Origin of the sequence: Mesorhizobium sp. M1252, assembly GCF_040318265.1 — a bacterium.
Taxonomy (GTDB): Bacteria; Pseudomonadota; Alphaproteobacteria; order Rhizobiales; family Rhizobiaceae; genus Mesorhizobium.
Window position 1 is genome coordinate 564036 of record NZ_JAMYLX010000001.1, and the last position, 111815, is coordinate 675850.

Genomic DNA, 111815 nt, shown 5'->3' on the forward strand with positions numbered 1-111815 from the left:
AACGAAATCGTCGTGCAGCCGGCATCCGGACAGGGCGCGGCTTTCATCTTCCGGGAGACCCCATGAGCAAGCCGCAAGGGCCTAATTCGATAGCGCCGAATTCGTCGGTAACCGTCGGCAACGTCGTCTTCGACAACAGCGGGCCCTTGGCGTTGATCGCCGGCCCGTGCCAGTTCGAATCGCGCCAGCACGCTTTCGACATGGCCGGCGCGCTGAAGGAACTGACCGGCAAGCTCGGCATCGGCCTCGTCTACAAGACCAGCTACGACAAGGCCAACCGCACCTCACTGTCGGCAACGCGCGGCGCCGGCATGGACGCGGCGCTTCCGGTCTTCGACGAGTTGCGCAAGGCGTTTTCACTTCCCATTCTGACCGATGTCCACACCGAGGAGCAGTGCGCGATCGTCGCACACCATGTCGATGTGCTGCAGATTCCGGCCTTCCTGTCGCGCCAGACCGACATGCTGGTCGCCGCCGCCAAGACCGGCAAGGTGATCAACGTCAAGAAGGGGCAGTTCCTGGCGCCCTGGGACATGAAGAACGTGGTGGCCAAGATCACCGGTTCGGGCAACCTCAATGTGCTGACCACCGAGCGCGGCGCGTCTTTCGGCTACAACACGCTGGTGTCGGACATGCGGGCTTTGCCTGTGATGGCCGAGATCGGCGCGCCGGTGATTTTCGACGCCACCCATTCGGTGCAGCAGCCGGGCGGGCAGGGCGGTTCCTCCGGTGGTGAGCGCCGCTTTGTCGAGACGCTGGCGCGGGCTGCCGTTGCCGTCGGCGTCGCCGGCGTGTTCATAGAGACCCACCAGGATCCCGACAATTCGACCTCCTCCGACGGGCCCAACATGCTGCCGCTGAAGGACATGCCGGCGCTGCTCGAAAGACTGATGGCATTCGACCGCATCGCCAAGAATGCTGCTGACCTGAACCGAGGCTGATGGTTTCGGCTATGGCGCGCGCTGCCCTGCTTGTGGAAGGCATAAGCCGGCTGTAGGCTCGCTCCTGCAAATGAGCGTCTTGGCAGGAGGAAGCCATGTCCGTCGCCCGCGTCACCGAAATCACGTCGTCGTCGAAAAAGAGCTTTCAGGACGCCATAGAGAAGGGGATTGAGCGCGCCTCAAAGACCCTGAAGAACGTCGAAGGCGCCTGGATCCAGGACCAGAAGATCGTCGTCGAGGACGGCAGGATCGCGGCCTATCGCGTCAACATGAAGGTGACGTTCATCCTCGCGGAGTAACCGCCCGCCGCTCGAAAAACGGGAACTTTCGCCCGCGCACCTCATTGTCAAAGTATCGATCAACGACATGAGGAGCATCAGCCATGACCACCCAGACAGGCCACACCGAAGCCATCGCCGCTTCGCGCGTCATCGGCACGTCGGTCTACAACACCGAAGGCACGAGCATCGGCAGCATCGAGGACATCATGCTCGACAAGACGTCGAACGGCATCATGTTCGCGGTGATCGGGTTCGGTGGCTTTCTCGGCATTGGCGAGAAGTACCACGCCATTCCGTGGGCGAGCCTCGACTATGACGAGGACAAGGGCGGCTATGTCGTGCCGTTCTCGAAGGAGCAGCTGAAGGCAGCACCGGCCTATTCGATCAATGAACTGGCCGGCGCCGATGGCGAGGCCGCACGTGACGCTTCCTATGATTACTACAAGGTCACGCCGTATTGGCATTGATCAGCTGCGCTGACGCCTGACGTGAAAAGGCCCCCGAATTCCGAAACGGGGGCCTTTTCAGTGTAACCCGACAGTTTCTATTCTGCTGCGTAAAGCGTGGACAGCTGCGTCGCCGCCCTTGGCGGCTGCCGCGTATCGCAGGACGTCAGGAACGCCGCCGCGATCAGGAACAAACTCACGATACCGCTCAACTCGGACATGGCGAAACTCCTCCTGTTTCGCCCCGCGCATCACCATCCTAGTCGACACAGAGATTGTTATCTCTGAATTATGATGACGTGGTGTTGTCGAACGTGATCCGAGGCATGCTCAGCTGAGGAGTCCGGCATTCTTCACCGCCTTGAAAACCTTTTCATGCCAGGCGATCCGATCCGCTTCGCCATTGGCCGGCGTGGTGGAATTGGCGTTGCCGACGTTGATCGCGCGCGAGATCTTTTTAATCAGGCCGGCATCGGCAAAGGCATTGCAGCCTGACCCTTTCCATTCGGCGCAAGCTGCGAGCAGCGAAATCTGCGGATCCTCGATCAGTTCAGGATGATTGGCGAGGTCGACCTTGGCGAGCTTGCCCTTGGCCGTGTACGCGTCGCGCCCGGTGGTCTGGAACGTGCCGCCGCCGCGGAAATTGAAGCCGTCCAACGTTCCTTTCACATTGCCCATGCGGCCGCCATAGGCCCAGTCGCCCAGGGCTTGCGGCTTGCGCAGCAGGTTGTCCTCGATCCACTGATCGGTCTTGCCCGCGGCTCGCGACCTCCATGCGTTCCGGATTGCCGCCACGGTCGTGTAGGTCAGGGATTCGCGAATGAGGGTGAAGCCACCGGTTTCCATCGCCGCTTGAGCGAAGAAATGCATCAGCCGATCATAGTTCTTGCACACGCCATGATCGCCAAGTGTCTTGAGGCCTTTGTCGGAGGTAAAGGCGCCGATGTAACCGTCATAGATTGTTCGCTTGGAACCGCTTGCCGGTCTCGGCGCGAATTTCTGGAAGACCGCTGCCGGCAAACCCTTGTTCGGATCGCCCGCAACGGCTTCGAGCACGCTCTCGACACTCTCGGTCGACAGCACCGGTTCGCCTTCGACGACCACCGAAGCATTGGGAATTCGCTTGCCGTTGCTTTTCGGGAAGCCACCGCCGGCAAAGGTTTTCAGATCGTCGATGAGGGCGATTACGCGTGTCCGGCTCTCCGTGAAATCCATGTCGGAAAGCGGACCGCTCACCTTCTTCGTCGGGTTGATGCATCCGACGCTGGACAGGAAATTGACGCCCGGATGGATCAGGATTTCGGTGCGCTTGTTGGTCTTCAGCAGTTCGAGTCCAGGTTTGGGTGGCGTCTTGGCGCCAGTGTAGCCGATCGTCACATATTTGCCTCCGGCCTGTGTCGCCAGCGGATAGGTGCCGGGCTCGATGCGCCTGCCATTGTCTTCTTTGGAATTGTCGCCTGGGCCGCGAGATTCACACACGAACCCCGATAGACCCGTTGCTGCCGTGCCGTTGTGGAAGACTTTATAGGTACCAACTGTCCTGCGTCTGGTGCCCCTCATATGCTCGACTTTGCGGCTAATAAGAAGTTCCCAGCCAGTACCTGAAATCGCTGCCATTGCCACCTCCCCAAAGAGTTCAAGTTTGTTGACTTCGCTGTGGTCGCCAAATAGTTCGCGTTGTAGATGTGACCCTAACATCTTCGAATTCTCTGCATTGTGAAGTTTGTCACGTTGGCGGTAGCCTCTTTTGAATCATCGGCTGGAGTTTGCGTGCCGCCTGGTATTTCGTGATAAGGCATTGCCGCGATAAAAGGGGAGGGGCATCCGCCCCATGGGCCTAGACATATGAGGTCAGGTCGGGGTTGTTTGCGTGCAGATGGTGTCGCCCATGCCCCACGGCCTGAGCGCATGGGGCGATCGTCACCATTATTTCATGCCATTCCTGATTGCCTTTTGCGGCACTTTGGCTAAGAGGGGCGCGACGCTTTCAATCGATCAATCGGGGACATCGCAATGACCGCCATCATCGACATTGTCGGGCGTGAAATCCTGGACAGCCGTGGAAATCCGACCGTCGAGGTCGACGTCGTTCTCGAAGACGGCTCAATGGGCCGCGCCGCCGTGCCGTCGGGCGCGTCGACCGGCGCGCATGAGGTCGTCGAACTGCGCGACGGTGGCGCCCGCTATCTCGGCAAGGGCGTGCTCAAGGCGGTCGAGGCCGTCAATGGCGAGCTGTTCGAGGCGATCGGCGGCATGGAAGCCGAGAACCAGATCCACATCGACCAGACCATGATCGAGCTCGACGGCACGCCCAACAAGAGCCGGCTCGGCGCCAACGCCATTCTCGGCGTTTCGCTGGCGGTCGCCAAGGCAGCAGCGGAAGCCGCCGGCCTGCCACTCTACCGCTATGTCGGCGGCACCAAGGCGCATTTGCTGCCGGTGCCCATGATGAACATCATCAACGGCGGCGCGCATGCCGACAATCCGATCGATTTCCAGGAATTCATGATCCTGCCGGTCGGCGCGCCGACGCTGCGCGAAGGGGTGCGCTGGGGCTCGGAAATCTTCCACACGCTGCGCAAGAAGCTCAAGGATGCCGGCCACAACACCAATGTCGGGGACGAAGGCGGCTTCGCGCCCAATCTGAAGAGTGCGCCGGTGGCGCTCGATTTCATCATGGAATCAATCGAGAAGGCCGGCTTCAAGCCGGGCGAAGAGATCGCGCTCGGTCTCGACTGTGCGGCGACCGAATTCTTCAAGGACGGCAATTACGTCTATGAGGGCGAGAAGAAGACCCGCGATCCCAAGGCGCAGGCCAAGTACCTGGCCAAGCTCGCCGCCGACTATCCGATCATCTCGATCGAGGACGGCCTGGCCGAGGACGACTGGGAGGGTTGGAAGTACCTGACCGATTTGATCGGCAACAAGACGCAGCTGGTTGGCGACGACCTCTTCGTCACCAACACGGCGCGGCTGCGCGACGGCATCCGCATGGGTGTCGCCAATTCGATCCTGGTCAAGGTCAACCAGATCGGCTCGCTCACCGAAACGCTCGACGCTGTCGAGACCGCGCACAAGGCAGGCTACACAGCCGTCATGTCGCACCGTTCGGGCGAAACCGAGGATTCGACCATCGCCGACCTCGCCGTCGCCACCAATTGCGGGCAGATCAAGACCGGTTCGCTGTCGCGCTCGGATCGCATGGCCAAGTACAACCAGCTGATCCGCATCGAGGAAGAGCTCGGCAAGCAGGCGCGCTACGCTGGCAAGTCGGTGGTCAAAGCCTAAATTCTGCCGAACTGGCGAAAACGATGGAAGGGCGGGATTTTCCCGCCCTTTTTCGTTGCGGCCGCTGGCTAATGCACCTGTCCGTAACCGTCCATTAAGCACAATCGAGCGACAAATGGCGGTCAAAGGATTGCGACCATGTGGACACGCCAGCACAAGCAGAGAAACACCGGCCGGCTGATCATCCCGTCCCTTTGCGTGGCGTTCCTGGCCTATTTCGGCTTCCATGCCTATCATGGCGAGTTCGGCATCAATTCCAAATATCAGCTCGAAGCGCAGACCATCGAATTGCAGGCCAAGTACGATGCCATCAAGGCGCGCCGGGTCGATCTGGAGCGGCGTGTCCAGCTGATGCATGAGGGTACGCTTGAAAAGGATATGCTCGACGAGCAGGCACGCCGGGCGCTCAATCTGTCCCAGCCCGATGAAATCACCATCATGCTGCCGGCCAATTCGAAATAACCAAGTTTCAGTTAATCGCTGTTATCTCTAATGATTCTGGGCGTTTAGGCGCATGCCAGCCATGCATTTTTCTGCATGGCGAAACGCGGTCTCGCATGTTAGCTTCCCTCCAATCGGTGGGGAGGAGCTGATCCTCCCCGGAGCAGACATGGTCTGCTTTAGTGTCCGCAAAGAGACGCCAACAGGGAGTGATGCATGGCCACCGCCGCCAAAAAAGCGCCTGCCAAATCCGTTAAATCGACGTCCGCCAAATCAACGGGGCTTTCCGCCCCCAAGCCGGCTGACTTCACCAAGGACGAGGAGCTTGCCGCCTACCGGCACATGCTGCTTATCCGCCGCTTCGAGGAAAAGGCCGGCCAGCTCTACGGCATGGGCTTTATCGGCGGCTTCTGCCACCTCTATATCGGCCAGGAAGCGGTCGTCACCGGCATGAAGATGTCGCTGATCAACGGCGACCAGATGATCACCGCCTATCGCGACCATGGCCACATGCTGGCGATGGAACTTTCCCCGCGCGGCGTCATGGCAGAGCTGACCGGACGCCGTGGTGGCCTGTCGAGGGGCAAGGGCGGCTCCATGCACATGTTCTCCAAGGAGAAGCATTTTTACGGCGGCCACGGCATTGTCGGCGCGCAGGTCTCGCTCGGCACCGGTCTCGCCTTCGCCAACCGCTACCGCGACAACAACAATGTGTCGCTGACTTATTTCGGCGATGGCGCTGCCAACCAGGGTCAGGTCTATGAAAGCTTCAACATGGCCTCGCTGTGGAAGCTGCCGGTGATCTACATCATCGAGAACAACCGCTACGCCATGGGCACTTCGGTGTCGCGCTCGTCGGCCGAAACCAATTTTTCGCATCGCGGCGCCTCGTTCAAGATTCCCGGCATTCAGGTCGACGGCATGGATGTGCGTGCGGTCAAATCCGCCGGCGATCAGGCGACCGAATGGTGCCGTGCCGGCAACGGTCCGATCATCCTCGAGATGCAGACCTATCGCTATCGCGGTCACTCGATGTCGGATCCCGCGAAATACCGCTCCAAGGAAGAAGTGCAGAAGATGCGCTCGGATCATGATCCGATCGAGCAGGTCAAGGCGCGGCTGACGGCCAAGAAGTGGGCGACCGAGGACGAGCTCAAGAACATCGACAAGGAAGTCCGCGACATCGTCGCCGACGCTGCCGAATTTGCCCAGCACGACGCAGAGCCGGATCCGTCCGAGCTCTGGACCGACATCGTATTGTAACGGGAGGGCAAGGACATGCCGATCGAAATTCTCATGCCCGCTCTCTCGCCGACCATGGAAGAGGGCAATCTTTCCAAGTGGTTGAAGAACGAGGGCGACAAGGTCGTCGCCGGTGATGTCATCGCCGAGATCGAAACCGACAAGGCGACGATGGAAGTCGAGGCCGTCGATGAAGGCACGATCGGCAAGATCGTGGTTCCCGCCGGCACCGAAGGCGTCAAGGTAAATGCGGTGATCGCCGTGTTGCTGCAGGACGGCGAAAGTGCAGGCGACGTCGAAAAGAGCGGCAAGCCTGGCTCCACCCAGGATGCCGTTTCCGCTGGCGGTCAGCGGACCGATGCAGCCGAGGAAGGTTCAAAAGCGGCTCCCCAGGATGCCGGCGAGGCTCCGAAGGCAGTTCCCGCCGCTCCGGCGGCCAAACCTGCGGTCGATCCCGATATTCCCGCCGGCACCGAGATGGTCTCGACCACGGTGCGCGAGGCCTTGCGCGATGCCATGGCCGAGGAAATGCGCCGCGACGGCGATGTCTTCGTCATGGGCGAGGAGGTCGCGGAATACCAGGGCGCCTACAAGATCACGCAAGGGCTGCTGCAGGAATTCGGGCCGCGCCGCGTCGTCGACACGCCGATCACCGAGCACGGCTTTGCCGGCGTCGGCGTCGGTGCGGCGATGGCCGGCCTGAAGCCGATCGTCGAATTCATGACCTTCAACTTCGCCATGCAGGCGATCGACCAGATCATCAACTCCGCCGCCAAGACGCTCTATATGTCGGGCGGCCAGATGGGCGCACCGATCGTGTTCCGCGGACCGAACGGGGCTGCCGCCCGCGTCGGCGCCCAGCATTCGCAGTGCTATGCCGCCTGGTACAGCCATATTCCCGGGCTAAAGGTGGTGATGCCGTATACGGCGGCCGACGCCAAGGGCCTGCTCAAGGCAGCGATCCGCGATCCGAACCCGGTCATCTTCCTCGAAAACGAAATCCTCTACGGCCAGTCCTTCGACGTGCCGAAGCTTGACGATTTCGTGCTGCCGATCGGCAAGGCCCGCATTCACAAGCAGGGCAAGGACGTCACCATCGTCTCGTTCGGCATCGGCATGACCTATGCCATCAAGGCGGAAGCCGAGCTGCGCGGCATGGGCATCGATGCCGAGATCATCGATCTCAGGACCATCCGTCCGCTCGACCTCGACACCGTCATTGCCTCGGTGAAGAAGACCAACCGCTTGATCGTGGTCGAAGAAGGTTTCCCGCAAAGTTCGGTCGGCGACCACATCGCCAACCAGGTTTCGCAGCGCGCCTTCGATTTCCTCGACGCGCCGGTCATCACCATCGCCGGCAAGGACGTGCCGATGCCTTATGCGGCGAACCTCGAAAAGCTGGCTTTGCCCAATGTCGGCGAGGTCATAGAGGCGGTCAAAGCCGTCACGTATCGCTGACGGTCTTTCTTGCGGGGGAGGCAGAAATGGCGACGATGGCAGATGTGAGGAGAATAGCTTGGTCTCTATTTTGGCGGAGCTTCCTGTCTAGTATCGCTTGTGGATTTGTTGCTGGCGCGATTGTTGGGTTCGTCATTGGGTTCATTGGCGGTTTTTTTGGACTTCGCCATGAGGCAATTCAGGTACTGAGCTCTGTTGGGGGAGCATGCCTTGGGCTTGTAGCATCATTCCTTTGTTTGAATTTCTTCTTGGCCCGATCGATTGGCAAGGAATTCAAAGGCAAACGTCTAGAACTTGCCGTGGTTAGCCCGGCTGGCTTGCAGGGAGAGTAACTATGCCAATCAACATCACCATGCCGGCACTCTCGCCCACGATGGAAGAGGGCAATCTTTCCAAGTGGCTGGTCAAGGAGGGCGACAAGGTTTCGCCGGGCGACGTGATCGCCGAGATCGAGACCGACAAGGCGACGATGGAAGTCGAGGCCGTCGATGAGGGCACGGTCGCCAAGCTGGTCGTTCCGGCCGGCACCGAAGGCGTCAAGGTCAATGCGCTGATCGCCATTCTCGCCGGCGAAGGCGAGGATGCAGGGGCGGCGGCAAAGGGTGGTGGCGATGCCGCGCCCGCGAAAGCCGATGCCAAGCAGGATAAGGCGTCAATCTCCCCACCCGTGGGGGAGATGTCGACGAAGTCGACAGAGGGGGGCGCTGCCCCGCCGACCTCTCAGTCTGTCGCGCCCCCCTCTGGCCTGCCGGCCATCTCCCCCACAAGGGGGGAGATCAGCCAATCGTCAGGCGAGCGCACCTTCGCTTCGCCGCTGGCTCGTCGCATCGCCAAGGATGCCGGAGTCGACGTGTCCGCCGTAACCGGCACCGGCCCGCATGGCCGTGTCGTCAAGGCCGATGTCGAGGCGGCGATTGCCGGCGGTGGCGCCAAGGCTGCACCGGCCGCGAAAGCCGCACCTGCCGGCGCTCCGGCACCTGCGGCTCCGGCTGCGGCACCCAAGGCGATGTCGGACGAACAGGTGCTGAAGCTGTTTGCCGAAGGGTCCTATGAGCTCGTCCCGCACGACAATATGCGCAAGACCATTGCGCGCCGCCTGGTCGAGGCCAAGACAACCATCCCGCATTTCTACCTGACGCTCGACTGCGAGCTCGATGCGCTGCTGGCGCTGCGCACACAGATCAATGCGGCTGCTCCGACGAAGAAGACCGACAAGGGCGAGGCTCCCGTCTACAAACTCTCGGTCAACGACATGGTGATCAAGGCGATGGCGATGGCGCTGATGGCGGTGCCGGATGCCAATGCATCGTGGACCGAAAGCGCCATGGTCAAGCACAAGCACGCCGATGTCGGCGTTGCCGTGTCAATCCCCGGCGGCCTGATCACGCCGATCATCCGCCACGCCGACGAAAAGACGCTGTCCACTATCTCCAACGAGATGAAGGATCTGGCGAGCCGTGCCCGCAGCCGCAAGCTGAAGCCGGAGGAATATCAAGGCGGCACGACGGCGGTCTCCAATCTCGGCATGTTCGGCATCAAGGACTTTGCCGCCGTCATCAACCCGCCGCATGCGACGATCCTGGCGGTGGGTGCGGGCGAGCAGCGGCCGGTGGTCAAGAATGGCGAGATCAAAATCGCCAATATCATGTCGGTGACGCTGTCGACCGATCACCGCGCCGTCGACGGTGCGCTCGGCGCCGAACTTCTGGTCGCCTTCAAGCGCATGATCGAAAATCCGATGGGCATGCTGGTCTAGGAAGGAAAAAGGCTGTGCGGAAATTCGTCACCAGCCTTTTCGCCCTGATCCTTTCCGGCCTGGCCGGCGGGCTGGTGGCGCTGTGGCTGGCAATCGCCACCAATGCGAATTCGGAATACATCCTGGTCTTCATGGTTTCGGCGCTGGTCACCATCGTTGCGACGGTGGCATTTTTCATCGCGCAGTTCGTGCCAAATCCGCAAAGGGCGATAAACCTGGCGGGGATTGTTGGGATTGCGTTGTTCGTGCTGGCCGGAATCGGGCTGATTGCCTGGACCTTCTCGCAACCGCCGGGCAAGGCCCAGTGGTCAGGCGATCTTCACTTTGGCGCCGGTCTGATTTTGCCAAGCATCGCCACGGTTATCGTGCAGTGGCTGTTCGTGGGATGGCGCGTGCGGCGCGGGCTTAGGGCGGAGGCGGGTGCGGGTGCATGAAGACGATCCTCTGCTATGGCGATTCCCTGACCTGGGGCTACGACGCGGCGAGCCTTGGCCGCCATGCTCTGGAAGATCGCTGGCCGAGCGTGCTCAAGGCGGCGCTGGGCGACGATGATATCGAGGTCATCGCCGAAGGGCTGAACGGTCGCACCACGGCATTCGACGACCATCTGGCCGGTGCGGACCGCAACGGCGCCAAGGTGCTGCCGACGATCCTGACCAGCCATGCGCCGCTCGACCTGATCATCATCATGCTCGGCGCCAACGACATGAAGCCCTGGATCCACGGCAATCCGGTCGCGGCCAAGCAGGGGGTGCAGCGGCTGATCGACATCGTGCGCGGCCACGATTATCCGTTCGACTGGGCCGCGCCGCAAATCCTGATCGTCGCGCCACCAGCGGTCAGCCGCACCGACAATGCCGAATTCAAGGAAATGTTTGCCGGCGGCGACGAGGCCTCGAAGCGGCTGGCGCCGCAATATTCCGCGCTCGCCGACGAGGCCGGCTGCGGCTTTTTCGATGCCGGCACGGTGGCCGAGACCACACCGATCGACGGGGTCCATCTCGATGCCGAAAACACGCGCAATATAGGTGACGCATTGGCGCCATTGGTGCGTGTGATGCTGGAACTCTAGAGAAAATCAGGGAGAAACCCCGTGGCTGAATCCTACGACGTCATAATCATCGGCTCAGGCCCCGGCGGCTATGTCACGGCGGTGCGCTCCGCCCAGCTCGGCTTCAAGACGGCGATCGTCGAGCGCGAGCATCTCGGCGGCATCTGCCTCAACTGGGGCTGCATCCCGACCAAGGCGCTGCTGCGCTCGGCCGAGATCATGCACTATTCCGATCATCTGAAGGACTACGGCCTGAAGCTCGAAGGCGGCAAGGTCAGCGCCGACACGGCCGCTGTCGTCGACCGCTCGCGCAAAGTGTCGTTGAGGCTCAATGGCGGCGTCGCCTTCCTGATGAAGAAGAACAAGGTCGACGTTATCTGGGGCGAGGCCAAGCTCTCCAAGCCGGGTGAAATCGTCGTCTCCAAGACGGCCAAGAAACCGATGGAGCCGCAGCCGCCGGTGCCCAAGGGCGTCAAGGGCGAGGGCACCTATACCGCCAAGCACATTATTCTCGCCACCGGCGCCCGGCCGCGCGCGCTGCCCGGCATCGAGCCGGACGGCAAGCTGATCTGGACCTATTTCGAGGCGATGGTGCCGAAGGAGATGCCGAAGTCGCTGCTGGTCATGGGTTCGGGCGCCATCGGCATCGAGTTCGCCTCCTTCTACCGCACCATGGGCGCCGAGGTGACGGTGGTCGAGCTGTTGCCGGCGGTGATGCCGGTCGAGGATGCCGAGGTCTCGAAATTCGCGCAGAAGCAGTTCGAGAAGCAGGGCATGAAAATCATCCTCGAGGCCAAGGTGACCAAGGTCGAGAAGGGTGCCAACTCGATCACCGCCTATGTCGAGATGAAGGACGGCAAGGTCGAGAAGATCACCGCCGACCGCATGATCTCGGCCGTCGGCGTGCAGGGCAATATCGATAATCTCGGCCTCGAGACGCTCGGCGTGAAGACCGATCGCGGCTGCGTCGTCATTGACGGCTATGGCAAGACCAACGTTCCCGGCATCTACGCTATCGGCGATGTCGCCGGACCGCCGATGCTCGCCCACAAGGCCGAGCATGAAGGCGTGGTCTGCATCGAGAAGATCGCCAATTTCCCCGGCGTGCATGCGACAGACAAGCTGAAGATCCCGGGCTGCACCTATTGCAACCCGCAGGTCGCCTCGGTCGGGCTCACCGAAGCCAAGGCCAAGGCCGAAGGCAAGGACATCCGCGTCGGCCGTTTCCAGTTCGGCGCCAACGGCAAGGCGATCGCGCTTGGCGAGGACCAGGGCTTCATCAAGACCATCTTCGACAAGAAGACCGGCCAGCTGCTCGGCGCGCATATGGTCGGCGCCGAGGTGACGGAGCTGATCCAGGGCTTTGTCGTGGCGATGAACCTGGAGACCACCGAGCAAGAGCTGATGCACACCATCTTCCCGCATCCGACGCTGTCGGAGATGATGAAGGAAAGCGTGCTCGATGCCTATGGCCGTGCGCTCAACGCGTGATAAATTGGTGCCGCGAGACTCAGACGCATGCGCCGGAGGAACCTTACGGCAAGACAGTTCGTTTCCGGATGCATTTTCACCTGACACTGGAGGAGTTGGCATATGGACGTGAATGGCGTGGGCTGGATTGCGGCCATCATCATCGGCGGTTTGGCCGGGTGGCTGGCCGAGATGGTCATGAAGAGCAATACCGGCGTCTTGATGAACATCATTATGGGCATTGTCGGCGCGGTGGTGCTGAACGCAATTCTCAGGGCGCTCAACATCGAACCCTTCGGTGTCGGCTGGCTCGCCTACCTGATCACCGGCTTCATCGGCGCCTGCCTGCTGATCTTTGCCGGGCGGCTCATACGCCGCTAGACTACCGCTATGCGAAAAAGGCTGTGGCGGCATGCGCCGCCGCGGCCTTTTTCTTTGCACCGAAAAGTCCTAGATGACGTCAGAAGGGCGAATGCCGACGGGCAGACGCCAACAAGTCAGGTTTGAGATGGTCACTGTTCTCGACACGATCGCCAACGCGCCGCGCCTGCGGCACCCCGAGAAGGCACACAAGCCTGATCAGGACGTGCTGCGCAAACCCGACTGGATCCGCGTCAAGGCGCCGATGTCGAAGGGCTATGCCGAAACCCGCGAGATCGTGAAGTCGCACAAGCTGGTCACCGTGTGCGAAGAGGCCGGCTGCCCCAATATCGGCGAGTGCTGGGAAAAGAAGCACGCCACCTTCATGATCATGGGCGAGATCTGCACGCGCGCTTGCGCCTTCTGCAATGTCGCCACCGGCATTCCCACCGCGCTCGATGCCGATGAGCCGGCGCGTGTCGCGCATGCCGTCAAGCAGATGGGGCTGACCCATGTCGTCATCACCTCGGTCGACCGCGACGATCTCGCCGATGGCGGCGCGCAGCATTTCGCCGAGGTTATCCGGGCGATCCGAGCAGCGACGCCCTTGACCACGATCGAAATCCTGACGCCCGATTTCCTGCGCAAGGAGGGCGCGCTGGAGATCGTCGTGGCGGCCAAGCCCGATGTCTTCAACCACAATCTCGAAACCGTGCCGTCGAACTACCTGACGGTGCGGCCGGGTGCTCGCTATTTCCACTCGATCCGGCTGTTGCAGCGGGTCAAGGAGCTCGACCCGTCGATCTTCACGAAGTCCGGCATCATGGTCGGCCTCGGCGAAGAGCGCAACGAGATCCTGCAACTGATGGACGACCTGCGCTCGGCCAATGTCGACTTCATGACCATTGGCCAGTATCTGCAGCCGTCGAAGAAACACCACCCGGTGATCCGCTTCGTCACGCCGGAGGAGTTCAACTCCTTCGCGACAATCGGCAAGACCAAGGGTTTCCTGCTGGTGGCGTCGAGCCCGCTGACGCGCTCCTCGCATCATGCCGGTGACGATTTCGCCAGGCTGCGGGCGGCGCGTGAGGCGCAGCTCAAAAAAGCCAGTTAAATCCTGCTTCAATGCCGAAATTCGAAGCCACACGCCGCGTTGCCCACACGCCGGAGCAGATGTTTGCGCTGGTCGCCGATATCGAGACCTATCCTGAATTTCTGCCGCTGTGCGAGGCGCTGACGGTGCGCTCTCGCAAGGAGCGTGATCGCCGCACCATTCTCCTCGCCGATATGAGCATCGGCTACAAGGCGATCCGCGAGACCTTTACGACGCAGGTGCTGCTGAAGCCGGACGAGAACACAATCGACGTCAAATACATCGATGGGCCGTTCAAATATCTCAGCAATATCTGGCGCTTCGAGCCGGCCGACGGCGGCGGCTGCAACGTTCGCTTCTTCATCGACTACGAGTTCAAGAGCCGTATCCTCGGCGTGTTGATGGGCACCATGTTCGATCGCGCCTTCCGCATGTTTTCCGAAGCCTTCGAAAAACGTGCGGACGTCATCTACGGAACGACGCCCATCTCATGAGTGTCGCCGAGCGCGCGCAGGCCGATCTCCAGCGCATGCTTGACGGTCTCACGGCGGATGAAGTCGCGGCCATTGTCGGCAAACATATTGAGCTCGGCAGCCACCGGCCCACCTCTTAGGGCAACTCCGAACCAGACGAGGCCGACCGGTTTTTCCGGCGAGCCGCCGCCTGGGCCGGCAATGCCGGTGACGGCAAGCGCCAGCCCGGCGCGCGAGCGCGCCAGAGCGCCCTCCGCCATCTCCAGAACCGTTTCGCGCGAGACGGCGCCATGCGCCTCGAGTGTGGCGGGCGAGACGCCGAGCATCTCCATCTTTGCTTCATCGGAATAGGTGATGAGGCCGCGATCGACGACAGCGGACGAGCCGGCGATGTCGGTCAGTGCCGAGATGATCATGCCGCCGGTGCAGCTCTCGGCCGTCGCCAGCATGATGCCGCGCTGCTGGCAGACCTGGAGCAGGGCGTTGGCAAGATCGCTGTTGTTCATGCGGGAACCTCCCCGGGGAAGACGACACTGGCTGTGGCGATGGCGGCGATGCCTTCCTCGCGGCCGACAAAGCCGAGTTTTTCGTTGGTCGTCGCCTTGATGGAGATGCGATCGCTGGAAATGCCCAGCATCGCCGACAACGCGTTGGTCATGGCCTCGCGATGCGGGCCGACGCGCGGAGCCTCGCAGATCAGCGTGATGTCGGCATTGGCGATGCGGCCGCCGCGTTCGCGCACCAACCTGGCCGCATGCTCGACGAAGATCTTCGACGCCGCGCCCTTCCATTGCGGATCGGAAGGCGGGAAATGCGTGCCGATGTCGCCGGCGCCGCAAGTGGCGAGCAGCGCATCGGTCAGCGCGTGCAGGCCGACATCGGCATCCGAATGTCCCGAAAGCTTCTTGCCGTGCGGAATGGCGACGCCGCACAGAGTGACATGGTCGCCTGCCTCGAAGGCGTGCACGTCATAGCCATTGCCGGTGCGAATGTCTGGAAAACGCTCGCCAGTAAGCCGCTGATCCGCCATCGCAATATCCCTTGCCCAGGTCAGTTTGACGTTGTCCGGCGACCCCTGAACGATTTTCACCGGAATATGCGCCCATTCGGCGATCGCGGCATCGTCGGTGAAATCCGTCTTGCCGAGATGATGGGCTTTTTCGTGCGCGGCGAGCAACGGCCAGAACGGAAAGCCTTGCGGCGTCTGCGCGGCATGAAGGCCGGCCCTTGGCACCGTCTCCTCGATCATGCCGGTGGCCGACTCGCGCTTCAGCGTATCGGCGACGGGCAAAGCGGGCAGCGCGCCCTGCCGCTCGCCAATGGCGGCGATGGTACGGTCGATCAGGGCCGCGTCGACAAACGGCCGCACCGCGTCATGGACAAGGACACGGCCGGGCGTACGGTCCCTCAGCGCCAGCAGGCCGAGCCGGACCGATGCCTGGCGCGACTCGCCACCGACCACGGCGGTAACCCGCTCGGCATATACGCCGGCTGCCTTGTCAAAAAGCGCGTGGTCATCGGCATGGATCGCGACGACGACGGGACCAATTTCAGGATGCGCCAGGAACGTCTCCAGCGTGCGCGCGATAACGGCACGGCCGCCGATGCGCTGATATTGCTTCGGCCCGTCGGCCTGTCCGGCACGCGCGCCGCGGCCGGCTGCAACGATGACCACGCCGACCTTGTCGGTCGTCGCCTCGGCCGGTTTTTCGCTTGCGTCTGTCATGCCGAGAGGCTTAGTCGCGGCTTATGGCGAAGGCCAGCATTTTCCCAAAGGCGCCGCAATGTGACGTGATTGCGCGTTGCACAATGCCTTTCTTATGGCTAGAGAATGTGCAGCAATCCGATATGCTTGGTTTTTGTGCATGCTTGAAGTGACAAAATTGGCTTCGCCGCTCGACGTTGGTGGCGTGACAATCCGCAACCGCGTCTTCCTCGCGCCCATGTCGGGAATAACGGACGAGCCGTTCCGGCAGCGCGCCTACGCGCATGGCGCGGGCCTGGTCGTGTCGGAAATGGTGGCGAGCGGCGAGCTTGCCAAGGGCAGGGTCGGATGCGACCTGCGCATCCGTCATTCCGGGCTGCCCGTCCATATGGTTCAGCTTGCCGGCCGCGAGGCCGAGCACATGGCCGAGGGCGCGCGCATCGCTGCCGGCGAGGGCGCCGACATCATCGACATCAATATGGGCTGCCCGGCCAAGAAGGTGACCGGCGGCTATGCCGGCTCGGCGCTGATGCGCGATCTCGACCACGCGCTGTCGCTGATCGAAGCGGTGATCGGCGCGGTCCAGGTGCCGGTCACGGTCAAGATGCGGCTCGGCTGGGACGACAATGCGCTCAATGCACCCGTCTTGGCGCGCCGCGCCGAAGAGGCCGGTGTTGAAATGGTGACCGTGCATGGGCGCACGCGCTGCCAGTTTTATCAAGGCAAGGCCGATTGGGGCGCCATCGCCCGCATCAAGGACGTCGTCTCGATCCCGGTCGTCGCCAATGGCGATGTGGGCTCGCCCGCGGAGGCCGCCGAAATCCTTGAACAGTCGGGCGCCGACGCGGTGATGATCGGCCGCGCGCATTATGGCGCGCCATGGACGGCGGGCCACATCGCGGCAACGGCTGCGGGCAACGCGCCCTCCGGCGTGCCGGAAAGCCCGCAAGCCATGGCGGACTACATCGTTTCCCACTACGAAGACATGCTGACGCTTTACGGCGTCGAAAGCGGCTTGCGCCAGGCGCGCAAGCATCTCGGCTGGTATCTCGACCGCCACTCTGCTGGCGTTTCCGATGAGCGGCGGAAAGCCATCCTCACCTCTTTCGAACCCGCCCGCGTCATTGCCTTGCTGCATGAGGTGTTTTCCGGCGAAGCCACGCCCTTGCGGAGCGCCGCATGAACGCCACCGTCACACCGAGCTCCGACATGGCGGATGCCGCCAGTATCGTGCTGAACACCATCCGCCGTCCGGTCATCATGGTCGATCCGGACGGGTTCATCACCTACGCCAATGCCGACGCGGAAGACTTCTTCCGCTCCAGCGCCAACATGCTGGCACGCAACACACTGTCCAAACTGATCCCGTTCGGCAGCCCGCTGTTGCAACTGGTCGACCAGGTGCGCGAGCGCCGTGCGCCGGTCAACGAATACCGTGTCGACGTGTCGTCGCCGCGTCTCGGCATCGAGAAGGTCGTCGATCTCTATGTCGCGCCGGTGCCGGAATTCCCAGGCTCGATCGTGGTGATGTTCCAGGAACGCTCGATGGCCGACAAGATCGACCGGCAGATGACACACAGGGGTGCCGCGCGTTCGGTCACCGGCCTTGCCGCCATGCTGGCACATGAGATCAAGAACCCGCTGTCCGGCATACGTGGCGCCGCACAGCTGCTCGAACTCTCGGCGTCCGACGAGGATCGCGCGCTGACCCGCCTCATCACCGACGAGACCGATCGCATAGTCTCCCTCGTCGACCGCATGGAAGTGTTTTCCGACGAGCGGCCGATTGACCGCTATCCTGTCAACATCCATGTCGTTCTGGACCATGTGAAGGCAATCGCGAAGAACGGTTTTGCCAAGAGAATCAGGATATTGGAGGACTATGATCCATCATTGCCTCCGGTTTTCGCCAACCGCGACCAACTGATCCAGGTGTTTCTCAACCTGGTCAAGAACGCTGCCGAGGCGATCGGCGGCGACCCGCAGGGCGAGATCGTGCTGTCGACCGCGTTCAGGCCGGGCATCCGCGTTTCCGTTCCCGGAACCCAGGACCGCGTGTCGCTACCGCTTGAATTCTGCGTGCGCGACAATGGGTCCGGCGTTTCGGAAGACATTCTGCCGATCCTGTTCGATCCGTTCATCACCACCAAGCCGAACGGGTCGGGGCTCGGCCTGGCGCTGGTGGCGAAAATCGTCGGCGAGCATGGCGGCATCATCGAATGCGATTCGACGCCGCGCGGCACCACCTTCCGAATCCTGATGCCGGCCTGGAAAGAAACACCCATCGACACTGCCGATGATGAAGGCGAAGGAGACCGCAAATGACGGTTCGCGGCAATATTCTCGTCGCCGACGACGATGCGGCCATCCGCACCGTGCTCAATCAGGCGCTGTCGCGCGTCGGCCATGAGGTGCGCGTGACCTCCAACGCCTCGACGCTGTGGCGCTGGGTGGCGGCGGGCGAGGGCGATCTGGTGATCACCGACGTTGTCATGCCGGACGAGAACGCCTTCGACATGCTGCCCCGCATTAAGAAGGCCCGGCCGGAGCTGCCGGTCATCGTGATGAGCGCGCAAAACACTTTCATGACGGCGATTCGTGCTTCCGAAACAGGTGCTTATGAATATCTGCCGAAGCCGTTCGACCTGACCGAGCTGCTCAACATCGTCAATCGTGCGCTGTCAGAGCCGCGCCGACCGAAGATCGATACGCGACCGGAAGAACAGCCTGACGCCATGCCGCTGGTCGGCCGCTCGGCCGCCATGCAGGACATCTACCGTATGCTGGCGCGCATGATGCAGACCGATCTGACGGTGATGATCTCGGGCGAGTCCGGCACCGGCAAGGAATTGGTGGCGCGCGCGTTGCACGAATATGGCCGTCGCCGCGGCGGTCCTTTCGTCGCCATCAACATGGCGGCGATCCCGCGCGATTTGATCGAATCGGAGCTGTTCGGCCACGAGAAGGGCGCCTTCACCGGCGCACAGAACCGCTCGACCGGCCGCTTCGAGCAGGCCGAGGGCGGCACGCTGTTCCTCGACGAGATCGGCGACATGCCGATGGAGGCGCAGACGCGGCTGCTGCGCGTGCTGCAGCAGGGCGAATACACAACGGTCGGCGGGCGCACCCCGATCAAGACCGATGTGCGCATCGTCGCCGCCACCAACAAGGATCTGCGCACGCTGATCAACCAGGGGCTTTTCCGCGAGGATCTGTTCTATCGCCTGAATGTCGTGCCGCTTCGGCTGCCGGGTTTGCGTGAGAGATCGGAAGACATTCCCGATCTGGTGCGGCATTTCTTCAAGATCGGCGCCAGCGAAGGCTTGCAGACCAAGCGCATTTCGACCGGCGGTATCGAATTGATGAAGCGCTATCCGTGGCCGGGAAACGTGCGCGAGCTGGAAAACCTGGTGCGCCGGCTTGCGGCGCTCTATTCGCAGGACGAAATATCAGCCGAGATCATTGAAGCCGAGCTGAAGACAGGCGAAAGACCGGTCGTTCCCGGCGGCGGCAATTTGATCCCGGACGATCTATCCATCGGCCAGGCGGTGGAGCACTTCCTGCAGCGCTATTTTGCCTCTTTCGCCGGTGAGTTGCCGCCGGCAGGTCTCTATCAGCGCATCTTGTCCGAGGTCGAATATCCGCTGGTGCTCGCTTCCATGACGGCAACGCGCGGCAACCAGATCAAGGCGGCCGAATTGCTCGGCTTGAATCGCAACACGCTGCGCAAGAAGATTCGCGAGCTGGGCGTCAACGTCTACAAATCGTCGAGATCATGAGCGCCTGGCGCCCGAAGTGACGCGAGGTCGTCCCCTTTTCAGGGGATCGGCGGCCGAAAGATTTCCGTCACGGCCACACTTGTTGCATAATCGCCACAATGCGTTGCATACATCCGACGCAATCACTGGCTCTTAGACGGCGACATGGCTTCGCAAGCTCTGACATCAAACGAACCGCTTTTCAGCAGACCCGGCCAGAGGGATGGACGGCGGCTGCTTGCGTTGCCCGGCGTTGTGGCAATTGCCGGCGCGCTGGTTACGGCGGCAATCTCGTTTGCGATTCTTGTCGGCGCCACGCCGATCACGCCAGACGCAAACACAACGCTGACGCTGATTGCGGCCAATGCCTTATTTGTGCTGGCGCTGATTGCCCTCGTCGGCCGCGAGGTGCATCGCATCACCATGGCGCGCCGGCACGGCAAGGCGGCGTCGCGGCTGCATGTGCGCATCGTGACGATGTTTGCGCTGGTCGCGGCCATCCCCGCCATCATGGTGGCCATCATCGCCTCGATCACGCTCGATATCGGCCTCGACCGCTGGTTCGAGATCCGCACCAAGGCGATCGTCAACTCGTCGCTGTCGATCGCCGACGCCTATGTGCAGGAAAACGCTCGCAATCTTCAGGGCACGACGCTGTCGATGGCCTACGATCTCGATGCGTCGCGCACGCTTTACGGCCTCGATCGAACCGGCTTTCTCGACCTGATGAACAAGGAAGCCGTCGGCAGAAGCCTGGTACATGCGGCGCTGGTCAGGGAAGACGGCTCCTTTGTCGTGAGTGCCCAGACCGATGCGGACTTCGCCATGCCGGCACCGCCTGAGGGTGCGGTGGCAAGTGCGGCCGACGGCAAGCCGGTGCTGATCGAGCCGAAGACGCGCAACATCATGGGCGCCATCATCAAGCTGCGGGAGATCGAAGGCCTCTACCTCTACACCAATCGCCTGGTCGACCCCGAAGTGATCAAGGCGAGGGCGATCGTCCAGTCCAACACCGCCGAATATCGCGGCCTGGAAGACAACAGGCGGACGTCGCAGGTGGCGTTCGCGCTGCCCTATCTGTCGCTGACGCTGATCATCATCCTGTCGGCCATCTGGACCGGCATAGCGGTGGCCGACCGTCTGGTGCGGCCCATCCGTCAGCTCATCGGCGCGGCTGACGAGGTTGCGACCGGCAATCTCGATGTCGCCGTGCCGGTACGGCCTTCCGACGGCGATGTCGCCTCGCTTGGCGATACGTTCAACAAGATGCTGCTGGAGCTTAAATCGCAGCGCAACGAGATCCTGTCGGCCAAGGATTTGATCGACGAACGGCGTCGTTTCTCGGAAGCGGTGCTGGCCGGCGTCACCGCCGGCGTCATCGGCGTCGATCCCTGCGGCATCGTCTCCATCGTCAACAAATCGGCCGAAACGATGCTGGCCATATCGGCCACGGCGGCGCTGGGGCAGAACCTGTCCGCCGTGCTACCGCATGTCGGCCGTGTCTTCGAGATCGGCCGCAAATCCGGCAAGCCGGTCTATCGCGAGCAGGTCACCTTCTATCGCACCGGCGCCGAGCGTACCTTCAACGTGCAGATCACCATCGAGGCCGGCGACGACGGCGAGGAGGAGAAATCCTACGTCGTGACTGTCGACGACATCACCGATCTGGTCCAGGCACAGCGCTCGTCGGCCTGGGCGGATGTGGCGCGGCGTATCGCACATGAAATCAAGAACCCGCTGACGCCGATCCAGCTCTCGGCCGAGCGCATCAAGCGACGCTTCGGCAAGGTCATCACCGAGGACCGCGAGATTTTCGACCAGTGCACCGACACGATCATCCGGCAGGTCGAGGATATCGGCCGCATGGTCGACGAGTTCTCGGCTTTCGCCCGCATGCCCAAGCCCGAGATGAAAGCCATCGATCTGCGTGAATCGCTGCGCGAGGCGTCGTTCCTGGTCGAAGTCAGCCGCGCCGACATTGCTTTCGAACGCGTGTTCGGCAACGAGCCGCTCAAGGGCACGTTCGATAGCCGATTGATCGCGCAGGCTTTCGGCAACGTCATCAAGAACGCGGCCGAGGCGATTGACGGGCTGGAACAAAAGGACGGTTCGCACGGCATAATCCGGATTCAAGCTGCCCGGCAGAATGGCGCCATACGAATCGACGTCATCGACAATGGCAAAGGGCTGCCGCGCGAGAATCGCCAAAGGCTGCTCGAGCCCTATATGACGACGCGCGAGAAGGGCACCGGGCTTGGTCTCGCCATCGTCAAGAAGATCGTGGAGGACCATGGCGGGCGGCTTGAATTGCACGATGCGCCTGCGGACTTCCACGGTGGACGCGGCGCGATGATCTCGATCATCCTGCCGCCAGCCGCCGCAACCGCGCCGCCACGCGGTCAAGGCGAAACGGAACACGAACGAGAAACTGAAAAGGTCGGTAATGGCGTCTGATATTCTCATCGTCGATGACGAGGAAGACATCCGTGAACTCGTCGCGGGCATATTGAGCGACGAAGGGCATGAAACCCGCACGGCATTCGATGCCGACAGCGCGCTCGCGGCAATCGCCGACCGGGCGCCGCGGCTGATTTTCCTCGACATCTGGTTGCAGGGCTCGCGCCTCGACGGGCTGGCGCTGCTCGACGAGATCAAGACGATGCATCCGAGCCTGCCGGTGGTGATGATCTCCGGCCACGGCAATATCGAGACAGCGGTGTCGGCCATCCGCCGCGGCGCCTATGATTTCATCGAGAAGCCGTTCAAGGCCGACAGGCTGATCCTGATCGCCGAGCGGGCGCTCGAAACCTCGAAATTACGGCGCGAGGTGTCCGACCTCAAGCAGCGCAGCGGCGAAACTTTCGACTTGATCGGCATGTCGTCGGCGATGAGCCAGCTGCGCCAGACCATCGAGCGCGTTGCGCCGACCAACAGCCGCGTCATGATCATCGGTCCGTCCGGCTCGGGCAAGGAGCTCGCCGCGCGCGCCATCCACACACTGTCGACGCGCAAGGGCGCGCCGTTCGTGACGCTGAGCGCGGCCAACATCACGCCCGAGCGCATGGAGATCGAGCTGTTCGGCACCGAATCGAACGGCACCGAGCGCAAGGTCGGCGCGCTTGAAGAGGCGCACCGCGGCATTCTCTACATCGACGAAGTGGCCGACATGCCGCGCGAGACGCAGAACAAGATTTTGCGCGTGCTGGTCGAACAGCAGTTCGAGCGGGTCGGCGGCACCAAGCGGGTCAAGGTCGACGTCCGCATCATCTCCTCGACCTCGCAGAACCTGGAGGCGATGATCGCCGACGGCCGTTTTCGCGAAGACCTCTATCACCGCCTGGCGGTGGTTCCGGTCATGGTGCCGGGCCTGGCCGAGCGGCGAGAGGACATTCCCTATCTCGTCGACAATTTCATGAAGCAGATCGCTCGCCAGGCCGGCATCAAGCCGCGCCGCATCGGCGACGATGCGCTTGCCGTGCTGCAGGCGCACAACTGGCCGGGCAATGTCCGCCAGCTGCGCAACAATGTCGAACGGCTGATGATCCTGGCGCGTGGCGACGATATCGATGCGCCGATCACCGCCGACCTGTTGCCGTCGGAGATCGGCGATGTCATGCCGCGCACGCCGAACCAGTCCGACCAGCACATCATGGCGCTGCCGCTGCGCGAGGCGCGCGAACAGTTCGAGAAGGACTATCTGATCGCCCAGATCAACCGTTTCGGCGGCAACATCTCGAAGACGGCCGAATTCATTGGCATGGAGCGCTCGGCGCTGCACCGGAAATTGAAGTCGCTGGGGGTCTGACCCCCGTTGTTGTTGGTCCAGCGGGCTGTGGCCCATTCAATTGCCGGTTACGGCAGCGGCGGAATCGCATAGAAAAACCGGGACTTTTCTGAGGGATCACCCATGCCGCGCATTGCCTATGTGAACGGGCGCTATGTCGCCCATGCCGACGCTGCCGTGCATATCGAGGATCGCGGCTATCAATTCGCCGACGGCGTCTACGAGGTCTGCGAGGTGGCGCAGGGCTTTATCGTCGACATGCCGCGCCATCTTGCCCGGCTGAGCCGCTCCCTTAGCGAATTGTCGATCGACTGGCCGGTCACCAAGGGCGTGCTGCCGCTTCTTCTGCGCGAAATCGTCCGGCGCAACCACGTCGTCAACGGCCTGGTCTATGTCCAGGTTACGCGCGGTGTCGCCAGCCGCGACTTCGTTTTCCCGGCCGATACACCGTCATCGCTGGTGATTACGGCCAGAAAGGCCGACCCGGCGGCGGCCGCCAAGCGAGCCGAGGCGGGCATCAAGGTCATCACCGTGCCGGAAAACCGTTGGGACCGGGTCGACATCAAGAGCACCGGCCTGCTGCCCAACGTACTGGCCAAGCAGAAGGCCAAGGAGGCCGGCGCCCAGGAGGCCTGGTTCGTCGACACCGATGGCAACGTCAAGGAGGGCGGCTCGTCCAACGCCTGGATCGTTACAAGGGACGGCGTTCTGGTCACCCGGCCGGCGGAGCATGGCATCCTGCGCGGCATCACCCGCACGACCATGTTCGAAGTGGCGGCAAAGCTCGGGTTGACGATCGAGGAGCGCGGTTTTTCAGTCACTGAAGCCAAGGCTGCGCGAGAAGCTTTCATCAGTTCGGCAACGACAATCGCCATGCCGGTCGTGGCAATCGACGGTGCCGCGGTCGCCAATGGGCACCCCGGTTCGATAACACTTTCATTGCGGCAAGCCTTTTTTGACGTTGCGGAAAAAAGTCCAGCCTGATAACCGCACAGACGGACTGCACATCAATATATCTCGTTCTGCTTGTCGCTACTGACGGCAAGGGGGTGTTTGCAAGCTTGACATGTGCCCGCTAATTTGGCGCATTAGCCTGCAAACCGAAGGGGATCGGCGAAAGACAAGAACAATGGCGGAACGATCGCAAAACCTTCAGGACCTGTTCCTGAATTCTGTTCGCAAGAGCAAAAATCCACTCACCATCTTTCTCATCAACGGCGTCAAGCTGACCGGCGTGGTCACTTCCTTCGACAATTTTTGTGTTCTGCTGCGCCGTGACGGCCACTCCCAGCTCGTCTACAAGCATGCCATTTCCACGATCATGCCGAGCCAGCCGGTTCAGATGTTCGATGGCGAGGAAAGCCAGGGCGCCTGATTGGCACGTGAAAAAGACGCGGACCGCGGCGTCCGCGGGAAACCAGCACATAATTCCGGGACGGAAGCCACAGGTCCGACCCGGGCGGTTGTCATTGTGCCGGTGCTTACCCGGCATCAGCGCAACGATGACGAAACGAACCGTCCACGGCTGACGCGTTCGGCGGATGCGCGCCACGACGAAGCGGTCGGCCTTGCCCGCGCCATCAACCTGGATCTGATCCACACGGCGGTGGTCACCGTCAACGATCCACGCCCGGCAACCTTGCTCGGCAGCGGCAAGGTCGCGGAATTCGCCGAGATCGTCAAAGAGGGTCACGCGGAGGTGGTCATCGTCGACCATCCGCTGACGCCGGTGCAGCAGCGCAATCTCGAAAAAGAAATGAATGCCAAGGTGCTCGACCGCACCGGATTGATCCTGGAGATTTTTGGCGAGCGCGCGCGGACCAAGGAGGGCACGCTGCAGGTCGAACTTGCCCATCTCAACTACCAGAAGGGCCGCCTGGTGCGGAGCTGGACCCACCTTGAACGCCAGCGCGGCGGAGCCGGCTTCCTCGGCGGCCCCGGCGAAACCCAGATCGAGTCGGACCGGCGGCAGCTGCAGGAAAAAATCATCAAGCTCAAGCATGAGCTGGAAACGGTGCGCCGCACCCGCGACCTGCACCGCGCCAAGCGCAAGAAGGTGCCGTTCCCGGTGGTGGCGATTGTCGGCTACACCAATGCCGGAAAGTCGACGCTGTTCAACCGGCTGACCGGGGCCGACGTGCTGGCCGAAGACATGCTGTTTGCAACGCTCGACCCGACGCTGCGCCGCGTGCGCCTGCCGCACGGCACGCCGATCATCCTGTCGGACACAGTCGGCTTCATTTCGGACCTGCCGACGCATCTGGTCGCCGCCTTCCGCGCCACGCTGGAAGAGGTCGTCGAGGCCGATCTGGTCATCCACCTGCGTGATATCTCAGATTCGGATACGGCCGCCCAAGCCGAGGACGTCGAGCGCATTCTCGCCGATCTCGGCGTCGATGCCGGCGATGCCAAGCGCGTCGTCGAAGTGTGGAACAAGGTCGACCTTCTCGACGACGGCAACCGGGAGCGCCTGCTCGCCGACGGCACTGACGCCAACAAGGCGCCGCCGATCGCCATCTCGGCGGTCACCGGCGAAGGCATCGATGCGCTGAAGGCGCTGATCGAGACCAGGATGTCGGGCGAACTCGAGGAATTGACGGTGACGATCGAACCGCCGCAGTTCGGCCTTGTCGACTGGCTATACCGCAATGGCGACGTCGTTTCGCGGGTAGACAATGAGGATGGCAGCGCGACCATCGCACTCAAGGCCACGCACACCGCCCGGCAAGAGATCGAAAGCCGATTGCACCGCAAAAACAGGCAGTAAGCCTGATTATTTCACGCCCTTGGCCTGCTGCCAGAGCACTTCCATCTCGTCCAGCGTGGCTTTTTCGAGCGTGCTTCCCGATGCATCGATCGCGCGCTCGACATAGTGGAAGCGCGAGCGGAACTTTTCGTTGGTGCCGCTAAGCGCCGCTTCCGAATCGAGCTTGAGGTGACGCCCCAGATTGACGACGGCAAACAGCATGTCGCCGAATTCGTCCTTGATCTCAGCCGTTTCGCCCTTAGCCAGTGCCTCGCGCAGCTCGCCGATCTCTTCCTCGATCTTGTCGAGGATGGGTGCTGCCTCGCTCCAGTCGAAACCGACACGCGCTGCCTTTTCCTGCAGCTTCAGCGCACGAGTCAAAGCGGGCAGGGCGACGGGCACGCTGTCCAGGAAACCCTTGCCATGGTCTTCGGGGTCGAGGCCGCGGGCGAGGCGCGCACTTCGCTTTTCGGCTTTTTCCTCAGCCTTGATCTTTTCCCACATGCCCTTTGCCATGCCGGCGCTGCGCGCCTTCTCGTCGCCGAAGACATGCGGATGGCGCCGGATCATCTTGGTGGTGATGGCCTCGACCACATCACCGAAGGCAAAATCGCCGGCTTCCTCAGCCATCTGCGCGTGGTAGACGACCTGCAGCAGGAGATCGCCTAATTCGTCGCGCAGATCGTCGAGATCGCCGCGCGCAATGGCGTCGGCCACCTCATAGGCTTCCTCGATCGTATAGGGCGCGATGGTCGAGAAATCCTGCTCGATGTCCCAGGGACAACCGGTCTTCGGCGCCCTGAGCGCCGCCATGATCTCGATCAGCCGGGAAATGTCGCGCGAAGGTTTCATGCGGCGAATGCTATCCCGCTGCCTGTCGTGCGGCCAACGGCGTCAGCCGGAGAGGGGAGATTGTCCACAGCGAGCTTCAGCCGAGTACCGACACAACCGCCTTGGCGAGGTCATCCATGCCGTCCTCGGGCAGGCCGGCGACGTTGATGCGGCTGTCGCCGACCATGTAGACGCCACACTCGGCACGCAGCCGCTCGACTTGCGCCTCGGTCAGGCCAAGCCTGGAAAACATGCCGCGATGGCTGGCGATGAAGTCGAAGCGGTCGGAGTTGGACTGCCGGCGCAGCGCGTCGGCGAACTGGACGCGCAGCCTCAGCATGCGCAGCCGCATCTCCTCCAGCTCCGCCTCCCAGTCGGCGCGAAGGCCATCATCTTCCAGCACCATGCGCACGGCGGCGGCGCCATGGTCCGGCGGCATCGAATACATGGCGCGCGCCGCCGCCAGCATCTGGCTCATCGCCACATCGGCTTGCGCACCATCCTTCGCCAGGATCATCGCCGCGCCGACGCGGTCGCGGTAGACGGCAAAGTTTTTCGAGCAGCTCGAGGCAACGACCATTTCAGGCACCTTGCCCGCGAGAAGGCGCAAGCCGGCCGCATCGGCGTCCAGGCCTTCGCCAAAGCCCTGATAGGCAATGTCGACAAAGGGCAACAGCCCGCGCTCGACGACAAGATCGGTGACGCTGGCCCATTGCGCGATATCGGGATTGGCGCCGGTCGGGTTATGGCAGCAGCCATGCAGCAGCACGATATCGCCGGGCTCGGCTGCGCCAAGCGTTGCCAGCATGTCGTCGAAGCGCACCGCGCCGGAAGCGGCATCGAAATAGGGATAATCGCGCACCTTGAGGCCGGCCCCGCGCATCACCGGCGGGTGGTTCGGCCATGTCGGGTCCGACAGCCAGACGGTTGCGTCGGGGCGGGTCCGCTTCAACAGCTCCGCCACCAGCCGCAGCGCGCCGGAACCGCCAGGCGCTTGCGCGGCGCGGATGCGCGTCATGTCGGCAGCGGGGCCGAAGGCCAGCTTGACCATCGCCGTGTTGAAGCCGGTGTCGCCGGCAAGGCCGAGATAGGTCTTGGTGTCCTGGTCCTGCAGCAACCGCTTCTCGGCCTCGCGCAGGGCGCGCATGACCGGCGTCCTGCCGTCGCGGTCCTTGTAGACGCCGACGCCGAGATCGATCTTGCCGGGGCGCGGATCGGCGCGATAGAGGCCGATCAAGGCGATGATCTTGTCAGCCGGGGCAGGTTGCAGGGTCTCGAACATCAATACGGCTCCAATGGCGGCGGAGTAATACGCAAAGCGGCCGCGTTTCGCCAGTGCTTCCATCTGCGCCAGTCCGCTAGCGTACTGGACCGTTACGCCAAGCTTTGTCTGTACGGCAGGGGTCGGCGGCTATGGCGACGGGTTCATTCCAATCCGCCGGATAAGCACCCGTCCAATCACGGCGAGACCGATGCCGGTCAGCAGGGAGAAACCGCCGAGCATGCCGGCCAGCCCGGCAAGGAACCAGCGTCCGGCGAAGCTGTCGACGGAGGCATTTTGCGGATTGGTTGGGTCGTAAGCGACAGGGACGCTGTCGCCAACACCCCAGAACGAGCTGTGGACGGCATTGTTGAAGCGGATGACGGTGCCGTCGGCGGTCGAGAACTCGATGCGGGGATTGTATTCGGCTGCGACAATCCTGCCTGTCGCCGAAGCGGTACGAGGGCCGTACATCTCGACGATGGCCAGCACGCCGGAAGCGATCAGTCCGACAATGCCAAAGATGATGAACACCCTGCCGACGATCGGCAACGCTGCAAAACCCGTTACACGACTACCATTGGCCATCTTTTGCTCCTGGGACAGACGGATAAGGCTAGACTTCATCCATAAAGCAAACATCTGCCGCACGGGAGATGGGTAAGTGCGCAGCGGACTTCTGATTGCATGATGCCTATTGTGGCGACGCAAAAAAGTTTTGGTGGCGATGGATTAAGATCCCCGCCTGTTTCGTAAACGGGGCATGAAACGATCGATGCCACGCTTCGATATTGTCGGACAGCTGGGTTCGCTCAGGCGCTACGCACGCTCGCTGACGCGCGACGGCACTGACGCCGAGGATCTGGTGCACGATGCGCTGGTGCGCGCCTACGAGCGGCGCGACACATTCCGCTCGGGCGGCAATCTGCGGGCATGGTTGCTGTCGATCGTCCACAACGCTTTCATCGACAAGATGCGCTCGCGCCGGTCGGAAGCAGCGCGTGTCGAGCAGGCCGGCTATCTCACCGATGCCAGCACGCCGGCGCCTCAGGAACATTCCGTACGACTGGCGCAGGTGCGCGAGGCCTTTTTCAGTCTGCCGGAGGAGCAGCGTTCGGCGCTGCATCTGGTCGCCATCGAGGGCCTTTCCTACCAGCAGGCCGCCGACGCCAGCGGGGTGCCGCTGGGCACGCTGATGTCGCGCATCGGCAGGGCGCGCGCAGCACTGCGCGAGATGGAAAACGCTGCACCTTCGCCGGCCAAAAGTCATCTGAGGATCGTGGGAGACCCGTCATGACCGACCTGTTGCGGGACCCGGTGACCGATACCGATCTCGATTCTTATGTCGACGACCAGCTGGATGTTGCGCGCCGCATTGAGGTCGAGGCGTTCCTCTCGGTTCGTCCGGAGGCTGCGGCGCGGGTGATGTCCGACTTGAGGACGCGCGACGAACTGCGCCTGGCGCTGGCTGCTTCCACAGGAATGGCGCGGCCGGCGACGACTGAAGTCGCGCGCCGGCTGGGCAGGGGACTGGCCAGTCGCCGCGTCTTCGCCGTGCTGCAGCGGGCGGCCGCGGTCGCCGTCTTTGTCGCTGCCGGCTGGCTGGCGAACGGCCTCTTCGGGCCGCTGCTGGTGACCAAGGTCGTGGCTTCGCCGCCGCCGCCCGCCTATGTCGAAGAAGCGATCCGGGCGCACAAGACGACGCTCATGCGCGAGGCGATGCCCTCGCAGCTGGAGGCGCCCAACTACAATGGCGACGAAATCCGCGCCGCCACCGCAATCGTCATGCCATCGCTGCCCAAGGACTGGAAGGTCCGCGACGTGCAGATCTATCCGTCGCGCTTCGGGCCGAGCGTCGAGGTGGCGCTGGAGACGAAGGATATGGGGCTGGTCTCGCTGTTTGCGATCCGGCCCGGAACCTTCGACGTGGTCAAGCCTGCCATCGCGCCCTCCGGCGACATCTCCTCTGCCTATTTCCAGATCGGCGAGGTCGCGTACGCGGTCGTCGCGCGCAGCGATGTCCACGACCTCGACCGCGCCGCCGAGACGCTTGCCAAGACACTTTACTGATCAGGACACTTTACTGAGACCACATAAGGAGAACCCGCAATGAATACCCCTGACCTCGGATACCGCATGGGCACTGGCGCGCGCGCCGGCGCCATCTATGACGAGGGCCTGCGCAGCCACATGCTGCGTGTCTATAACTACATGGGCATCGGCCTCGTCGTCACCGGCATCGTCGCCATGGTGGTCGCTTCGACGCCGGCCCTCTACGTGCCGATCTTTTCCAGCCCGCTGAAATGGGTGGTGATGCTGGCGCCGCTCGCCTTCGTGCTGCTGTTCTCGTTCAAGATGCAGACGATGTCGGCGGCGAGCGCCCAGTTGATGTTCTGGGCCTTCTGCGCGGTGATGGGCCTGTCGCTGGCTTCGGTGTTCCTGGTCTTCACAGGCACCAGCATCGCGCGCACCTTCTTCATCACCGCCACCATGTTCGGCGCCACCAGCCTCTACGGCTACACGACCAAGCGCGACCTGACCCAGTTCTCGTCCTTCCTGATCATGGGCCTGATCGGCGTGGTGATCGCCAGCGTCGTCAACATCTTCCTTGGCTCGACCGCGCTGCAGTTCGCCATCTCTGTGATCGGCATTGCCGTCTTTGTCGGCCTGACCGCCTGGGACACGCAGACGATCAAGGAACAGTATGCGGAGAATTTCGACGCGGAATCGCAGCAGAAGCTTGCCGTTTTCGGCGCGCTGTCGCTGTACCTGAACTTCGTCAACATCTTCCAGCTGTTGCTGAATTTCACCGGCGAGCGCGAATAGTCGAACCGTAGCAAGGCAACAATCTCGATCTCGCAGTGGCCGGAGGTGAATCTCCGGCCACTGTCGTTTTGGCGTGGAGACATCGCTCCTCTATCAGCGCGATGTCGCGCCCTTGAGTCCACGCGGGCTTTTGCTAACCTGCCGCTCGCACGCAGCTTTCCGCGAGAACGCATGGAACAAGTGACGCTTCACGGCGACGGCATCTCGGCAACCATTGTCGGGCAGGGGGCCGAGCTCATCTCCTTGCGCAATGCCGAGGGTCTGGAGTTTTTGTGGCAGGCCGGGCCGGAATGGCGGCGGCATTCGCCGGTGCTGTTTCCGATCGTCGGCCGGCTGAAGGGCGACCAGCTCCGCCATGGGGGCCAGGTCTATCCCCTGACGCAGCACGGATTTGCCCGCGACAAGCCGTTTGTGTGGGCTGCTGAGACGAGTCCCCGATCCTGCACGCTGGTGTTGACCGACGATGCCGATACACGCACGCGCTATCCGTTCGCCTTTCGCCTTGCCATCACCTACACGCTCGAGCGTCGCGAACTTGGTGTGAGCTTCGAGATTGCCAACACCGGCGACGAGACGCTGCCAGCCTCCATCGGTGCACATCCGGCTTTCAATTGGCCATTGCAGCCGGGGCTCGCCAAGACCGACTACCACCTGACCTTTGCCCAGGACGAGCCGGCGCCGATCCGCCGGCTGAAGGATGGCCTGGTGCTGGCTGCACCGCGGCCGACGCCCATCGAAGGCAAAACGCTGGCGCTTTCCGAACAGCTGTTCGAGGCAGACGCCGTGATCCTCGACCGGCCGGCCAGCACCAGCGTGCGCTATGCCGCCGCGAACGGTGCGGCGATCGAGATGTCGTGGCAGGGTTTTAAGGAATTGGGCATCTGGTCGAAGCCGGGCGGCGCTCCGTTCCTGTGTATCGAACCCTGGCACGGGCTTGCCAGCCCCGTGGATTTCGATGGCGAGTTCGCGGACAAGCCGGGCGTGATGCTGATCGCGCCCGGTGAAAAGCGCGTGCTGAGCTATCAGGTACGGCTCGAGCATGCGCCGCTGTGACCGATGAACCAGAGACAGGCGCGATGAAACTTGGCTTCATCGGCACGGGTGCCCTTACAGCGGCCATCGTCAGCGGGCTCAAATCCGTCGCGGATAACTCCGTCTCCGTGCTGCTGTCGCCGCGCAATGAAGAGATCGCCGCAGAGCTGGCAGCCCGTTATCCGGATGTGCGTATTGCTGATGACAATCAGGCGGTTCTCGATCAATGCGACCTGGTCATGCTGGCTGTCCGGCCGCAAATTGCGCATGACGTCCTGCCGGGTTTGCGGTTTCGGCGCGAGCATCACCTCATCAGCTTGATCGCCACGCTGCCGCGCGAGGAGATTGCCCGCTTGACCGCACCCGCGCACCAGGTGACGAAAGCGCTGCCCATGCCGATGATCGCCCACCGGCTGGGGGCAACGATCATCTGCCCGCCGGATGCCACTGTCGCTGCCTTGTTCGGCAATCTGGGGAAAGTGATCGAGGTCGAGAACCCAGCCGAATTCAACGCGTTGAGCGTGGCCACCGCAACCTATGCCAGCTACTTCAGATATCTCGATACGATTAACAGCTGGCTCAAGAGGAATGGCGTGGAGGAAGGAAAGGGGCGCGATTACATCGCCTCGCTTTTCAAAGCCTTGGGATGCGCTCCTGATATGTCGCCGGATGCCGACTTCATGCATCTGGCGCAGGACTATGCGACGCGCGGCGGCATCAACGAACAGGTTCTTCGCGAACTCACGGCGCGAAACGTGTTCGAGGCGCTCACCGAGAGCCTGGACGGCGTACACTGGCGCATCGTCGGCGATACGCCTTGATGGGCGGCACCTTGAAATTCCCTGATGATCAGGAGTATGGCTCCAACGGATGTTCCGGACCGTTTCGGGAGGGTCGGCGGGTGCCTGGATGCTTGAAATTGGGCTTTGTGGCAGCGGCGCTGGCTGTGCTGATTGTCTTTCCGGTCGCTGCCGCCGACATCGACCGCGCCAGCCTCTACCGCGCGCAATCGGTGACCAGCGGCACTGGCGAGGAGAACCGGGCGTGGGGCCTGGCGCCGTGCCTTGAAGAGGTGCTGGTCAAGGTTTCCGGCGACCCGCGGCTGATCGGCGACCCGCGTGTTGCGGACATGAGCCGGCACGCGGCCGACTATGTCACTGGTGTCGGCTACCGCGACCTGCTCAACAACCGCCCGCCGCATGACGAGCAGGGCACCCACGACCGGCCGCATTACATCACCGCCGATTTCGACCCGGACAAGATCGATGCCTTGCTGGCGTCGCTCGGGCGCAAACCGTGGGCGGTGCCGCGGCCAAAAATCGTCGCACTGCTGGATGTAAGGCCGATGAAAGGCGACGGCTTCACGCTGGTGCGCGATGGCGGCGGCGAGCTTGCGGCGGATATGCGCGTTGCGCTGGCGGACGCGGCGCACCGGACCGGTTTGCCGCTGGAGTTGCCTCGGCCGTCCGACGTCGCGCTCGCCGACGTGGCCAACACGCTGGATGGGGACGCCCTGCTTGCCGGCACTTTGGTATGGCGCCAGGAAGCGCTGGGCTGGGTCGGCGACTGGCGGCTCAGCTTCAAGGATAAGGAGTATCGCTGGCAGGTACGTGGCGTCAGTTTCGACGATGCGTTCCGCAACGCCACGCGCGGAACGCTGCAGATCCTGTCGGGCAATGGAGAGCCGGAAGCCGTCACGCCCTGACTTCAAGGGAACCTTCTTGCCGGAGCGCCGTAAACAAAGTGGCGGGCAAGCTTTGAGCAAGGAGGTAGAATTGCAACATCGCCGGATCGACGTTGACGGAAACAGCATCTTCTATCGCGAAGACGGCCCGCCTGATGCTCCCGTCCTCCTGCTGCCGCACGGCTATCCGTGCTCGTCTTATCAATTCCGAAGGTTGATGCCGGCACTTGCCGATCGCTGGCATACATTCGCGCCGGACTTTCCCGGCTTTGGCTACAGCGCCACGCCCGAAATGTCGGTTTTTGGCTATGATTTCGATGCCTATGCCGGGTTTCTGACAGCTTTCGCCGATGCGCTCGGCATGTCGCGCTATGCTCTCTGGCTGCACGATTATGGCTCTCAGATCGGACTGCGCCACGCCATCGCACATCCCGAGCGCATCGCCGCACTCATTATCCAGAACGGTGACATCTACGAGGACGTTCTCGGGCCGAAATACGCCGCCATAAAAGCCTATTGGAATGAGAAGACGCCCGAAAAGCACCGGCCGTTGGAAGAGGCGGTAAGCGAGGAGGGCTTCCGGCACGAGTTTGTCGGAGAGGTGGATGACGCTGTAGCCGAGCGCGTGCCTCCCGATCTTTGGAAACTCCACTGGCCTTTGATGGACACGCCGATCCGCTGGCGGCTCGCGGTCGGCCTGATGGAGAAGCTGGAGGCGAACCTCGGCTGGTTCCCGCGCTATCAGAGCTATCTGCGCGAGCACCAACCGCAAACGCTCATCGTCTGGGGCCCCGAGGATGGTTACATGCCGGCACAATCGGCGCATGCCTACCAGCGCGATTTGCGGGCAGCGGAGCTTCATCTGATCGATGGCGCCGGCCACTGGTTGCTCGAAACGCATTTCGATGAGGCACTTCCGCTGGTGCGCGATTTCCTGGCGCGCGTCCACAGTCAGGAAGCGAAAGGGACGGCCGGCCGGGCGTAGACCCCTTCGTTGCGGCCATCCGATCAATCTGCAACCATGGCGTCATGATGGAAAAGTCTGCCGCGCCCTGGCCTCTGCTGCAAATGGCGATCGAGCCGAAGTCGCGGGCGGATCAGGAGAAGCTGCTTGTCACTTCGTCCAAGCTCGCGCCTGACGACCGCGACCCGTCCGCCGCCATGGCCATGGCGAGATGACGTCGCCAAAATTCTCCTCGCGGGCAGGGTTCCTTGTCGGCCTCGGCATCACGCCCGTCACCTTTTTCCTGGCGCTCTATTCGGCCGGAGCCGGGCATGGCGACTATGGGCTGGCGCGACTTCTCTATCCGGTCCCCATGCTGGCAACGCTGTTGACCAACACAACGATCACCGGCCTTTCCATCGGATTGGCTGCGCTGCAGTTTCCTGCCTATGGGGCATTTGTTGCGGGCGCCGGCGGCTCCAGATGGCTGGCCCTTGGCGTCTTCCATCTTGTTGCAATCGCAGCAGCCTTCAGCGGCCTCCTGGAAAGCTTTTCGGGATGACGCTCCTGTTCGTTATCCCGGCGCGGGCCGGTCGAGCAGGAAGTCGAGGCCTTTGCGAAAGGCGCCATCCCTTGAGAAATGAAGACCACGCCAACTCATTTCGCCACTGCTTCGTCAACGTTCCTCCCGCCAAGCAATCAGAGCCGCCGGCCTGCATCTCAGTCAGCAGGGCGTATATTGGCACGCCCCTAATGGAAGCAGCAGCCACATATGAAAGTCGCATAAGATATATTATGGAACTTATGCATCAGGCTGCAGCTGGGAAAGGACGCGGACTTTCATAGGGCTTGGCATGATCGACGCGTGTTGTCTTGAGCCGTTGGCCAACGCTACGCTGTGTCGATGACGACAGGAAAGCGTGACATCGAAGCGGCGATCGAAGTGTTCGTGCACGGCTTCAGCACCGACAAGAGCCGCACCTTTCCCTACGTGGCCAGCCGCGTCGGACCCTTGTGGCTGATGCGCGATGCCGAGCGCAAGAATGCACGCGACTACCGTGGCGAAGAATGGATCGTCCATGACGTCGCCGCCGAGGAAGCCGATGCCATCGTGCGGCAGCATGCGCGGCCAAGCTTTGCCGTTTCGGTCGTGATCGCGAATGACGGCCCGGACGAACCGACGCGAACTGCCTACAAGGCGCTCGGCTACCGGCTGCTGCGGACGGAAGGCTTTTTCGTCCAGTCGCTGCGCCAAATTCCAGACCCGCCAGCAATCGTCTCTATCGAACGCGTGAGGACGGCTGAACGCGCTGCACAACTGGGAAAGGTCATACGCAGGCGGCCACTTCCAGACGATCAACTCGGCGACGATGCGCCGTTTCGCCAGTATGTGGCGCTCGATGGCGACGCCATCGTCGGGCGTGTGCGCAGCATAGACGCCGTCGGCGCCACATGGTGCTCGGCAATGTTTGTCGAGCCTTCGCACCGGCGTAGAGGCATCGGCCAGGCGCTGATGGCCAAAATGCTGCATGACGACAAAGCGCATGGGTCGCGGTGCTCGATGCTGTTGGCGACGCGTGCCGGAGCGCTGCTTTATCCCCGCATGGGCTATGAGCGGATAGGAACGCTGCTGATCTTCGCGCCGAAGAACCGAACGTCCTTATAAAGATCTGCTCGTATCATGCTGTCTCATAAAGGAATTTCGATCACCATGCCGTCATAGGCCGGAGTGACGTTGGCCGGCACCTCGGCCTTCACCGTGGCATAGTCGAGCGGCACATGCATATGCGTCAGCACGGCCTGTTTCGGCGCCAGTTTTTCAATCCAGCCAAGCGCCTGACCGAGCGACAGATGACTGGGATGGGTATGGTACTGCAAGGCATCGATGACCAGCATTTCCAGGCCGCGCAGCCGCTCGGCGGTGGCATCCGGGAAGTCGCTTATATCGGGGCAGTAGGCCAGCCCGCCGATGCGGAAGCCGAGCGAAATGATGTCTCCATGGATCTGCGGCAGCGGCTCGAGGGTGAGGGCACCGCCCTCGCCTTCGATCGTCACCGCCCTTGCATGATCGATGATGTGCGGCCTGACGATCGGCGGATAGGAACTGCCAAACGGCGTCTCGAAGCAATAGCCGAACGCTTCGCGCAGCCTGAGCATGGTCGGCTGGTCGGCATGGACATCGATCAAATGGCGCTGCTCCAGCACGTAGCCGCGCAGATCGTCGATGCCGTGGATGTGGTCGGCGTGCGGATGCGTATAGACGACGGCGTCGATGCGCCGGACGGCCGCCATCAGCATCTGCTCACGGAAATCAGGCCCGGTGTCGATGACGACCGTGGTTCTGGCGCCATTGGCTGCTATCCGCTCGACGAGCGCGGCTGAGCGTGTACGCCCGTTTTTCGGATTGGCCGGGTCGCAATTGCCCCAATCGCCGGTGATGCGCGGCGTGCCGGGTGACGAGCCGCAGCCGAGGATGGTGAGGCGCAGCCGGTCGCTCATGCGTCAGAGCCCGGCGGGCCGCGGCATCTTGCCGAACAGCCGGAAGAAGTTCGCCGTCGTCAGCGTCGCGATCTCGGCTTCGCCAACGCCGACCGTCTCCGCCAGCACCTTGGCTGTATGCGCGATATAGGCCGGCTCGTTGCGTTTGCCGCGGAACGGCACCGGCGCCAGATACGGTGCGTCGGTCTCGACCAGCAGCCGGTCATGCGGCACATCGGCTGCGATGGCGCGTAAATCGGCGGAGTTCTTGAAGGTCAGTATGCCCGAGAAGGACACATAGCCGCCAAGCGCCACGCCGACCTCTGCCAGCCGTCGCCCCGACGAAAAACAATGCAGGATGAAGGGGAAGGCGCCCTTCCCTGTTTCGTCTTCGAGGATGGCAGCCATGTCGTCATCGGCATCGCGCGAATGGATCACCAGCGGCAGCCCGGTCTCGCGCGCAGCTGCTATATGAGTGCGAAAACCCTGCGCCTGCGCATCGCGTGGCGCCTTGTCGTAAAAATAGTCGAGCCCGGCCTCGCCGATCGCCACCACCTTCGGGTGCGCGGACAGGCGCACAAGGTCCTCAGCCGTCACATCCAGCTCTTCGCCGGCATTGTGAGGATGGGTGCCGACCGAGCAATAGATTTCGTCGAAACTCTCGGCAATCTCAAGCACTTGCGCAAACCGCTTCACGCGTGTCGAGATGGTCACCATGTGACCTATACCGGCAGCCTTTGCGCGGGCGACGATGGCCGCCCGCTCCTCGGCGAAATCCGGAAAGTCGAGATGACAATGGCTGTCGACGAGCATCAGGCGCTCGCCTCAGGGTTTTCGACATAACGCGGAAACACGCCCTCCGGCGCGGGCAGCGCCGTGCCGGGCACCAGCGCATAGTCGGCATGGACATGCGCGAAGTCACGCTTGTCCGCCGGCACCGCCAGCAGGTCGAGCAGCTTGCCGGCCGACCCCGGAATGTAGGGCTGGCACAGCAATGCCACGCGCCGCACCAGTTCGGCGGTCGTCCACAGCACCGTTTCCATACGCGCCGGATCGGTCTTCTTCAGCGCCCAGGGCGCCTGCGAGGCGAAGTAGCGATCCGCTTCCGCCACAACGCCGAAGATCGCCGCCAACGCGAGATGGATGCCCTGTTCCGCCATCGCCTGGCGCGCGGTACCCAGCGCTTCCACCGCCTGGTCGAGGATCGCGCTGTCGGCTTCGGTCAGCTCGCCGCGATGCGGCACCACGCCGCCGCAGTTCTTGGCGATCATCGACAGCGAGCGCTGCGCCAGATTGCCGAGACCGTTGGCGAGATCGGCATTTGTGCGGTTGACGATCGCGTCATGGCTGTAGCTGCCGTCCTGGCCGAATGGCACCTCACGCAAGAAGAAATAGCGCACCTGGTCGAGGCCGTAATGCTCGACCATGGTGAAGGGGTCTACGACATTGCCGACCGACTTCGACATTTTCTCGCCGCGGTTGAACAGGAAGCCATGCGCGAAGACGCGCTTCGGCAGTTCGATGCCGGCCGACATCAGGAAAGCCGGCCAGTAGACGGCATGGAAGCGGACGATGTCCTTGCCGATAATGTGCGTGGCCGGCCAGTAGCGCCATTGCTCGGCCTTGGTGTCGGGATAGCCGGCAGCGGTGATGTAGTTGGTCAAGGCATCGACCCAGACATACATCACATGCTTGTCGTCGCCGGGCACCGGCACGCCCCAATTGAAGGTCGTGCGCGAGACCGAGATATCCTTGAGGCCGGATCTGACGAAGCTCATCACCTCATTTCGGCGCTCGGCCGGACCGACGAAATCGGGCTGGCTTTCGTACAGCGCAAGCAATTTGTCCTGATAGGCGGAAAGCCTGAAGAAGTAGCTTTCCTCCTCATTCCATTCGACGGGCGAACCAAGCGGCTCGCGCCGCACGCCGTCGTCGCCGAGCGTGGTTTCGCTCTCTTCGAAATAGGCTTCCTGGCGGACCGAATACCAGCCGCTATAGCGGTCAAGATAGATGTCGCCATTGGCCGCCATAGCCTTCCAGATCGCCTGGCACGACTCGTAGTGGCGTGGTTCCGTCGTGCGGATGTAGTCATCATTCGAGCCGCCCAGGACCTCTGTCATCGAACGGAAGATCGCCGAGTTGCGGTCGGCAAGCGCGAGTGGCGTTATGCCTTCCTTCTCGGCCGTCTGCTGCATCTTGAGGCCGTGTTCGTCAGTGCCGGTGAGGAAGAGCACGTCCTTGCCGTCCAGGCGCTGGAAGCGGGCCAGCGCGTCCGTCGCAATGACCGTATAGGCGTGGCCGATATGCGGCTTGCCGTTCGGATAGAAAATTGGTGTCGTGATGTAGAATGTGTCGCGTGACATGAATTAACCGTCATGAATGGCCGAATGAATGTGAGCGGTGGATATCGCATCGAGACGGCGATTGCCATCCCGCCCCAATGCCGAAACCGGTCACATTCGCATTGCGGAATTCAGGCGGTCGATCATGGTCAAGGCGTGCTGCTTCTTGTCAAGATTGTAGGTATCGGTCTCAGATATGGCGTTCAGCGCCTCGTGCCAAGTGTCGGACAGCGTTTTCGCCCGCGCGAGATCCCCAGCCAGCGCGGCTTCACTGGCGCCGGTGGAGAGCAGATCGAGCGCGCGGCGGTTGAAGATGTCGAACTGGATCGCCTGGTCGCGGCCGGCGACGGCCTCGGCAAGGCGATAGGCGCCGGCGATGTCGCTCTTGCCCGACGTGACCAGGGCGTCGAGCGTGCCGGCAATCTCCAGCCCGCCATATTGGGTCAGAAGGATCGCATTGCGCGCGCTGCCCCCTGCCCGTTCCGCCAGTGCCGCGCGCGCAGCAGGATCGGAAGGTGGCGGCGGCTCGACGGTTTCCAGAACGCTCATCAGGCTGCCGGCATCGAGCGGCGTTAGCCGCACCATCTGGCAGCGCGAGCGGATGGTCGGCAAAAGGCTGCCCGGCGCATGCACGATGAGGATGAACAGCGTGCGGCTCGGCGGCTCCTCGAGGTTCTTGAGCAAGGCATTGGCGGCGTTGGTGTTCATGTCGTCGGCCGGATCGACGATCACCACCCGGTAGCTGCCGTCATGCGAGGTCAGCGACAGGAAGCGGTTGACCTTGCGGATCTCGTCGACGGTAACGACCGTCTTGAAGCTCTTGGTCTTGTCGTTCAGCGGCCGGGTCAGATGCAGCACGCCGGGATGCGCCCCGGTGGCGATCTGGCGAAACAGCGGTGAGGCCGGATCGGGAACGGCAAACGTGTCCGGCGCCTGGTCGAAGGCCGGATGCTTCAACAGATGGTGCGCCAGGTGAAAGGCAAGCGTCGCCTTGCCGATGCCGACCGGCCCGGCAAAGATCAACGCATGCGGCAGTTTTCCCGAGCGATAGGCGGCAGCGAGCATCGCGGCCGCCTGCTCATGGCCGACCAGGCGCAGCGTCTCGGACGGCTCCGGTACACCGTCCAGCGTGTCGTGCTGCTCGGGAGCGATGCGTTCGAAGATCATGCGGGCGCCGCCTGTCGGTTGCGCGCGGGCGCCCTCGCCTCAAGTGCGGCGAACACCACCGCGGTGATGACATCCTCCACCGCAGCGGGAGGCGCCGACGCGTCGATCACGATGCAGCGGTCCGGCTCGGCGGCTGCGATCGCCAGGAAGGCGTCACGGCGGCGCTGGTGGATGTCCAGCGTCTCCTTTTCGAAGCGGTCCGGACCGTCCTCGGCGCCACGCCGCGCGGTGGCGCGCCGCAAGCCCTCGGCGGGGTCAATGTCAAGGATCAGCGTCATATCCGGCATCATGCCGTTGATGGCGACCTCCTCCAGAGCTTCCATGAAAGCCGGATCGAGGCCGCCGGTGACGCCCTGATAGACGCGCGACGAATCCAGGAAACGGTCGCAAAGCACGATGGAGCCGCGCTCCACCGCCGGCCGGATGACCTGCTCGACATGGTCGGAGCGTGCGGCGGCAAACAGCAGCGCCTCCATCTTCGGCCCGAAAGGCTCGGCGGCGCCGGACAGGAGCACGTGCCTGACCGCCTCGGCGCCGGGTGACCCCCCGGGTTCGCGGGTGAGGAGGACATCGTATTTCTTGGCGCGCATCTTCTGGGCCAGCCGCTCGATCTGCGTCGACTTGCCGGCTCCCTCGCCGCCTTCGAAGGTGATGAAAAATCCGCTTGCCAATCGAAAGGCCTTTGTCCTGCTTTGCGCTGGTGTCTTAGTCCGCGCCCGAGAAAAGGTCCACGCCGCAGGAACTCAACGCAGCCAGCCTACGGCCAGTTCCCTGGCGGCATCAAACGCGCGTTGCGGCAACGTGCCGACGCCAACCGATTCGGCGGCGAAAAGCGGTGTTTCCTGGCTCAGCGTGTCGCCGATCCAGACGCGCAGCGCGCCGACGGGCTGTCCCTCCTCCACTGGCGCCGATACCGGCCCCTGATAGACGATCCTGGCGGTCAGCTTGTCGCGGTTGGCGATCGGCAGCAGGACGTCGATCGGCGCCTTTGCCTTCAGCGCTACGCTGGATTTGGCGCCGCCGAACACCTGGGCCTCGCCGACGACTTCGTTGCCAGCGAAAATCTCGGTCTTCTCGAAGGAGCGGACGCCCCATTCGAGCAGCTTGCGCGCTTCCTCGGCCCGCTCGCGATCATTCGCCAATCCGCTCATCGCGGCGATCACCCGCGTCCCGTCATGGCTGACCGAGCCGACAATGCCGAAGCCGCCCGCCTCGCTCGACCCGACCGCCATTCCGTCGGCGCCGATGCCCATGGCCAGCAACGGGTTGCGGTTCTTTTGCGAGATCTTGTTCCAGGTGAAATCGGCCCGGCCGTAATAGAGATAGAGATCCGGATATTCGCGCCAGATATGCAGGCCAAGCTGCGCCAGTTCGCGCACCGTCGTCTGCTGGCCGTCGGCCGGCAGGCCGGTCGAATTGACGAATGTCGATTTCGCCAGCCCGATCTGGCGCGCGCGATCGTTCATCTGCGCGGCGAAATTCTCTTCCGAACCGGCCATGCCTTCGGCCAGCACCATGCAGCCGTCATTGGCGGCCTGGATGGTTACGCCCTGGATCAGGTCCTCGACCCGGACCGCCGATTTGAGCTTGGCAAACATGGTCGACGTTCCCGAAGGCGCACCGCCCTTGCGCCAGGCATTTTCCGAAACCACGAAGGTGTCGTCGAGGCTCATGCGCTTCGACTTGATGGCGTTGAAGACCATCTCCATGGTCATCAGCTTGGCCATCGAGGCCGGCGGGATCGGTTGGTCGGCATCCTTGGAAAACAGCACCGTGCCGGTTTCGGCATCGATCATGAAAGCCTGCGTCGCCTTGGTCTCGAAAAGCTGCGCGTTGGCCGGAACCAGCGCGGCAAGCAAGAAGCCAAGGCCAAAAAGCCCGGCAAAAGGGTGGAAAAGGCGAAATCGCATGAAGAGGCTCGACTGTTAGCCGGCAGAAACTTGCCGCAACGCTATCAGGCTTCTTCCCGGCGGATCAACCGCGCAATGACAAAACCGGCGTGCCTTTGTTGGTCAGTTGCGCACAGCCAGCGCGTCCGGCGCGCCATGCGACCATGCCGCGCGCAAGAGGTCGTCGACATTGCCATGGCCATCCGGATAGAGATTGACCGCGTACCAGTCATTGCCGTCGAGTTCGGTGCTCTGGATTTCGGTCCTGCCGAACGGTTCGAGAGCCGCAGCCACCCGCTTTGCCTCGGCAGCATCGTCGAAGGATCCGGCGGCGACATAGTCGGAAACGGCAGGCGATGCCTGCGGGTTGGATTTCTTCCACGATTGCAGGATGTCGGCTGGCGACATGCCCTGGTCGTCAAGCGCTGCAAAGACGTCGGCGCGCTGTACGCGCTCATCCGCATAGGAGAGCGAAGCCACGGCAAAGGGCGATTCCGGGCGCTGAGGCACGATCGGCCCGAATTCAGGCAGCGTCACATCGCTTGAGGCCGGTGCCTGCATCGACATCACTGGCTGTGTGTCGGAATTCGTCAACTGACCAGGAAACGGCACTACGGCAGGGGGTGCGCCAACAGATAGGCTCGGCGAAGGTCCGTTCATCGCCACCATGACGCCGGTCGGCAAGCCATCGGACGGGTCCGGGCGGTTGCCCGGGCGGTAGGAGGCGACCAGATATTGGTCGTCGTCGCCGTCGAGCGGTGCGCGGCCAATATATTCCACCTTGACCCTGGCCGTGCCGACCTTGGCATAGTCGAGCATTTGCGCGGCGCGTTCCGAGACATCGATGATGCGTCCCTCGTGATAGGGGCCGCGGTCGTTGACGCGCACGATGACCGAGCTTCCGGTCTCGGTGTTGGTGACACGGGCGTAGCTTGGCAGCGGCATGGTCGGATGCGCCGCCGTCAGATGGGTCATGTCGTAGACTTCGCCATTGGCTGTGAGACGACCGTGGAAGGCATCGCCATACCAGGAGGCGAGACCGACCTTGGCGTAGCGCTTGTCTTCCTTGGGGTAATACCACTTGCCGCGCACCTGATAGGGCTTGCCCAACTGGTCGCGGCCGCCGCCGCGCCGCATGTACTGAACGCGCGGGCTGGCCTTCACACCGTATTCGGTCTCGGCAAAATATTCCTTCGAGCGAGGCTTCTTGTAGACCATGGCTTTCGGCTCGGACTGCGGCGACGCGCACGCGGCCAGCAACGCAGCCGAAAGAGCGCACAACACCAAAGCAGGAGCGCGACGAAGACGCCGATGCGTCGTGGTCTGCATGTTTTCCGATGTCCCCTACCGTCTCGACACAGGCGCCGCTTCTAGAATTTCGGCGGAGCCAGATGAGCAATGCCTGCGACGCGCCAATCCCCATCCCTTGTGCGCAGGAATTGTTTATCAGCGTATTAATCGATTGTGTCCGGAACCGGGCAGGAATGTGGCGGCCAGGTCCCGGGCTGGCCGGGCGCCTGTGAGGAGGCATCCGAGACCTCTGTCCTTTGGAGTCTGGAAGTGAACCTGTGGCATGAAGCGCGGCTGCCTGGAACCGACCGACCCGAGATACGTTCTGCGCCTCATGGATGAATTCATTGAACGTTTCGGGCAACAGACGTGGCTGCCCTTTTCCGTAATTTCAGCCAGGCTTTTGCTCGCGGCCGTCCTTGGCTCCATCGTTGGGATCGAACGCGAATGGCGTAACCGACCGGCCGGATTGAGGACACACATCCTAGTCTGTGTTGCGACGGCTCTAATTGCCATCCTCACGATCGAGATTACTCATCTTCACGTCTTCGATGGTCAGGAAATCGCCATTGATCCTATCCGCTTGATCGAAGCCACGACTGCCGGCGTGGCATTTCTGGCCGCGGGCTTGATCTTCTTCTCCAAGGGCGAGGTTCAAGGGCTTACCACTGGGGCGGGCATGTGGCTGGCAGGCGCCATAGGCCTGGCGGTTGGGCTCGGGTTCTGGCAGATCGCAGCTTTGGCTACCTTGCTCGCACTTGTCGTGCTGGGTCTTCTGCAACTTGTGCAGGTCGGCAGCAAGGATCGCAATTAGATCCCGGCTCCTTCGAAAACGGGTTCGCAGCTCCGTTCGGGCAACGAACGCCACCCCCTATTATCCATGGCAGCGCCGATGGTTGACTTGGCGATGGGCAACGCTCTAGAGAAATGAACCGCAAGCTGGTCCGGAAGGACAGGTATCATTCGATACCAACTGTCGTTCACTGGGTCGGTTGATGTTCCTAGATGATTGAAAAGTCACGTTGGAGGGATGGCCGAGCGGTTTAAGGCACCGGTCTTGAAATTCGGTCATTCACGTCCCTTCCCATCCCACTACGTCCTTCCAAGTGCCGTCTTTTCAAGGCGTTGAGGCGGCGCCCATACCTTTCAATCCCGCCTCGTACCTTCGAGTGCTACGCAGTTTAGTTGCAAAAAGCGTAGCAGTTTGTTGCGGAATTGTTCTGGCTACACATGCTGGCCTATGGAGGAAGATGACAATGGTTTTAAGCGATCTCCTGTTTTTCTCGCCGGTCATCCTTGGCGGCGTCGGCATGATCCTGTCGAAGGTTCCCGACATGATCGACGCCATCACAGGCGACCACGGGCAAGCCGACTTCGAACGGTTCATGATGGATGCCGGCCGGCGCGGTCTCAGCTACTCGGATTCCATGCGGGAACTCGATATCAGGACCATCTTCGCGCGGCTTCGCCGTGAGGCCAGCGGCGCCGTCGCCATCGATGTCCAGAACTGGGCAACATCCTGGAGGCCGCCGTTCAGAAATGCCTCGCCGACAACCCGCAACATGATCGCGAGCTCAAGGCCATGATGCAGAGCCTATCCTACGGGCACATCTTGTACCCAGCGGAGGCGGCCATGGTCGATGATCTCTACAGCGGCTTCCGGCGGCGCCGTGGCCGGTTCACCATCGACCAGCAGGCCGCCCTACGAATTATTGGATAATGGCGTCCAGCCTCGATTCCCGACTCGGTGTAAGATAGTCGTGAAATCAACCGAAAGACGACCATGAAGGTGCCACCACCCCCACCTGCCGGATGGGGCGAGGACAAGCTCACAACGTCAACCAATTCGCCACCATTCACAATAAGCCGGAGGCAGTCGCCGACCTTATTCACATCGATGCCATGTTCAATCGGTTCCTGAATGGCTCGCTCAATCCCCGACCGATGATGCCGATGCAATTCCTGCTTCGGTCCCATGCCGCCTACCGGGTCTCTGTCAGTCTCGCCATGGCCGGCCAGCTTTATGAAACGCAAGCAACGTTGCGCCTCTGCCTTGAACACGCTTCATATGGATTTTATATCGGCGACGACAATCAGCGCTGGAAGCGTTTGGATGTCACGACACGACAGCGTCGCGGACAGAAGAAGTGTCCGCAACGAGTTCACCGCAACCAAGATCCTGGCGCACCTGGAATCGGCCGCGCCGAAGATCGCGTCGGTGTTCTCTCACCTCTACGAAAACGCTATCGACTTCGGAGCGCATCCCAACGAACGCGGCTTCTCAATGAGCACGTCAGTGGAACACGCCCAAGATCGGGTTCACTTAAACACGATCTATTTGCATGCGGATAGCTTGTCCTTCGATCTCGGCATCAAGACGGCTGCACGCGTCGGCCTTTGTGCTCTCATGATTTCCAGATTGATCTATCCTCTGAGAAGCTCAAGCTTCTCGGCATCCATGACGAGATCGACATCATGAAGACCCGCTATTAGATCTTGGAGCGGCGCCCCGACAGGCTCCGAGCGCCGCCGCGCTGATTGTGCCCTCATTGAGTTCTGCCCGGCCTTCTTCGCTGCTATATTGGGGAAAGGGGGGACAATCGAATGACCAAAATCGGGCGCAACCAGCAATGCCCTTGCGGAAGCGGCAAGAAGTACAAGCATTGCCACGGTGCGTTTCCGGCGCCGCCTTCGATTCGTCCGATGAAGCTGACAAAGCTTTTCGACCTCGATGCCAAACCCACTTCGGAGGCTGCCGAACACCTACGCATTCAACAGCAAGGCCGGGGCAAACAGATCCAGTCATTTGAACATGCCGGAAGGCGCTTCGTAATTGCGGGAGAGATGATCTATTACTCGTCGAACTGGAAGACGTTCATCGATTTCCTTTCGACTTATCTGGTTCGAAAGCTAGGGAAACAATGGTTCCAGAGCGAGGACGCCAAACCCCCTGAGGAACGCAGTCCTGTTCTCCTCTGGTATCATGCGGTCAAAGCCCAGGAGGCCGCCCGTGGCGCCACGCCCAAGGTCGTGCAACATGTCAATCTAAGCGGCGCCGCCTGCTGTCTGTTTGGCCTGGCTTACAACCTGTATCTGCTCGATCACAATGCCGAGCTACAAGAACGGTATCTGCATCGACTTCGGAACACCGGGAACTTCCAAGGCGCTTACTACGAACTGATCGTCGCCAACATCTTGATTCGGGCAGGATTCACCCTTGAATTGGAAGACGAAACCGATTCCAGCACGAAGCATTGTGAGTTCTCGGCGACCTCGCGGAAGACTGATCGCAAATATTGGGTCGAAGCCAAGATGCGCGCTGTGCGCGCCCATCTCGGGAAATCGGCCTGTGACGGCGTCCCAGAGACCGAACGCGACGCCACAAGTCGCATGACAACTCACATAAGGGAAGCGCTGGCCAAGCCGGCAGACGGTGAGCGGCTGATATTTGTGGACCTAAATTGCACTGTCGTGAACACTGCCAAAGGCGAGCCCGACTGGATGGACAGGGCAGTTCGCAGGCTGGACAGCAGGGAAAGAGACCTGGCTGAAGGTCAATCAGCATATGTCTTCGTCACGAACATAGCGTTTCATCGATATCTCGACGGAGAAGCACTGCACCGCCAGGCCCTGGCCTACGGCCTTGGCATGCCGGATTTCAGCAAGCCCGGCGCACGCCGCATCCTGGAAATGTACAGGAACAAGCAAAAGCACATAGACGGCTACGACATCATGGCGCTGTTGCAGACCTACCCATCCCTCCCATCCACTTTTGACGGCAGCTTGCCTTCCGACACATTTGGGGACGTTAGATCGTTGAAGGTTGGTGAGACCTATTTCTTCGATCAGATCGACGGCGGCACCTTCGCCAAGGTCACATCCGGTGTTGTGCTAGAAGCGGAAAAGCTCGCGTATGTCATGGTCACCCCCGCCGGCGGCGAGACTATAGTCGTAAGCTACCCTCTGACCGACGATCAGCTGACCGACTACAAAAACCATCCTGATGTGTTTTTCGGCGAGATCAACCGCAACGGGAGGACAACCGACAACCCGCTCGATTTCTTTGAATGGCTTCTCGGCAATTATCTCCAAAGGTCCAAGGAGCGAATCTTGGACGAATTCGCGGCTTCCCCTGATATCAACTGGCTGGCGACGTTGCCCAGGGACAAACTCGCCGAGATTGTGTGTGAGCGCCGAACCATCTCGTTCATGCAAACGGCGGCGCCGCAATCACTTCGCGACAAACCATCAATGGAAGAGGATTGAGCCCCGAAAGCGGTCGTAGGCGCCGTGGCTCAATGCTTCCTGTGACCTCAATTGCCAGCCGGCCCGGCATGTAGGATGAGCGCTTCCTGGCGGCAGCGGAGGCGTGCACAAAACCCCGCTTCTGGATTGCCACTGCGAAACACCACCGCGCGCTTCGTGAGGTCCATGAACCGCTTTGAAATCGATTGAGAAGATCACCGGCGAGAGAGCCGGTTCATCTAGTGGCACGGGAGGCCCGGCTGTGCTGCATGGCGGCCCTAAAATCGTGGCCACTGTGTTGCCTTCACACCTTTTTATAAGCTCATTGTGGAATGGATAGTATTATGCAAATCTCTCGGAAACCGGGGGGTTTAAAATGTTAAGGCATCGCTTGTTTTTGGTGTCTGCAACGCTCGCAATGTCGGGCTGCGCTGCCGATTACTTAAACAACTACGATACCCTGACTTTGGCAGCCGGAGATGCCAACAGAACCAATTTGCTTTTGCAGACCGTGGACCCGTTTAACCCGAACAGTCAGAACACACATATCGAAGGGAATGGCGTCCGGTCGGCAGCTGTGGTGAACAGCTATCGTGGTGTCGCTCCCGGTGCTCTCGGCAAGGTTCCGAATAGCGGCGTCGATTTAGACTGTGCCGGCGGGAAGGGAAACAATCCTGTCGTTCAAGGCCCGGTAGCTGTCGGCCCATCTGATCCCAACGGGCTCGATCGGAACCACAATGGGGTCGGCTGCGAGTGAGGCATCGGCGCTACAGTCTGCGCTACGCCGGAATTCTCATAGCAGCATTTGGCGGCGCAACGCTCGGCAATTGCCGAACGCGAGGCGCGGGCGGCGGGAACTCGCGATCGACAATATCCACACGGCCATATCTGAGCGCAGACAGCAATTAACAGAGATCGGGAAACCGCGCCGCGTCCTTAAGGCACGTAGCCCTCGCAGATTGGCAGAAAGACGCTGCCGGATCGTATCCTGACTGTTTGCAGAGTAGGATCGTCCGTTCCAGCACGATGTGATCAAACTCATCCTTCTTAGCCTGCTTTTCCGATACCGACTTTTGGTAGGCGCCAGAGGCCGATGTCCAGATGAATTCGCCGATGAAAATTGAGGCCGCGAGGCCAACCAGTGCGAAAACGAGATTTTTCATACCACTCCCCTGACCTTGATCGGGGAGTTCAGAACATCTCACGCAGGAGATGCGCCGCAGCCTTTAGGCTTTCGCCCTGGACATGCGCCGCGGCCTCCCCGACCAAGTCGGAGAGAGCGGGTGACGGCTGCTCTTGCGCCGCTGCGTGAAGGGTTCTGACGCCCCTGAGCGTTCGCTCAGATGGCGTTATAAAGGTCGTTGACGCCTCTGCCAATGCTGATGCGCCAGCTTTACCTTTTGGTGCGTTGCTCGAAACTGGCGGGCTGCAGGGCGGAAGGTGCGGTTTCATCGCTCAGCGAAGAAATGACTGAGGCGAAGGTCGTAACAGCCGGAGTCACCCGGTGGAAGCTGATGGGGCTCGGGGCAGTTGGTGTGACTGGCATGGCAGCGGCGGCCTTAGCTTCCTTGGTCACTGCCTATTGGACGGATATCTGGCGAGTGCTTCGAGGCGGGTGGCAATTCTGGACGTAGAAGACTGAACGAAGTACTGCGCGCACTAAACTGTGGAGGTTGATTTTTTTGCTGGCGCGGGATTGCTGGTAGAAATAGAAGTCCCTTAGGGACGGGAATCAGTTTCATTTGGCCAAACAATTGGCAACATCGCGGGATAGCCAGCCGATTGAGCTTTGGCTTGCGGACAGCTACGGTCGTGGCTACCGGTTCAGGCGATACGTCTGGGGATTTTACTACAATAGGATGCCGCGCGGCTTCCGAGTAATCGGACTGACACATTGGTTGGCAAAAACCGGGTTGGCATCGTCTGCGCCTGCAATTGCCTTCTTTTACGGGTCTGTCGGCGCTGCTACAGCCGCCATAGCAGCGGCCGCTATTTTCCTGGCCAATTCGATTGTGGCGGTTCTCGACCGCCTATCTCAGGAAAAGTCTTCGGGAACGGGCCAAGCGCAGACCGAACTGATGGTCAGACTCGGCGACTTGCTGACAGGTATGAAGGGCGGTCGCGCTGTTAGCCAAGCCGACAGGGATGACGCGATCCGAGCTTGCCTAGGCATCTTGGAGAATTACGCCCGTTTGGTGACGCGATCAAAAAAGGGGGATATCTCCGTCTCCCTCGTCCTTTTTGCAGGCAACAGCACGTCTCGCATGAAGGTCCGGCATAGAAATCCCGGGAATGAGCGTCCGACCAATAGAGAATTCGACGCTTCCCACTTGCTTGGATATCACGCCTGCCTTCGTGGAACAGAACCTCGAGTGGTCCATGACCTGAAAAAGTTCAAGGGAAAAAGCCTGGTAAGCCCCACGCAAACCACAGTGAATTATCGCTCGATTTTTCTCATTCCTGTCGTGACTCGCCGGGGAGAAAACGACGAGAAGATTCGTGGGTTTATCTCAATTGATTGTCCGCGGCCGTACGCGTTTTACGGGAACCGATCAAGTGTGCTAGTAGTTACGTGTGAGCCTGTTCTCAGTCGCATCAACGAACTGATTTAAAGGGCACAGAGATGGCAACTTCGATGCAGAACATAGGAAATTTGCCGCCCGCATCAAGACATTCACGCCGGCTGGAGGAGTTGCGGGAGTCGGCTGCTGAGATCCGGAAGCGTCATGCGGATGGAAAAATCTCGGCGCTGGAGGCCGCTAAAGAACTCGACAGCCTAGCCAAGAAATACTCCAGTTTTCTGGAGCGGTTGCTCGACATCTAGGTGCAACCCACCGCCTTCGCCGCTCGTTGGCCTATGCTGCTCGTTCCAGCAACTCCAGACCGATTGCCCGCCGGCTAATGCAGGTGGGCTTTTTTATGCCGCCTCGGAACATCGTCGCTCTGAGGCTGTTCGGTCACACCCGGCTCGTTATGCAGCGGTCCCTGCCGGTGACCAAGATGGCCCCTCACTCATCATGGTCGGCCCGCGCTCGGAAGCAAGCGCGGGCCATCCCTGCACAAGCCCGGCGTCCCCAGATGTCAGCGGGCTTCTCATCGTTCTCTGTCATTGCTGTGTTGTCGGTGCGCTACCGCTTCTTTGAATGCGCGTGCTGCTGCATCGCAAGCGACACGTGAGGAGCCGTTCACGGACAGGATGATTTCGGCTGCCTTCACTGTCAAACCGTGTTTCTCGGCGAACTCTGCGGCTGTGTACGCGCGTTGGGCTTTTTCACTACTCCGCATTTCTGACTCGATATGCCGCTTCCGCCTCGTGTAAGCGCTGGCGGGTCCGTTGCAGGGTGTGGTGCATGCTCGCCAAAAGGCTAATGGCGTCGGTCGTTGGACTGCCTTCGTGATTCAGCAAACCAACGACTATATCTTGCTTGGAAACGATGCTCTGGTTGTGAGCGAGTTGGCCCATCAAATAAATGAGCCGGATGTCTGCCGGTGTCGGCATGGCCTTCTCCCTGGTCGGGCGAAAGCCTGATGATCGCTCCCAAGCGCCTCGTGCCTGTTTGTTTTTGGTTTTTGGGGGCGACCGCAACAGTGTGCGCTCGTTAGCAGGCAATGGCAACCGGCTAGGCAATTGCAGCATCTATGGTGGGCGCGGCCGCCTTGGCATTTGCTCTGATGACGGGATCGGCCTTTGCCGGTAGCTCCACCGGCACGTCAGCCCTCGACGATCCTGCGAAAATGTCTCCTTTCTTCACCGACGCCGGCATGAAGACCATGAAGTCTGAGGCCGAAGCGAAAGCCGCCTGGTCGGCTATGTCTCAGGAGGATAAGGACGCGGTGATGAAGGACTGCGCTGACGCAGATATTGCGAAGGCCCATGAAAATTTCTGCAAAGCTGCGATGATGATGGGAAAATAGGCCCGTGAGCCCGCTGGCTCCCCGGCCGGCGGGCTTTTTTGTGCGGCCCAGGAACATCCTCGCTCTCGCCGGCAACACGAGCCCGCTGGCCTTGGTCGGCGGGTTTTTTTGCATCTGGCGCCGAGACCTATCTTCGTTTGCCTGTCACAAGGAGCCAAGCGGTTTCCGTGCTCGGTCTCCGCACTTCAGGATCGCTGAACCCTGCGTCTCGCAAGGCAGCAATCACCTCATCCGGCTCGCGAGGTGTGAAAATGTCGGCCGGCATGTTCATCCGGTCCATATGCGCCTTCGGGAGAAAGCCAAGCACGACGCGACCGCCTGGTTTAAGGACGCGAGCGAGCTCTGCGGATCCAGCTCTAAGGCTTTGCCAGAAGTACACTGTGTGGACGCTGAGAGCCTTGTCGAATGTGCTATCCGGCAACGGCAAGTCCTCGACTAGCCCGACTCGGAACTCGGCTCGTCCGGCACGAACTGCATCGGCGAACCGGTGGGAGGCAGCGTTCACGACATCCTGCGAGCGATCCACACCGCAAACGAATGCTGCCCCACGGAGAAGTTGCGGCAGTAAAACTGCGCCGCCGAAACCGACCTCCACGGCGCGATCTTCCGGGACCAGTTGCAATTCATTGAGAGCGTAGCCATTGAGCCGAGCATTCCCCCGGTTCATGCCAGCCCGGACCAGCCAGCCGCCGATTCCGGTCGGCCAAGACAGTTGTTTAGCTATGAACCTTGGCGCCATCCGATCCAACCCTTGTTGGCATAAGGCGCTCCTCGGGTGGACAACTCGCCCGCATCGGATCAGCCGCCTCTATTTCACCTCATTATCCGATGAGAACCCCGAGATTATCAAGTCGTGCTTGGATTGGCGCCAAATTCTCCCGATGACGCCCATCGGTTCCGCCTGTCGAAGCTGAAGACAGCAACGGTCGGGCCCGTGCTTTCCTTGCTGGGGTGACGCGGGCCGCCGTCGCTCAGCCTTTGCGCGAGCCGGTGATGATAGACGCGAATTTGTTGCTGCTGCGGGGCAGACCTACCAGTTGGCGGAGCTCTTCGCATAGCTCTCTCGCGTCTTGGCGCGAACACTCGCAGCGATAGCGCAGGATTGTAGCCTGTTCAGTCAAGTCCTGCTGAATGTCGTTCAATTCGGCCAGCTTCCGTTCGATAGAACTCATCTAGGTATCATGCGCCTAGAAGTGGCCGCGCGCAAACGCTGGTTCGATAGCGATGCCCAGTTGGGTTGTGCGCTCTTAGGCGTCGAATTCCAGCGGCTGGTGCTCCGGTAGGTCCTGCCACATCACTTGGTGGAACTCGGGACGGTCTCCCCGTTGCGCGCAGTGTGGCGCGCATAGAAATGCTCCTTCTCCCAGTCAGGGTCATGTGGCTTGCCGGAAATGCGGTCCGAGGTCGGCCATTCTGGTCATGCCCGACCGAACCCGCCGCAGCGGCAAAGAGTTTCCGGAAAGGCGTGCCTGTTATCCGATCGCCCGCTCGCATTTTCGTACCATCTATTCCCGACTTCCATTAGCATCCCCTCATGGCAACTCTGCGGTACGGCGTAAGGCGGGAACCGGATGGGACATGGACGGTGTTCGACGTGTTCACCGGGCTGCCGGCTATTTTAGCGGGCCACCCATCTGTCGACCTTCCCGACATGGAGTATGCCGAAGAGCTGGCGGCCATCCTGAATGCCAACGAGCTGTAGCAGAGGCTATCGGGAGGTTCCCCTGGAGGGTTCGCCTGACTGAGGTGGCATGACAAGATAGCCATTCGCCAGCCTTCGTACTGCCCATCCAGGATGGTTGTCCGATCCGAAAGCATCTGTTTATTGAATCCCAACTACCAAGGTCTTAAATCGGCTTGCCATTGCTTTTTGTAGGCAGGATGCGGTGGACAACGTGGTGCCAATCCGAAAGGCGTTGCCTCGCGTGGAAGTGGTCGGAGCCAGTGGCGAATGGGTCGTTCGCATCATTGAAACTGACCAGGAAATTACACGATCATTTGGGCTTGGAATCGTTCGCCCTGTCCTTCGCGGAAGGCCAGCGGATACGCCTGCATCTCGACATGGTTGTGCGGCTTTAGCTGACTTCGATCAGCGGGTTTTTTGTTTGAGGTGTGGAAGGGGCCGGCGATGAGGCTGTCGCATGGCAATGTGCCTCGCCATTGAGTAAAACTCGTATAACATTCTTTATTGCAGCGAGGGCGTCGGCCGGCTTATTAATGTGGCGTTTACCATTGCCTTTTTGGGAGGATGTGATGGTTACAACGCCCATAGATATCGCTCGCGCGGCCGCTGCCACTACGACGGCCACCTTGCTGAAGTGGCAGAAGTCCATGGAGCAACGCGCCACTTTTCGCCAGAACATGGATCAATCGCGCAGGGCGATCCAAGCCTCACGCGAACTGTTGAAGCGCCTTCGGCAAGCTCAGCGCGAGGACAATAGCGTCGCGGAAGCGCCAAAGGATTAGCCGCCAGGGCAGACGGTGAGCTGGAGGTCCGGGGAACCTTGTTGCCGCAAACCGGTTTGGGTTGCGGAGCAGGCTCATGGAAAAACAGCGTCAGGGAATGGAAGTGGAAGCACTCGCCGCACGATTGGCGAAAGAGACAGGTGTTTCCGTAGAGCAATCACGTCAGCTCATCGAACTGATCGGCACTGACTGGAATTCCCTACTTCGTGAGGCGCGGCTTCTTAAGGACGCGCATTAGCCGGTCAGCGCAACCGGCACGCCTGCAGCAGCTCCGCCTCGTCCTTAATCCCATTCTGAAAAAGGAGGATGACTCCCCAAGCCAGAGCTTCCCTTTGTTCGCCGTCGTCTCGGGCGATTTGGGGCCGACGTGCGGCCTGGTTGAAGGTCAAAAGCTACATGGTGGAAGAATACGATTTGCTCGGCATTGAGCTCGAACACCGCAAGCCGGGGCTGACCGCGCGACGGCGAATATGTTGGCTCCGCCTCATCAACGGCGTCGCAAGAGCCGCGATTGACTCAGGACGTGCCGGATATGGAATGAGCACGTTGTCCGACATTCAAACCTCCTAAAGAAATCGCTCGCCTTCGCTGCGGTGCTTCAGACAAAACCAGTGTGCTAGCTGCCGCGCTCGGGCAGCCTCCATCCTCGCCGCAGCCCGGGTGCTTACACGCATGATTGTCGATCCGTCGGCGATCGCGCGGAATCGGTGTCATCCCTTCGACAAGGCGGCTCGGTTCGTCGCTCATAACGGGTTGATCGGCCCGACCAGGCCGGGATGGTCGTTGGGCAGCTTGTTGACGGCGCTCGTATTCACCTCACGCCCAACGCGATTGAACTGCAACTGACCGTCGATGTCGTGGCTGAGAATCTCCTGGAGGCTGTCCTTGGGCGTCGCCGGGTCCAGCCAAGCGTCGTAGTAGGCCTGGTCGAGAATGAGAGGCTGCCGATCATGCAACTGCTTCATCGGGTCTGCGGCAGGCCTTGTGATGATGGTGCAGCTGGTTATGTCGAGATTGGAATTGTAAGCCCAAAGGCCGGCGAACGAGAAAGGCGCGTGGCCTGGGCTGGTAGATGTGCCAAGGGTCCTTCTTGCCGTCGGCTGGCGATATCGTCCACTCGTAGAAGCCATCGGCAGGGATCAGGCAGCGCTTGGACTTGAAGGCATCGCGGAAGGCGGGCGCTGTATCGATGCCCTCTATTCTCGCATTGAACATCGCCGCCTTCGGCATTTCCTTCGCCCAGAAGGGCACCAGCCACCAGCGCCCTTCGCGGAGCTGAGAAGCCGCACTGGCGTTGCTAACCACCGGGAACAAGGCAGAAGCAGAAGCGCTTGAAGAAGCCATGGTCCAGGACGGGGTTGAGGCGCGGATCGAAGAGATCACGCCGAAGGCAAAGCGCTAGAGCCAGCCTGCCCATTCCAACAAGCGATAAATCAAGCCACCGACAACTGCGAACGGCGCGACGATGAGGGCTATGGTGATGATCAGGCGGGCGTCGCCGGGAAAGCGGCTCATGACGGTGACTCTTCGGACCTAGCAATTATAGTTCGGATCGGACTCATGCTCTGCCCATCCGGCGACAACCCATAAGTACGAACATCTAATTTGGACAACACGACAGAAATTTCGGTGGCCAGCCGATCAAGAGCCGTAGCGGTATTATCTGGTAAAATCGAAGCGACGGCGACGCCTTCCGCTGAAAGAACATAGACCGGAACTGTCGGCATATTATTTTCGATCAGTACGGTCTTTGTGGCATCTCCAAAAACACCTATCGGTTCTGAGGTTCGCGAGACGGTGATCGCCCATTCCCTCCCGAATGGCCACATCCACAAATCTTTCCCGTCGGAATCCTGAGTCTCGAAGGAAAGTCTTCTCTGACCTAATCCAGGCTCCACCAAAAGGTCTGCACCCGTAAGTTTTGCGACTTCCGCGAAGTCAAGTTCTTTACTCAATATTTTTGGAACAACGTTATCAAGGCGATGTTCACATAAGGTTTCAAATAACTTGGCGGTCTGGGGGTCTAACTCATCCACTATCCGGAGCACTTTTGCAGAAAATGTGTTGGGTGTCCGTATTTCTTGGGCAAGGACTCGGCCCCACTTCTCCCTAAGTTCCTCGGTTGTCGCAGCTTCTGCGAAACGATCAAATCGGCGAACAAAGGCCTCATCTAGAGTTTCCGATCCGGATGTAGCTTCGCCTTCTGTTGGCGGCTGGTTTCGAAGGTCTTCGACGGCCTTGGCGAGGACCGCGTCCTTGTTTTCCTGTCCCGCGAACATGGAATCTAAGTGACTGCGTATAGCTCGTTCAGCGAAATCTGGATCGGTTTTGAGGCGTTCAAGCCCCAAAGCTGCAACTGTCTCAATTGCAAGAACTCGGCTATCAGAAACTGCCCTGCGCTCAGCGACCTTGGCTTCTATTGGCGCATTCATCAGTTCAACTAAATTTCCCCCCAACCGATCTACCGCAGCGACAAACCGGCTCTTTGCGCTGGCCTTTACACCTGTAGGCGTCAGTTCCGCCGAGACCGAAGTTTCCTTGTCGAGATGGTCATCCTTTTTCATTTTGCCCTCCCAGAGCGAAGGCAAGAGATCATCAACTAGATAAAGAAGCAATTAGTGGAAACTGTTCTTAGACGCCTAGTCTGGCGGCCATCTTTTGCGCCGCTGCCGTCGCCTTGTCGATATCACGGCCAATGGCAAGCAGATGGCGCTGGCTACTTGTGAAGTCACTCTCCCTGCAATCGATCACAGCACGCTTGAACAGACCTCGTAAAACGGCGATGCGTGACCGGGCCGAAATCAGATCGCAGATCGGTGGGATATCTGCTTCCGAAACCGGATTCCCGGCGGCCTTTCGGATCGAAATTACCCTATGGAACTCGGCCTTTTCGGCCCGGGTCAGCCAGCGCGGCGCGGGAAAATCAGGAGTCTTGAGATCGGTCTTGGTCATGGCGATGATCTTGTCGTTTGCGAAACAGCCTTGAGCAGTAAAAAAATGTGTCCGGGAGGGCAGCTGCGGTCGGCGTGCGTTGCCTGATGTCCACATTTTAATGCCCCCCACCCCTCCAGAGGCGCCGCCGCGCTGGCGTCACAGCGCGGCGGCCAGTGGCCTGAGAGGAGGGTGGAACGACCCAGGCCAACAACAAGCTTGATTTCAATGGACCGGAAATTTCCGTTTGACCGCATCGACTGAGCGCTTGAACCAGGCTTCAATCTGGATGCTGTACGCGCCCAAGCGTTTGCTCTTCTCGCTATCGCTTAGCCCCTGCTGTGCCAAGGCGGCCTTGTATCTCTCGAGGACACTATCGGCGGCCTGACGGAAGGCAGTCTGGCAGATCGTAACCACTTCGGCGGGAGTCATAATTTCACCGCCTTGGCGCGGGCTTTGCCTACGGGCTTGGCACCCTTTGGCGACCCGGCGGCGAGTTCCAACAGCGTCACGCGATTACTCAGCAACCTTGTTTCTTGAGCAACCAGCTGTTTCATCACGTGACTTATGTCTGCCAGAAGGCTGGTGTCATAGTTGTCGGATGGTGAAATCGACGGCCCACCGCCTTTGGCCAACAGCCTGGCCAAGGAAAGAAGGGCTTCAAGCTGCCCATCGTCATTGGGTGTTTTGGAAATCGAGCGCATCTAGGGCGTCCCATGTTTTGAGGGGGTTCGCTCCTAAGCTTTCGCTTTGTAACATAGCAAGAGGGGCGGTGAACTGCAAGGTTCGTTGATACAGTGGCGCTAGTGAAGATGTTGCGCGACCGTTGTCCGCGACGCGGGTTTGGTCGCATTCGCTCCCGCACTGCCCTCCGGGCATCGCTCCGCTTCGCTGCGCGGCCGCGACAGAGGTAGGATGGTGGCACTTCGCTTTTGATTCTCGATTTGAGGGATTTTTTTATAGCCGAGCACAAAGGCATTCACCGCGCTTTTGTATGCTCTCATCTCGGCATTGATTTGCTGTTGCTTCAGGCCATCGTGCCGTAGCTTCCCCCGCATTTTGGCGATGTGCTTCTTCCAAAACCGCGTGCCAGTTTCGGGCGATATCAAGCGCAACGCCGTGGCGCGCACGAGCGCGGCGCGGCGGTGCAGCGGGAAGTATGTGGTGCTGCATATCGGCTTCGCTTCCGGTCCTGGACTGAAGAGGCTCAACTGCACATTGGCTCCGTTGGCACTTAAAGGTCCCTCCACGGTAGGGGGAGCCGTGGGGGGTAACATCGATATTATCCTGGGGGGGACCGTGGAGGGTTCACTCCCTCGTCGGGCGGCCCTCGGTGCTTGGAAGGACGATCCCGTCAGGCAGTGATTTTGGATACGATAGCTGAAGGATTCGGGATCTGAGAGAATGACCATTACTTGTGATGCGTGGACCCCGCTTCGATATGAGCACGCCCATCGCTATGGCTTGCTTAACAAGGCGCTCCATCACCACAACGGAGCGCTCCGCAAGGCGCGCCAACCGCTTATTGGTTGCTGTTGTCGTGCCACTTTTCCACACGATTACAAATTTCATGAGATTGATGAGTTTAAAGCTGGCGTTGTGAAGGCCCGCTACTTGCTTGGACACGTAAAGCCATGACTCGAAAGCTACTTGACGTGTAGCTGCTGTTTTAGGCCATTCAAGCCGAATCGATGGCACTGGCGCGATTTCACGGTGTTTCCCTGTAAGCCACTTGGGCTTATCTTCAGCGCGTTGGGCTTCGGCTTGGTCGCCGGCCGAGGCGGACCTGTCGCGAGGGCGGAAATGCATTTTGAACTAGTCCTCAAGATCATTCATCGTTGCGCCGGCACCGTTTCCGGGTCGCGTTTAGTTGTCATTGATCGCAGTAGTAAAGTTCGGACAGCATCATGATCCTGGGCGTCACGTTCTTAAACACCCTGTGGATCGTGTCCGCTTTGCCTTGAGCACGCTGCTGTTTCCAGAAGGCTTCACAGGTGGAGTGCTCTAGGTCCCGCAATGCTTTCATCGCCACAACCAATGACGCAATGCTGTCGATTTCGTCGGTACTTGGTTCCTGGTCGTGAACTTCAGCGGGGTCATTGATTTCGCGAACGGCACCGTGAATGCTGTCGGTAGACGGTTCCGGGTCTGGACCAGGGTGTCGGAGCTCCGGCGCGTCAACCTCCTGCATGGATTCGATTTCGGCCTCACGCTCCATGGTGGCGATGGCGTCATCATCCGCCTGCCTCATCGCGGCCCGATGCGCGGCCATCGCCTGATCGTAGGTTGCCTTGGTCACCAGCTCGCCGGCGTCGATCCTGCGGTCGATCTCGTCCCTGACCTCCGATGGCGTCTTTGGTGCCGCGAGGAGGTAGAGGGCTTCGGCTGTCACCTTTAAATCCGCAAGGCTTGCGTATTTGTCCGCATAGACCTCAGCTACCCCCATAAAATTCTGGGCTGAGCGTTCGCTCATTTTGAACTCGGCCTTGATCCATTTCATAAAATGGCCGTGACCTACGCGTTCCTTGATATCGATCAGGTCCAGCCCGATCCCGATGATGTCTTCAACAGTGCGGCGCATCCGCAATTTGATACGCGTGGCGGCTTCGCGTACCGCGATGGTGTCCACGTCATTTAACCCGAAGTAGTTGAACGCGCATTTGGCGCTGCTGTCATCGTACAGATCGGGATCGACGCGAGCCATTTACGCGCCCTCGCCTTCCAACAGGCCCAGGCGCTTTGCCTCTTTGGTGACGGCAACCAATTTCAGGCGGCCCATCGTCAGAACCTGAATGTCACCGCGCGCGGCGGCGCTGTAAGAGCCGTTGCGGGACAGATCCAGGAAAATCTTGCCGAAGATCGTCAACGGCAAAGTCGGATGCTCAAGGGCTTCCTTTACAGTCTCGGGTTGTGGCGATCTCACGATTGCACCTCGAAATGTTATTATTTGGCAGTGCAATCGGTGATAGGAAGGGACGAAAAAGGTCAATAGGTGTTGCAAAGTTTTTTGTGTCATTATAGGGAATTGGCATCACATTGGGAGCGGACGGGATGAAATCGGCGACGCCGCGAGGCGGCAAGAGCGAAACGCTCACAATCCGACTTGATCCAAAATCCCGCTTCGTTGTCGATTATCTATCACGGCTCACCGGTGCGACCATTACGAGCACGATAGAGCGCGCGATTTTCGTAGCCGCCTCAAACGCTCCGATTCCTGGCAATCCGGCGACCCCTGCGGAGACAACTTGGCAAGACCTTTGGGATGTCTCTGAGGGTATCCGTGCCCTTCGACTAGCGGCTCAACCGGAATTGTATCCAACCGATGAGGAGGAACGACGCCTTCGCTTCGCACAGGAACATTGGGCGTTGTTCTTCACCAATCACGATTGCAAGACGCCCATCCGGCAGAACGTCGATGTCCTCTGGCCAGATATCGATCAATACATCGCTATGCAGAATGAGGAAAAGGCGACCAACTATTTCGGAGCCAGCAAGGCGATGCATGCCGCACTTGTGGCGGCGAAACTGCGAGTGCCGGATTGGTTCGATGGGCGGGCTAACGGCGAAGAGAATTTTTAGGGGATACAGCAGTGAAGGGCCATCTCAGAGAAAGGTCGCCGGGGCGATGGGCGATAATCTTGGATGTCGGCGAGCGAGATCCGAAAACGGGCAAAAAGAAACGGAAGTGGCACAGCTTCAGCGGCGGCAAGCGCGAAGCTCAAAATGAATGCTCCCGTCTCATATGCGAAATTACCAAAGGCCAATATGTCGAACCGACCAAGCAGACCGTGGCCCAGTTTCTTGAAGAATGGCTCTTATTCATCAAGCCGTCGGTCGCACCGAAAACCCATGAACGCTACACTGAGATATGCCGCAAGGGGCTGACGCCGCTCATCGGCGATGTGGTCCTTTCTAAGCTGAAAACGGACCGTATTGATGCGGCCTTTACAACGGCGCTGACGGCGCCACGCGTCGACCACCGCAAGAAGAAAGATGGCGCGCCGTCGAAGCCTCTTGCGCCGTTGTCCCCCCGCACGGTCCACCACTACCGAAGAGTTCTGGTCAAGGCGCTGGGCCAAGCCGTGACCTGGGAGCGGCTTACTCGCAATCCAGCCACGGCGACGACGCCGCCGAAGGTCGAACGCAAGAAGATGCTGGCATACGATGTGGTGCAGACAGCCAGCATGTTGGACGCCCTCCGGCCGACGCGCATGTTTATTCCCATACTCTTGGCTGTGACGTGCGGCTTGCGCCGTGGTGAGATTCTTGCGCTACGCTGGCGCCACCTTGATCTTGGAGACAACAGCCGGCAGATGTCGATCCAGGAAAGCGCCGAGCAGACAAATGACGGCGTTCGCTACAAGGAACCGAAGAGTGGGCGGGCCAGGACGGTGGCGCTATCTGCTAGCACAGTCGCTGAACTAAAGGCGCACCGCGCGCGGCAGGCTGAGGAACAGTTGCGCCTTGGTATTCGTCCGGATGCCGACAGCTTCGTTGTCGCCCAGGTCGATGGCCAGCCGCTACAGCCTCGCTCCCTCACACATGAGTGGGTGCGCGTTCTCGGCAAGACCTCCCTACCCCGAATCCGGTTCCACGACTTAAGGCACTCGCATGCCTCCCAGTTGTTATCGGCAGGCGTCCATCCAAAGATCGCGAGCGAACGCCTCGGGCATTCCGGCATCGGGATCACGTTGGATTTGTATTCGCATGTGATGCCCGGGATGCAGGCCGATGCAGCGGAGCAAGTTGACGTGGCATTGCAGGCGGCTATAAGCAGCCAGCGAAAAGCCAAATAGTTGCAAAGTGCGTAGCAAAGGCACAATGGAGATTTCTTGGCGCAGGGAATAACGTAGTCGGATCAATACTTTGGAGGGATGGCCGAGCGGTTTAAGGCACCGGTCTTGAAAACCGGCGTGGGTGCAAGCCCACCGTGGGTTCGAATCCCACTCCCTCCGCCAGATATTTGGCTACCGTGCTGAATTGCCTCTGTATTTTCAAAGAGGGCCAAATCTTTCCTAAGTTATTCCTAACTTCCTAAAACGAAGAAGCCTGCCACCGCGAGGCAGCGGGCCAGCGTGAGCGCAAACGTTGCGCCAGCCTCAGGATCAACGTTCGTCCTGGCGATAGAGCCGTTTGGTCGCGCGGTCGCTTTCCATGCGTTCTGCAGGACCACGGTGGCGTCGGGTCATAAGAACGTATGCCATCAATAGGGCCAGCAACAGTGGCCCACCAGCAACGACGATCAACCACATCACACTTTCAAACATGAGGCATCTCCTTCACGTCACAACCGTCAAGGAGAAGAACCGTTCCGTTCAAAGTTACAGCAACACCAGCACCTCCTGCGACTGAGGGCCGTTTTCCCATGTGACCGTTTCGGAAATCCGGGCTCCGCTGCAACAAAAGGCTGCGGCTGCACGTTGCGGTTGATCATTCAACCAGGAGCAAAGCAAATGGCCGACGACAAAACGAAGACGGACTTCCGCGATCGGGACCGCGTCTCTGCCGATGAGGATTATGAAGTCGAGTATTTCGCCACCAAGGCCGGCATCACCCCGCAGCAGGTCAAGGAATTGATCGCGAAGCACGGCAACCGACGCGAGACGCTGGAGCGGGAAGCGAAGGCTCTGGGGAGCGGTAGGTAGGCCGGCATGCCAGAGTACCAGGTGGAAGAGTGGCATGGAGAGGAGTGTGTCTCAACTCAGGCCACGAGCGCCGATGATCCGTTATCTGCGGTAGAGAAGGTCACGGGCCAAAGGGTGTCGCCTAGAGCGCTTCAGGAGCATTGGTTTCGTGTGGTCGATGAAGATGCGCGAAGCACGCATGAATTCAGCCTTGAGGACGGCGGCCCGGCTGGAGATTTCGCAAAATAGCCATGACCAGAATCTCGGACCTGCATTGGGACCAACGCTGCAGATAGGCGAGAAAGGTGCAGCCGCCGGGCGGACCCGACGGCTTATCGTCGATTGGATCGCTGCCGCCGCATGGGGCCTTAAGGCGCGGCCGGCGCCAGCTTGGCGGCTACTTGGTCGATCTTGTCGGCAAGTACGCTATTGGCCCAATCTGTCACCTCAGGGTCAACGGGCTTGTTGGCCATTTGGGCAAGGGCTGCATCGATCGATGGGACGTTGGCAGCGGCAGCTGTGGCGGCGGTCTGAGCAGCGGCCGCATCCTGGGTGGCGTCATCGAGCGCTGCCTGTGCTGCATCGAGGTCGGCCTGCGTCGGGACATCTTCGGGCAGGGTATTCGGGTCAGCCGCTTTCGCATTCAGCGCGTCGAGCGCCGCTTTGGCGTCGGTAACCGCCTGATTAGCGGCATCGAGCGCCGATTGAGCGTTCTTGGCTATTGCCGACTGTGTCACAAAAGCCTGCACGCCAGCGAAGTTCTTGCTCTTGGAGTGCATAAAGGCGTTGGCGTTGCGCTGCAGCGAGTTCAACCGGCCGAGCTTGGCATGGATATTCTTTTCCTTGGACACAGAAGGGGTAGCGGCCTTGGCGACCTGGCCCTTAGGGGCCTGGCCCTTGGCGGATGCCGACTTGCCGACCGAACCGCCGCCTCCGCCATTGCCGCCAGCATTACCGTTTCCTCCGCTATTGCCATTGCCATTGCCGTTACCATTGCCATGGCCGTTACCATGGCCGTTGCCACCAGCAGCAGCCAGGGCCGGCGACACCAGAAGCGAGAACACCGCAAATGCAGCAAAAAGGGTCTTTCGGGATGTCATAACTACCTCCGAGATTGCCACCGCCACTAACCGCTATAGCGGGCAACATGAGGAATCGCTAACACAAAGGGTAAACTTGGATATAGCTGTGCTTTCATTGCGAGAACGAAGCGGCCGGCCGGCGAAACGCCAACCAGCATAACTCTTTGAAATTGCTGAAGTAGATCACCCTCCTTGGAACCGGCCGGCCTTCCGAACTCAAAGGTCCTAGACCGCTCGGACCAAGGTCTTAAGCCGTGGTTTCGGCCGCGACTCAGAAGTCGTGACGGCGCGGCGACCTTCGGTAGTCGGCACCTATCGGCCTGAGGCCGAGCTCGACATCGATCCGCTGCAGTGTCCCCAAAACACCGCCGAAGTGGTTGTATTCTGCCTTTTGATAAAAGCGCTAGTCTGAGGTAAATTTCGACCGGCATCTGGCGGGCTTACGTTATGCAGCATCGAACGTTCTTTGGCGGCAAGGTCACCGAGATCCCCACTTCGTTACATAGCGATCCCAGGGGAATACTGACCGCTATCGAGTTCAGCGGTTACAATTTCCAGGCCGTGCGGGCGTTCATCGTCACCGCGCCGCGCGGCACGTCGCGGGGCGGACATGCACACGGCTCGGGCCGGCAATTGATGATGCAGCTGTCGGGCGAGATCGGCATCGAATTTCGCTACCAGGAACAGGTCGAACGGCTGACGCTCACCGCATCGAACCGCGCGGTGCTGGTCGATGCCGCGGTGTGGGCGCTGCAGACCTATGAAGGCGAGAACCCGGCTTTGCTGGTTTTCTGCGATACCGAATACGACCCTGAAAACTACGTATCGAACCCCTGATGACACTCATCGCGAAGGGAGAGGCCGCGATGCGCGCCAGGACATGACAGCGCCTCGCGGCAAAATGGCTATTCTCGGCGCCGGCATCATGGGCGCCAGCCTCGCTCTCATGATGGCCCGCAGAGGCTACGCGGTGTCCCTCTTCGACAAGGAGAGCGAGCCGATGGCCTGCGCCAGCCGTTGGAACGAGGGCAAGATTCATCTCGGCTATCTCTACGGGAACGATCCCTCGCTGCTGACCGCCCGGCATCTGCTTTCGGGAGGACTGTGTTTCGGCAGGCTTGTTTCCGAGCTGATCGGAAGCAATCTGGAAGCGCACACGACCTTTTCGGAAGACCTTTATCTGGTCCATCGCAACTCGATCGTCGCTGCCGAGGCGCTGGGGGCGATCTTTGAACGTGTGGATGTATTGGTGCGCAGCCACGCTGACGCCACCAGCTACCTTGCCGACGTATCGGCGGCGCGATCGAATCGGCTTTCCAAAACTGAATTGGCCGATGTCACCAACTCGGACCAGATCGTCGGCGGCTTCCAGGTGCCGGAGCGATCCATCAACACGCGATGGGTTGCCGACCGGCTTTGCGCCGTGCTTCGGGGTGAACCCAACATCAGCTTGCGAATGGCGGCCAAAGTCCTGTCGGCAAAGCCGGTGGACGGAATTGACGGGAAATGGCGCGTGGCGGTCGCAGGCGAGAAAAGCGAGGCGTTCGACATTGTCGTCAATTGCCTATGGGAGGGGCGGCTGGCTGTCGACCGCACGGCCGGCATCGAGCCGGTTCCCGGATGGTCGCACCGCTACCGGCTTTGCCTGTTCGGCCGCACCAGCCAGCCTGTCGATGTGCCGTGCGCGGTCGTCGCCCTTGGCCCATTCGGCGACATAAAAAACTATAACGGGCGCAACTTCTATCTCTCCTGGTATCCGAGCGGGTTGCTTGCGGAGAGTGGCGAATTGTCGATCGAAACGCCACAAGCGCTCGATGCCGACGCACGACAGCGGTTCATCGGCGACGTTCGCGCCACGCTCACTCGGTTGGTGCCCGTTGTTTCCAGCATGTTCGACGATGCCGAGGAGCTTGAGGTACGCGGCGGCTTCGTGTTTGCGCAAGGGCGTGGTTCGCTCAGCGACCCGAAAGCCACGATCCATCGCCGCGACCAATTCGGGGTCAACCGCCTGGGCAACTACATCTCGGTCGACACAGGTAAATATTCGACGGCGCCGTGGCTTGCCGACAGGCTGGCGCGGCAAATCTGCGGGATCGAGTGAATGGGTGAGACAGAACAGGGCGGCGCGAAGCAGGTAGCGCAGAAACAAGTCGAGCTTCGATCCGGCTGGCGGCCGAAGGTCACCGCGCTGGTGCCATGCTACAATTCGGCGGCATTCATTTCGCGTACGCTGGACAGCCTCGCCGCGCAGACCTGGGACAATATCGAGATCCTGGTCGGCGAGGACAATTCGACCGACGCGACATTCGAGATCGTTTCAGCCTTCGCCAGCGGCCGCGACGATGTCCGAATCCTGCGCCGGGACAAAAACCTGGGATGGCTGAAGAACTCCAACGATCTGATGGCCAATGCCAGCGGCGAATTGATGTTCTTTGCCTTCCATGACGACGTCATCGATCCAAACTATATCGAGGCGCTGGTGCGGGCGCTCGATGCCAATCCCGAGGCCGTACTGTCGTTCAGCGATGTCGAAGTGATCGAAGTCAGAGGCGAAAGTGCCACGTGGAAGTTCGACCTGCTGGAGGGCTTGCAGGACGGTTTTGCGCGTGGCCGGGTGATGGCGCGCCAGCCGCATGGATGGTGGGTTCCCAATCGTGGGATATTCAGGGCCTGGGCGTTCCACCGTAGCGGCGGGATCAAGCCCAACACCCAAGGCGAATTCAGCGCCGACTGGACCTGGCTTCTGCATCTGTCGCTGCTCGGCGGCTTTGTCCGCGTGCCGCAAGTGCTCTGCCACAAATACTATCGGGCGGGCAGCATCAGCCGGCGCTGGGAACGCAACAGCACCCAACGAAGGGCATTGAGGGCGGCGGGGATAAGGGAGGTCTGGCACAGCGAGGCCGGCCTTGCACAGAGAACCTTCCTCGCTGCCTATATCGCCTTGCGGCCGTGGCGGTGGCTGCCGCGATCGCGAGAAGCGGAAAGACGGGGAAACAGGCAATCGGTGCATGGCAGCCCGGACAATTAAGAATGGCGCCGGCGACGTGTCAAAGCGGCTGCGTCAAGACACCCTGCCCGGCCAACGACGATTTCCGCGCATATCCGGCTGCCCCAAAATGGCACTCCGGTTGATTTTTCACGCGAGTTATGGTCGTTCTCCCGCCCATGAAAAAACTATTCCTTGCGGCGCTGGCCTCGGTGACGCTGGCCTGGCCCGCCCACGCGATGGACGCCGCCCTGCGCGCCGGCCTGCTGAAACTCGACCCGGAGACCCGGCTGGAGCAGAGATGCGACGCCGAAGTGCTCGACCGCATCAGCCATGACGACCACAAGTACAAGGCAGACCGCGTCGTCGCCTACGCCTTCGCGACGCCGGAAATGAAAGCCGATGTCATCCGCAGCCCGGGTGCTGCCTTCCGCAGCAAGGGACAGTGGTACCGGCTGAAGTTCAAATGCGAGACGGCGCCGGACCATATGGAGGTTCTGCAGTTCCGTTACCGCATCGGCGACGAGATTCCAGAAGCCGACTGGGCGAAGTACAATCTCTACGACTGAATTCGCTGCGACCAGAATTCTCTCTGGCAGAACGACCTTCCCTATTCCCGTGGCTTTCAGCGTCGGCCGTTAGAGCGGTTCAGCTTTTTATGGAGCAGCTGACCCACTCTAACTCTTTGTTTTTGCATAATTCCGGACGGAAAACCGCTACGCACTTTTCCTGGAATTGCGCCGGCAGTCTCTTGACGCGCGGGAACCATACACGTTAGGGCGTCGGCATATCCGACGACGAACACGCCGATACAGCAAGGGGCTCCGGTCGATGGACATTTTCAGCGCAGCAAGCATGACGGCCCTCCTCCAGGTCATCGCCATCGATCTGGTGCTTGCCGGCGACAATGCCATCGTCATCGGCCTTGCCGCCGCCGGTCTGCCGGTCGAGCAGCGCAAGAAAGCCATCCTGATCGGCGTGTTGGCGGCGACTGTGCTGCGCATCCTGTTTGCCGCCGTCACCGTCAAGCTTCTTGCCATTGTCGGCCTGCTGCTGGCCGGCGGCATCCTTTTGTTGTGGGTGTGCTGGAAGATGTGGCGCGAGCTGCGGACGTCGCATGCCGACGAGTTCGAGGCGACCGAGGCGCTCTCCGATTCCGACCTCAACAGCGACAGAACGGTGGGTGGCAAGGCGCCGCGCAAGACGCTCGGCCAGGCGGCCCTGCAGATCGTCGTCGCCGATGTTTCGATGTCGCTGGACAATGTGCTGGCGGTCGCCGGTGCGGCGCGCGATCATTTTCCCGTGCTTGTCATAGGCCTGGTGCTGTCGATCGCCTTGATGGGCTTGGCCGCGAGCTTCATTGCCAAGCTGCTGCATCGCCACCGCTGGATCGCCTATGTCGGCTTGCTGATCATTCTCTACGTCGCGATCGATATGGTCTATCGCGGCGTTGTCGAGGTCTGGCCGCATGTCAGTCCTGTGGTGAGCTGACGCTGCCGGTCCCACAGCTTCTGTAGCAGCATGGGTATCTGCCGGAGGCAGTGGTCGCGTTCGCCGCAGCCGCTGCCCATACCAATGCCGCAATAAGTGTGGTACTGGCCGCCGATCCCGAAAAACCCCGGATGTTTTCTCATGTCTGCGCCTCGCGTCAGTTTCGTCAGCCTTGGATGCCCGAAGGCGCTTGTGGATTCCGAGCGCATCATCACGCGCCTGCGCGCCGAAGGCTATGAGATCGCACGCAAGCATGACGGCGCCGACCTTGTCGTCGTCAACACCTGCGGCTTTCTCGACTCAGCCCGCGACGAATCGCTCAACGCCATTGGTTCGGCGCTTTCGGAAAACGGCCGGGTGATCGTCACCGGCTGCCTCGGCGCCGAGCCGGACGTCATCCGAGAGAAGCACCCCAACGTCCTCGCCATCACCGGCCCGCAGGCCTATGAGAGCGTGATGGCCGCGGTGCATGAGGCGGCGCCGCCCAGCCACGATCCCTATATCGACCTTCTGCCGCCGCAAGGCGTCAAGCTGACGCCGCGCCACTACGCCTATCTCAAGATTTCCGAAGGCTGCAACAACCGCTGCACCTTCTGCATCATTCCCGCACTGCGCGGCGACCTCGTCTCGCGCCCGGCGGCCGATGTGCTGCGCGAGGCCGAGAAGCTGGCCAAGGCCGGGGTCAAGGAATTGCTGGTCATCTCGCAGGACACCAGCGCCTACGGCATCGACATCAAGTACCAGACGTCGATGTTCGGCGACCGCGAAGTGCGGGCGAAATTCCTCGACCTGTCGGAGGAGCTGGGCAAGCTCGGCATCTGGGTACGCATGCACTATGTCTACCCCTACCCGCATGTCGCCGATGTCATCCCGCTGATGGCGGATGGAAAAATCCTTCCCTATCTGGACATCCCCTTCCAGCACGCCTCGCCGCAGGTGCTGAAGAACATGCGCCGTCCAGCCCATGGCGAAAAGACGCTGGAGCGCATTCGCGGCTGGCGCGAGGTGTGCCCGGATCTGGCGATACGCTCGACATTCATCGTCGGTTTCCCCGGCGAGACCGACGAGGATTTCGAGATGCTGCTCGACTGGCTGGACGAGGCCAGGATCGATCGCGCCGGCTGCTTTAAATACGAGCCGGTCCGCGGCGCCCGCTCCAACGATCTCGGCCTCGAACAGGTGCCGCAGGAGATCAAGGAAGCGCGCTGGCATCGCTTCATGCAGCGCCAGCAGAAGATCTCGGCGACGCAGCTGGCCAAGAAGGTCGGCAAGCGCCTGCCGGTGCTGATCGACGAGGCGCATGGCACGTCTGCCAAGGGCCGGACAAAATACGACGCGCCCGAGATCGACGGTTCGGTGCATATCCAGTCGCGCCGGCCGCTGCGCCAAGGCGACATCGTCACGGTCAAGATCGACCGCGCCGACGCCTACGACCTTTACGGCTCGGCGGTTTAGAAAATTACCAAAAAGGGCGCCTCCCGGCGCCCTCGGATTTTTGGCACAGCCCTCGGCGCGGTTTCGCAGTCGAAGCGTGCAGCCCGCGAAGTGAAAAAGGGCGCCGGGCGGTGCCCCTTCTCTTTTGCGTTTCCGATACTTACTGCGGCAACTTGTCGTCGACGCCCTTCACATAGAAGTTCATGCCGAGCAGCGTGCCGTCGTCGGCTACTTCGCCGTCCTTGAGCCACGGCGTGCCGTCCTGCTTGGCGACCGGTCCTGTGAAGGGGTTCCAGCCATCTGCGATTTTCTTGGCGGTTGCCTCGGCCATCGCCTTCACATCGTCCGGCATGTTGGTGAAGGGCGCCAGCTTGACGGCGCCGTCCTTGATGCCGAGCCAGACATTGTCAGGCTTCCAGGTGCCGTCGAGCGCCGCCTGAACGCGGCTGATGTAATACGGCCCCCATTCGTCTGTCAGCGAGGTCAGCTGCGCGTTCGGCGCGAACTTGATCATGTCGGAGGACTGGCCGAAGCCGTGCAGCTTGCGCTCTTCCGCCACCTGCAGTGCCGCAGTGGAATCGGTGTGCTGGACGATGATGTCGGCGCCCTGGTCGAACAGCGCCTTGGCCGCGTCGGCTTCCTTGCCCGGATCGAACCAGGAGTTCACCCAGACAATCTTGGCCTTGAAGTTCGGGTTGACCGACTGCGCTCCTAGTATGAAGGAGTTGATGCCCATCACCACTTCGGGGATCGGGAAAGAAACGATATAGCCGGCGACCCCTGCCTTCGATTCCTTGGCAGCGATCTGGCCGAGCACGTAGCGGCCTTCATAGAAGCGCGCATTGTAGATGCCGAGATTGTCAGCGGTCTTGTAGCCGGTGGCGTGCTCGAACATGACTTTGGGGAACTTCTTGGCGACCTTCACTTCCGGGTCCATGAAGCCGAAAGATGTGCCGAAGATGATCTTGCAGCCTTCGCGCGCCAGACGCTCGAAAGCGCGGTCGGCATCGGGACCTTCCGAGACGTTCTCGAGATAGGCGGTTTCGACCTTGTCGCCGAGCGCCTTCTCCACCTCGAGGCGGCCTTGGTCGTGCTGGTAGGAATAGCCGAAATCGCCGATCGGGCCGGTGTAGACCCAGCATGCCTTCAACTTGTCGGCGGCCTGCGCCGACGCCGCCAGTGACATGGCGGCGGTCGTGGTCATCAACGCGATAAGCAGTTTTTTCATTGTGTTACCTCTCTGAGTTTAGCCTTGGAGCTTCCCGTTTGTTTTTGTTGTCAACGATCCGGAACGAATGGCTGCCCCAAGGAAGCCGGCGTGTTCATCATCGTCAGACGCTTGTTGCGCGAGATTAGAACGAGAACCACGACGGTTGCCAGATAGGGCAGAGAAGAAAGCAGCTGCGAAGGCACCGGAATGCCAAATGCCTGTGCATGAAGTTGGCCGATCCAGACCGCGCCGAAGATGTAGGCGCCGGCCAGCACGCGCCACGGACGCCACGAGGCGAAGACGACTAGCGCCAGCGCGATCCAGCCGCGGCCCGCGCTCATGTTCTCTACCCATTGCGGCGTGTAGACCAGCGACAGGTGGCCGCCGGCAAGGCCGGCGCAGGCGCCGCCGAAGATGACCGCGAGATAGCGGTAGCGGATGACCTTGATGCCGAGCGCATGCGCCGATGTGTGGCTGTCGCCGATCGAGCGCAGAGTGAGGCCGGTGCGGGTCTTGAACAGGAACCACATGACGGCCGCCGTCAGCGCGATCGAGATGTAGAAGATCGGGTCCTGGCCGAACAACAGCCTGCCGACCACGGGAATGTCGGTGAGCACTGGAACGTAGAGGTTTGGCAGCCGCTCGCCGGGCTGGCCGACGAAGCTGGTCCCCATCATGCCGGACAGGCCGAGGCCAAGCAGCGTCAACGACAGGCCGGTCGCCACCTGGTTGGTGGCGAGCGACAGCGTCATCACCGCAAACAGCAGCGAGAACACCGCGCCCATGGCAATTGCCGCCAACAGGCCGATCCAGGGCGATCCCGTGAGATAGCCGGCTCCGAAGCCGCCGACGGCGCCCATGATCATCATGCCTTCGACGCCGAGGTTGAGCACGCCGGAGCGCTCGACCACCAGTTCGCCGATGGCCGCAATCAAAAGCGGCGTCGCCGCCGTGGCGATGGTCAAAAGGATGTTGACGGCGATGTCCATCAGCGGGCTTCCTTCAACTTCGGCGCGGCTTCAAGCTTCGCCGCGCTTTTCGTCAGCGCCATGCCGACCAGACGGATGCGATAGTGGATGAGCGTGTCGCAGCCGAGCACGAAGAACAAAAGCATGCCCTGGAACACGCGTGCCACCTTGTCGGAAATGCCGAGCGCGCTCTGCACCGCCTCGCCGCCGAGATAGGTCAACGCCAGCACCAGGCCGGCGGCGACGATGCCGAGCGGATTGAGCCGGCCGAGGAACGCCACAATGATCGCTGTGAAGCCGTAGCCGGGCGAGATCACCGGCTGGAGCTGGCCGATGGCGCCGGAGACTTCCGAAATGCCGGCAAGCCCAGCCAGCGCGCCTGACAGCAGGAAGGCGAAGAACACCATGCGGTTGAGGCCGAAACCGGCGAAGCGCCCTGCCCTCGGGCTGGAGCCGAGCACGCGGACCTCAAAACCCTTGAGCAGGCGGCTCATCAGCACCCAGATCAGCACGGCTGCAACAAGCGCGAAGACAAAACCCCAATTGGCGCGGCCGGCATCCGGCATCAGTTCCGGCAGGACCGCCGAGTCATTGAACTGGATCGTCTGCGGGAAACCGTGGCCCTGTGGATCGCGCCAGGGGCCGCGCACCAGCCAGTCGAGGAAAAGCTGGGCGACATAGACCAGCATCAGGCTGGTCAGGATTTCGTTGGTGCCGAAGCGCGTCTTCAAGAGAGCCGGGATTGCTGCATAGGCGGCACCGCCGACCATGCCGAACAACAGCATCAGCGGCAGCACCAGCGGGCCTTCGAACCCGGGAAACAGCACCGGAATGGCCGAGCCGAAAATGCCGCCGAGGATGAACTGTCCCTCAGCGCCGATGTTCCAGATGTTGGCCTTGTAACAGACCGACAGGCCGACCGCGATCAGGATCAACGGCGCGGCCTTGATCGCCAGCTCATGCAGCTGCCAGACCTGGCTGATCGGCTCGATGAAATAGATCTCAAATGCGCTCAGCGGGTTGACGCCGAGCAGCGCGAACAGAACCGCGCCGGCGATGATCGTTAGGGCGAAGGCGATGAAGGGCGACAGCGCCGAAAAGAGCATAGAGCGCTGCGGGCGTTTGACGAGTTCGAGGCGCATCATGCCGTCTCCAGACCATGTTCGGCGTGGCCAGGCTCGGCGCCGCCCATCAACAGACCGACCTTTTCGAAAGTTGCCTCGGCGATCGGCAGCGGTTTGGACAATTCGCCATTGTGCATGACCGCGATCGCGTCCGAAATCTCGAACAGCTCATCGAGGTCCTGGCTGATGACCAGAACTGCCGAGCCGCTGCGCGCCAGTTCGATCAGCGCCTGGCGGATGTGGGCGGCGGCACCGGCGTCGACGCCCCAGGTCGGCTGGTTGACGACCATGACGGCAGGGCTGCGGTCGAGTTCGCGACCGACGATGAATTTCTGCAAATTGCCGCCCGAAAGGGCCGCGGCTTCCGGATCGGGCGCGCTCTTGCGCACATCCATGGCCACGATGATGCGCTGGGCGGCGGCATAGACCGCACCGCTTTTGACCGCGCCGCCGGCGCCGACAAAAACCTTGCCGTCGGTGGCGTGCCGCGACAGAAGCAGATTTTCCGAAAGCTTCATGCGTGGCGCGGCGCCATGGCCGAGGCGTTCTTCCGGCACGAAGGCAGCGCCCATCAGCCGCCGGCCTGTGATCGAGAGCGAGCCGGCATCCTTGCCGCGGATGCGCACGGATGCGGCGTCCTGCTGCAGCACCTCGCCGGAGACGGATTCGAAGAACTCGCCCTGGCCGTTGCCGGCGACACCGGCAATGCCGATCACCTCGCCGGCGCGCACAGTGAGGTTGATATTCTTCAGCGGAATCGAAAACGGCGTTGCCGGCTTGCGGCTGAGGGCGCGGATTTCGAGCAGCGGCTGCGCGGTCTCGATGCCTTCGGCCGGCGCACGCACCACGGCCTTCACCTCGTTGCCGACCATCATGCGAGCCAGCGACGAAGCCGTTTCCTCGCGCGGATTGCAATGGCCGACGACCTTGCCGTGACGCAGCACGGTGGCGCGGTCGCAGATGCGTTTGACCTCTTCCAGCCGGTGCGAAATGTAGAGGATGGATTTGCCCTCCGAGCGCAGGCGCTCAAGCGTTTCGAACAGCTTGTCGGCTTCCTGCGGCGTCAGCACCGAGGTCGGCTCGTCGAGGATGATGAGCTGCGGCGTCTGCAACAGGCAGCGGATGATCTCGATGCGCTGGCGTTCGCCGACCGAGAGATCGCCGACCAGCGAGTCCGGATCGAGCGGCAGGCCATAGCTGAAGGAAAGCGCCCTCGCCTTGGCCGCGATCGAGCTGATCGGTGAGCCGTCATCCAGAGACAGAGCGATATTCTCGGCCGCGGTCAGCGCCTCGAACAGCGAAAAGTGCTGAAACACCATGCCGATGCCGAGCTTCTTCGCCATGCCCGGACTGGTGATCCGCACCGCTTCGCCGTTCCAGAATATCTCGCCGGAATTGGGCTCCAGCGAACCGAACAGCATCTTGACCAGCGTCGACTTGCCGGCGCCGTTTTCGCCAAGCAGCGCGTGGATCTCGCCCTTGGCGATGTTGAGGTCGATATGATCGCACGCCGTCAACGTGCCGAATATCTTGGTCAGGCCACGAACCTCAAGCAGGTTCGCTCCATCATGATCTGCACTCACAGTGCCTCCCATCCGGTTCCCGGACATGTTCTGTGTTCCCGCCAGCATGGTATGCGCTGGCCGCTCTCGTGCGAAAGCAGCACCCACCTTGAAAGAGCTTCAAGAATTTCAGCGGAAACTCAAGGGGTAAAGATTGACCTGCTTCGCACAACAAACCGATCGTCCGGTTTTTCGGGTAAACAGTGCCTGGCGTCGCGGCAAAACGCTGAAAAGCAAGGCAGATCAGGGGATCAGTATGGTCGTGCCAGTGGTCTTGCGCCCTTCGAGATCGGCTTGCGCCTTGCCCGCGTCCTTCAGCGCATAACGCTGGTTGATCTTGATCTCGACCGCACCGCTCAACACCACGTCGAACAATGCCGCGGCGGAGACTTCGAGGTCTTCACGCTTGGCGTTGTAGACGAACAAAGTCGGCCTGGTAGCGAACAGCGAGCCCTTCTGCGCCAGCAGCGACATCGAAAATGGCGGGATCGGTCCAGAGGACTGACCGAAAGAGACGAACATGCCGAGCGGCTTCAGACAGTCGAGCGAGGCCGGGAATGTGTCGTTGCCGACCGAATCGTAGACGACGTCACATTTCTTGCCGCCGGTGATGGCGGCGACCCCGGCGACGAAATCCTGCTCCTTGTAGTTGATGACATGGCCGAAGCCATGCGCCTTGGCGAGCTCGATCTTGTCGGTTGAGCTTGCCGTGCCGATCACGGTGGCGCCGAGATGTTTTGCCCATTGTCCCAGGATCAGCCCGACGCCGCCGGCGGCGGCATGGAACAGGATGGTGTCGCCTGCCTTCACCTTGAAGGTCCGGCGCAACAGATACTCCGCCGTCATGCCTTTAAGCATCATGCCGGCGGCCTGTTCGTCGCTGATGCGGTCCGGCACCTTGACGACGCGGTCGGCGGCGACGACGCGCTGTTCGGCATAGGCGCCGACGTTGACGGCATAGGCGATGCGGTCGCCCGGCTTCAGCCAGTCGATGCCTGCGCCGACCTCGAGAACCACACCTGCCGCCTCGCCGCCGGGGATCAGCGGGAAGCCGCCGGGCGGCGGATAGAGGCCGATGCGGTGATAGACATCGATGAAATTGAGGCCGATCGCGGTGTGCCTGACCAGGATCTGCCCGGCGCCGGGTTGTCCCGGATCGGCGTCTTCATAGGTCAGGACTTCCGGACCGCCATGGGCGTGGATACGGACTGCTTTGGACATTGTGGGCTTTCCTGCGGTCAGGCTTTCTTAGGGTCCGGCTTGGCGCCGAGTTTGGGGAAGAACTGCATGATACCGCCGATGCAGGCGAGGTAAAGTCCGGTGATGGTGATGCCGACCTTGGTAAAGACGCTGACCTGTTCGCCCAAAACGCCGATCTGGTCGTAGAAGGCGGCAAGGGCCGCCTGCGCCAGCGCCAGCGCACCGAAAGCGCACCAGAGCAGCGTCATGCCAAGATTGATTGGCCGCAGCCGCACCACCCGCACGGGGTGAATGAAGTTGATCGGCACGAAGGTCAGGATGCCGGCCGCCACGACGACGCCGAAGGACACCCACTGTCCGGGCTCGATGACGAACAGCGTGAACACGACCATGTTCCAGACCACCGGAAAGCCTTTGAAGAAGTTCTCCTTCGTCTTCATTCCGGTGTCGGCATAATAGATGGCGCTGGACACCACGATGATGGCCGCCGACAGGAACGACAGCCCTTCGCCCATGAAGCCGCGCTGGTAGAGTGCGAAGGCCGGGATCAGCACGTAGGTGACATAGTCGATGATGTTGTCGAGGAGTTCGCCCGACCAGGTCGGCAAAATCTCCTTGACCTCGAGCTTGCGCGCGATCGGCCCGTCTATGCCGTCGACGAACAGCGCCAGACCCAGCCACCAGAACATCGCCGTCCAGCGTTGCTCGCTTGCCGCCACCAGAGACAGGAAGGCCAGGAACGAGCCAGACGCGGTCAACAGATGCACCGAGAATGCCCGCGCCTGCGGCCAGGTGACCTTCTTCTTCGGCCTCGGAATCCGGTCGGTGATCTTTTTGGCGGCGTTTCTGGCGGTTGTGTTCTTGCTCACGGGCCCCGCCAATCCAGTTTGCAGATTTCGGCCGAGCGGCCGGCAAAGTTCCAGTTGCGGCCGAAAGTCCGCATCTTGCTCTTGTCGGACCTGGCCACGATGATCTCCGGCGCGATCCAGTATTCCGAGTTGCCGATCACGGTATCCTTCTCGCGATCCTTGCCGGGAATCGGTGTGACCGCCCCGTCGATGATCTTCGGTATCTGGAAAATACGGGTCTTGTCACGCGTCTCGTAGGTGATCGGCACCTGCTCGACGCCGAGGAACTTGCCGACAAGGATCGACAACAGCGCGGTGGTTCCGCCGGCCTTCCCGGTGAAGATCCTGGTCAGCGCTTTCACCGCATAGACGGAGGCTCGCTTGTCGATGAACAGGCCTGCGGTCCAGTTGCCGCGGCTCATATAGCCGGGGATTTCCATGACCAGACCGAGATTGAGGCCGGACAGGTCGACCTCGCCGAAATGGCCTGCGTCGATGCGGAAGCCCGCCCAGGTCTGACAATAACCCTCCGTCGGCGGATGGCTGCCAAGCGACAGCACGCAAGGACAAAAAACCGTGCAATTGCAGGAGAGCACGAGCTCTCCTTTCATTGCCCAGCCTTGCTCTGCCATGGAATTATCCCCCGTCATGCCGAGACTACTAGCAGGGCGATTGCCCAGACAAGCAGTATCGCACCGGCCACTCGGGTTGGAAGGCTGCCGGTGGTCTGTTTTTCGATCAAGGTGAACAGGCCGATCAGCGCCATCCAGAACACGTTCATCGCGCCGACGGCAAACATCACCAGCATCAGCGCCCAGCAGCAGCCGAGGCACCACAGGCCCTGCTTCAGCCCTAGCCGGAAGATGCCACCCGGCTCCGCGCTCCAGTTGGAAAACAGTGTCGAGAACGGGTTCCGGCATTTTGTCAGGCAGGCCTGCTTGAGGCTGCTGAACTGGTAGAGGCCGGCAACCAGCAGCGCGGCCGCCGCGGCAAGGCCGCTCACCGGATCGAGCAATCGAGCGGAGGACGCAAATGCGTGGACGAGCAACGTCAGCACCGCGAAGCCGATAGAGGCGACAAGCCATGTCGAGAGGTAGCCGGCAACCAGGACCAGCGGGTGGGCCACCGGCTCGCCCTTGATGCGGGCGGTGTCGGCGATTTCACAATAGGTACGGATCATCGGCGCCGCCGACGGCAGCATCGTCGCCACAGCCATCGAAAACCACATCACGATCAACGCCAGAAGCTGTGCGCCGCCGGCATCAAGTGGTGCGGGCGTCAGGCACATGCCGAAGAAGCGGTCGAGGACATCCGGCAGCGGCAGTTGCGGCAGATATCGCAGGACCACATCGCCTGGTACGCCGGGGAGCCGGCCTTCGGCGCCGCGGATCGCCATGGCGCCGAGAATGAACCAGGCGAGCAGAATGCCGCCGACGATGGCGATGTTGACCGTCAGGCGGGGGCTGCGGGCCAGGCTTGCCGTGGCGCGGCCGGCGCGGTCGAGATGGCTGAAATCGTCCTGCTGGCCGGTCATGACAACCGAATGAGCCTAATCGCCGCGTTGATCAAGCCGCATGGTCTGACCTATATCCATGGGTAGACACCTGCATCGCAAACTGGAAGTCCAATTTGGATCATCGCGAGACAGCACGGATACTGGTAGCCGGCAGCGGCCCTGCCGGACTGATCGCGGCGCTCGGTTTCGCCGAGGCGGGCTTTCCGGTAACCCTGGTCGGACCCGAAGCAGGCGGGCCCGATGGCCGGACCACGGCGCTGATGAACCCTGCTCTCAAGGTTCTCGATCGGCTGGGCGTGCTGGCCGAACTTGCGCCGAAGGCCGCGCCGCTGAAGGTCATGCGCATCGTTGATGCGACCAGCCGGCTGATCCGCAGCCCGGTGGTGACTTTTCGCGCCATAGAGATCGGCGAGGAGCAGTTCGGGCTCAACCTGCCCAACAGTGCGCTGAACCCGACGCTGGCCAAGTCCGTCGCGGCGCATCCCGGCATCGAATGGCTGACGTCGATGGTCGAGAGTTGGCGTCTGGACGCCGATCAGGCGCATGCCGTCTTGACTGATGGTCGCGAAGTCTCGGCCGCGCTTGCGGTCGCTGCCGATGGGCGCCTGTCGCCGGCGCGCGAGGCGGCAGGCATAGTGGCCTCGGTGCGATCCTACCGCCAAGCGGCGCTGGTGCTGAATTTTGGCCATCGCAGCGAACACGGCTTCACCTCGACCGAGTTCCACACAGAGACCGGGCCGTTCACCCAGGTGCCGTTGCCCGGCAACCGCTCCAGCCTCGTCTGGGTGGTGAAACCGGAGACGGCGAAGGACCTCGCCGCACTCGATGACGCGACGCTTTCCGAGCGTGTCGAGCAGCAGATGCAGTCGATGCTGGGCCGGGTGTCGGTCGAGCCCGGCCGACAAATTTACCCGCTATCAGCGGCATCACCGGGGCGCTTCGCGCAAAACCGGGTGGCGCTGGTCGGCGAGGCTGCACATGTATTTCCGCCGATCGGAGCCCAAGGTCTCAACCTCGGCATCAGGGACATCGAGGATCTGATTGGAATCGCTGGTGAAAATCGCGGCGACCCCGGCGCCGCGAAGGCCCTGGCCGCCTATGATTCCAGGCGCCGTCCCGACATTCTGGCGCGTTCCGGCGCGGTCAATCTGCTCAACATGTCGCTGCTTTCGGACATGCTGCCGGCGCAGATGGCACGCAGCGCCGGCCTCAATGTGCTCGGCAGTTTCGCGCCGCTGCGCGCCTTTTTCATGCGCGAAGGCTTGAGGCCGGGCAGCGGCTTTGCGGCGCTTACCGGCGGTTCAGGGAAACAGGTCCGGCGGTAAGATGCCGTGGCGGATCATGTAGAGCAGCCCGGTCACCGTCAGCACCGAGAGGCAGGTGGTGATCAGCACGCTGGCCGAGGCGCGTTGCACCCAGACGCCATATTGCTGGGCGATGACGAAGACGTTGGTTGCGGTCGGTAATGCCGCCAAAAGCACGGCTGAAAAAACCCAGATTTCGGAAAAGTTCCCGATCCAGCTCAGCACGACGTAGCAGAGCGATGGATGCAGGATCAGCTTCAGCGCCGCGATCGACGCCAACTCATGCGGCACGCGGTTGAGCGGCCGGAGCGCAAGCGTCACGCCCATGGCAAACAGGGCGCAAGGGGCGGCTGCCCGCGAAAGATATTCAAGCAGGCGATCGACCGGCTGCGGTGGGTGAAAGCCGAGATAGGCGGCGCCAACGCCAAGCGCGGTCGCGATGATGAACGGGTGCAGGACGATTTTCCTGACTACGCCGAGGATGAGCCGCCACGGCGATGTCTTGTCGTCGCCCGACAGCGCCATCATCAACGGCGCGATGGCGAAATGCATGATATTTTCGAAGCAGAAGATCAGCGCGACGGGAACCGCCGCTTGTTCGCCGAAGGCGAGCAGCGCCAGCCCCGGCCCCATATAGCCGATATTGCCGTAGGCCGCGGCCAGCGCCTTGATCGTCGACTGGGCGATCTCGCCGCGCGACGCCGTCACCGACCATACGAACATGATCGAGAAGATCGTGTAGGTGGAAAATACCGAGCCGAAGATGAAGCGCCATTCGGTCAACTGTTCGAACGGCGTGCGGGCCAGCAATTGGAAGAACAGGGCAGGAAGCGCGACATAGACGATGAAGGTGTTCATCCAGCCAAGCGCTTCCAGCGGCTGCCTGGTCATGCGCGCGACCAGAAAGCCGATGAAAATCAGCCCGAAGAACGGAAGAACAAGACCGACAATGTCAGACATTTTTGCCCTGGCCCGAAACCCCGGGACCGGGCTAGCCCGTAGCTTCATCGGGCGTCAAGCGCTTCGGCATTGAACTGACCCGCTATCTGCGCCAAATAAAGCCTGATCCCAGACCTAAGTCGGGCTCGATTTTTGGCCACGGTGTGTGTAAATTCAAAGTGTTAGAGCGCTCTTCGCACATTCGAGGGGACGCCGGGCGCTCTAGAGGCTTAGTGGTGAGTACGATGAAAACAGCCAAATTTTCGATCGGACAGGTGGTTCGTCATCGGCTGTTTCCGTTCCGCGGCATCATTTTCGATGTCGATCCGCAATTTGCCAACACCGACGAATGGTACGAAGCGATCCCGGCGGACGTGCGGCCGCGCAAGGACCAGCCGTTCTATCACCTGCTCGCCGAGAATTCGGAAACCGAATACATCGCCTATGTCTCCGAGCAGAACCTGCTCGAGGATCAATCGGGCGAACCGGTCCGGCATCCGCAGATCGGCGAGATGTTCGACAAGCGGCCGGATGGACGCTACGAGCCGAAACGCCAGTCGAGACACTGACATCACCTTGCATCGACGTGACGACAACAAAAAAGCGGGGCATGACCCCGCTTTTTTGTCGCTCCGGTATCTGTCCCGGCGATTAGTTGGCGGCTTTGGCCTTGGCCTGCTCGTCCTTGAGCTTCTTGGCGAAGTCCTGGTTGTTCTTGACGACGAAATCCTGAAGTTTTTTCTGCCGATCCTCGATGTCCGACTGCTGCAGCGGCGCGCCGTCAAAGGCGCCGCTGAAGCCGGTCAAGGCAACCTTGATTGGATTTGGCTGGCTCTGGAAGTTGATCGAGGTCAGCGTGATCGCCTGTCCCTTCTTGAAGGACGCGACGAGCGCGTCGGTCAGCGGCACTTCGGCAACGCAACGGTCGGCGAAGCAAATGACATAATCCAGCTTCGTCGCCTTGCCGGCGTCTATCTGCAGGGCGATGCCGGGGGGCACCAGGCGACCTGGGGGTACCGTGACCTGGAAGACCTTGCGGTTTACCTTGCCCTTCAGCTCGATCAGGCTGACCCCGGTGACGAACTGGCCGTTGCCGGCAGTGATGATGTTCTGGACATTGCAGATGTCGACATCTTCCTGCTTGGTGCAGGCCTTGAACCAACCCTGCGGAATCTGTTGCTGTGCCGAAGCGGTGGGAAGTCCGGCGCCCAGAAAGCCGACCACGCCCGCGGCCAGGACCGAAAGGCGGTATGCGTTGCTGTTCAGGCTCGTCATGTCGTGCATTTCCTCTCAAATGATCCCGGGACCGGCTTCTTCGCGCCGTGTGGTCCTGCTACCTGTTGCCGAATTGAGGCAACAGAATGACTTCGGAGCGCGTGTTACACTGCATGAGCAGCCGAATCCAGCCCGCCGCCTGCAATTCTTGGCCTCGCAATTTGGGTCGTGCGATTTGGGTTGATGTATCTGGCCGGAGCGCCACGGCGCCATGTTAGGGTGCACTCCGAATCATCAAGCCGCCCAGTAAGGAGACGGTCATGGGCCGCATTCTTGTTTGGCTGATCGCCGCAATTTCGTTCTTCGCCTTTGCACCCGGCGTGGCGATGTCGGAACCGAAACATGCCATCGCCATGCAGGGCGAGCCGGCGCTGCCAGCCGACTACCAGCATTTCGACTACGTCAATCCCGATGCGCCCAAGGGCGGCAACATCACTTACTGCGTCGTCGGCAGCTTCGACAATCTGAACCCGTTCATCCTGAAGAGCCTGCGCACCACGGCGCGCGGCATGCAGGACCTCATTTTCGGCAATCTCGTCTTCGAGCCGTTGATGATGCGCAACTACGACGAGGCCTTCAGCCTCTATGGCCTGCTCGCAGACACAGCCGATATGGATCCCGAGCGCAAGTGGATCGAGTTCCATCTCAACCCAAAAGCGAAGTGGTCGGACGGTGAGCCGGTGACGCCGGATGACGTGCTGTTCACCTACGATGTCTTCACCGACAAGGGCCGCCCGCCCTACAGGGATCGCATGAGCCTGATCGCCAAGCTCGAAAAGACCGGCGATCACAGCGTACGCTTCACCTTCAACGACAAGGCCAATCGCGAGACCCCCTTGATCATCGCGCTGACGCCGATCATCCCAAAGCACGCCTTCAACAAGGATACCTTCGACAAGACGACGCTAAAGCCGGTGATCGGCAGCGGTCCCTACACCATCGACAAGGTGCAGCCGGGACAGCGCATCGTCTTCAAGCGCAATCCGAATTACTGGGGCAAGGACATCCCTTCCAAGCGCGGCTTCGACAATTACGACCAGATCACCATCGAGTACTTCCTCAACGCCAATGCCAAGACGGAAGCGTTCAAGAAAGGCATCTGCGCCATTTACGATGAGGGCGATCCGGTCAAGCGCGAGCGCGATATCGATTTTCCCGCCTTCCATCGCGGCGAGGTGATCGCCGAGACCTTCGACACCGGCATACCGCCCGTGGTGACCGGGTTCCTGTTCAACACGCGGCTGGAGAAGTTTTCCAATCCGGAGGTGCGGCGCGCGCTCGGCATGCTCTACGACTTCGAATGGGCCAACAAGAACCTGTTCGGCGGCAAGTACACGCGCACGATGAGCTACTGGCAGAATTCCGAACTTTCCGCGCTCGGCCATCCCGCCAGCGACAGGGAAAAGGCGCTGCTGGCGCCCTACCCCGGCCGCGTGCCGGCCGATGTCATGGACGGCAGCTGGCGCCCGCCGGTGAATGACGGCACCGGCCAGGACCGCAAGGTGATGAAGGTGGCGTTCGACCTGCTGAAGAGTCAGGGCTACGCCGTTAGGGATGGTGTCCTGCTGGACCCAAAGGGAACTCCCTTCGGTTTCGAGATCCTGACGGCGTCGCAGGACGAGGAACGCTTTGCCGCCATCTATCAGCGCTCGCTGGAAAAGATCGGCATCGCGGTGACCATCCGCAGCCTCGAGGCCGACCAGATCCAGTCGCGCAAGCAGCGTTTCGACTTTGAGGTTCTTGTCGGGTCGAGCGGGTTCAGCAACTCGCTGTCTCCCGGTATGGAGCAGAACCTTCGCTGGGGTTCTTCAGAGGCCAAAAGAGAAGGTTCATTCAATCTGGCCGGCGTCGCCGATCCGGCGGTCGACGCGGCGATCGACGCGATGCTGAGAGCACGGACCAAGGAAGACTATGTCGCCGCCGTGCGCGTGCTCGACCGATTGCTGATCTCCGGCAATTACATGGTGCCGATGCAGTACAACGCGCAGCAATGGCTCGCTTACTGGAATTACCTGGACCATCCCAAAAAGACGCCCATATTCGGTTATCAATGGCCGACCTGGTGGCGCAAGCCGAACTGAGCGTGGCCGAGATCGGTCTCGCTGAAACGTTCGGCTGCAGGAGATCAAGATGAGCGATGACAATTCCATTACCGTCGACGTGGTTTCCGACGTCGTCTGCCCCTGGTGCTTCGTCGGCCAGAAGCGGCTGGATAAAGCGATTGCCGCTGCCGGCGACGTTGAGGTTCATGTGCGCTGGCGGCCGTTCCAGCTCGACCCGACCATCCCGCCCGAGGGCAAGGACCGGCGCGAATACATGCTGGCCAAATTCGGCAGCGACGAGCGCATCCGTCAGATGCATGCCCGCGTAGAGCCGCTCGGCGAAGCCGAAGGCATCGATTTCGCTTTCGACGCCATCAAGGTCGCCGCCAACACGCTGGACGCGCATCGTGTCATCCGCTGGGCCGGTGCCGCCGGTGAAGCCGTGCAGAACCGGCTCGTGCGCCGGCTGTTCCAACTGTATTTCGAGAAAGGCGGCAATATTGGCGACCACGCCGTGCTGATCGATGCCGCCCGCGAGGCCGGCATGGACGCTGCCGTGGTCGAAACGCTCCTGCCGACCGATGCCGACGTCGAGGAGGTGCGCACAGAAATCGCCACGGCATCGCGGATGGGGATCACTGGCGTGCCGTGCTTCCTGCTCGAAGGCAAATACGCCGTCATGGGCGCGCAGGACGCCGACACGCTGACTGATGCCATCCGCCAAGTCGCGGCCGCAAAGGCCAAGGGCGAGCTGGAAAAGGCCGGCTGACCGAAGTTATTTCACCGTCACCTTGGCTTTGCTGAGGAAGAAGCCATGCCCGTTGCTGCCCGTGCAGGTCAGTCCCTTGGTTGACGACTGGCAGGTAAACGGCCCTTTGCTCCAGCTGTTGCCATAGGCCAGCTTCGCGACATCGCTGCAGCAGCCCTGCTCTCCCGGATTCTTGATCAATGTCGCCGGGCCGTTCGGCCCAAGGATCACGGTGACGTAGCTGGGCTCGACGCGCGAACAGCTCAGTTCCGGACCGCCATCCTGTGGTTCGTAGGTGCTGGTGCCGCCCTTCGGCGTGTAGATGCAGCCGATGTTGCCGGACGGAGCATTGAACTCGATTTGCCCTTCGGCGCTTGCCGGAATGGTCTGGCTGACGGCATGCGCAAGAGGCAGCCAGGCAAAGAGCGTCACCATTGCGGGAACGGCTGCGCGTGCAAGCATTGGGGAGCTTCCTTGTTGGGGACCGGACATGCATCGGTGCCGACAGTGCCCGGCAAGGTTCATTCCAGTGCGCTTGATTGTCAAACGGTGTTGAGCTGCAGCTAAAAAGCGCGTGCCCCCTCATGAACAGTCGCTTTACAGGAGCGACGATCTTGCGTGCCCAACCGTGATGGCCGGTGAAATGATTCGGGCGACCTGGGGCGATCACGGACGGCAATTTTTCGGGCGATCCGGTTAGCGCGCGGTGGGAAAACCGGCCGACGGGCAGGCCTTTTGGTCACAAAGCCGTGTATGAGCCTTCCCTCAGGGAATATTTTCGCACATCTGAGCGTTCTCGCAACACATTGAAACAAAGGACAAATTCGGCCCAAAGACGGCGGTCTCGCAGCACCAACTGTTGCCTCATGGCAACGGGGGTGGGCTGCCTCACATTCGCCGGCATAAAATTCATAGAAAATGATCAATTGGTGTTACTATCCGTAACAAAACTAAAAAAGGTTTGGGCGGGATTGTGATTCGGGTCGACAGACCGCGACGTTCAATATCGGCACTTTGGAACCGCGACGCCCCCGCCGGGCCGTCGCCCCTGACGCCAGTATCATCGATGCGGACCTTCTGGGGACTGATGCGGGCCTACTGGTTCTCGGACCGGTGGAGAGAGGCCTGGGCTCTTACCGTCGTCCTCGCACTCATCATAGCCCTGTCGAGCAAGGCCGACGTCTGGTTTACCGTGTTGGCGGGCGAACTGGCAGCCTCAATCGCTTTTTTTCACGACGCCGCGAATACCACGCCCCTTGAATCGGTGCTTACCAATGCCGGCCTGCTTGTGCTGCTGGTCGTGTTCAAGGACATGGGAATCATAGGCGCCTGCAAATTTGTATCGGCGACATTGCATCGCAAATGGCGCGCCTGGTTGAACGCGCGTTTCAATGCGGCGCTGCTCGATACCAACCATACGCACTACCACGCTCAGAATGGCTCGCCAGATGCGCCAGCGCCCGACAACATCGATCAGCGCGTGCAGGAATCGATCAAAGACATGGCGGGCGGCGCCATCGGGCTTGCCCAAGGTGTCTTCGGCGTCTTCACCTCACTTTATTTTGTCGGCGGCGCTTTGCTGGCGAATTCCGTGGAGGTAAAAGGCCTGGATGCCCTCGGCAGCTATGGCAGCGCCGTCCTCGCTCTGCTGGCGGTTGCCATCTATGTGCCCGTCAATACCTGGATCGCGATCAAACTCGGCGGAATGCTGGAGTGGCTCAATGTCAGGATGCAGAAGGCCGAAGGCACCTATCGCAGCGAGCTGATCACCTTGTTGCGCCGCAGTTTCCATGTGTCGGCGTCGCAAGGCGAAGACGTGCAAAAGACGATACATGGACGGCTCTATCTGGATATCGATACCACCTGGTCGAAGCTCAACATCGTCAACACCCTCTATGCGGGATTCGAATCGGTCTATAATTTCGTCGGGGCCAAAGTTGTCGCCTACGGACCTGGTCTGGTGCCGTTCATCCACAACGGCGTCGACCTCAAGGGCTACATAACCGGTTCCGAGCAGGTCAACGCGCTGATCAGCAAATGTTCCTGGTTCATCCATGTCATGCCGAGTCTCGCCACCTTGCGGGCCAACAGCCAGCGCGTCATTGAATTGGCGCACGCCATTGAAAACGTCCAACAGCCGCAGGAATTCTACAGCCAGACCGGCCGTTCCGATTTCCACTATGCCAGCCAGAACCCGGTCTTCGGCCTGACCATCCAGAAGCTTGAACTGGCGCATCAGGGTGAAGACGCCACGCCGTTCCTGAGCGCAGCCAATCTGCGCTTTCGGCGCGGCGAGTGGGCATTCCTCAAGGGCGAATCCGGCTGCGGCAAGACTTCGCTGATCAAGGCGATCAACGGCTTGTGGCCTTATGGCCGCGGCACCATCGTCTTCCCTGACGGTGTGAGGAGCTTCTATGCCGCCCAGGAGGTCAAGCTGCAGCAGGTGTCGCTGAAGCAGCTGGTGTGCCTGCCCGGCTCCGAGGACGACTATGGCGATGCGCAGGTCGCGGCAGCCCTGCACAAGGCCGGCCTTGGCGATTTCATCGAACACATGGCCGATGAAAGCCGCGAGGGAAAGATCTGGGACCAGCTGCTGTCCGGCGGCCAGAAGCAGAAGCTGGTGGTGGCCCGCATCGTGCTGCAGCAACCGGGACTGCTGTTCCTCGACGAAGCGACCGGCGCGCTCGATCCGGATGGCAAGATCGCCTTCCACCAGGCCATCAAGGACAACTGTCCCGATGTCACGGTGATCAGCATCATGCATGAGGCGGTGGCGCCACGCTCGGCCTCGGGCGAGGAATTCTACCACAGCGTGGTCGCGATCGCCGACGGCGTCGCCACCAAGAGGCCGCTTGTTCCGAACCTTCCGCGCGAGCTCACCACCATCCTTACGCAGCCGCGGCCGGTCGAGGACAAATGGATGCGTTTTTCACGCCGGCTGAAGCAGAAATAGCAGCCACGCCGAAGCGCGTTCCGCCACTGGCGGCGGGGCACTCGCTCCCTCCCCCTTCAATAATCATCACAGTCTCGCGATTGGGCGGCTCCCGGCTGTTTTCCGCCACCCCCGCGATTGACTCGCCAAGATGCGCTCCTATGTTGCGCCCGCTCGCTGAATTCCAACTCGAACCCGCGAGCAGAAAGGTCACCGCGCCATGCCTGGCGACAGTAGTCGAACGCAACCGCCGTCCGCCTCGATGTGACCTCTAACGGCTCACGTCCCGCCGGACGGCAAGGAGTGAGCCATGAACGAATTTACCCCCGTCGTAGCAAGCGACGATGCCGTCGCTATCGCGCGTATCCTTGCCAATGATCACGTCGCCGATGTCGTCGAGGCCCTGAACCGGGAATCTCGCGATACCGCGATAGAACTGCTTTGCGAAATGCCGTTCGAGCGGCTGGTCGAGATCTTCGACCAGCCTGAACTCGACGGCGCCTCCGATCTGGCCGAGGCGCTGCCGCGCGCCAAAGCGTGCAAGCTCCTGACCGCCATGTCGGTCGACCGCGCCGCCGATATCCTGCGCGAACTGGACGAACCGGCGAGCTCCGAGCTGCTCGGCGGGTTGGTCCCGCCGCTGCGGGCAACGCTGCTTTCCATTCTCGGCTATCCCGAAGGCAGCGCCGCCTCGATCATGACGACCGAATTCGTCAGCGTGCCGTCGGACTGGTCCGTCGGGCGCACGCTCGACTACATCCGCAAGGTGGAGCGGACGCGGGAGACCGTCTACGCCATCTACATCGTCGATCCAGACACGCATGTGCTGGTGCGCTCGACCGGCCTGCGCCGGCTGATCACCGGCGAGCCGGACGATCCGATCCTGTCGGTGGCGCCGGATCGCGCCCCGGTGACGGTGACGCCGCTGACCGATCGCGAGACACTGGCGCAGACGATCTCCAAATATGACCTGCTCTCGGTTTCCGTCGTCGACGACGGCAAGATCCTCGGCATCGTCACCATCGACGACATCATCGACATCATGATCGAGGAGACGACCGAGGACGCGCACCGTTTCGGCGGCATGGAGGCGCTCGACGAGCCCTACATGAAGATGAGCTTTCTCGCGATGATCAAGAAGCGCGGCGGCTGGCTGTGCGCGCTGTTCATCTCGGAGATGCTGACCGCCAACGCCATGCAAAGCTATGAAGGCGAACTGGAGAAGGCGATCGTGCTCACTCTGTTCATTCCGCTGATCATGAGCTCGGGCGGCAATTCCGGTTCGCAGGCGACCTCGCTCGTCATTCGCGCGCTGGCGCTGCGCGAGATCGGCCTTCGTGACTGGTGGCGGGTGGCGTTGCGCGAATTGCCAACCGGCCTGGTACTCGGCGCCATGCTTGGCGTGGTCGGCATCTGCCGCATCGCGCTCTGGCAGTATATGGGCTTCTACGATTATGGGCCGCATTGGCCGCTGATCGCGGCGACCGTGGGGGCAGCCCTTGTCGGTATCGTCACCTTCGGCTCGCTGTCGGGGTCGATGCTGCCGTTCGCGCTGAAACGGATCGGCTTCGATCCGGCGAGCGCCTCGGCGCCGTTCGTCGCCACGCTGGTCGATGTCACCGGCCTGGTGATCTATTTCTCGGTGGCGCTGGTCATCCTGCGCGGCACTTTGTTGTAATAAGCTTCAGGCCTCCCATCGCGGTGGCACAGCGGCTGCCATGGGGGGTTCTTCAAGATCGAGCGCGCGGGCGTCAATCGACCCGCACGCCGTTCTTCACGCGGTAGGTGGGCTTGTACATGGTGACCAGTTCCTCCGCTGCCGTCGGGTGGACGGCCATGGTGCGGTCGAAATCATCCTTGGTGACGCCGGCCTTCAGCGGAATGCCGAGCAACTGCGCCATCTCGCCGGCGTCCGGCCCGAGGATGTGCGCGCCGAGCACTTTTCGCGTGGCGCCATCGACCACCAGCTTCGTCAGCATCCTTTCGTCGCGGCCCGACAGCGTGTGCCGCATCGGCCGGAATGTGGCGCGGTAGATTTCGATATCGGCGTAGCGCTTGACGGCATCGTCCTCGGACAGCCCGACGGTGCCGATCTCCGGCTGTGAGAAGACGGCGGTCGGAATGGTGTCGTGGTCGGGCGCGGTCGGATTGCCCTTGAATGCGGTCTCGATGAAACACATGGCCTCGTGGATCGCCACCGGCGTCAACTGCACGCGGTTGGTGACGTCGCCGATCGCCCAGATGTTGTCGATGTTGGTGCGGGAATATTCGTCGACAACGATGGCGCCGGTTATGCCGAGCTCGATACCGACGCCTTCCAGGCCCATATTCTCAGTGTTTGGGAGGCGGCCGATGGCGAGCATGACCTGGTCGATCGTCAGTACCTTGCCGCCGGTGACCAACGCATCCAGCCTGCCGTCCGGCCGTTTGCGGACCCATTCCGACACGGCGTGGCAGAGGATCTTGATCCCCTTCCTTTCCATGGTTTCGTGCAGCATGTGCCGCAGGTCCATGTCGAAGCGTGACAGTATCTCCTTGCCGCGATAGACCAGCGTGGTGTCGACGCCCAAGCCATGGAAGATATTGGCGAATTCGACGGCGATGTAGCCTCCGCCCTCGATCATGATCGCCTTCGGCAGTTGCTTGAGGTCGAAAACCTCATTGGAAAAGATGCAATGCTCGTGACCGGGCAGCGCCGGGTGCGGCGCCGGCCGGCCGCCGGTGGCGATCAGGATCTGGTCGGCGGTGACGGTGCGGTCATCGCCCAGGAGATGCACGACATGCGGGTCGACCAGCATGGCGCGCGAGTGGAACGTCTCGCCGCCGGCGCCTTTCACGTTCTTTTCGTAGATCGCTTCCAGACGGGCAATCTCGCGGTCCTTGTTGGCGACCAGCGTCGGCCAGTCGAAGCTCGCCTCCGGCACCGTCCAGCCATAGCCGGCGGCGTCGGCAAAATGCTCGGGAAATTGCGAGGCATAGACATAGAGTTTTTTCGGCACGCAGCCACGGATGACGCAGGTGCCGCCATAGCGGTATTCCTCCGCGATGCCGACACGCTTGCCGAGCGCTGCCGCCACGCGCGCCGCTCTCACCCCGCCGGAGCCGCCGCCGATCACGAAGAGATCGTAGTCGTAACCGCCCATGCTGCTGTTCCTTGCCTCAAGAAATGTTTGAGACAGGTAGGCCGCATGAAGCCAAAAGAAAAGCCCGATTTCCACCGGGCTTTCTGGTCCAGCGGCAAGGATGCCGGTGGCGAAATCAGACGTCTTAGTTCTTCGGCGCTTCCGGCTGGTCACCGTCTGCGGGCGCATCGCCGTCGGCAGGTGCAGCGCCATCGGCAGGTGCAGCGCCATCGGCGGGGGCAGTTGCGTTATCCGGCGCAGGCGCGGCCGGAGCAGCGGCCTTCGCGGCTGCTGCCAGCGTTTCGCCGACCTGCTGGGCGAGATCGCGCGCCAGGCCGTTCTGCCAGATGTCGGCGGCCTTGACCAGTTCGCGCGTCACGTTGGGGCCGTTGTCGAGCAGCTTCTTGCCGGCATCGGAATTGTAGAAGGCGGCGATGTCGGTGAGATCCTTCTCGGAGAACACCTTGGCATAGGCGAGCGCTGCTTCCTTCTCCAGATCGGCACGGCGCGAGGCCAGCGCCAGTGCCTTCTCGCTGACGGTCTTGCCGATCAGCTCCTGCATATCAGGGTTCTTCTGGATGAGCTGCTGCTCGAGCGAGGCCGCTGCTTGCGGCAGGATGTTGTCGAACGAGTCGGTCGCGTGGATTGCCGTGACCGCCGCCCGTGCCGCCTTCAGATGCGATTCCGTGATCTCCTGCGAGAACGCCGGGGAAGAGAAGGCGAAAACGGCCGAAGCCGCCAGAACGGCGCAAAGATTGCGAACCCGGTTATGCAACATCATGATCGGTAGAACTCCCTGGTTTTCGGGCGGCATGGACGGTTTGGATGCCGTCGCCGCCGGCGATGATGGCCGCTGACGCCAGCCCGATGAAAAGACCATGCTCGACCACACCAGGAATGGCATGGAGAGCATTCGAAAGCGCTCTTGTATCCGGAATGCGGCCAAAAGATGCATCGAGGATAAAATGGCCGCCGTCTGTAACAAAAGGCTGGTCCCCCGTCATCCTCAATGTAACCGGGCCGGAAAGGCCGAGACTTTTGGCCGCTGCCGCGACCGCGATTTCGGTCGCGCACAGGCCGAATTGGTTGACTTCGATCGGCAAGGGAAACCGGCCAAGGGTGTCGACCATCTTCGAGCGATCGGCAATGACGATCATGCGCTGAGATGCCGCCGCGACGATCTTCTCGCGCAGCAGCGCGCCGCCGCCGCCCTTGATCAGTGTCAGCGCCGCGTCGATCTCGTCGGCGCCGTCGACGGTGAGGTCGAGCTCGGGCGTTTCCTCAAGCGTCGACAGCGGCACGCCGAGTTCGCGGCAAAGGGCTGCAGTGCGCTCCGACGTCGGCACGCCGATGACGGTCAAGCCCGCGGCGATCTTTTCGGCCAGCAGCCGCACGAATTCGTCGGCCGTCGTCCCGGTGCCGATGCCGATGCGCATGCCGTCGCTGACATGGGCAAGGGCTGCCCGCGCGGCCTCGACTTTCAACTGCCTCGCATCCATGCTCGCCCCAGGGGTTTGGCTTGGTTCTGATTTTTCTGGATGCGCGCTCCTAGCACTTTTGCCCGCAGGGTCAAAGACTTTGGCTCGCACCGGCTTGCCTGAAAGAAGCGCAGCCGCTATCGCCTGCCTGCAATGCATCAGCCACAGGACAGGCCATGACCCAACCGATCATCGTGTTCGACCTCGACGGGACGCTGATCGACACGGCGCCGGATCTGCTCGACAGCCTCAACCACAGCCTTGCCGCCAGCGAGCTTGCCGCTGTCGACGAGGCCGGCTTCCGGCGTTTTGTCGGCCAGGGCGGACGGGTGATGATCGAGCGCGCGCATACCGCGCAGCAGAAATCGCTGGCGGTGGAGGAGCACGACAGGCTGCTGAAGGTGTTCCTCGACCACTACACACTCAACATCCCCGGCAAGTCGCGCCCCTACCCCGGTGTCGTCGAAGCCATCGCCCGCTTCGAGAAGGCCGGCTATCTGCTCGCCATCTGCACCAACAAATATGAGGCGAATTCGAAAGCGCTGATCGAGGCGCTCGGCCTGACAAAGCATTTCGCCGCGATCGCCGGCCAGGACACGTTCGCCTTCCGCAAGCCCGACCCGCGCCATCTGACCGAGACCATCCGGCTCGCCGGCGGCGATCCGCATCATGCGCTGATGGTCGGCGATTCGCAGACCGACATCGACACCGCCAAGGCAGCCGGCATTCCGGTGGTCGCCGTCGATTTCGGCTACACCGACCGCCATGTCAGAGAATTCGAGCCGTCGGCGGTGATTTCGCATTTCGACGCGCTGACGCTCGACCTGGCGGAACGGCTGATTGCAGCTGCGGCCGGCTGAGCGAAACGGGCGATTGCGCGGCAGCGCCTGCCCTCGCCTATTTCAGGCACAGAAGGCCGGCGCATCGCCTTGACTTCACAACCCTGCCTCCCTTATATCGCGGCTCGCTTGGCCTTCGGGCAACGAGCGGGCGATTAGCTCAGCGGGAGAGCACACCCTTCACACGGGTGGGGTCGCAGGTTCAATCCCTGCATCGCCCACCATTTTCTTTCCCTGAACAGCGCACTCCAAGCCAGCACTCCTAGCAGCTGCAACTCGCCCCTTCCCCACCAAAATTCTTCTACGCGAATTTCAAGGCGCTTGAGTAGCTCGTGTAGCTCTGGAACTGGCAGACATCGGAGCCGTTGCGCACCTTCATCTGCTCGAGATCCCAGAACGAAACCTCGATGTGATCGTTGGCGCAATAGACCGTGTATTTTTCAGGCTCCAGCGCGTTGGCTTTCTGCAGCGGCATGGAGACGGCTGGAATGCAAAGCGCGGAAAGTGCAAGCATGACGGCGTGACGCGTGCGCATGTAAAAACCTCTGGAGTGAGAACAGCCCGTATTTGTCGCGACGATAGTGAGCGGCGCATCGCGGCTTTTTTACGCGCCCTTGTCTTCGCCCCGCTCGGGCCTTCAGTGTTTCTATATGCTGGTCCATATCTCCAATGTGTTGGCCTTGATGATCGGCACCGCACGGGCTGTCACCAGTCGGCCAGCGGCAACCGTGAGGTCGGCGGCCAGCAGTTCGGCGGCGCCACGGTCGGCGTCGTTGTAGGGGTTGTAGCGAACTTCGTTCTTGCCGGCGGCAGCGGCGACACGTTCTTCGCCAGGGTTTGGAATGCCCCAGCCCAAGGCCCGCATTTTTGCGGAAAGCGCCCCGGCGTCCTCGCGCGCCATGCCGGCGAACTGGACGTAAACCGTCTGTGGGCTCTGCTGGATACGCAGCCGGTCCTTCAGCGTGTTGAGTGCGTTGCGATCCTGCTCACCGATAACAGTCTGGCCGTCGGCTGCCGAAAGGGCGAGATCGGCAACCGCCCGGCGCGCGCCGGCAAACACAGCCAGCCAGTCCGGGCGTTCCCACAATTCAGGCGGTACCCCAAGCAGGGTCTCAAGCACGTTGCGGCGCCCCGCCGGTGTCAGCCCGCTTATGCTTTGCAGGCCGGCCATCTCGACGAGAGCCGCGACGATCTTCTGCCGTTCGACCACCGGAAGGTCTGCGTCTTCGAGGACGGCAATCAGGTCACCGCGCAGTGCATCATTTGCGCCGTCGAGCAGCTTGACGCGAGCCGCCAGTTCGTCGGCCGCGGTTCCATTGGGGCCGCGGTTCTTCAGTGAATCCGTCCATTCGATGAGAGGGTCGAAATTGAGGCTCGTGAGCCTTTCAAGCTCGGCAACCGGGAGCCGATACTGCTCGACGTTGAACGCCCCCGTAGCGTCGGCTGGAATGAAGAACGCATCGACCTCAAATTCCGGCTCCCTCACCTCTCCCTTCACGGCCGCCGACACCGAGGACACCGCGAGCTTCCAATAGGCATAAGGGACCGGCACGCCGTCGACCGGCTGGTCCGCGGGCCGGAAGACAGGACCACTGAAGATGGTCACCCGATTGGCGAGCGGATTGTGCTGCGAGCGAACCCAGTTTTCGAGCGGCACCCATCGGCTGCTGTAGAAAGTACGCGGCTGCGGCATCGTGTTTGGCAGGAAAGAGGCATACTGCGCCAGCTTGAGCGCCGCCGTTGCCGGATCGCCGGCGAACTCCGGACCCCAGGCGATGTCGCTGGCACTTGCAAATCGCGCCGCCAGCCAGGGTCGGTCCGCGCGAAAGTACCAGTTGGGACGAGGCTGGTAGTCGGCCGACAATCGGCTGTCGGGTTTCAGTCTGCTGGCGGTGAATTGCAGCGGCAACCTCTGCGACCGATCCAGGTTGACGGCCGAATAGATGGCCATGCGATGAGTTCGGCCCATGACCAGCGAGTAGTTGATGTAATCAAGCGGCGGCGCCACGGCGTCGTTGGCCAGGTCGTCGGTTATCCTGGGCAAGCCGATCGTGGCCCCTATGAAATCGACCTTGTATCCCGAAAGAACGTTAGGCTGTTTGTCTATGTCTTTGCCAAGCAGCGGTTCAAGCGCGGCGCGCAGCGGCGCCGGCAATTGGTCGAGCGCGACCTCGCCGCTTTTGACCTGCCCGGCCAGCTCGACCAGCACCCCCTGTCGCAAATCGGGCGCCAACTTGTCCAGGGACACGCTGCCGAGTTTGAGCTGTTCGACCACAAGCAAGATCGCGGATCGCAAAGTGGCCTGCGTGGCTTGCTGCTCGGCCAGCGTCTTGGCGGCGTCTTCCGCCTTCTTCTCGGCAACGGCAAGTGCAGCCTCGGCTCGCTGGCGTGCGTCTTCCGTCTTTTCAAGGGCGGTGGAAAGCTTTCCATTGAGCTTTGCGACCTCACTCGCCGTCGTCTCGGCATCCTTGCGCGCGTCAACAGCGTCATTTCTCTGGACGTAGGCGAAATAGGTGGTTGCCCCAAGGATCGCGGCCAGGATGGCAAACAGCGCGATCAATATATTCTTGCTGCGATCGCGCTGCTTCTGGCTGTCGGTCTCCGCCTTGGCGCTCGCCTCGACGAACTCGGCGATGTCCGGCCCCTGCGGCAGCTCCGCCGCCTCCTTCAGCGCTTCGCCGCGCAGGAGATAGCCGGGATAGCCGGTGTTCTTCCATTGCCGCGCCTGGGCGGCCACGCGAATGCGAAAGCGCTCGGTCAGCTCGTCCGAACTCAGTTCGTCGTCCGATGCGAAGCCGTCGCCGGATTCGGCACCGTCTTTGGTCGCGACGGCCATTGATTCAGGAACGGCGATGGCGACCGTTCCTGAATCGTTGATTTCACGCGATGCCGATTCGGAGTCAACCGCGACGGCAATTGGCTCTGTTGTTTCGAGCCCACCGCCACCTGCGAAAGACGCGAGCCGCACCGGGCTGACGTCGGCTGAGGTGATGCCCGGCCGCGTGACTAGTTCGGCGGACCAATAATCGAGTATGCGCTGCGCCGCGCGCCGGTCGGATTCCCGCGCGATGGTGCTGCCGGCGCGCCGTGCCTTGGCCAGGAAGTCGCGGATGGCCTGCGCATCGGGGGCCGTGTTGTCGATGCTGGCTTCCGTCGTCTCGGCGCCGGCCTTGTCGCTGCGGCTCATCGATGGGTCGACGGCTTCATTGCTGCTGGCGATGCGCATCAGCTCGAGATGTGCGATCCGGATGTCGCTCAGCGAAATAAAATCGGCCGGAGTTTCGGTCTCCGTGCCTGTCGCAAGTTCATCGCTCATGGCCCCAGGTCCTCAATGATCTTGTGCAAAGGCGTGCTGACGCGGACGATCGAGGCGCATTCCGTTTTCAGCGCCAGATCGACCTGGACGAAGCGTTGCTGGGCCTCGTCCCGATAGGCTTCGAAGGCAAGGATGAAGGCGGTATCGACGGTCTCGCGCGATAGCTGGTCGTTGACGTCGGTGGAGTAGTCGACGAGCGTCGCCCGCCACGCTCCAGTGGGGTCGAGGTCGGCAAGAACCTTGACCTTCACTTCCAGGTTTCGCCACAGCGGCGAAAACTGGAACGGCAGCGACTTGTCCGCCGCAGCGCCCCCTTCTATCGGCTCGATCATGTCGGTAAGGCTGGCCAGCTTGTTGTCGATGTCCTGCCATAGCTTGTGCTCGACGACGCGCGCATAGATGGTCGAGGACAGCACCATGATCGCGTCATGCGCGGCCTTGATCAAGGGCACGGACGGCTCTTCTGCAGGAAGTTTGCCGGCTATCGTATCTAGACCGGTGGCCAAAAGTCCGAAGGGCAGGTTCTTTGCCGTGACGAAAATCTGCTGGTTGAGCCGCGACGGCACGACGCGCAGCACGGTGCGCACGTCAAACAGCGCGTCGTAGGCGTCCGGAGACTTGTTATCGATGGCAGCCTGCAACTTGATCGCAGCCGCCTTGAGGTCGTCGAGCCAGGCCTGCTCGATATCGTGAAGCGCCGGCCCCGCCGGCAGTTCCATGACCGACTCTCCGATAGAGACACAGAAGAGCTTCAATATTTTGAGGAAATTGCGCATGACGCGGACCTGCTCCAGGTCGGCCCCCATGTCGCGGGCGGCGACCAGCAGGTTCTGGAAGCTGCCGATGCCGTATTGAAAACTCTGCAGATGGTCATGCAGGTCCTTGTAGGTCTTGAGGACATCGATCTGGCTGGTGACATTGGTGAGGCCGTTGTCGGCGGCAAGCGTGGCCTGAATGTCCTTGGACTGCTGGTTGACGGCGTTGAAGCCTGCGAGCGCGGTGTTGACCCGATCGTCGGTCGTCATGCCGGGCAACTCGGCCGTCGGTTTCTGGCCCGCGGCGAGTTCGTCCAGATAGGCCTTGAACCGGGCCGCGCACTGCGGATTTTGCGCCACGACGGCAGTCATAAGCGCCTGCGACAGTTTATTGGTCAACGCATAGTCAAGGATGTTGAACCAGACTGTAAGCGCCGCCCCCTGGAGGTTGATGGCGCCAGCGACGATTCCAGCGTCCTTGGTTACCTGCAACCAATCGGGAGGCAATGGGTAGAGATCAGCCAGTTGAAGCCTGAGGTCGAAATAGGCGCTGATCTCTGAACTCCCTGGTGTTTGGTGTCTGGCGTTATAAACCGTCACATCCGAAAAATTTTACATGCCGTAGTCCCAAATCGCCGCGCATCGAGCTGCGCCATCGGTCTGCATAGCTCACCATCTACACAGGCTTGGCCGCGAGGTCCTGGATGATGGTGTCGATCGCAATGCCCTCGTTGCGATAATATGTGCTTTTGGTAGGCGCGTTGGGCTCGGTGAGCCAGCCTCCGCTGTGATGCAGCGCAATCAGGTTCCAGTCGGTGTCGAAGACCGGCGAGCCCGACGAACCCGGCAGTGTGTCGGTCAGATACTGGACGCGGCCGCCGCCGACGAAGGCCACGACATTGGCGACGAACGAAATCTGTTTCTGCGCACCGCCGGGATGCTGGATGATATTGACGTGATCGCCGACCTTCACGGCCATGGGCTTCATGTCCAGCTCGCCCCACTTGGAAGCATCGCCCTTGATGCGGACGGCTGACCAATCATTGTCGTTGGAGGTACGAAGAGGCACGGCGGTGTCGATGTCGAACTGGTCGAGCGGCGCGTCGAGCCCGGCAACGGTGCGCTGATAGTTGAACTGGACCACCGTGCCCGCCAATGAAGCGTCGTCAGGCAAGACATGGTTGTTGGTGATCAGTATCCCGCCGGTGGTCATGAAGCCGGTGCCGGAGCTGCCATCCGCACGCTTGATGCGCACCACCGATCTTGCCCTGACAAGGCCGAGTTCGAGATAGCTGATCGGCACCAGCGTGCTCTTGTCGCCAAGGATTTTTTCGAGCTGGGCCGGCGCCGTCGCGCCGCTCCAATTGGCGGTCGCGGGGCCTTCGACCGGCGGCGGCGGGGCGTGCTGCTTTGCCTGCAGCAGTGCTTGGTCGCCGGGATTCTCATCGAGTGCAAAGGCGACGAGGTCATCGGCCCTGGTCTCCTGCTTTGCGCGCTGGACAATCGCAAACCAGTTGTTGATCGCCTTGTTGTCAAAGGCGATCTGGGCAGTCGAAAGACCGACACCTTTGGCAACACGCACGCCGTCGCCGATCATCGGGTAGAGGTTGGCGAGGATGCGGTTGAGACTGTTCAGTTCGGATTGCGTCCATTCGGTCATGGGATTCCCTCCGACCCTAAGCCTTCTTCTTCCGCTTGCGTGATCCCGCCCGCATCGCAATTTCGGTGCCGCGAACCGTTTCGTACTGGTCGGCATCGATCAACGATTGGTCGAAGCTGACGCCGGTCATTTCGGAGATTTCGGTCAGCGGGTACATGGCGCCGATGAACTCGTCGGAGACGGTAAACTCCAGCTCCGTGTCCGACAGATCCTGTTCGAGCACGAAGCCATAACTGGCGATGCCGTCACTGACGCGGGCGACCACCACCTTCCAGAAGCGGCGCGGCACCGGCGCGCGAAGACTGGTGCCTTTGGAACCCTTGCCGGCAAAGGTCCGGTCATCATCGGCGAGGACCGGCCCGGCGAAGACGCAAAGCCGCTCGCTCGCCGCCTCCGACAGGACGTGATTCTCGAGATCCCCCCAGTTCTTCTCGCCGCTGTCGGAGCGGTTGTAGCCTTCGACCTGGGGCGAGCAGTTGGTGACATGGAAGGAGCAGACATTGCCCCTGAGCAGCAGCTCGAAGGTGCTGCCCCAGGCCACGTCATCGCGCCTGACGATATGGCCCTTGTCGAAGGCGCCCTGATCCTGGGTGTAGAAGACGTCGGGGATCTGGTACTTGTCGTCGAGCCGCAGATCCGGGAACCAGCGCTCGCTGAACAGGCCGCCGCGCGAATAGTTGCGGCCCTTTTCCGGCTCGCGCAGGTTGCTCTCCTCGGTGACGTTGGAGGCGGTGAACAGCGCCAGCCGCCGCTTGGCGTGCATCTTGAGCGAAAAATTCTGGTAGTCTAGCCGCGTGCCCCCGTCTCTAAGTGGCGCCAGCACGGAGAGGTCGGTGGCCTCAGGCATCGGCACAACGACCGGCGCGAGTTTAGTGCCGCCAGAGAGAAATTTCTCGTCGTAGCCCTTATAGCCGGCATAGTCCGCGACCGTTTTGGGAACGAATGCGCCGCCTGGAGGGGTCGGCTTGGCCGCTTCGAGCTCGACCGATTCCGTGACCGCTTCATGGGCAGGCGTTGCGCCGAGCGAGACGGTGATGCGCAACGGCACTTCGAAGGTGACGCTGCCGCCCGGCGAAACGACGACGCCTCCGGATGGAGGCGTCTGGGTGGCGACGCCCGGGATCTGCTGGACGCCGCCGACTTCAACCAGGTTTACGCCCTCGGCCGGCGACCCGCTGTCCGCCTTGTTCCACCATGCGCCCCAATCGTTGGGGCCGCCGCTGGCGGCGCCGGCGAAATTGAGGCCGAGATCGACGACACGCTGGTCGTTGGCGAGCGCGCCGGTGGGCACGGCGTAGTTGCGCTCGAGATAGCGGCCGGCGAAATGCAGCGCCACGACCTCGCCGGTGGCGAGGTTGATCATGGCGGTGCCGGAGTTGCCGCCAGTGGTCGAGCAATCATGTGTCGCAGCGCTGACGATCTTGCCGAAACTCTCCGTATCGAAGCCGCCCTGCAGCATGCCCGGTTGCAGGCGCTTGACCTGGAAACGATTGCGCATGAGCTCGTTCTGGACATCGACCGCGTTGCGATTGTCGAACGCGGGATAGCCGATGGCGACGACTTCCTGGCGCAGCATATCGCGCGCGTCGGCGACCGCGAGCGACAGCGGCGTGATGTTGTCGGGCAGGCCTTCGACTTCGAGGATCGCCATGTCCCAATAGGGATGGATCATCCGGACATTGCGGATCTTGAAGACGTTTCCTGCCGCCGAATCGCGCTTGAAGTCGATGCCGGCGGCGCGGCCGTTGATGAATTGCAGATTGCGGTCGCCAAGGCCGTCCGCAAATATCTGCGCCACATGACGGTTAGTCATCAGCAGGTTGCGGCCGACGACGAAGCCCGTGCCGCCGTAAGGGATATTGGTGTTCCACAACAGTTCGATGCGCCCGATCGCCGGCAGGGCGGCTTCGATGCGCTGCTTCAATGCGGCCTCGCTGGTAAGCTTCGTCCACAGCGAATGGCCAGGTGTCGGAGCGCCGTCGAAAGTCAGCGTCGTAAAGGTGCCATCCTTGATGTCATAGACCGGCCGCAACTCCGGGATGATTATGGCTTCCAGATCGGAAAGCTGCTCGGGCGCGACTTCGGCGCCCCGCGCGAGGCTCTCCATGCCAGCGCGCGCCGATTCAAACGCCGCCTCCGTCTTGCCGGCTTCCGCAGGCGCAAGGGATTCCAGGCCGCCGCCTGCCATCGTCTCCACGTTGCCGAGGACCGATTCAGTCCCCTCGCCCCCGGTGACGAGATCGAGATATTGACGGATTCGCTGCTCTCTGCTGACCGGCATAGTCGCCCCCAAAGGTTCTGTCGAAGTAAATAACTGTATTGCCCCATTTTAGACTGGTGCAATTCTGACCGGCAGGCAAGGAAACAAATCAACTTGCGTCGAATATGACCGGGGCGCAACGTCGGCATGTCTCTTTGCCCGCAGTCGCTCGCGCGATGTATGACGCTCGCATTATTTCAGCGATGCTGTATGTGATCTCCGTCACATACGCTCACGCTGTTTGCGCCCAGCTATCGCAACAGGCGGAAAGGCCATTGCGGCCGCTCGGTTTTACAGAAATTTTATCACCTATCCATTTTTATCAGTTGGTGCCTGCACGCGCGGCTCCTCTCGCCGCGCGTGCAGGCGGCTTTCCGCCCGGCACGAGCCAGGCACTGGGCGCGACCACTGCGCCAAGCCTTTACAAGGCGTAATCGCAAGGGATGAACGCCGGCCTTTGACGCGGTGCACTCTTGCCTTAGACTTCGGCCCTTAAACTTCGCCGATTGCGGCAATTGGGAATTTGGAACATGGCTTTTGGCGGCCCAAACGACAGAAACGATCTGCCGCGCCTGGCACGCATCGATCCAAAGCTGTTCGATATCCTGTTCAGCGGCTGCAAGGTCGAGCGCTACGCCGCCGGCCAGCATCTGTTCGTCCAGGAAGACGCCGCCGACCGGATCTACGGGGTGATGAGCGGCACGGTGGAAATCTCGATCTATTCGCCCGGCGGGCAGAAGCTGGTGGCCAATATCGAGCTGTCGCGCAGCCTCGTCGGCGAGATCGGCGCGCTTGACGGGCGGCCACGCACCGCCACCGCCATCTGCCTGACCGCTTGCGAGCTGGTTTCGCTCAGCAGGACACAACTATTTGATCGCATTGAGAAAAATCCACCGCTGGCACGCGCGATGATCGAACTTCTGTGCGCCCGGCTGCGCTGGGTCAGCGGCGAACTCGGCGACCAGGCCTTCTTCGGCATCGAGGCGAGGCTCGCCAAACGCCTGGTCTTCCTGGCCAAGGTGATGGCCGACAGCGCCGGCTGGATTCCGATCTCGCAATCGGAACTCGGAGAGTTCCTCGGCGCCACGCGCGAGTCCGTCAACAAGACGCTCAACGACTGGCGCAACCGCTCGTTCATTGCCATCAAACGCGGCGGCCTGCGCATCACCGACACCGGGGCGCTGCGCCATATCGCCGAATCGCAGGACGACGACTGACGCCGATCCCGAATCAGCCCCGGCCAAGACTCAGAGCCGCGAAATCAGGTAGCGCAGCGCCGAGCGGCTGGGCATGAAGAAATATCCACCCCCCTTGGTGGTGACGAATTGCGGCATGTCACGGAGCGTCGTGACCTTTTCCCATGACGGAATGGTGAACCTGCCATCGCCGCCGCGCGAACCAATCGTCGGGTCCTTTTCAGCGACGAGGCCCTGGAACGTGGCCGACGAAACCCAGGTCTGCTGAATGAATTCGTACTGGCGCTCTATGTCGGCGTTGAGGCACATGAACAGCAGCCCCTTTTCGACCTTGCCATTCTTGCCGTCCTGCTTCTGATAGGTGCGGCCGACCCGCAGGATACGATGGCGCTTGCCGATATTGATCTGCGTATCGCGGTCCTCACCCAGCGAGTCGCGTGGGTTGGAACGGCGAATGTGGGCACCAAGCGGGCAGCGATGGCCTTGCGGATCCTCGGCGCCAGCGGCGAAGTTGTTGTCGATGACGCGTCCCGGATGATCGGGGTTGCGCACCAGCGAGCTACCGTTCTGCCAGCGGCCGAGCATCTTGGCGGCAATCCAGTCTTGCGTGATGGCTTGGTTGCCGAGTTGGCTCGCGACCAAGGCTGCAGCCTTTTTGCAGTAGTTGTTGAAGACGTCGACGTGCTGCTCGAACTGGCGAATAACCAGGAATGAACCGTTGCGCCCGAAATCGCGCGGCGGTGGCGGCAGGCCCGGAATCAGCCGGCTACGGCGCACCTGCGAAAGGATTCCAGTCCGATCGCGTGATGCGCTTACCGAGGGCGAGGCTGGATAGAACCCATGCTCATCACGATAGCCGAACAGGAACTCGCCGGGCGCGACCAGATGCATGGGCGCGGCGCCCCTGCTGGCGCGGGTCGTGCCCCGGACAATCGGCTGCGAAATCCCGTCCGCGAAACCGAAATGCTCGTAGGCTGGCCCACGTTCCGACCGATCGTCACGCTTTGCCCCGTCGGACGATTTCGTCTTCGTGTCGGTCGGACCCCGGTTTACGGCGAGCGGCAGTTCGGCGACGACCTTCATGCCTGCACCGGTCGTCTTTCGTCTCACGGTGGCAATCTCGGTCTTCAACCGTCCCAGGTCTTCAGCATAGCAGACGATGACCAGGTCCACAGGGTTCTCCAACGACCCCCACTCCCATTCGTCCGGGCCGTCGCGGCCTCGGTCGTCCAGTATGCGCCCACGCTCGGGATTGCCCATGCCATGGCGAAAGGCGATCGGAAATGTTTCCAGTGGATCGCCCTCCACACCCTCGTCGAGCCCAAACTGCCGCAGGCCACCGGGACCAAAGGCGACTATCATAGCTCGCCCGGCGGGCCTGCCTTCGCCGAAACTCGTCTGCTCGACAACGAAATCGAGCCAGGCTCTGCGCTTGGGCGCCGGCAACTTGTCCGGCACCCGGATCGCAAGCATATGCGAATAAGCGAGCGGGCCGAGCGGGCCGAAGAAGATGGACTGGATCTCGCCGGTTTCCAGCTGCTGCTCGAGAGGCGCCGGAAAGGCAGAGCTGATATTGGCCAGCAGCGAAGTGGTCTTTTGAACGGTGGTTGTTTCGCTCGCCGGGCGCCGTAGCGAACCGAACAAGCTCAGCCAGTCGCGCGCCTCGTTGCCGACGGCGGAAGCAATGCCGCGCCTGACCCGGGAATTGATCCGGATGCGCTCTGTGTTGATTTGGGGATAGGCGGAGTACCAGAACAGGGTCGGCACCTGCTGGCGCCGCGCCCAGCGCTTGAAACGATCGCCGTCGCGCGCGCCGTCCAGGAACAGCCATCGTGTGCGTGGATAGCCCACGGTGTTGCTCCACACGCCGGTCAGGCCGGCGGACGCCTTGGCGATGAAGTCCTCAAGATAGCTTTCCCAGCTGCCGCCGTAGTTGGAGAAGAACATCAATCGGTTGGAGCCGGGCAGCAGTATCCAGCGGGCGAAATGGATGGTGTTGATGGTGTTGAGGAAGCCTGGCTTGAATACCTTCTGGGCAGCTATCGAGATCAGGTAGAAAGAAAACCTGAGCGCCAGCCGCCGCAGAATGCCGGCCTTCATCGTCGAAATCGCAGTCAGATGGTTTTGTGCCGCGTGGCCCTCCTTGACGAGTATCGCGTTCAATTCAGATATGCCGATCGATGTGCTTTCCGGCCGATCCCTGTCCTCGCGGCGTCGCAGCGCCAGCAAGCACGAAAACGCCAGCAGCGCCGCTGCCACCAACACTCCAAGTCCCGACAACAGAAGTGAGGTGATTGCTACGGCTATGGCGGTGAAGGAGATTTCCTGGGAACTGATGTCGATAGATCTGCCGAACACCACACTGTAGGTCATGTACCAGCAAGCAGCCCAGATGATCGCCACCGTGACGAAGACCGGTGGTACCAGCAACGTCGTCATCAGGGCACGGCCCCAATGACCCGGCGGCTTTTCCAGCAGGCTCTCGGCCGGCTCGAACGCCCAGGCAAACGTCCCTAATGACTGGACATGCTGGCGAACTTCAGCGAGCACGGCAGGAGCGTTGCCGGCGCCCTTGCGTGGCCGCTCGACGATGTCGCGCACGGCTTCGAAAAGCTGCTGCTCGGCCTTGATACGCTGGACCGAGTGCCCCGGCGTGCCCGAAAACACCAGTCCGGCATTGCTGCCGAAGGACGGCGATATGTCGACATTGTGCTTGCGCAGGAAATCGTTCAATGCGCCGCCATCGCGCAGATCGCAGACATCCTTGAAGATCGGCCGCAGCCGGTGCCCGATGGCGTGCGTGACCGCATCGATGACATCGTCGATGCTGCCGTCACCGGAAATCTCGAGAACCAGAGCTCCTTTTTCCTGACCGGAATCAGCGCCGATCTCGTCGGTGCCGATCACGGTCAGGCTGGTGAAGTGGACGGTGCCGGCAATGTCGAGCGCGGTGCGGATATCTTCGACGGCCGGGTTGCCGAGGCTGGCAACCTTGTCGCGGACAGCATCCAGCGACGCGGATCGGGTGACCGGGCAGACCACCGTCACCATGGACTGCTTTACGGTGCGGCAGAGTTCTGCCCGTTCGAAATCGACCTTGAGGGTTTCGGGATAGGCGCCGATGCGGGTCATCCGCCCGGCCTTGCCGGGCATGCGGCGCACGCCCTGCTTCTGGAACAGGGCGCGCAGGCTTTCGCCGATCTGGATCCTGGCAATCTCGGCGCCGATGCACTGATGAATGCCGTGGCCGAACACCATGTAGTCGCGATGCGGGCGCGATGTGTCGAACTGGTCCGGGTTCTGCACGGCGTCGGCATCGAACATCGCCGACAGCGTCGCCGGCATCACCACCGTGCCGGCCTTCACCAGGCGCTCGCGGCGCGTACCCTTGCCGATGATCGCGTCGCGGGCCGTGTAGCGCCAGGGGCCAACCCAGATCGGCTTGAAGCGCATGGCTTCAAGGACGGCCCTGTCGAGCTTGGCGGTATCGTTTTCGGCCAATGCGGCATCGATAGCCTGCCGTGCGTCGGGCCGCGACAGGATCACGTCGAGGCAATTGCCGGCGGCCAGCACATTGGTCGGGACGAAGCCGGCGATCATGCCCAGCATGATCGAATTGAGGTCGTCCCGCGACAGGCGGCCCTGATCCATCTGGACAACCAGCCTCGCCAGCGGTTGCTCGGCCTTCAAGCCCCGGTCCCTAGCCGACTGGATGGAGCGATCGATGACTTTGAGAAGACGGTCGCCCGCCACCACTGCGAGTTCGCGCATGACGGGGCTCGCCGTCGGGTCCGAAAAGAACAGCGCACTCAGCGCGATCGCCCAGTCGGCGAATTCGGATTCATCGTCCATCTCGACGCCGAAATAATCGCGGCAGATGTGCACCGGGACGATCTTCATCAACCTGGAGATGGCATCGAAGCCGGGGCTGGCGCGCGTCATGATCTCTTGCGAATGACGCGCCGCGATCGGCCTGACGGCGGCTTCGACCTCGGCCGGCGGGAATGCACTCAGCACCGACGATTTCATGCGCCGGTAGTCGGCGCCGTCCTGCATGCCGAGGATGAAGTTGGATCCGCGGGCAAGCTCGGTCATTTCCGGGCCGTATGGGGTCTGGAATTCGTCGCCGCGCTCCAATATGTCGCGGACATCGGCGTTCTTGGTGATCACGAGAACACCGAAGAGCTTGCCGGTCGGCCGGAAACGCCGCAACAAGGAAAGCGCCCAGCGGGGGTCTTCGGCCAGAGACCCGACGATGCGCGCAATCAGCCCTGTCTTGCGGATCCGGCCGAGATCGAACGGCGGCATTTCCGACAGCGGGCGCTGGTTTTTCTGGGCCACGCGAATAGCGTCGAAATACTTCAGTTCGGTCATGCGCGTTCAAGCCCCCCGGCTATCCACGTTATTGCGATGCCGGCCGTTCAACGCCTAGGTTTGCATCGGTTGCACGTATGTGAATCTTTTCACAGTTGGTCCATGTTCCAGCCAGCATTGACGCCATGTTCATTTGGCCAGTCGGAAATTGGCGACGAGGATCTCGTTCGCGGCCTTGTCGGTGAACGGTATCCAGCGCACACGCTGTTCTGAAAAATCGGGATGCCGGGTGGTGAAAATGGTCATCTCGCGCCGCGCCTGTTCCGGCCGGCCGCTTCGCATCAGCGCGCCGATCTTCAGGAACCTGGAATAGAAATAGCCGGGAGACAGGTTGAGCGAGCGGTCAGCGGCAGCGATCGCCGCCGGCCAGTTCTCGACCAAACAATAGGCCGCCGTCAGTTCCCCCAGATTGTGGAAGCGGTAGAGGTCGAACGGGCTCAATCGCTCGGTATCGAGAAAGAACGGTATCGCGGTCGCGGCATTGCCGAGCAGCAGCTGGGCGCTGCCCATGGCCGAGCGCGCGAAGGCAAAGCTCGGATTGATGTGGATCGCTTCCTCGAGATGGTCGACGGCCGACCGCGGTTCGCCGCGCATGATGTCGACGGCGCCGAGATGGGCGTGCGGGCGCGCATCCAGGCTGTCCACCAGCAACGCCTTGCGGGCAAACTGCTCGACCTTGTTCAAATCGTCGCTGTCGCCGAAACGCAGCCATGCCCGCCAGAAATACCACCACGCCAGTTCGTTGAGCACGGCGCTCGAGTTGGCGTCCTCGCGGTAGGCCTTCTGGAAGAACTCGAGTGCGGTTTCGGTGTCGCCGCGGGTGCGCCGGTTCATGTGCCAGCGGCCCCGTCGCACCAGTTGCCAGGTCTCCAGGCTTTCCCAGGGAACCTGGAAGGTGCGTGCCTGTTCCGCCCGGTCGACCTCCTTGTCGAGGATCGAAACGATCTCAGCGCCGATCTGGTCGCGCAGGTTGAAGATGTCGACCAGATCGCGATCGAAGCGCTGCGACCACACCAGCCGCCCGTTGGACGCGTCGGCCAGCGAGGTGTTGAGGCGGATCTGGCCACCATTGCGCATCAGCGTGCCGCTGACGATGTAGCGCGCGCCGAGCGCGTTGCCGATCACCCGCGTGCCCAGCGTGTCGTCGCGGAACTGGAAGCTGGAGCCCTTGGCGATGACCGAGAGCCATCTGGTGTTGGATAGACCATAGATGATGTCCTCGGCGATGCCGTCGGCCATGTAGCCGATGTCATGCTCGCCGCCATCGGCGTGGAAGGGCAGGACGGCGATCGCCGGCGGCCCCTTGGACGACAGCTTCTGCTGCGCATTGGCCTGGGGAATGGCGGCGAACGACGCCGCCGGCGAGGATCCGTTGCCACTGCGGCCGGCGATCAGAACGCGCACCGGCAAGGCGATGTTCTTCAGCATGAATTCGCCGAGATCGGTGAATTCGGCCGCCGTCTTGTCCTTCACATGGTGCCAGGTCGTCTCCGAAACGGCGAGACCGTCGCCCGGCGCGAATTCCTGGATTCTCGCGGCGATGTTGACGTCGTCGCCGTAGAGGCGTCCACCACGCACGATGACGTCGCCGGTGTTGATGCCGGCCCGAAACGGCATGCGCATGTCGTCGGCAACCTCGGCGTTGAGGGCGACGATGCGGCCCTGGAAATCAAAGGCCGCGCGCAACGCCTCGATCGGATTGCCGAACTCGGCCATGATGCTGTCGCCGGCGTCGCCGAACGTGCGGCCGCCAAATGTGCCACAGCTGTCGGCGATGATGTCGCGCCGTTCCTCGAATGCCGCGACAGCAGACTCGTCGTCGATGCCCATCAGCCGGGAGAACCCGACGGCATCGATAGAAATGATTGTCGCCAGCTGACGGGTGTAGTTCCGTACAGCCATGTTCGAGCCCCCGCTCCCTTTCTGGTTCTGGTCCAGCACAGGCGACGACCCGTTCCTGAAACACTTCGCCGCGCGCTGAGAGATGAAGATTCCGGCGGGGTTGGCGCGCCATGCCACCCCGCCAGGACCAGAAGTCTAGCAGGGTCTTGGGCAAAGCTCTACCACCATCGGGTTGTCCAGCGCGGGCCGTGGCAGCACTCATGGTTGGCCGGCGGTTGGCGCAAATATTGGCGTGCCGTCGCTCTGAGCGCGGCGATCCAGGGCTTCACGGAAGCTGCGCGATGTCAGCTCTCGGAACAAACTGTGCTGCCTGCGAGTTTCCGGTGCGGTTCATGCCAACGTGAAATGAGGGTAATCATGCGAAATCTTGTTCTGGCGACCGGTGTCGTCGTTCTTCTGGCCGGCTCGACGGCCTTTGCCGCGGATGACAGCCCACTGCCGCCGACGAATGCCCAGAAACTGTCGGCAATCATCGCCAAGGTCGAGCAGCGCGACGGCTTTCGCTATGTGAAGGAGGTCGACTGGGACAAGGAAGGGTACACCGTCACCTATTACACCGCCGACAAGGCGAAAGTCGAAATCACCTTCGATCCCGTGACCGCCGAACCGAAATAGCGCCGATACCGACACCGCTTCGGCAATTCCGTCCGCTGCGTTTTTTGCCTAGAATGGTGGCAGTTGTCGGACAACGGGGCGACCATGCTTTCTTCCAATCGAATTGCCAACTCGTTTGCGCTTGTCGTCGCACTTGCTGGCGGGGCGGTCTGCCTTGGTCCAGCGCGTGCCGACGGGCCGTCCTTCGACTGCCGCAAAGCCAGCCTGCCGGTGGAAAAGGCGATCTGTGCCGACCCGCAACTGTCGGCAATTGATGCCTTGGTGGCCGAGGTCTTTACGGGTTTCGAGCCAGCCTTTGGCGGCGACAAGCGCAAGATCGCCCGTGCGCTCATCGCCGACAGGAACGCCTGTGGGCAGGATGCCGCCTGCATCGTCAGCGCCCAGAACAATGCGCTGCAGACCTACGGCAATGCGCCGTCCTGGGTGCAGGACTACAACATCGCCCTGATCGGCAAGAAGGCGCTCGACACCGCGGCCCGCCATCCGGGCAGTCTCGACCAGCCCCTGCCCTCGTCGATCGGCCAATGCGCCTTGACCCACATCACCGCGCTGACGACGCGGCTCGGCGACGACCCGCTGGAAACCGCCGGCCCTGAAGCCGGCAGCCTGGCGCGGTTCAGCAATGGCGGCGCCGGGGTTTCCTACGAGCGGGAGCCTGGCCTTGCCAGTTCGAAAGCCGGCGATCCTGTCGTCATGTGCCTGATATCGATCCCGAGGGATTGTCCGCAGGGCGACGAGCGCGGGCGGGTCTATTACGGCGTCGACCTCACGATAAAAGGCACATGGGTTTTGCCGGATTCACAACATCTATGCGGCGGCGCCTGAAGATTTGCCGCAAAGCACTGCTGGATGCACTCTTGCGCCGATCCGCCTTTGATGGCTGAGTGCGCGTAACAGTTGCAGGGCACGGGGGTGCATGGCCATGGTTAAGCATGTTTTGAAGCGCATCCTGATGATGCTTGCCGGCTATTTCGTTTCGGTGCTGATCGGATTGTTCGCGGTCGTGGCGATATATTGCGCACTCGCCGTATTGCCCAACGCGCCGGACTATTTCGGCGCCATGCAATTTTCGCCCATTGTCGTGCTGCTGTGGCCGCCGCTCGGCATGGTCGTCTATTTCCTGACGATCGTGCTGACCGGCCTGCAGACGCTGATCTTCGCGCTGCTCGCCGAATTCTTTGCCCTGCGCAATTTCCTGGTGCACATGCTGTTTGGCGCCGCTGCCGCTGCAGCCGGCTTCTTCCTGGTCTGGCCGGCCGCGGAAGAGGATGCCGGACGCTGGGCCGATATCGGCATCATCGCCGCCGCCGGCCTCGTAGCCGGCCTGGTCTATTGGCTGATCGCGGGCCGCGACGCCGGCTTCCGGCGTCCGCTCATCCAGCGCTGATCGCAGGAAACGGGCGACCGTCTATCGGCCAAAAATCTAATAAAACCAGAGAGACAAAGTGAGTTCCTCGTTTCGTTGAACGAGGAACTCCGCTGGTTCAGCTCGTCGGCGAACGCACCGCTTCGGTCGCGTCCAGCGCCTGCATCAGCCGCGTGTCGCGGTCGTAGACGTCGTTGAAATATTCGACTTTGCCGGACAGGTCCGGCCAGGCAGTGAAGTAGGAGACATAGACGGGAATCGTGCGTGTCACGTCTTCGCTGGCATGGCCGTGCTTGAGCTTTTCGGCGATGTCGTCGACCGAGACGCCGAGCACCGCCGCCGCCATCCCACGTGGATCCTGAAGGCGAATACAGCCATGGCTGAGCGCCCGCATATCGCGCTGGAAGAAGGATTTTTGCGGCGTGTCGTGCATGTAGATGGCGTGCTTGTTGGGGAACAGGATCTTCAGTTCGCCCAGCGCATTGGCTTCGCTCGGCTGCTGGCGCACGCTGTAGGGAATGTTGGCGCCGTAGGCGCCCCAATTGACCGAGGAAGAGGGAACCCGCCTGCCGCGCGAATCGGTCACCTCGTAGCCGGCACGGTCGAGATAGCCCGGATCGCTACGCAGCCTTGGCAGCATCTCGTTGACGATGATCGACTGCGGCACGCCCCAATAGGGATGGAAATCGACCTGCTTGATCTCCTTGAAGAAGAAGGCGGTCTGGTTGGTGGTCCGGCCTATGACGACGCGGGTCTTCAGCTTCTCCTCGCCATTGTCGATATAGCTGGCGGTGAAGGCAGGCTGGTTGATGAACACCCGCGGGCTGCCGAGATCGGACGGCAGCCAGCGCAATTCTTCCAGCGCGACCTGCACCTTCTGCAGCCTGTCTGCCTTGGATGCGCCGGCGAGCGAGGCGACGGTGCGCGGGCCGATGACCCCATCGCCCTTCATGCCGGCCTTCACCTGCACGGCCTTGATGATCGGAACCAGTTCGGGAACATAGACATCGCTGGTGCCGAGACGAGACAGGATCTCGCCATAGGCGCCGCCCAT

Annotated in this window: 114 protein-coding genes, 2 tRNA genes and 1 pseudogene (2 of these 117 cut by a window edge); 66 read left to right on the forward strand and 51 right to left on the reverse strand. The window is 61.5% G+C overall.

Annotated elements, in window-relative coordinates:
• The 4 genes from NKH22_RS02835 to NKH22_RS02850 all read left to right on the forward strand — a co-directional run.
• On the forward strand, positions 1 to 66 hold the final stretch of the coding sequence (locus NKH22_RS02835) for a VOC family protein (protein ID WP_352908906.1). The gene continues 807 nt to the left of window position 1, outside the view; 66 of the gene's 873 nt are visible here — the last part of the coding sequence; its start codon lies off the left edge, out of view; the stop codon is at positions 64 to 66.
• On the forward strand, positions 63 to 941 hold the full coding sequence (gene kdsA / locus NKH22_RS02840) for a 3-deoxy-8-phosphooctulonate synthase (RefSeq protein WP_352908907.1): 879 nt from the start codon (positions 63 to 65) through the stop codon (positions 939 to 941). The genes NKH22_RS02835 and kdsA overlap by 4 nt, the downstream gene beginning before the upstream one ends.
• A 95-nt stretch (positions 942 to 1036) precedes the next feature.
• Positions 1037 to 1240: a dodecin family protein gene (locus tag NKH22_RS02845; RefSeq protein WP_023668908.1), complete on the forward strand. Its 204-nt coding sequence runs from the start codon at positions 1037 to 1039 to the stop codon at positions 1238 to 1240.
• An 83-nt stretch (positions 1241 to 1323) separates the two neighbouring features.
• Positions 1324 to 1689 carry a PRC-barrel domain-containing protein gene (locus NKH22_RS02850; RefSeq protein WP_023668909.1) on the forward strand — a complete coding sequence of 122 codons (366 nt, stop codon included), beginning with the start codon at positions 1324 to 1326 and terminating at the stop codon, positions 1687 to 1689.
• Positions 1690 to 1766: 77 nt separating this feature from the next.
• On the opposite strand, the gene NKH22_RS02855 is transcribed toward NKH22_RS02850, so the two are convergent.
• Together NKH22_RS02855 and NKH22_RS02860 are read right to left on the reverse strand one after the other, a co-directional pair.
• Entirely contained in the window at positions 1767 to 1889 is a 123-nt protein-coding gene (locus NKH22_RS02855) for a hypothetical protein (protein WP_023755211.1), read from the reverse strand.
• 109 nt (positions 1890 to 1998) lie between these two features.
• Positions 1999 to 3147, reverse strand: coding sequence for a glycoside hydrolase family 19 protein (locus NKH22_RS02860; RefSeq protein ID WP_023691275.1), 1149 nt, complete (start codon positions 3145 to 3147; stop codon positions 1999 to 2001).
• A gap of 534 nt (positions 3148 to 3681) precedes the next feature.
• Between NKH22_RS02860 and eno the strand changes: the two genes are divergently transcribed.
• The 12 genes from eno to NKH22_RS02920 all read left to right on the forward strand — a co-directional run bounded on the left by eno (position 3682) and on the right by NKH22_RS02920 (position 14321).
• Positions 3682 to 4956, forward strand: a complete 1275-nt coding sequence (eno, locus tag NKH22_RS02865; protein WP_023691276.1) for a phosphopyruvate hydratase — start codon at positions 3682 to 3684, stop codon at positions 4954 to 4956.
• Positions 4957 to 5094: 138 nt separating this feature from the next.
• Complete coding sequence (locus NKH22_RS02870) at positions 5095 to 5418, forward strand: FtsB family cell division protein (RefSeq protein ID WP_023688447.1); 324 nt, start codon at positions 5095 to 5097, stop codon at positions 5416 to 5418.
• Positions 5419 to 5613: 195 nt separating this feature from the next.
• On the forward strand, positions 5614 to 6660 hold the full coding sequence (gene pdhA / locus NKH22_RS02875) for a pyruvate dehydrogenase (acetyl-transferring) E1 component subunit alpha (protein WP_023682559.1): 1047 nt from the start codon (positions 5614 to 5616) through the stop codon (positions 6658 to 6660).
• Positions 6661 to 6675: 15 nt separating this feature from the next.
• Positions 6676 to 8097 carry a pyruvate dehydrogenase complex E1 component subunit beta gene (locus NKH22_RS02880; protein WP_352908909.1) on the forward strand — a complete coding sequence of 474 codons (1422 nt, stop codon included), beginning with the start codon at positions 6676 to 6678 and terminating at the stop codon, positions 8095 to 8097.
• Positions 8098 to 8123: 26 nt separating this feature from the next.
• On the forward strand, positions 8124 to 8429 hold the full coding sequence (locus NKH22_RS02885; RefSeq protein WP_023714177.1) for a hypothetical protein: 306 nt from the start codon (positions 8124 to 8126) through the stop codon (positions 8427 to 8429).
• Between the two features lie 2 nt (positions 8430 to 8431).
• On the forward strand, positions 8432 to 9853 hold the full coding sequence (locus tag NKH22_RS02890; protein WP_023668916.1) for a pyruvate dehydrogenase complex dihydrolipoamide acetyltransferase: 1422 nt from the start codon (positions 8432 to 8434) through the stop codon (positions 9851 to 9853).
• A gap of 14 nt (positions 9854 to 9867) precedes the next feature.
• Positions 9868 to 10287: a hypothetical protein gene (locus NKH22_RS02895; protein WP_027050835.1), complete on the forward strand. Its 420-nt coding sequence runs from the start codon at positions 9868 to 9870 to the stop codon at positions 10285 to 10287.
• Positions 10284 to 10925 carry an SGNH/GDSL hydrolase family protein gene (locus tag NKH22_RS02900; protein ID WP_023682555.1) on the forward strand — a complete coding sequence of 214 codons (642 nt, stop codon included), beginning with the start codon at positions 10284 to 10286 and terminating at the stop codon, positions 10923 to 10925. Before NKH22_RS02895 ends, NKH22_RS02900 begins: the two co-directional genes overlap by 4 nt.
• Positions 10926 to 10946: 21 nt before the next feature.
• Positions 10947 to 12395 (forward strand): dihydrolipoyl dehydrogenase, encoded by a 1449-nt coding sequence (gene lpdA, locus NKH22_RS02905; protein WP_352908911.1) that lies wholly within the window; start codon positions 10947 to 10949, stop codon positions 12393 to 12395.
• A gap of 102 nt (positions 12396 to 12497) precedes the next feature.
• Positions 12498 to 12755, forward strand: coding sequence for a GlsB/YeaQ/YmgE family stress response membrane protein (locus NKH22_RS02910; RefSeq protein WP_023668920.1), 258 nt, complete (start codon positions 12498 to 12500; stop codon positions 12753 to 12755).
• Positions 12756 to 12882: 127 nt separating this feature from the next.
• Complete coding sequence (gene lipA / locus NKH22_RS02915) at positions 12883 to 13848, forward strand: lipoyl synthase (protein WP_023688453.1); 966 nt, start codon at positions 12883 to 12885, stop codon at positions 13846 to 13848.
• Positions 13849 to 13859: 11 nt separating this feature from the next.
• Positions 13860 to 14321: a type II toxin-antitoxin system RatA family toxin gene (locus NKH22_RS02920; RefSeq protein ID WP_023736661.1), complete on the forward strand. Its 462-nt coding sequence runs from the start codon at positions 13860 to 13862 to the stop codon at positions 14319 to 14321.
• On the opposite strand, the gene NKH22_RS02925 is transcribed toward NKH22_RS02920, so the two are convergent.
• Positions 14297 to 14806, reverse strand: a complete 510-nt coding sequence (locus tag NKH22_RS02925; RefSeq protein ID WP_023696095.1) for a CinA family protein — start codon at positions 14804 to 14806, stop codon at positions 14297 to 14299. The two genes, NKH22_RS02920 and NKH22_RS02925, sit on opposite strands and share 25 nt — an antisense overlap.
• Complete coding sequence (locus NKH22_RS02930) at positions 14803 to 16026, reverse strand: bifunctional 2-C-methyl-D-erythritol 4-phosphate cytidylyltransferase/2-C-methyl-D-erythritol 2,4-cyclodiphosphate synthase (protein WP_352908913.1); 1224 nt, start codon at positions 16024 to 16026, stop codon at positions 14803 to 14805. The genes NKH22_RS02925 and NKH22_RS02930 overlap by 4 nt, the downstream gene beginning before the upstream one ends.
• 139 nt (positions 16027 to 16165) lie before the next feature.
• On the opposite strand from NKH22_RS02930, the gene dusB reads away from it, so the two are divergent.
• From dusB to hflX, 8 genes are all read left to right on the forward strand, one after another.
• Complete coding sequence (gene dusB, locus NKH22_RS02935) at positions 16166 to 17188, forward strand: tRNA dihydrouridine synthase DusB (protein WP_352908914.1); 1023 nt, start codon at positions 16166 to 16168, stop codon at positions 17186 to 17188.
• Positions 17185 to 18330 carry a two-component system sensor histidine kinase NtrB gene (locus NKH22_RS02940; RefSeq protein ID WP_023706549.1) on the forward strand — a complete coding sequence of 382 codons (1146 nt, stop codon included), beginning with the start codon at positions 17185 to 17187 and terminating at the stop codon, positions 18328 to 18330. Before dusB ends, NKH22_RS02940 begins: the two co-directional genes overlap by 4 nt.
• A complete protein-coding gene (gene ntrC, locus NKH22_RS02945) occupies positions 18327 to 19784 on the forward strand; it encodes a nitrogen regulation protein NR(I) (RefSeq protein ID WP_023710528.1) in 1458 nt (485 codons plus the stop codon). The genes NKH22_RS02940 and ntrC overlap by 4 nt, the downstream gene beginning before the upstream one ends.
• A 144-nt stretch (positions 19785 to 19928) precedes the next feature.
• The gene (locus NKH22_RS02950) at positions 19929 to 22217 is read left to right on the forward strand and encodes a sensor histidine kinase NtrY-like (protein ID WP_352908916.1); all 2289 of its coding nucleotides are present in this window, start codon (positions 19929 to 19931) and stop codon (positions 22215 to 22217) included.
• Positions 22207 to 23568 (forward strand): nitrogen assimilation response regulator NtrX, encoded by a 1362-nt coding sequence (ntrX, locus tag NKH22_RS02955; RefSeq protein WP_023668929.1) that lies wholly within the window; start codon positions 22207 to 22209, stop codon positions 23566 to 23568. Before NKH22_RS02950 ends, ntrX begins: the two co-directional genes overlap by 11 nt.
• Before the next feature lie 102 nt (positions 23569 to 23670).
• On the forward strand, positions 23671 to 24531 hold the full coding sequence (locus tag NKH22_RS02960; protein WP_023668930.1) for a D-amino-acid transaminase: 861 nt from the start codon (positions 23671 to 23673) through the stop codon (positions 24529 to 24531).
• A 145-nt stretch (positions 24532 to 24676) separates the two neighbouring features.
• Positions 24677 to 24922 (forward strand): RNA chaperone Hfq, encoded by a 246-nt coding sequence (hfq, locus tag NKH22_RS02965; RefSeq protein ID WP_006202172.1) that lies wholly within the window; start codon positions 24677 to 24679, stop codon positions 24920 to 24922.
• Entirely contained in the window at positions 24923 to 26314 is a 1392-nt protein-coding gene (hflX, locus tag NKH22_RS02970) for a GTPase HflX (protein ID WP_023821335.1), read from the forward strand.
• A 6-nt stretch (positions 26315 to 26320) separates the two neighbouring features.
• Here hflX and mazG read toward each other — a convergent pair whose 3' ends face one another.
• From mazG to NKH22_RS02985, 3 genes are all read right to left on the reverse strand, one after another.
• Positions 26321 to 27145, reverse strand: a complete 825-nt coding sequence (mazG, locus tag NKH22_RS02975; protein ID WP_023688462.1) for a nucleoside triphosphate pyrophosphohydrolase — start codon at positions 27143 to 27145, stop codon at positions 26321 to 26323.
• Positions 27146 to 27221: 76 nt separating this feature from the next.
• Positions 27222 to 28406 carry an amino acid aminotransferase gene (locus NKH22_RS02980; protein WP_023821334.1) on the reverse strand — a complete coding sequence of 395 codons (1185 nt, stop codon included), beginning with the start codon at positions 28404 to 28406 and terminating at the stop codon, positions 27222 to 27224.
• A 129-nt stretch (positions 28407 to 28535) separates the two neighbouring features.
• Positions 28536 to 28973, reverse strand: coding sequence for a DUF3592 domain-containing protein (locus tag NKH22_RS02985; RefSeq protein ID WP_196815230.1), 438 nt, complete (start codon positions 28971 to 28973; stop codon positions 28536 to 28538).
• A gap of 175 nt (positions 28974 to 29148) precedes the next feature.
• On the opposite strand from NKH22_RS02985, the gene NKH22_RS02990 reads away from it, so the two are divergent.
• From NKH22_RS02990 to NKH22_RS03035, 10 genes are all read left to right on the forward strand, one after another.
• A complete protein-coding gene (locus tag NKH22_RS02990) occupies positions 29149 to 29682 on the forward strand; it encodes a sigma-70 family RNA polymerase sigma factor (protein ID WP_023688465.1) in 534 nt (177 codons plus the stop codon).
• A complete protein-coding gene (locus NKH22_RS02995) occupies positions 29679 to 30455 on the forward strand; it encodes an anti-sigma factor family protein (protein WP_023696103.1) in 777 nt (258 codons plus the stop codon). Before NKH22_RS02990 ends, NKH22_RS02995 begins: the two co-directional genes overlap by 4 nt.
• Positions 30456 to 30494: 39 nt before the next feature.
• On the forward strand, positions 30495 to 31211 hold the full coding sequence (locus NKH22_RS03000; protein WP_023745040.1) for a Bax inhibitor-1/YccA family protein: 717 nt from the start codon (positions 30495 to 30497) through the stop codon (positions 31209 to 31211).
• A gap of 171 nt (positions 31212 to 31382) precedes the next feature.
• On the forward strand, positions 31383 to 32264 hold the full coding sequence (locus NKH22_RS03005) for an aldose 1-epimerase family protein (protein ID WP_023696105.1): 882 nt from the start codon (positions 31383 to 31385) through the stop codon (positions 32262 to 32264).
• A gap of 23 nt (positions 32265 to 32287) precedes the next feature.
• Positions 32288 to 33064: a pyrroline-5-carboxylate reductase gene (locus tag NKH22_RS03010; protein ID WP_023821332.1), complete on the forward strand. Its 777-nt coding sequence runs from the start codon at positions 32288 to 32290 to the stop codon at positions 33062 to 33064.
• Between the two features lie 107 nt (positions 33065 to 33171).
• Entirely contained in the window at positions 33172 to 33948 is a 777-nt protein-coding gene (locus NKH22_RS03015) for a DUF8605 domain-containing protein (protein WP_352512113.1), read from the forward strand.
• Between the two features lie 52 nt (positions 33949 to 34000).
• The gene (locus NKH22_RS03020; protein ID WP_032902233.1) at positions 34001 to 34912 is read left to right on the forward strand and encodes an alpha/beta fold hydrolase; all 912 of its coding nucleotides are present in this window, start codon (positions 34001 to 34003) and stop codon (positions 34910 to 34912) included.
• Between the two features lie 44 nt (positions 34913 to 34956).
• A complete protein-coding gene (locus NKH22_RS03025) occupies positions 34957 to 35106 on the forward strand; it encodes a hypothetical protein (RefSeq protein ID WP_023691291.1) in 150 nt (49 codons plus the stop codon).
• Positions 35103 to 35432, forward strand: a complete 330-nt coding sequence (locus NKH22_RS03030) for a hypothetical protein (RefSeq protein WP_023691292.1) — start codon at positions 35103 to 35105, stop codon at positions 35430 to 35432. Before NKH22_RS03025 ends, NKH22_RS03030 begins: the two co-directional genes overlap by 4 nt.
• A 342-nt stretch (positions 35433 to 35774) precedes the next feature.
• On the forward strand, positions 35775 to 36536 hold the full coding sequence (locus tag NKH22_RS03035; RefSeq protein WP_023821330.1) for a GNAT family N-acetyltransferase: 762 nt from the start codon (positions 35775 to 35777) through the stop codon (positions 36534 to 36536).
• A 23-nt stretch (positions 36537 to 36559) separates the two neighbouring features.
• Here the strand turns inward: NKH22_RS03035 and NKH22_RS03040 are convergent, their stop codons facing one another.
• The 7 genes from NKH22_RS03040 to NKH22_RS03070 all read right to left on the reverse strand — a co-directional run bounded on the left by NKH22_RS03040 (position 36560) and on the right by NKH22_RS03070 (position 44075).
• Positions 36560 to 37369, reverse strand: a complete 810-nt coding sequence (locus tag NKH22_RS03040; RefSeq protein ID WP_023691294.1) for an MBL fold metallo-hydrolase — start codon at positions 37367 to 37369, stop codon at positions 36560 to 36562.
• Between the two features lie 3 nt (positions 37370 to 37372).
• Positions 37373 to 38161, reverse strand: a complete 789-nt coding sequence (locus NKH22_RS03045; RefSeq protein ID WP_023691295.1) for a TatD family hydrolase — start codon at positions 38159 to 38161, stop codon at positions 37373 to 37375.
• Positions 38161 to 39711 (reverse strand): methionine--tRNA ligase, encoded by a 1551-nt coding sequence (gene metG / locus NKH22_RS03050; protein WP_023668947.1) that lies wholly within the window; start codon positions 39709 to 39711, stop codon positions 38161 to 38163. Before metG ends, NKH22_RS03045 begins: the two co-directional genes overlap by 1 nt.
• 90 nt (positions 39712 to 39801) lie before the next feature.
• Positions 39802 to 40857, reverse strand: coding sequence for a DNA polymerase III subunit delta' (locus NKH22_RS03055; RefSeq protein ID WP_023668948.1), 1056 nt, complete (start codon positions 40855 to 40857; stop codon positions 39802 to 39804).
• A complete protein-coding gene (gene tmk, locus NKH22_RS03060; protein WP_352908918.1) occupies positions 40854 to 41528 on the reverse strand; it encodes a dTMP kinase in 675 nt (224 codons plus the stop codon). The genes NKH22_RS03055 and tmk overlap by 4 nt, the downstream gene beginning before the upstream one ends.
• A 72-nt stretch (positions 41529 to 41600) precedes the next feature.
• Positions 41601 to 42767 (reverse strand): D-alanyl-D-alanine carboxypeptidase family protein, encoded by a 1167-nt coding sequence (locus NKH22_RS03065; protein WP_352908919.1) that lies wholly within the window; start codon positions 42765 to 42767, stop codon positions 41601 to 41603.
• A 102-nt stretch (positions 42768 to 42869) separates the two neighbouring features.
• Complete coding sequence (locus NKH22_RS03070; protein ID WP_023701721.1) at positions 42870 to 44075, reverse strand: septal ring lytic transglycosylase RlpA family protein; 1206 nt, start codon at positions 44073 to 44075, stop codon at positions 42870 to 42872.
• A 244-nt stretch (positions 44076 to 44319) separates the two neighbouring features.
• On the opposite strand from NKH22_RS03070, the gene NKH22_RS03075 reads away from it, so the two are divergent.
• From NKH22_RS03075 to NKH22_RS03095, 5 genes and pseudogenes are all read left to right on the forward strand, one after another.
• Positions 44320 to 44850: an MgtC/SapB family protein gene (locus NKH22_RS03075; protein WP_023728036.1), complete on the forward strand. Its 531-nt coding sequence runs from the start codon at positions 44320 to 44322 to the stop codon at positions 44848 to 44850.
• A gap of 442 nt (positions 44851 to 45292) precedes the next feature.
• The gene (locus NKH22_RS03080) at positions 45293 to 45622 is read left to right on the forward strand and encodes a hypothetical protein (RefSeq protein WP_352908920.1); all 330 of its coding nucleotides are present in this window, start codon (positions 45293 to 45295) and stop codon (positions 45620 to 45622) included.
• 437 nt (positions 45623 to 46059) lie between these two features.
• Positions 46060 to 46515, forward strand: a complete 456-nt coding sequence (locus NKH22_RS03085; protein ID WP_352908921.1) for a hypothetical protein — start codon at positions 46060 to 46062, stop codon at positions 46513 to 46515.
• A 131-nt stretch (positions 46516 to 46646) separates the two neighbouring features.
• Positions 46647 to 46715 (forward strand): annotated as a pseudogene (locus NKH22_RS31505) (SEC-C metal-binding domain-containing protein); the annotation flags it as partial.
• A gap of 1942 nt (positions 46716 to 48657) precedes the next feature.
• Positions 48658 to 49038, forward strand: coding sequence for a calcium-binding protein (locus tag NKH22_RS03095; RefSeq protein WP_352908925.1), 381 nt, complete (start codon positions 48658 to 48660; stop codon positions 49036 to 49038).
• A 148-nt stretch (positions 49039 to 49186) separates the two neighbouring features.
• Here the strand turns inward: NKH22_RS03095 and NKH22_RS03100 are convergent, their stop codons facing one another.
• Positions 49187 to 49444: a hypothetical protein gene (locus NKH22_RS03100; RefSeq protein ID WP_352908926.1), complete on the reverse strand. Its 258-nt coding sequence runs from the start codon at positions 49442 to 49444 to the stop codon at positions 49187 to 49189.
• 219 nt (positions 49445 to 49663) lie between these two features.
• Between NKH22_RS03100 and NKH22_RS03105 the strand changes: the two genes are divergently transcribed.
• From NKH22_RS03105 to NKH22_RS03115, 3 genes are all read left to right on the forward strand, one after another.
• The gene (locus tag NKH22_RS03105) at positions 49664 to 49915 is read left to right on the forward strand and encodes a DUF1515 family protein (RefSeq protein WP_352908928.1); all 252 of its coding nucleotides are present in this window, start codon (positions 49664 to 49666) and stop codon (positions 49913 to 49915) included.
• Positions 49916 to 50023: 108 nt separating this feature from the next.
• Complete coding sequence (locus NKH22_RS03110; protein ID WP_155929729.1) at positions 50024 to 50893, forward strand: hypothetical protein; 870 nt, start codon at positions 50024 to 50026, stop codon at positions 50891 to 50893.
• Positions 50894 to 50904: 11 nt separating this feature from the next.
• Positions 50905 to 51105 (forward strand): hypothetical protein, encoded by a 201-nt coding sequence (locus tag NKH22_RS03115; protein WP_031205796.1) that lies wholly within the window; start codon positions 50905 to 50907, stop codon positions 51103 to 51105.
• A 450-nt stretch (positions 51106 to 51555) separates the two neighbouring features.
• Here NKH22_RS03115 and NKH22_RS03120 read toward each other — a convergent pair whose 3' ends face one another.
• Positions 51556 to 51780 carry a hypothetical protein gene (locus tag NKH22_RS03120; RefSeq protein ID WP_352908930.1) on the reverse strand — a complete coding sequence of 75 codons (225 nt, stop codon included), beginning with the start codon at positions 51778 to 51780 and terminating at the stop codon, positions 51556 to 51558.
• Positions 51781 to 51920: 140 nt separating this feature from the next.
• Between NKH22_RS03120 and NKH22_RS03125 the strand changes: the two genes are divergently transcribed.
• Complete coding sequence (locus tag NKH22_RS03125) at positions 51921 to 52196, forward strand: hypothetical protein (RefSeq protein ID WP_352908931.1); 276 nt, start codon at positions 51921 to 51923, stop codon at positions 52194 to 52196.
• A gap of 127 nt (positions 52197 to 52323) precedes the next feature.
• On the opposite strand, the gene NKH22_RS03130 is transcribed toward NKH22_RS03125, so the two are convergent.
• Positions 52324 to 52935, reverse strand: a complete 612-nt coding sequence (locus NKH22_RS03130) for a class I SAM-dependent methyltransferase (protein WP_352908932.1) — start codon at positions 52933 to 52935, stop codon at positions 52324 to 52326.
• A 232-nt stretch (positions 52936 to 53167) separates the two neighbouring features.
• Positions 53168 to 53368 (reverse strand): hypothetical protein, encoded by a 201-nt coding sequence (locus tag NKH22_RS03135; protein ID WP_023753269.1) that lies wholly within the window; start codon positions 53366 to 53368, stop codon positions 53168 to 53170.
• A 1370-nt stretch (positions 53369 to 54738) separates the two neighbouring features.
• Here NKH22_RS03135 and NKH22_RS03140 point away from each other — a divergent pair.
• On the forward strand, positions 54739 to 54900 hold the full coding sequence (locus tag NKH22_RS03140) for a hypothetical protein (protein ID WP_352513214.1): 162 nt from the start codon (positions 54739 to 54741) through the stop codon (positions 54898 to 54900).
• A 505-nt stretch (positions 54901 to 55405) separates the two neighbouring features.
• On the opposite strand, the gene NKH22_RS03145 is transcribed toward NKH22_RS03140, so the two are convergent.
• The 9 genes from NKH22_RS03145 to NKH22_RS03185 all read right to left on the reverse strand — a co-directional run bounded on the left by NKH22_RS03145 (position 55406) and on the right by NKH22_RS03185 (position 60459).
• Positions 55406 to 55669, reverse strand: coding sequence for an SOS response-associated peptidase family protein (locus NKH22_RS03145; RefSeq protein WP_352908979.1), 264 nt, complete (start codon positions 55667 to 55669; stop codon positions 55406 to 55408).
• Positions 55611 to 56006, reverse strand: coding sequence for an SOS response-associated peptidase family protein (locus tag NKH22_RS03150; RefSeq protein ID WP_352908980.1), 396 nt, complete (start codon positions 56004 to 56006; stop codon positions 55611 to 55613). Before NKH22_RS03150 ends, NKH22_RS03145 begins: the two co-directional genes overlap by 59 nt.
• A 167-nt stretch (positions 56007 to 56173) precedes the next feature.
• On the reverse strand, positions 56174 to 57226 hold the full coding sequence (locus NKH22_RS03155) for a DUF2806 domain-containing protein (RefSeq protein ID WP_352908933.1): 1053 nt from the start codon (positions 57224 to 57226) through the stop codon (positions 56174 to 56176).
• A 67-nt stretch (positions 57227 to 57293) separates the two neighbouring features.
• Entirely contained in the window at positions 57294 to 57614 is a 321-nt protein-coding gene (locus tag NKH22_RS03160) for a hypothetical protein (protein WP_352908934.1), read from the reverse strand.
• A gap of 204 nt (positions 57615 to 57818) precedes the next feature.
• Complete coding sequence (locus NKH22_RS03165) at positions 57819 to 58025, reverse strand: hypothetical protein (RefSeq protein ID WP_352908936.1); 207 nt, start codon at positions 58023 to 58025, stop codon at positions 57819 to 57821.
• Positions 58022 to 58297, reverse strand: coding sequence for a hypothetical protein (locus NKH22_RS03170; RefSeq protein WP_023736627.1), 276 nt, complete (start codon positions 58295 to 58297; stop codon positions 58022 to 58024). The genes NKH22_RS03165 and NKH22_RS03170 overlap by 4 nt, the downstream gene beginning before the upstream one ends.
• 99 nt (positions 58298 to 58396) lie before the next feature.
• Complete coding sequence (locus tag NKH22_RS03175) at positions 58397 to 58810, reverse strand: DUF6074 family protein (protein ID WP_023736626.1); 414 nt, start codon at positions 58808 to 58810, stop codon at positions 58397 to 58399.
• A 656-nt stretch (positions 58811 to 59466) separates the two neighbouring features.
• Positions 59467 to 60297, reverse strand: coding sequence for a DUF3102 domain-containing protein (locus NKH22_RS03180; RefSeq protein ID WP_352908937.1), 831 nt, complete (start codon positions 60295 to 60297; stop codon positions 59467 to 59469).
• Positions 60298 to 60459, reverse strand: a complete 162-nt coding sequence (locus NKH22_RS03185; RefSeq protein ID WP_023736624.1) for a hypothetical protein — start codon at positions 60457 to 60459, stop codon at positions 60298 to 60300.
• Positions 60460 to 60644: 185 nt separating this feature from the next.
• Here NKH22_RS03185 and NKH22_RS03190 point away from each other — a divergent pair, with 185 nt between their 5' ends.
• From NKH22_RS03190 to NKH22_RS03200, 3 genes are all read left to right on the forward strand, one after another.
• Entirely contained in the window at positions 60645 to 61172 is a 528-nt protein-coding gene (locus tag NKH22_RS03190) for a hypothetical protein (protein ID WP_156933251.1), read from the forward strand.
• Positions 61173 to 61183: 11 nt separating this feature from the next.
• Positions 61184 to 62389, forward strand: a complete 1206-nt coding sequence (locus NKH22_RS03195) for a tyrosine-type recombinase/integrase (protein WP_502908561.1) — start codon at positions 61184 to 61186, stop codon at positions 62387 to 62389.
• A 72-nt stretch (positions 62390 to 62461) separates the two neighbouring features.
• A tRNA-Ser gene (locus NKH22_RS03200) sits at positions 62462 to 62551 on the forward strand.
• 147 nt (positions 62552 to 62698) lie between these two features.
• Here NKH22_RS03200 and NKH22_RS03205 read toward each other — a convergent pair.
• Positions 62699 to 62860 carry a hypothetical protein gene (locus NKH22_RS03205; RefSeq protein WP_023691300.1) on the reverse strand — a complete coding sequence of 54 codons (162 nt, stop codon included), beginning with the start codon at positions 62858 to 62860 and terminating at the stop codon, positions 62699 to 62701.
• A gap of 186 nt (positions 62861 to 63046) precedes the next feature.
• On the opposite strand from NKH22_RS03205, the gene NKH22_RS03210 reads away from it, so the two are divergent.
• Positions 63047 to 63238: a DUF3606 domain-containing protein gene (locus NKH22_RS03210; protein WP_023668952.1), complete on the forward strand. Its 192-nt coding sequence runs from the start codon at positions 63047 to 63049 to the stop codon at positions 63236 to 63238.
• A gap of 347 nt (positions 63239 to 63585) precedes the next feature.
• Here the strand turns inward: NKH22_RS03210 and NKH22_RS03215 are convergent, their stop codons facing one another.
• A complete protein-coding gene (locus NKH22_RS03215) occupies positions 63586 to 64338 on the reverse strand; it encodes a hypothetical protein (RefSeq protein WP_348529830.1) in 753 nt (250 codons plus the stop codon).
• Between the two features lie 408 nt (positions 64339 to 64746).
• Here NKH22_RS03215 and NKH22_RS03220 point away from each other — a divergent pair, with 408 nt between their 5' ends.
• The 6 genes from NKH22_RS03220 to rimO all read left to right on the forward strand — a co-directional run bounded on the left by NKH22_RS03220 (position 64747) and on the right by rimO (position 70231).
• Entirely contained in the window at positions 64747 to 65136 is a 390-nt protein-coding gene (locus tag NKH22_RS03220; RefSeq protein ID WP_352908940.1) for a sugar 3,4-ketoisomerase, read from the forward strand.
• A 43-nt stretch (positions 65137 to 65179) separates the two neighbouring features.
• Complete coding sequence (locus NKH22_RS03225) at positions 65180 to 66400, forward strand: FAD-dependent oxidoreductase (RefSeq protein ID WP_352908941.1); 1221 nt, start codon at positions 65180 to 65182, stop codon at positions 66398 to 66400.
• On the forward strand, positions 66401 to 67327 hold the full coding sequence (locus tag NKH22_RS03230; RefSeq protein ID WP_023805179.1) for a glycosyltransferase family 2 protein: 927 nt from the start codon (positions 66401 to 66403) through the stop codon (positions 67325 to 67327).
• A gap of 119 nt (positions 67328 to 67446) precedes the next feature.
• Positions 67447 to 67854, forward strand: coding sequence for a DUF930 domain-containing protein (locus tag NKH22_RS03235; RefSeq protein ID WP_032904882.1), 408 nt, complete (start codon positions 67447 to 67449; stop codon positions 67852 to 67854).
• A 262-nt stretch (positions 67855 to 68116) separates the two neighbouring features.
• Positions 68117 to 68776 carry a TerC family protein gene (locus tag NKH22_RS03240; RefSeq protein WP_023668959.1) on the forward strand — a complete coding sequence of 220 codons (660 nt, stop codon included), beginning with the start codon at positions 68117 to 68119 and terminating at the stop codon, positions 68774 to 68776.
• A gap of 141 nt (positions 68777 to 68917) precedes the next feature.
• Positions 68918 to 70231 carry a 30S ribosomal protein S12 methylthiotransferase RimO gene (gene rimO, locus NKH22_RS03245; RefSeq protein ID WP_023691314.1) on the forward strand — a complete coding sequence of 438 codons (1314 nt, stop codon included), beginning with the start codon at positions 68918 to 68920 and terminating at the stop codon, positions 70229 to 70231.
• A 139-nt stretch (positions 70232 to 70370) separates the two neighbouring features.
• Here the strand turns inward: rimO and NKH22_RS03250 are convergent, their stop codons facing one another.
• From NKH22_RS03250 to NKH22_RS03285, 8 genes are all read right to left on the reverse strand, one after another.
• Positions 70371 to 71438 carry a BMP family ABC transporter substrate-binding protein gene (locus NKH22_RS03250; protein ID WP_023820748.1) on the reverse strand — a complete coding sequence of 356 codons (1068 nt, stop codon included), beginning with the start codon at positions 71436 to 71438 and terminating at the stop codon, positions 70371 to 70373.
• A 50-nt stretch (positions 71439 to 71488) separates the two neighbouring features.
• Complete coding sequence (locus NKH22_RS03255; protein ID WP_023668962.1) at positions 71489 to 72409, reverse strand: ABC transporter permease; 921 nt, start codon at positions 72407 to 72409, stop codon at positions 71489 to 71491.
• Entirely contained in the window at positions 72409 to 73533 is a 1125-nt protein-coding gene (locus tag NKH22_RS03260; RefSeq protein ID WP_031193354.1) for an ABC transporter permease, read from the reverse strand. The genes NKH22_RS03255 and NKH22_RS03260 overlap by 1 nt, the downstream gene beginning before the upstream one ends.
• A complete protein-coding gene (locus NKH22_RS03265; protein WP_023682524.1) occupies positions 73530 to 75107 on the reverse strand; it encodes an ABC transporter ATP-binding protein in 1578 nt (525 codons plus the stop codon). The genes NKH22_RS03260 and NKH22_RS03265 overlap by 4 nt, the downstream gene beginning before the upstream one ends.
• A gap of 210 nt (positions 75108 to 75317) precedes the next feature.
• A complete protein-coding gene (locus tag NKH22_RS03270) occupies positions 75318 to 76295 on the reverse strand; it encodes a quinone oxidoreductase family protein (RefSeq protein ID WP_023668965.1) in 978 nt (325 codons plus the stop codon).
• 17 nt (positions 76296 to 76312) lie between these two features.
• Positions 76313 to 77143 (reverse strand): phosphatidylcholine synthase, encoded by an 831-nt coding sequence (gene pcsA / locus NKH22_RS03275; RefSeq protein ID WP_023688483.1) that lies wholly within the window; start codon positions 77141 to 77143, stop codon positions 76313 to 76315.
• Positions 77140 to 77754 carry a DUF1326 domain-containing protein gene (locus NKH22_RS03280; RefSeq protein ID WP_023820746.1) on the reverse strand — a complete coding sequence of 205 codons (615 nt, stop codon included), beginning with the start codon at positions 77752 to 77754 and terminating at the stop codon, positions 77140 to 77142. Before NKH22_RS03280 ends, pcsA begins: the two co-directional genes overlap by 4 nt.
• Before the next feature lie 14 nt (positions 77755 to 77768).
• Complete coding sequence (locus NKH22_RS03285) at positions 77769 to 78656, reverse strand: DUF2182 domain-containing protein (protein ID WP_352805005.1); 888 nt, start codon at positions 78654 to 78656, stop codon at positions 77769 to 77771.
• 95 nt (positions 78657 to 78751) lie between these two features.
• Between NKH22_RS03285 and NKH22_RS03290 the strand changes: the two genes are divergently transcribed.
• The gene (locus NKH22_RS03290) at positions 78752 to 79963 is read left to right on the forward strand and encodes a UbiH/UbiF family hydroxylase (RefSeq protein WP_023752274.1); all 1212 of its coding nucleotides are present in this window, start codon (positions 78752 to 78754) and stop codon (positions 79961 to 79963) included.
• Here the strand turns inward: NKH22_RS03290 and NKH22_RS03295 are convergent.
• Complete coding sequence (locus tag NKH22_RS03295) at positions 79940 to 80902, reverse strand: AEC family transporter (RefSeq protein WP_352762117.1); 963 nt, start codon at positions 80900 to 80902, stop codon at positions 79940 to 79942. The genes NKH22_RS03290 and NKH22_RS03295 overlap by 24 nt on opposite strands.
• 224 nt (positions 80903 to 81126) lie before the next feature.
• On the opposite strand from NKH22_RS03295, the gene hspQ reads away from it, so the two are divergent.
• Positions 81127 to 81450: a heat shock protein HspQ gene (gene hspQ / locus NKH22_RS03300; protein ID WP_023668971.1), complete on the forward strand. Its 324-nt coding sequence runs from the start codon at positions 81127 to 81129 to the stop codon at positions 81448 to 81450.
• Positions 81451 to 81532: 82 nt separating this feature from the next.
• On the opposite strand, the gene NKH22_RS03305 is transcribed toward hspQ, so the two are convergent.
• Positions 81533 to 82156, reverse strand: a complete 624-nt coding sequence (locus NKH22_RS03305; RefSeq protein ID WP_023668972.1) for an invasion associated locus B family protein — start codon at positions 82154 to 82156, stop codon at positions 81533 to 81535.
• 260 nt (positions 82157 to 82416) lie between these two features.
• Between NKH22_RS03305 and NKH22_RS03310 the strand changes: the two genes are divergently transcribed.
• Together NKH22_RS03310 and NKH22_RS03315 are read left to right on the forward strand one after the other, a co-directional pair.
• Positions 82417 to 84237, forward strand: coding sequence for an extracellular solute-binding protein (locus tag NKH22_RS03310; RefSeq protein ID WP_023820743.1), 1821 nt, complete (start codon positions 82417 to 82419; stop codon positions 84235 to 84237).
• Between the two features lie 49 nt (positions 84238 to 84286).
• Complete coding sequence (locus tag NKH22_RS03315) at positions 84287 to 84967, forward strand: DsbA family oxidoreductase (protein ID WP_023688489.1); 681 nt, start codon at positions 84287 to 84289, stop codon at positions 84965 to 84967.
• Positions 84968 to 84973: 6 nt separating this feature from the next.
• On the opposite strand, the gene NKH22_RS03320 is transcribed toward NKH22_RS03315, so the two are convergent.
• Entirely contained in the window at positions 84974 to 85408 is a 435-nt protein-coding gene (locus NKH22_RS03320; RefSeq protein ID WP_023682515.1) for a hypothetical protein, read from the reverse strand.
• A 604-nt stretch (positions 85409 to 86012) separates the two neighbouring features.
• Here NKH22_RS03320 and NKH22_RS03325 point away from each other — a divergent pair.
• Together NKH22_RS03325 and mgtE are read left to right on the forward strand one after the other, a co-directional pair.
• Entirely contained in the window at positions 86013 to 87899 is a 1887-nt protein-coding gene (locus NKH22_RS03325; RefSeq protein WP_023682514.1) for an ABC transporter ATP-binding protein/permease, read from the forward strand.
• A gap of 289 nt (positions 87900 to 88188) precedes the next feature.
• Positions 88189 to 89556, forward strand: coding sequence for a magnesium transporter (gene mgtE, locus NKH22_RS03330; protein WP_352908944.1), 1368 nt, complete (start codon positions 88189 to 88191; stop codon positions 89554 to 89556).
• A gap of 73 nt (positions 89557 to 89629) precedes the next feature.
• Here the strand turns inward: mgtE and gor are convergent, their stop codons facing one another.
• The 3 genes from gor to rpiA form a co-directional block, all read right to left on the reverse strand.
• Positions 89630 to 91021 carry a glutathione-disulfide reductase gene (gene gor / locus NKH22_RS03335; protein WP_023820741.1) on the reverse strand — a complete coding sequence of 464 codons (1392 nt, stop codon included), beginning with the start codon at positions 91019 to 91021 and terminating at the stop codon, positions 89630 to 89632.
• Between the two features lie 124 nt (positions 91022 to 91145).
• Positions 91146 to 91781 carry a DUF2059 domain-containing protein gene (locus NKH22_RS03340; RefSeq protein ID WP_023820740.1) on the reverse strand — a complete coding sequence of 212 codons (636 nt, stop codon included), beginning with the start codon at positions 91779 to 91781 and terminating at the stop codon, positions 91146 to 91148.
• A complete protein-coding gene (rpiA, locus tag NKH22_RS03345) occupies positions 91768 to 92499 on the reverse strand; it encodes a ribose-5-phosphate isomerase RpiA (protein WP_352908947.1) in 732 nt (243 codons plus the stop codon). Before rpiA ends, NKH22_RS03340 begins: the two co-directional genes overlap by 14 nt.
• 155 nt (positions 92500 to 92654) lie before the next feature.
• Between rpiA and NKH22_RS03350 the strand changes: the two genes are divergently transcribed.
• Together NKH22_RS03350 and NKH22_RS03355 are read left to right on the forward strand one after the other, a co-directional pair.
• On the forward strand, positions 92655 to 93338 hold the full coding sequence (locus NKH22_RS03350; RefSeq protein WP_023691328.1) for a phosphoglycolate phosphatase: 684 nt from the start codon (positions 92655 to 92657) through the stop codon (positions 93336 to 93338).
• 128 nt (positions 93339 to 93466) lie between these two features.
• Positions 93467 to 93541 (forward strand) — tRNA-Val (locus NKH22_RS03355).
• Between the two features lie 77 nt (positions 93542 to 93618).
• On the opposite strand, the gene NKH22_RS03360 is transcribed toward NKH22_RS03355, so the two are convergent.
• The 5 genes from NKH22_RS03360 to NKH22_RS03380 all read right to left on the reverse strand — a co-directional run bounded on the left by NKH22_RS03360 (position 93619) and on the right by NKH22_RS03380 (position 101329).
• Positions 93619 to 93852: a hypothetical protein gene (locus NKH22_RS03360; protein ID WP_352908949.1), complete on the reverse strand. Its 234-nt coding sequence runs from the start codon at positions 93850 to 93852 to the stop codon at positions 93619 to 93621.
• A 111-nt stretch (positions 93853 to 93963) separates the two neighbouring features.
• Positions 93964 to 96633 (reverse strand): DNA/RNA non-specific endonuclease, encoded by a 2670-nt coding sequence (locus tag NKH22_RS03365; protein WP_352908950.1) that lies wholly within the window; start codon positions 96631 to 96633, stop codon positions 93964 to 93966.
• A complete protein-coding gene (locus NKH22_RS03370; protein WP_155921533.1) occupies positions 96630 to 97760 on the reverse strand; it encodes a hypothetical protein in 1131 nt (376 codons plus the stop codon). The genes NKH22_RS03365 and NKH22_RS03370 overlap by 4 nt, the downstream gene beginning before the upstream one ends.
• A gap of 304 nt (positions 97761 to 98064) precedes the next feature.
• The gene (locus tag NKH22_RS03375; protein WP_023726582.1) at positions 98065 to 99048 is read right to left on the reverse strand and encodes a trypsin-like peptidase domain-containing protein; all 984 of its coding nucleotides are present in this window, start codon (positions 99046 to 99048) and stop codon (positions 98065 to 98067) included.
• 16 nt (positions 99049 to 99064) lie between these two features.
• A complete protein-coding gene (locus NKH22_RS03380; protein WP_352908951.1) occupies positions 99065 to 101329 on the reverse strand; it encodes a DNA/RNA non-specific endonuclease in 2265 nt (754 codons plus the stop codon).
• 509 nt (positions 101330 to 101838) lie between these two features.
• On the opposite strand from NKH22_RS03380, the gene NKH22_RS03385 reads away from it, so the two are divergent.
• The gene (locus tag NKH22_RS03385) at positions 101839 to 102525 is read left to right on the forward strand and encodes a Crp/Fnr family transcriptional regulator (protein WP_023682508.1); all 687 of its coding nucleotides are present in this window, start codon (positions 101839 to 101841) and stop codon (positions 102523 to 102525) included.
• A 30-nt stretch (positions 102526 to 102555) separates the two neighbouring features.
• Here NKH22_RS03385 and NKH22_RS03390 read toward each other — a convergent pair whose 3' ends face one another.
• On the reverse strand, positions 102556 to 106878 hold the full coding sequence (locus NKH22_RS03390) for a cytochrome P450 (RefSeq protein ID WP_352908952.1): 4323 nt from the start codon (positions 106876 to 106878) through the stop codon (positions 102556 to 102558).
• A gap of 129 nt (positions 106879 to 107007) precedes the next feature.
• On the reverse strand, positions 107008 to 108780 hold the full coding sequence (locus NKH22_RS03395; RefSeq protein WP_023730571.1) for an adenylate/guanylate cyclase domain-containing protein: 1773 nt from the start codon (positions 108778 to 108780) through the stop codon (positions 107008 to 107010).
• Between the two features lie 357 nt (positions 108781 to 109137).
• Here NKH22_RS03395 and NKH22_RS03400 point away from each other — a divergent pair, with 357 nt between their 5' ends.
• The 3 genes from NKH22_RS03400 to NKH22_RS03410 all read left to right on the forward strand — a co-directional run bounded on the left by NKH22_RS03400 (position 109138) and on the right by NKH22_RS03410 (position 110782).
• A complete protein-coding gene (locus NKH22_RS03400) occupies positions 109138 to 109395 on the forward strand; it encodes a PepSY domain-containing protein (RefSeq protein ID WP_023690752.1) in 258 nt (85 codons plus the stop codon).
• Between the two features lie 84 nt (positions 109396 to 109479).
• Positions 109480 to 110220: a lysozyme inhibitor LprI family protein gene (locus NKH22_RS03405; protein ID WP_352908954.1), complete on the forward strand. Its 741-nt coding sequence runs from the start codon at positions 109480 to 109482 to the stop codon at positions 110218 to 110220.
• A gap of 91 nt (positions 110221 to 110311) precedes the next feature.
• A complete protein-coding gene (locus NKH22_RS03410) occupies positions 110312 to 110782 on the forward strand; it encodes a hypothetical protein (RefSeq protein WP_023668992.1) in 471 nt (156 codons plus the stop codon).
• 97 nt (positions 110783 to 110879) lie between these two features.
• Here the strand turns inward: NKH22_RS03410 and NKH22_RS03415 are convergent, their stop codons facing one another.
• Positions 110880 to 111815: the final stretch of a L,D-transpeptidase family protein gene (locus tag NKH22_RS03415; protein WP_352908955.1), read on the reverse strand. 945 nt of this gene lie beyond the right edge of the window; the window shows 936 of its 1881 coding nt (coding positions 946-1881); the start codon falls outside the window, past its right edge — the gene reads right to left on this strand; its stop codon occupies positions 110880 to 110882.

Excerpts from the sequence above, each read along its gene's own strand:
- kdsA (WP_352908907.1), top strand. The coding sequence starts at position 63 with ATGAGCAAGCCGCAAGGGCCTAATTCGATAGCGCCGAATTCGTCGGTA.
- NKH22_RS02845 (WP_023668908.1), top strand. The coding sequence starts at position 1,037 with ATGTCCGTCGCCCGCGTCACCGAAATCACGTCGTCGTCGAAAAAGAGC.
- NKH22_RS02850 (WP_023668909.1), top strand. The coding sequence starts at position 1,324 with ATGACCACCCAGACAGGCCACACCGAAGCCATCGCCGCTTCGCGCGTC.
- NKH22_RS02855 (WP_023755211.1), bottom strand. The coding sequence starts at position 1,889 with ATGTCCGAGTTGAGCGGTATCGTGAGTTTGTTCCTGATCGCGGCGGCG.
- eno (WP_023691276.1), top strand. The coding sequence starts at position 3,682 with ATGACCGCCATCATCGACATTGTCGGGCGTGAAATCCTGGACAGCCGT.
- NKH22_RS02870 (WP_023688447.1), top strand. The coding sequence starts at position 5,095 with ATGTGGACACGCCAGCACAAGCAGAGAAACACCGGCCGGCTGATCATC.
- pdhA (WP_023682559.1), top strand. The coding sequence starts at position 5,614 with ATGGCCACCGCCGCCAAAAAAGCGCCTGCCAAATCCGTTAAATCGACG.
- NKH22_RS02880 (WP_352908909.1), top strand. The coding sequence starts at position 6,676 with ATGCCGATCGAAATTCTCATGCCCGCTCTCTCGCCGACCATGGAAGAG.
- NKH22_RS02885 (WP_023714177.1), top strand. The coding sequence starts at position 8,124 with ATGGCGACGATGGCAGATGTGAGGAGAATAGCTTGGTCTCTATTTTGG.
- NKH22_RS02890 (WP_023668916.1), top strand. The coding sequence starts at position 8,432 with ATGCCAATCAACATCACCATGCCGGCACTCTCGCCCACGATGGAAGAG.
- NKH22_RS02900 (WP_023682555.1), top strand. The coding sequence starts at position 10,284 with ATGAAGACGATCCTCTGCTATGGCGATTCCCTGACCTGGGGCTACGAC.
- NKH22_RS02910 (WP_023668920.1), top strand. The coding sequence starts at position 12,498 with ATGGACGTGAATGGCGTGGGCTGGATTGCGGCCATCATCATCGGCGGT.
- lipA (WP_023688453.1), top strand. The coding sequence starts at position 12,883 with ATGGTCACTGTTCTCGACACGATCGCCAACGCGCCGCGCCTGCGGCAC.
- NKH22_RS02920 (WP_023736661.1), top strand. The coding sequence starts at position 13,860 with ATGCCGAAATTCGAAGCCACACGCCGCGTTGCCCACACGCCGGAGCAG.
- NKH22_RS02925 (WP_023696095.1), bottom strand. The coding sequence starts at position 14,806 with ATGAACAACAGCGATCTTGCCAACGCCCTGCTCCAGGTCTGCCAGCAG.
- NKH22_RS02930 (WP_352908913.1), bottom strand. The coding sequence starts at position 16,026 with ATGACAGACGCAAGCGAAAAACCGGCCGAGGCGACGACCGACAAGGTC.
- dusB (WP_352908914.1), top strand. The coding sequence starts at position 16,166 with ATGCTTGAAGTGACAAAATTGGCTTCGCCGCTCGACGTTGGTGGCGTG.
- NKH22_RS02940 (WP_023706549.1), top strand. The coding sequence starts at position 17,185 with ATGAACGCCACCGTCACACCGAGCTCCGACATGGCGGATGCCGCCAGT.
- ntrC (WP_023710528.1), top strand. The coding sequence starts at position 18,327 with ATGACGGTTCGCGGCAATATTCTCGTCGCCGACGACGATGCGGCCATC.
- NKH22_RS02950 (WP_352908916.1), top strand. The coding sequence starts at position 19,929 with ATGGCTTCGCAAGCTCTGACATCAAACGAACCGCTTTTCAGCAGACCC.
- ntrX (WP_023668929.1), top strand. The coding sequence starts at position 22,207 with ATGGCGTCTGATATTCTCATCGTCGATGACGAGGAAGACATCCGTGAA.
- NKH22_RS02960 (WP_023668930.1), top strand. The coding sequence starts at position 23,671 with ATGCCGCGCATTGCCTATGTGAACGGGCGCTATGTCGCCCATGCCGAC.
- hfq (WP_006202172.1), top strand. The coding sequence starts at position 24,677 with ATGGCGGAACGATCGCAAAACCTTCAGGACCTGTTCCTGAATTCTGTT.
- mazG (WP_023688462.1), bottom strand. The coding sequence starts at position 27,145 with ATGAAACCTTCGCGCGACATTTCCCGGCTGATCGAGATCATGGCGGCG.
- NKH22_RS02980 (WP_023821334.1), bottom strand. The coding sequence starts at position 28,406 with ATGTTCGAGACCCTGCAACCTGCCCCGGCTGACAAGATCATCGCCTTG.
- NKH22_RS02985 (WP_196815230.1), bottom strand. The coding sequence starts at position 28,973 with ATGGCCAATGGTAGTCGTGTAACGGGTTTTGCAGCGTTGCCGATCGTC.
- NKH22_RS02990 (WP_023688465.1), top strand. The coding sequence starts at position 29,149 with ATGAAACGATCGATGCCACGCTTCGATATTGTCGGACAGCTGGGTTCG.
- NKH22_RS02995 (WP_023696103.1), top strand. The coding sequence starts at position 29,679 with ATGACCGACCTGTTGCGGGACCCGGTGACCGATACCGATCTCGATTCT.
- NKH22_RS03000 (WP_023745040.1), top strand. The coding sequence starts at position 30,495 with ATGAATACCCCTGACCTCGGATACCGCATGGGCACTGGCGCGCGCGCC.
- NKH22_RS03005 (WP_023696105.1), top strand. The coding sequence starts at position 31,383 with ATGGAACAAGTGACGCTTCACGGCGACGGCATCTCGGCAACCATTGTC.
- NKH22_RS03010 (WP_023821332.1), top strand. The coding sequence starts at position 32,288 with ATGAAACTTGGCTTCATCGGCACGGGTGCCCTTACAGCGGCCATCGTC.
- NKH22_RS03025 (WP_023691291.1), top strand. The coding sequence starts at position 34,957 with ATGATGGAAAAGTCTGCCGCGCCCTGGCCTCTGCTGCAAATGGCGATC.
- NKH22_RS03030 (WP_023691292.1), top strand. The coding sequence starts at position 35,103 with ATGACGTCGCCAAAATTCTCCTCGCGGGCAGGGTTCCTTGTCGGCCTC.
- NKH22_RS03035 (WP_023821330.1), top strand. The coding sequence starts at position 35,775 with ATGACGACAGGAAAGCGTGACATCGAAGCGGCGATCGAAGTGTTCGTG.
- NKH22_RS03040 (WP_023691294.1), bottom strand. The coding sequence starts at position 37,369 with ATGAGCGACCGGCTGCGCCTCACCATCCTCGGCTGCGGCTCGTCACCC.
- NKH22_RS03045 (WP_023691295.1), bottom strand. The coding sequence starts at position 38,161 with ATGCTCGTCGACAGCCATTGTCATCTCGACTTTCCGGATTTCGCCGAG.
- metG (WP_023668947.1), bottom strand. The coding sequence starts at position 39,711 with ATGTCACGCGACACATTCTACATCACGACACCAATTTTCTATCCGAAC.
- NKH22_RS03055 (WP_023668948.1), bottom strand. The coding sequence starts at position 40,857 with ATGATCTTCGAACGCATCGCTCCCGAGCAGCACGACACGCTGGACGGT.
- NKH22_RS03065 (WP_352908919.1), bottom strand. The coding sequence starts at position 42,767 with ATGCGATTTCGCCTTTTCCACCCTTTTGCCGGGCTTTTTGGCCTTGGC.
- NKH22_RS03070 (WP_023701721.1), bottom strand. The coding sequence starts at position 44,075 with ATGCAGACCACGACGCATCGGCGTCTTCGTCGCGCTCCTGCTTTGGTG.
- NKH22_RS03075 (WP_023728036.1), top strand. The coding sequence starts at position 44,320 with ATGAAGCGCGGCTGCCTGGAACCGACCGACCCGAGATACGTTCTGCGC.
- NKH22_RS03080 (WP_352908920.1), top strand. The coding sequence starts at position 45,293 with ATGGTTTTAAGCGATCTCCTGTTTTTCTCGCCGGTCATCCTTGGCGGC.
- NKH22_RS03085 (WP_352908921.1), top strand. The coding sequence starts at position 46,060 with ATGAAACGCAAGCAACGTTGCGCCTCTGCCTTGAACACGCTTCATATG.
- NKH22_RS03095 (WP_352908925.1), top strand. The coding sequence starts at position 48,658 with ATGTTAAGGCATCGCTTGTTTTTGGTGTCTGCAACGCTCGCAATGTCG.
- NKH22_RS03100 (WP_352908926.1), bottom strand. The coding sequence starts at position 49,444 with ATGAAAAATCTCGTTTTCGCACTGGTTGGCCTCGCGGCCTCAATTTTC.
- NKH22_RS03105 (WP_352908928.1), top strand. The coding sequence starts at position 49,664 with ATGCGCCAGCTTTACCTTTTGGTGCGTTGCTCGAAACTGGCGGGCTGC.
- NKH22_RS03115 (WP_031205796.1), top strand. The coding sequence starts at position 50,905 with ATGGCAACTTCGATGCAGAACATAGGAAATTTGCCGCCCGCATCAAGA.
- NKH22_RS03120 (WP_352908930.1), bottom strand. The coding sequence starts at position 51,780 with ATGCCGACACCGGCAGACATCCGGCTCATTTATTTGATGGGCCAACTC.
- NKH22_RS03125 (WP_352908931.1), top strand. The coding sequence starts at position 51,921 with ATGGTGGGCGCGGCCGCCTTGGCATTTGCTCTGATGACGGGATCGGCC.
- NKH22_RS03130 (WP_352908932.1), bottom strand. The coding sequence starts at position 52,935 with ATGGCGCCAAGGTTCATAGCTAAACAACTGTCTTGGCCGACCGGAATC.
- NKH22_RS03135 (WP_023753269.1), bottom strand. The coding sequence starts at position 53,368 with ATGAGTTCTATCGAACGGAAGCTGGCCGAATTGAACGACATTCAGCAG.
- NKH22_RS03140 (WP_352513214.1), top strand. The coding sequence starts at position 54,739 with ATGGAAAAACAGCGTCAGGGAATGGAAGTGGAAGCACTCGCCGCACGA.
- NKH22_RS03150 (WP_352908980.1), bottom strand. The coding sequence starts at position 56,006 with ATGGCTTCTTCAAGCGCTTCTGCTTCTGCCTTGTTCCCGGTGGTTAGC.
- NKH22_RS03155 (WP_352908933.1), bottom strand. The coding sequence starts at position 57,226 with ATGAAAAAGGATGACCATCTCGACAAGGAAACTTCGGTCTCGGCGGAA.
- NKH22_RS03160 (WP_352908934.1), bottom strand. The coding sequence starts at position 57,614 with ATGACCAAGACCGATCTCAAGACTCCTGATTTTCCCGCGCCGCGCTGG.
- NKH22_RS03165 (WP_352908936.1), bottom strand. The coding sequence starts at position 58,025 with ATGACTCCCGCCGAAGTGGTTACGATCTGCCAGACTGCCTTCCGTCAG.
- NKH22_RS03170 (WP_023736627.1), bottom strand. The coding sequence starts at position 58,297 with ATGCGCTCGATTTCCAAAACACCCAATGACGATGGGCAGCTTGAAGCC.
- NKH22_RS03180 (WP_352908937.1), bottom strand. The coding sequence starts at position 60,297 with ATGGCTCGCGTCGATCCCGATCTGTACGATGACAGCAGCGCCAAATGC.
- NKH22_RS03190 (WP_156933251.1), top strand. The coding sequence starts at position 60,645 with ATGAAATCGGCGACGCCGCGAGGCGGCAAGAGCGAAACGCTCACAATC.
- NKH22_RS03205 (WP_023691300.1), bottom strand. The coding sequence starts at position 62,860 with ATGTTTGAAAGTGTGATGTGGTTGATCGTCGTTGCTGGTGGGCCACTG.
- NKH22_RS03210 (WP_023668952.1), top strand. The coding sequence starts at position 63,047 with ATGGCCGACGACAAAACGAAGACGGACTTCCGCGATCGGGACCGCGTC.
- NKH22_RS03220 (WP_352908940.1), top strand. The coding sequence starts at position 64,747 with ATGCAGCATCGAACGTTCTTTGGCGGCAAGGTCACCGAGATCCCCACT.
- NKH22_RS03225 (WP_352908941.1), top strand. The coding sequence starts at position 65,180 with ATGACAGCGCCTCGCGGCAAAATGGCTATTCTCGGCGCCGGCATCATG.
- NKH22_RS03230 (WP_023805179.1), top strand. The coding sequence starts at position 66,401 with ATGGGTGAGACAGAACAGGGCGGCGCGAAGCAGGTAGCGCAGAAACAA.
- NKH22_RS03235 (WP_032904882.1), top strand. The coding sequence starts at position 67,447 with ATGGTCGTTCTCCCGCCCATGAAAAAACTATTCCTTGCGGCGCTGGCC.
- NKH22_RS03240 (WP_023668959.1), top strand. The coding sequence starts at position 68,117 with ATGGACATTTTCAGCGCAGCAAGCATGACGGCCCTCCTCCAGGTCATC.
- rimO (WP_023691314.1), top strand. The coding sequence starts at position 68,918 with ATGTCTGCGCCTCGCGTCAGTTTCGTCAGCCTTGGATGCCCGAAGGCG.
- NKH22_RS03250 (WP_023820748.1), bottom strand. The coding sequence starts at position 71,438 with ATGAAAAAACTGCTTATCGCGTTGATGACCACGACCGCCGCCATGTCA.
- NKH22_RS03255 (WP_023668962.1), bottom strand. The coding sequence starts at position 72,409 with ATGGACATCGCCGTCAACATCCTTTTGACCATCGCCACGGCGGCGACG.
- NKH22_RS03260 (WP_031193354.1), bottom strand. The coding sequence starts at position 73,533 with ATGATGCGCCTCGAACTCGTCAAACGCCCGCAGCGCTCTATGCTCTTT.
- NKH22_RS03265 (WP_023682524.1), bottom strand. The coding sequence starts at position 75,107 with ATGGGAGGCACTGTGAGTGCAGATCATGATGGAGCGAACCTGCTTGAG.
- NKH22_RS03270 (WP_023668965.1), bottom strand. The coding sequence starts at position 76,295 with ATGTCCAAAGCAGTCCGTATCCACGCCCATGGCGGTCCGGAAGTCCTG.
- NKH22_RS03280 (WP_023820746.1), bottom strand. The coding sequence starts at position 77,754 with ATGGCAGAGCAAGGCTGGGCAATGAAAGGAGAGCTCGTGCTCTCCTGC.
- NKH22_RS03285 (WP_352805005.1), bottom strand. The coding sequence starts at position 78,656 with ATGACCGGCCAGCAGGACGATTTCAGCCATCTCGACCGCGCCGGCCGC.
- NKH22_RS03295 (WP_352762117.1), bottom strand. The coding sequence starts at position 80,902 with ATGTCTGACATTGTCGGTCTTGTTCTTCCGTTCTTCGGGCTGATTTTC.
- hspQ (WP_023668971.1), top strand. The coding sequence starts at position 81,127 with ATGAAAACAGCCAAATTTTCGATCGGACAGGTGGTTCGTCATCGGCTG.
- NKH22_RS03305 (WP_023668972.1), bottom strand. The coding sequence starts at position 82,156 with ATGACGAGCCTGAACAGCAACGCATACCGCCTTTCGGTCCTGGCCGCG.
- NKH22_RS03310 (WP_023820743.1), top strand. The coding sequence starts at position 82,417 with ATGGGCCGCATTCTTGTTTGGCTGATCGCCGCAATTTCGTTCTTCGCC.
- NKH22_RS03315 (WP_023688489.1), top strand. The coding sequence starts at position 84,287 with ATGAGCGATGACAATTCCATTACCGTCGACGTGGTTTCCGACGTCGTC.
- NKH22_RS03320 (WP_023682515.1), bottom strand. The coding sequence starts at position 85,408 with ATGCTTGCACGCGCAGCCGTTCCCGCAATGGTGACGCTCTTTGCCTGG.
- NKH22_RS03325 (WP_023682514.1), top strand. The coding sequence starts at position 86,013 with ATGCGGACCTTCTGGGGACTGATGCGGGCCTACTGGTTCTCGGACCGG.
- mgtE (WP_352908944.1), top strand. The coding sequence starts at position 88,189 with ATGAACGAATTTACCCCCGTCGTAGCAAGCGACGATGCCGTCGCTATC.
- gor (WP_023820741.1), bottom strand. The coding sequence starts at position 91,021 with ATGGGCGGTTACGACTACGATCTCTTCGTGATCGGCGGCGGCTCCGGC.
- NKH22_RS03340 (WP_023820740.1), bottom strand. The coding sequence starts at position 91,781 with ATGATGTTGCATAACCGGGTTCGCAATCTTTGCGCCGTTCTGGCGGCT.
- rpiA (WP_352908947.1), bottom strand. The coding sequence starts at position 92,499 with ATGGATGCGAGGCAGTTGAAAGTCGAGGCCGCGCGGGCAGCCCTTGCC.
- NKH22_RS03350 (WP_023691328.1), top strand. The coding sequence starts at position 92,655 with ATGACCCAACCGATCATCGTGTTCGACCTCGACGGGACGCTGATCGAC.
- NKH22_RS03360 (WP_352908949.1), bottom strand. The coding sequence starts at position 93,852 with ATGCGCACGCGTCACGCCGTCATGCTTGCACTTTCCGCGCTTTGCATT.
- NKH22_RS03365 (WP_352908950.1), bottom strand. The coding sequence starts at position 96,633 with ATGAGCGATGAACTTGCGACAGGCACGGAGACCGAAACTCCGGCCGAT.
- NKH22_RS03370 (WP_155921533.1), bottom strand. The coding sequence starts at position 97,760 with ATGACTGCCGTCGTGGCGCAAAATCCGCAGTGCGCGGCCCGGTTCAAG.
- NKH22_RS03375 (WP_023726582.1), bottom strand. The coding sequence starts at position 99,048 with ATGACCGAATGGACGCAATCCGAACTGAACAGTCTCAACCGCATCCTC.
- NKH22_RS03380 (WP_352908951.1), bottom strand. The coding sequence starts at position 101,329 with ATGCCGGTCAGCAGAGAGCAGCGAATCCGTCAATATCTCGATCTCGTC.
- NKH22_RS03385 (WP_023682508.1), top strand. The coding sequence starts at position 101,839 with ATGGCTTTTGGCGGCCCAAACGACAGAAACGATCTGCCGCGCCTGGCA.
- NKH22_RS03390 (WP_352908952.1), bottom strand. The coding sequence starts at position 106,878 with ATGACCGAACTGAAGTATTTCGACGCTATTCGCGTGGCCCAGAAAAAC.
- NKH22_RS03395 (WP_023730571.1), bottom strand. The coding sequence starts at position 108,780 with ATGGCTGTACGGAACTACACCCGTCAGCTGGCGACAATCATTTCTATC.
- NKH22_RS03400 (WP_023690752.1), top strand. The coding sequence starts at position 109,138 with ATGCGAAATCTTGTTCTGGCGACCGGTGTCGTCGTTCTTCTGGCCGGC.
- NKH22_RS03405 (WP_352908954.1), top strand. The coding sequence starts at position 109,480 with ATGCTTTCTTCCAATCGAATTGCCAACTCGTTTGCGCTTGTCGTCGCA.
- NKH22_RS03410 (WP_023668992.1), top strand. The coding sequence starts at position 110,312 with ATGGCCATGGTTAAGCATGTTTTGAAGCGCATCCTGATGATGCTTGCC.